This is a genomic window from Streptomyces sp. NPDC102360 (genome assembly GCF_044766085.1).
In the GTDB taxonomy this organism is placed as follows: Bacteria; Actinomycetota; Actinomycetes; order Streptomycetales; family Streptomycetaceae; genus Streptomyces.
Genome location: NZ_JBIWLG010000004.1, coordinates 227375 through 342717, shown reverse-complemented (window position 1 = coordinate 342717; position 115343 = coordinate 227375). Strand labels below are relative to the sequence as shown.

100 protein-coding genes and 3 tRNA genes (2 of these 103 running past the window's edge) are annotated in these 115343 nt (G+C 69.4%); 60 read left to right on the top strand and 43 right to left on the bottom strand.

The features are described 5' to 3' along the window. On the bottom strand, positions 1-2561 hold the 5' portion of the coding sequence (locus tag ACIRHA_RS19835) for a transglycosylase domain-containing protein (RefSeq protein ID WP_403847209.1). Its footprint begins 166 nt before the window's first position; only the first 2561 of its 2727 coding nucleotides appear in the window; its start codon is at positions 2559-2561; its stop codon lies off the left edge, out of view. Positions 2562-2934: 373 nt separating this feature from the next. Between ACIRHA_RS19835 and ACIRHA_RS19830 the strand changes: the two genes are divergently transcribed. The 3 genes from ACIRHA_RS19830 to ACIRHA_RS19820 all read left to right on the top strand — a co-directional run bounded on the left by ACIRHA_RS19830 (position 2935) and on the right by ACIRHA_RS19820 (position 6126). Next, positions 2935-3615, top strand: a complete 681-nt coding sequence (locus ACIRHA_RS19830) for a helix-turn-helix transcriptional regulator (protein WP_403847207.1) — start codon at positions 2935-2937, stop codon at positions 3613-3615. Between the two features lie 44 nt (positions 3616-3659). Then, complete coding sequence (locus tag ACIRHA_RS19825) at positions 3660-4742, top strand: inositol-3-phosphate synthase (protein ID WP_403847205.1); 1083 nt, start codon at positions 3660-3662, stop codon at positions 4740-4742. A gap of 124 nt (positions 4743-4866) precedes the next feature. Further along, complete coding sequence (locus ACIRHA_RS19820; RefSeq protein ID WP_403847202.1) at positions 4867-6126, top strand: MFS transporter; 1260 nt, start codon at positions 4867-4869, stop codon at positions 6124-6126. 70 nt (positions 6127-6196) lie between these two features. Here the strand turns inward: ACIRHA_RS19820 and ACIRHA_RS19815 are convergent, their stop codons facing one another. After that, positions 6197-7645, bottom strand: coding sequence for a CCA tRNA nucleotidyltransferase (locus ACIRHA_RS19815; protein WP_403847200.1), 1449 nt, complete (start codon positions 7643-7645; stop codon positions 6197-6199). Positions 7646-7841: 196 nt separating this feature from the next. Here ACIRHA_RS19815 and ACIRHA_RS19810 point away from each other — a divergent pair, with 196 nt between their 5' ends. From ACIRHA_RS19810 to trxA, 7 genes are all read left to right on the top strand, one after another. Beyond that, entirely contained in the window at positions 7842-10211 is a 2370-nt protein-coding gene (locus ACIRHA_RS19810; protein WP_403847198.1) for a DUF6049 family protein, read from the top strand. Between the two features lie 45 nt (positions 10212-10256). Further along, complete coding sequence (murJ, locus tag ACIRHA_RS19805) at positions 10257-12503, top strand: murein biosynthesis integral membrane protein MurJ (protein WP_403847195.1); 2247 nt, start codon at positions 10257-10259, stop codon at positions 12501-12503. A gap of 120 nt (positions 12504-12623) precedes the next feature. Further along, positions 12624-14345: a protein kinase family protein gene (locus ACIRHA_RS19800; protein WP_403847193.1), complete on the top strand. Its 1722-nt coding sequence runs from the start codon at positions 12624-12626 to the stop codon at positions 14343-14345. Between the two features lie 34 nt (positions 14346-14379). Then, positions 14380-15093, top strand: coding sequence for an RNA polymerase sigma factor SigM (sigM, locus tag ACIRHA_RS19795; protein ID WP_403847190.1), 714 nt, complete (start codon positions 14380-14382; stop codon positions 15091-15093). Beyond that, the gene (locus ACIRHA_RS19790) at positions 15090-15932 is read left to right on the top strand and encodes an anti-sigma factor family protein (RefSeq protein ID WP_403847187.1); all 843 of its coding nucleotides are present in this window, start codon (positions 15090-15092) and stop codon (positions 15930-15932) included. The genes sigM and ACIRHA_RS19790 overlap by 4 nt, the downstream gene beginning before the upstream one ends. 118 nt (positions 15933-16050) lie before the next feature. Next, on the top strand, positions 16051-17028 hold the full coding sequence (gene trxB / locus ACIRHA_RS19785; protein ID WP_403847185.1) for a thioredoxin-disulfide reductase: 978 nt from the start codon (positions 16051-16053) through the stop codon (positions 17026-17028). Positions 17029-17074: 46 nt separating this feature from the next. Further along, positions 17075-17407 carry a thioredoxin gene (trxA, locus tag ACIRHA_RS19780; protein WP_389282929.1) on the top strand — a complete coding sequence of 111 codons (333 nt, stop codon included), beginning with the start codon at positions 17075-17077 and terminating at the stop codon, positions 17405-17407. A gap of 103 nt (positions 17408-17510) precedes the next feature. On the opposite strand, the gene ACIRHA_RS19775 is transcribed toward trxA, so the two are convergent. The 9 genes from ACIRHA_RS19775 to rpmH form a co-directional block, all read right to left on the bottom strand. Then, entirely contained in the window at positions 17511-18128 is a 618-nt protein-coding gene (locus tag ACIRHA_RS19775; protein ID WP_403847182.1) for a GNAT family N-acetyltransferase, read from the bottom strand. A gap of 305 nt (positions 18129-18433) precedes the next feature. Beyond that, positions 18434-19537: a ParB/RepB/Spo0J family partition protein gene (locus ACIRHA_RS19770; protein ID WP_403847179.1), complete on the bottom strand. Its 1104-nt coding sequence runs from the start codon at positions 19535-19537 to the stop codon at positions 18434-18436. Continuing rightward, positions 19534-20610, bottom strand: coding sequence for a ParA family protein (locus tag ACIRHA_RS19765; protein ID WP_403847689.1), 1077 nt, complete (start codon positions 20608-20610; stop codon positions 19534-19536). Before ACIRHA_RS19765 ends, ACIRHA_RS19770 begins: the two co-directional genes overlap by 4 nt. Before the next feature lie 255 nt (positions 20611-20865). Continuing rightward, positions 20866-21582 (bottom strand): 16S rRNA (guanine(527)-N(7))-methyltransferase RsmG, encoded by a 717-nt coding sequence (gene rsmG, locus ACIRHA_RS19760; protein ID WP_403847177.1) that lies wholly within the window; start codon positions 21580-21582, stop codon positions 20866-20868. A 109-nt stretch (positions 21583-21691) separates the two neighbouring features. After that, complete coding sequence (locus tag ACIRHA_RS19755) at positions 21692-22204, bottom strand: protein jag (RefSeq protein WP_403847174.1); 513 nt, start codon at positions 22202-22204, stop codon at positions 21692-21694. 62 nt (positions 22205-22266) lie between these two features. Then, positions 22267-23571: a membrane protein insertase YidC gene (yidC, locus tag ACIRHA_RS19750; RefSeq protein ID WP_403847172.1), complete on the bottom strand. Its 1305-nt coding sequence runs from the start codon at positions 23569-23571 to the stop codon at positions 22267-22269. A gap of 8 nt (positions 23572-23579) precedes the next feature. Continuing rightward, positions 23580-23930, bottom strand: coding sequence for a membrane protein insertion efficiency factor YidD (yidD, locus tag ACIRHA_RS19745; protein ID WP_266711973.1), 351 nt, complete (start codon positions 23928-23930; stop codon positions 23580-23582). After that, positions 23927-24298, bottom strand: coding sequence for a ribonuclease P protein component (rnpA, locus tag ACIRHA_RS19740; RefSeq protein WP_403847169.1), 372 nt, complete (start codon positions 24296-24298; stop codon positions 23927-23929). The genes yidD and rnpA overlap by 4 nt, the downstream gene beginning before the upstream one ends. Before the next feature lie 20 nt (positions 24299-24318). Continuing rightward, positions 24319-24456: a 50S ribosomal protein L34 gene (gene rpmH, locus ACIRHA_RS19735; RefSeq protein ID WP_006381191.1), complete on the bottom strand. Its 138-nt coding sequence runs from the start codon at positions 24454-24456 to the stop codon at positions 24319-24321. A gap of 382 nt (positions 24457-24838) precedes the next feature. On the opposite strand from rpmH, the gene dnaA reads away from it, so the two are divergent. The 9 genes from dnaA to ACIRHA_RS19690 all read left to right on the top strand — a co-directional run bounded on the left by dnaA (position 24839) and on the right by ACIRHA_RS19690 (position 37698). Continuing rightward, complete coding sequence (gene dnaA, locus ACIRHA_RS19730) at positions 24839-26923, top strand: chromosomal replication initiator protein DnaA (protein ID WP_403847166.1); 2085 nt, start codon at positions 24839-24841, stop codon at positions 26921-26923. 918 nt (positions 26924-27841) lie between these two features. Then, the gene (gene dnaN / locus ACIRHA_RS19725; RefSeq protein ID WP_266711965.1) at positions 27842-28972 is read left to right on the top strand and encodes a DNA polymerase III subunit beta; all 1131 of its coding nucleotides are present in this window, start codon (positions 27842-27844) and stop codon (positions 28970-28972) included. A gap of 165 nt (positions 28973-29137) precedes the next feature. Beyond that, positions 29138-30013 (top strand): phosphogluconate dehydrogenase (NAD(+)-dependent, decarboxylating), encoded by an 876-nt coding sequence (gnd, locus tag ACIRHA_RS19720; protein ID WP_403847164.1) that lies wholly within the window; start codon positions 29138-29140, stop codon positions 30011-30013. Between the two features lie 55 nt (positions 30014-30068). Beyond that, a complete protein-coding gene (gene recF / locus ACIRHA_RS19715) occupies positions 30069-31193 on the top strand; it encodes a DNA replication/repair protein RecF (RefSeq protein ID WP_403847161.1) in 1125 nt (374 codons plus the stop codon). After that, positions 31190-31750 carry a DUF721 domain-containing protein gene (locus ACIRHA_RS19710; protein WP_403847159.1) on the top strand — a complete coding sequence of 187 codons (561 nt, stop codon included), beginning with the start codon at positions 31190-31192 and terminating at the stop codon, positions 31748-31750. Before recF ends, ACIRHA_RS19710 begins: the two co-directional genes overlap by 4 nt. A gap of 299 nt (positions 31751-32049) precedes the next feature. Next, positions 32050-34098, top strand: a complete 2049-nt coding sequence (gene gyrB / locus ACIRHA_RS19705; RefSeq protein ID WP_403847157.1) for a DNA topoisomerase (ATP-hydrolyzing) subunit B — start codon at positions 32050-32052, stop codon at positions 34096-34098. Positions 34099-34139: 41 nt separating this feature from the next. Further along, positions 34140-36767 (top strand): DNA gyrase subunit A, encoded by a 2628-nt coding sequence (gene gyrA / locus ACIRHA_RS19700; protein WP_403847154.1) that lies wholly within the window; start codon positions 34140-34142, stop codon positions 36765-36767. Positions 36768-36785: 18 nt separating this feature from the next. Next, on the top strand, positions 36786-37493 hold the full coding sequence (locus tag ACIRHA_RS19695; protein WP_403847151.1) for a DUF3566 domain-containing protein: 708 nt from the start codon (positions 36786-36788) through the stop codon (positions 37491-37493). Between the two features lie 131 nt (positions 37494-37624). Further along, a tRNA-Ile gene (locus ACIRHA_RS19690) sits at positions 37625-37698 on the top strand. Positions 37699-38866: 1168 nt separating this feature from the next. On the opposite strand, the gene ACIRHA_RS19685 is transcribed toward ACIRHA_RS19690, so the two are convergent. Beyond that, positions 38867-39208, bottom strand: coding sequence for a DUF6344 domain-containing protein (locus tag ACIRHA_RS19685; RefSeq protein ID WP_403847149.1), 342 nt, complete (start codon positions 39206-39208; stop codon positions 38867-38869). Between the two features lie 251 nt (positions 39209-39459). Here ACIRHA_RS19685 and ACIRHA_RS19680 point away from each other — a divergent pair, with 251 nt between their 5' ends. Further along, on the top strand, positions 39460-39588 hold the full coding sequence (locus ACIRHA_RS19680) for a DLW-39 family protein (protein ID WP_003999697.1): 129 nt from the start codon (positions 39460-39462) through the stop codon (positions 39586-39588). A 159-nt stretch (positions 39589-39747) separates the two neighbouring features. After that, the gene (locus ACIRHA_RS19675; RefSeq protein ID WP_403847147.1) at positions 39748-41253 is read left to right on the top strand and encodes a hypothetical protein; all 1506 of its coding nucleotides are present in this window, start codon (positions 39748-39750) and stop codon (positions 41251-41253) included. Between the two features lie 51 nt (positions 41254-41304). Here the strand turns inward: ACIRHA_RS19675 and ACIRHA_RS19670 are convergent, their stop codons facing one another. After that, positions 41305-42999 (bottom strand): serine/threonine-protein kinase, encoded by a 1695-nt coding sequence (locus ACIRHA_RS19670; protein WP_403847144.1) that lies wholly within the window; start codon positions 42997-42999, stop codon positions 41305-41307. Positions 43000-43059: 60 nt separating this feature from the next. Next, positions 43060-43608 (bottom strand): helix-turn-helix domain-containing protein, encoded by a 549-nt coding sequence (locus tag ACIRHA_RS19665; RefSeq protein WP_403847141.1) that lies wholly within the window; start codon positions 43606-43608, stop codon positions 43060-43062. 183 nt (positions 43609-43791) lie between these two features. Between ACIRHA_RS19665 and ACIRHA_RS19660 the strand changes: the two genes are divergently transcribed. Beyond that, positions 43792-43864: transfer RNA gene (locus tag ACIRHA_RS19660), tRNA-Ala, on the top strand. 70 nt (positions 43865-43934) lie between these two features. On the opposite strand, the gene ACIRHA_RS19655 is transcribed toward ACIRHA_RS19660, so the two are convergent. Continuing rightward, positions 43935-44636, bottom strand: a complete 702-nt coding sequence (locus ACIRHA_RS19655; protein WP_403847687.1) for a DUF5324 family protein — start codon at positions 44634-44636, stop codon at positions 43935-43937. Between the two features lie 281 nt (positions 44637-44917). On the opposite strand from ACIRHA_RS19655, the gene ACIRHA_RS19650 reads away from it, so the two are divergent. Together ACIRHA_RS19650 and ACIRHA_RS19645 are read left to right on the top strand one after the other, a co-directional pair. After that, positions 44918-45445 carry a peptidylprolyl isomerase gene (locus ACIRHA_RS19650; protein ID WP_403847139.1) on the top strand — a complete coding sequence of 176 codons (528 nt, stop codon included), beginning with the start codon at positions 44918-44920 and terminating at the stop codon, positions 45443-45445. 156 nt (positions 45446-45601) lie between these two features. Then, on the top strand, positions 45602-46501 hold the full coding sequence (locus ACIRHA_RS19645) for a rhomboid family intramembrane serine protease (protein WP_403847136.1): 900 nt from the start codon (positions 45602-45604) through the stop codon (positions 46499-46501). Between the two features lie 298 nt (positions 46502-46799). On the opposite strand, the gene crgA is transcribed toward ACIRHA_RS19645, so the two are convergent. Further along, positions 46800-47057, bottom strand: a complete 258-nt coding sequence (crgA, locus tag ACIRHA_RS19640; protein ID WP_403847134.1) for a cell division protein CrgA — start codon at positions 47055-47057, stop codon at positions 46800-46802. Positions 47058-47210: 153 nt separating this feature from the next. Between crgA and ACIRHA_RS19635 the strand changes: the two genes are divergently transcribed. From ACIRHA_RS19635 to ACIRHA_RS19610, 6 genes are all read left to right on the top strand, one after another. Next, complete coding sequence (locus tag ACIRHA_RS19635) at positions 47211-47978, top strand: DUF881 domain-containing protein (RefSeq protein WP_403847131.1); 768 nt, start codon at positions 47211-47213, stop codon at positions 47976-47978. 30 nt (positions 47979-48008) lie between these two features. After that, positions 48009-48704, top strand: coding sequence for a class E sortase (locus ACIRHA_RS19630; RefSeq protein WP_403847129.1), 696 nt, complete (start codon positions 48009-48011; stop codon positions 48702-48704). Positions 48705-48745: 41 nt separating this feature from the next. Continuing rightward, positions 48746-48907 carry a hypothetical protein gene (locus ACIRHA_RS19625; protein ID WP_326022339.1) on the top strand — a complete coding sequence of 54 codons (162 nt, stop codon included), beginning with the start codon at positions 48746-48748 and terminating at the stop codon, positions 48905-48907. After that, a complete protein-coding gene (locus ACIRHA_RS19620) occupies positions 48904-49551 on the top strand; it encodes an aminodeoxychorismate/anthranilate synthase component II (RefSeq protein WP_403847126.1) in 648 nt (215 codons plus the stop codon). Before ACIRHA_RS19625 ends, ACIRHA_RS19620 begins: the two co-directional genes overlap by 4 nt. Further along, positions 49548-50870, top strand: coding sequence for a class E sortase (locus tag ACIRHA_RS19615; protein ID WP_403847123.1), 1323 nt, complete (start codon positions 49548-49550; stop codon positions 50868-50870). The genes ACIRHA_RS19620 and ACIRHA_RS19615 overlap by 4 nt, the downstream gene beginning before the upstream one ends. 61 nt (positions 50871-50931) lie before the next feature. Further along, a complete protein-coding gene (locus ACIRHA_RS19610; RefSeq protein ID WP_403847121.1) occupies positions 50932-51672 on the top strand; it encodes a class E sortase in 741 nt (246 codons plus the stop codon). Between the two features lie 119 nt (positions 51673-51791). Here ACIRHA_RS19610 and ACIRHA_RS19605 read toward each other — a convergent pair whose 3' ends face one another. From ACIRHA_RS19605 to ACIRHA_RS19575, 7 genes are all read right to left on the bottom strand, one after another. Beyond that, complete coding sequence (locus ACIRHA_RS19605) at positions 51792-52841, bottom strand: restriction endonuclease (RefSeq protein WP_403847118.1); 1050 nt, start codon at positions 52839-52841, stop codon at positions 51792-51794. Positions 52842-53029: 188 nt separating this feature from the next. Further along, positions 53030-55021: a Stk1 family PASTA domain-containing Ser/Thr kinase gene (pknB, locus tag ACIRHA_RS19600; protein ID WP_403847116.1), complete on the bottom strand. Its 1992-nt coding sequence runs from the start codon at positions 55019-55021 to the stop codon at positions 53030-53032. Between the two features lie 199 nt (positions 55022-55220). Next, complete coding sequence (locus tag ACIRHA_RS19595; protein WP_403847114.1) at positions 55221-56681, bottom strand: peptidoglycan D,D-transpeptidase FtsI family protein; 1461 nt, start codon at positions 56679-56681, stop codon at positions 55221-55223. After that, the gene (locus ACIRHA_RS19590; RefSeq protein ID WP_403847111.1) at positions 56678-58105 is read right to left on the bottom strand and encodes an FtsW/RodA/SpoVE family cell cycle protein; all 1428 of its coding nucleotides are present in this window, start codon (positions 58103-58105) and stop codon (positions 56678-56680) included. Before ACIRHA_RS19590 ends, ACIRHA_RS19595 begins: the two co-directional genes overlap by 4 nt. Before the next feature lie 25 nt (positions 58106-58130). Beyond that, positions 58131-59645, bottom strand: coding sequence for a Stp1/IreP family PP2C-type Ser/Thr phosphatase (locus ACIRHA_RS19585; protein WP_403847109.1), 1515 nt, complete (start codon positions 59643-59645; stop codon positions 58131-58133). 158 nt (positions 59646-59803) lie between these two features. Then, a complete protein-coding gene (locus ACIRHA_RS19580) occupies positions 59804-60328 on the bottom strand; it encodes an FHA domain-containing protein (protein WP_403847106.1) in 525 nt (174 codons plus the stop codon). 10 nt (positions 60329-60338) lie between these two features. Further along, the gene (locus tag ACIRHA_RS19575; RefSeq protein WP_403847104.1) at positions 60339-61196 is read right to left on the bottom strand and encodes an FhaA domain-containing protein; all 858 of its coding nucleotides are present in this window, start codon (positions 61194-61196) and stop codon (positions 60339-60341) included. A 351-nt stretch (positions 61197-61547) separates the two neighbouring features. On the opposite strand from ACIRHA_RS19575, the gene ACIRHA_RS19570 reads away from it, so the two are divergent. Next, positions 61548-61630 (top strand) — tRNA-Leu (locus ACIRHA_RS19570). A gap of 188 nt (positions 61631-61818) precedes the next feature. Here the strand turns inward: ACIRHA_RS19570 and ACIRHA_RS19565 are convergent. Continuing rightward, positions 61819-62472, bottom strand: coding sequence for an FMN-dependent NADH-azoreductase (locus ACIRHA_RS19565; protein WP_403847101.1), 654 nt, complete (start codon positions 62470-62472; stop codon positions 61819-61821). Positions 62473-62620: 148 nt separating this feature from the next. Here ACIRHA_RS19565 and ACIRHA_RS19560 point away from each other — a divergent pair, with 148 nt between their 5' ends. From ACIRHA_RS19560 to ACIRHA_RS19545, 4 genes are all read left to right on the top strand, one after another. After that, entirely contained in the window at positions 62621-63010 is a 390-nt protein-coding gene (locus ACIRHA_RS19560) for a winged helix-turn-helix transcriptional regulator (RefSeq protein ID WP_403847684.1), read from the top strand. A 212-nt stretch (positions 63011-63222) separates the two neighbouring features. Further along, positions 63223-64626, top strand: coding sequence for a DUF2252 domain-containing protein (locus tag ACIRHA_RS19555; protein ID WP_403847682.1), 1404 nt, complete (start codon positions 63223-63225; stop codon positions 64624-64626). 177 nt (positions 64627-64803) lie between these two features. Continuing rightward, positions 64804-65622: a J domain-containing protein gene (locus ACIRHA_RS19550; protein WP_403847679.1), complete on the top strand. Its 819-nt coding sequence runs from the start codon at positions 64804-64806 to the stop codon at positions 65620-65622. 71 nt (positions 65623-65693) lie between these two features. Next, positions 65694-66023: a rhodanese-like domain-containing protein gene (locus ACIRHA_RS19545; protein WP_266718725.1), complete on the top strand. Its 330-nt coding sequence runs from the start codon at positions 65694-65696 to the stop codon at positions 66021-66023. Positions 66024-66068: 45 nt separating this feature from the next. Here the strand turns inward: ACIRHA_RS19545 and ACIRHA_RS19540 are convergent, their stop codons facing one another. From ACIRHA_RS19540 to paaA, 6 genes are all read right to left on the bottom strand, one after another. After that, a complete protein-coding gene (locus tag ACIRHA_RS19540) occupies positions 66069-67247 on the bottom strand; it encodes an acyl-CoA dehydrogenase family protein (RefSeq protein ID WP_403847676.1) in 1179 nt (392 codons plus the stop codon). Positions 67248-67372: 125 nt separating this feature from the next. Beyond that, positions 67373-68521 carry a 1,2-phenylacetyl-CoA epoxidase subunit PaaE gene (gene paaE, locus ACIRHA_RS19535; RefSeq protein ID WP_403847099.1) on the bottom strand — a complete coding sequence of 383 codons (1149 nt, stop codon included), beginning with the start codon at positions 68519-68521 and terminating at the stop codon, positions 67373-67375. Continuing rightward, positions 68521-69099 (bottom strand): 1,2-phenylacetyl-CoA epoxidase subunit PaaD, encoded by a 579-nt coding sequence (gene paaD / locus ACIRHA_RS19530; protein ID WP_403847096.1) that lies wholly within the window; start codon positions 69097-69099, stop codon positions 68521-68523. Before paaD ends, paaE begins: the two co-directional genes overlap by 1 nt. Next, a complete protein-coding gene (paaC, locus tag ACIRHA_RS19525) occupies positions 69093-69845 on the bottom strand; it encodes a 1,2-phenylacetyl-CoA epoxidase subunit PaaC (protein WP_403847092.1) in 753 nt (250 codons plus the stop codon). The genes paaD and paaC overlap by 7 nt, the downstream gene beginning before the upstream one ends. Next, positions 69842-70153: a 1,2-phenylacetyl-CoA epoxidase subunit PaaB gene (paaB, locus tag ACIRHA_RS19520; protein ID WP_403847089.1), complete on the bottom strand. Its 312-nt coding sequence runs from the start codon at positions 70151-70153 to the stop codon at positions 69842-69844. The genes paaC and paaB overlap by 4 nt, the downstream gene beginning before the upstream one ends. Then, the gene (gene paaA, locus ACIRHA_RS19515) at positions 70150-71163 is read right to left on the bottom strand and encodes a 1,2-phenylacetyl-CoA epoxidase subunit PaaA (protein ID WP_403847086.1); all 1014 of its coding nucleotides are present in this window, start codon (positions 71161-71163) and stop codon (positions 70150-70152) included. Before paaA ends, paaB begins: the two co-directional genes overlap by 4 nt. Before the next feature lie 293 nt (positions 71164-71456). Here paaA and ACIRHA_RS19510 point away from each other — a divergent pair, with 293 nt between their 5' ends. The 3 genes from ACIRHA_RS19510 to ACIRHA_RS19500 are packed head-to-tail and all read left to right on the top strand — an operon-like array spanning position 71457 to position 74384. Next, positions 71457-72353: a DUF5819 family protein gene (locus ACIRHA_RS19510; RefSeq protein WP_403847084.1), complete on the top strand. Its 897-nt coding sequence runs from the start codon at positions 71457-71459 to the stop codon at positions 72351-72353. Beyond that, positions 72350-73573 (top strand): HTTM domain-containing protein, encoded by a 1224-nt coding sequence (locus tag ACIRHA_RS19505; protein ID WP_403847082.1) that lies wholly within the window; start codon positions 72350-72352, stop codon positions 73571-73573. Before ACIRHA_RS19510 ends, ACIRHA_RS19505 begins: the two co-directional genes overlap by 4 nt. Before the next feature lie 10 nt (positions 73574-73583). Beyond that, on the top strand, positions 73584-74384 hold the full coding sequence (locus ACIRHA_RS19500; protein WP_403847080.1) for a TrmH family RNA methyltransferase: 801 nt from the start codon (positions 73584-73586) through the stop codon (positions 74382-74384). Between the two features lie 22 nt (positions 74385-74406). On the opposite strand, the gene paaN is transcribed toward ACIRHA_RS19500, so the two are convergent. Next, positions 74407-76122: a phenylacetic acid degradation protein PaaN gene (gene paaN, locus ACIRHA_RS19495; RefSeq protein WP_403847078.1), complete on the bottom strand. Its 1716-nt coding sequence runs from the start codon at positions 76120-76122 to the stop codon at positions 74407-74409. Between the two features lie 239 nt (positions 76123-76361). Between paaN and ACIRHA_RS19490 the strand changes: the two genes are divergently transcribed. Further along, positions 76362-77870, top strand: coding sequence for a 3-hydroxyacyl-CoA dehydrogenase (locus tag ACIRHA_RS19490; RefSeq protein WP_403847075.1), 1509 nt, complete (start codon positions 76362-76364; stop codon positions 77868-77870). After that, the gene (locus ACIRHA_RS19485) at positions 77867-78475 is read left to right on the top strand and encodes a TetR/AcrR family transcriptional regulator (RefSeq protein WP_403847072.1); all 609 of its coding nucleotides are present in this window, start codon (positions 77867-77869) and stop codon (positions 78473-78475) included. The genes ACIRHA_RS19490 and ACIRHA_RS19485 overlap by 4 nt, the downstream gene beginning before the upstream one ends. 76 nt (positions 78476-78551) lie before the next feature. Here ACIRHA_RS19485 and ACIRHA_RS19480 read toward each other — a convergent pair whose 3' ends face one another. Further along, positions 78552-79052, bottom strand: coding sequence for an Lrp/AsnC family transcriptional regulator (locus tag ACIRHA_RS19480; protein ID WP_403847069.1), 501 nt, complete (start codon positions 79050-79052; stop codon positions 78552-78554). Positions 79053-79224: 172 nt separating this feature from the next. On the opposite strand from ACIRHA_RS19480, the gene pdhA (ACIRHA_RS19475) reads away from it, so the two are divergent. The 7 genes from pdhA (ACIRHA_RS19475) to ACIRHA_RS19445 all read left to right on the top strand — a co-directional run bounded on the left by pdhA (ACIRHA_RS19475) (position 79225) and on the right by ACIRHA_RS19445 (position 87445). After that, positions 79225-80364 (top strand): pyruvate dehydrogenase (acetyl-transferring) E1 component subunit alpha, encoded by a 1140-nt coding sequence (pdhA, locus tag ACIRHA_RS19475; RefSeq protein WP_403847067.1) that lies wholly within the window; start codon positions 79225-79227, stop codon positions 80362-80364. Then, positions 80361-81371: an alpha-ketoacid dehydrogenase subunit beta gene (locus tag ACIRHA_RS19470; protein ID WP_403847064.1), complete on the top strand. Its 1011-nt coding sequence runs from the start codon at positions 80361-80363 to the stop codon at positions 81369-81371. Before pdhA (ACIRHA_RS19475) ends, ACIRHA_RS19470 begins: the two co-directional genes overlap by 4 nt. Before the next feature lie 14 nt (positions 81372-81385). After that, positions 81386-82750 carry a dihydrolipoamide acetyltransferase family protein gene (locus ACIRHA_RS19465; RefSeq protein ID WP_403847062.1) on the top strand — a complete coding sequence of 455 codons (1365 nt, stop codon included), beginning with the start codon at positions 81386-81388 and terminating at the stop codon, positions 82748-82750. Positions 82751-82861: 111 nt separating this feature from the next. Next, complete coding sequence (locus ACIRHA_RS19460) at positions 82862-83815, top strand: DUF6457 domain-containing protein (RefSeq protein ID WP_403847060.1); 954 nt, start codon at positions 82862-82864, stop codon at positions 83813-83815. Further along, on the top strand, positions 83812-85329 hold the full coding sequence (locus tag ACIRHA_RS19455) for a molybdopterin molybdotransferase MoeA (protein WP_403847058.1): 1518 nt from the start codon (positions 83812-83814) through the stop codon (positions 85327-85329). Before ACIRHA_RS19460 ends, ACIRHA_RS19455 begins: the two co-directional genes overlap by 4 nt. After that, positions 85326-86423 (top strand): potassium channel family protein, encoded by a 1098-nt coding sequence (locus ACIRHA_RS19450; protein ID WP_403847055.1) that lies wholly within the window; start codon positions 85326-85328, stop codon positions 86421-86423. Before ACIRHA_RS19455 ends, ACIRHA_RS19450 begins: the two co-directional genes overlap by 4 nt. 41 nt (positions 86424-86464) lie before the next feature. Continuing rightward, on the top strand, positions 86465-87445 hold the full coding sequence (locus ACIRHA_RS19445; RefSeq protein WP_403847052.1) for an NAD(P)H-quinone oxidoreductase: 981 nt from the start codon (positions 86465-86467) through the stop codon (positions 87443-87445). A 48-nt stretch (positions 87446-87493) separates the two neighbouring features. Here the strand turns inward: ACIRHA_RS19445 and ACIRHA_RS19440 are convergent, their stop codons facing one another. Beyond that, positions 87494-88015 carry a hypothetical protein gene (locus ACIRHA_RS19440; protein ID WP_403847049.1) on the bottom strand — a complete coding sequence of 174 codons (522 nt, stop codon included), beginning with the start codon at positions 88013-88015 and terminating at the stop codon, positions 87494-87496. A 161-nt stretch (positions 88016-88176) separates the two neighbouring features. On the opposite strand from ACIRHA_RS19440, the gene ACIRHA_RS19435 reads away from it, so the two are divergent. Beyond that, positions 88177-88722: a bacterial proteasome activator family protein gene (locus ACIRHA_RS19435; RefSeq protein ID WP_403847046.1), complete on the top strand. Its 546-nt coding sequence runs from the start codon at positions 88177-88179 to the stop codon at positions 88720-88722. 318 nt (positions 88723-89040) lie between these two features. Continuing rightward, the gene (locus ACIRHA_RS19430) at positions 89041-90630 is read left to right on the top strand and encodes a protein kinase (protein ID WP_403847044.1); all 1590 of its coding nucleotides are present in this window, start codon (positions 89041-89043) and stop codon (positions 90628-90630) included. A 73-nt stretch (positions 90631-90703) separates the two neighbouring features. On the opposite strand, the gene ACIRHA_RS19425 is transcribed toward ACIRHA_RS19430, so the two are convergent. Together ACIRHA_RS19425 and ACIRHA_RS19420 are read right to left on the bottom strand one after the other, a co-directional pair. After that, the gene (locus tag ACIRHA_RS19425) at positions 90704-91171 is read right to left on the bottom strand and encodes a pyridoxamine 5'-phosphate oxidase family protein (RefSeq protein ID WP_403847042.1); all 468 of its coding nucleotides are present in this window, start codon (positions 91169-91171) and stop codon (positions 90704-90706) included. A gap of 86 nt (positions 91172-91257) precedes the next feature. Beyond that, positions 91258-91914, bottom strand: coding sequence for a response regulator (locus ACIRHA_RS19420; RefSeq protein WP_403847040.1), 657 nt, complete (start codon positions 91912-91914; stop codon positions 91258-91260). Positions 91915-92305: 391 nt separating this feature from the next. Here ACIRHA_RS19420 and pdhA (ACIRHA_RS19415) point away from each other — a divergent pair, with 391 nt between their 5' ends. From pdhA (ACIRHA_RS19415) to ACIRHA_RS19405, 3 genes are read left to right on the top strand one after another with little or no spacing between them, the layout of a single operon-like run. After that, complete coding sequence (gene pdhA, locus ACIRHA_RS19415; RefSeq protein WP_403847038.1) at positions 92306-93562, top strand: pyruvate dehydrogenase (acetyl-transferring) E1 component subunit alpha; 1257 nt, start codon at positions 92306-92308, stop codon at positions 93560-93562. A gap of 4 nt (positions 93563-93566) precedes the next feature. Beyond that, entirely contained in the window at positions 93567-94547 is a 981-nt protein-coding gene (locus ACIRHA_RS19410; RefSeq protein WP_403847036.1) for an alpha-ketoacid dehydrogenase subunit beta, read from the top strand. Between the two features lie 17 nt (positions 94548-94564). Next, a complete protein-coding gene (locus ACIRHA_RS19405) occupies positions 94565-95890 on the top strand; it encodes a dihydrolipoamide acetyltransferase family protein (RefSeq protein ID WP_403847033.1) in 1326 nt (441 codons plus the stop codon). Positions 95891-95968: 78 nt separating this feature from the next. On the opposite strand, the gene ACIRHA_RS19400 is transcribed toward ACIRHA_RS19405, so the two are convergent. After that, complete coding sequence (locus ACIRHA_RS19400) at positions 95969-96847, bottom strand: D-alanyl-D-alanine carboxypeptidase family protein (protein ID WP_403847031.1); 879 nt, start codon at positions 96845-96847, stop codon at positions 95969-95971. 186 nt (positions 96848-97033) lie between these two features. Between ACIRHA_RS19400 and ACIRHA_RS19395 the strand changes: the two genes are divergently transcribed. Then, positions 97034-97720 carry a GntR family transcriptional regulator gene (locus ACIRHA_RS19395; RefSeq protein ID WP_403847028.1) on the top strand — a complete coding sequence of 229 codons (687 nt, stop codon included), beginning with the start codon at positions 97034-97036 and terminating at the stop codon, positions 97718-97720. Then, positions 97717-99030 (top strand): nitrate/nitrite transporter, encoded by a 1314-nt coding sequence (locus tag ACIRHA_RS19390; protein ID WP_403847025.1) that lies wholly within the window; start codon positions 97717-97719, stop codon positions 99028-99030. Before ACIRHA_RS19395 ends, ACIRHA_RS19390 begins: the two co-directional genes overlap by 4 nt. Before the next feature lie 365 nt (positions 99031-99395). Here ACIRHA_RS19390 and ACIRHA_RS19385 read toward each other — a convergent pair whose 3' ends face one another. Continuing rightward, entirely contained in the window at positions 99396-100220 is an 825-nt protein-coding gene (locus ACIRHA_RS19385) for a maleylpyruvate isomerase family mycothiol-dependent enzyme (protein WP_403847023.1), read from the bottom strand. Between the two features lie 179 nt (positions 100221-100399). On the opposite strand from ACIRHA_RS19385, the gene ACIRHA_RS19380 reads away from it, so the two are divergent. Continuing rightward, a complete protein-coding gene (locus ACIRHA_RS19380) occupies positions 100400-101209 on the top strand; it encodes a carbon-nitrogen family hydrolase (protein ID WP_403847020.1) in 810 nt (269 codons plus the stop codon). A 627-nt stretch (positions 101210-101836) separates the two neighbouring features. Here the strand turns inward: ACIRHA_RS19380 and ACIRHA_RS19375 are convergent. Continuing rightward, positions 101837-102337 carry an LURP-one-related/scramblase family protein gene (locus tag ACIRHA_RS19375; protein WP_403847018.1) on the bottom strand — a complete coding sequence of 167 codons (501 nt, stop codon included), beginning with the start codon at positions 102335-102337 and terminating at the stop codon, positions 101837-101839. Between the two features lie 203 nt (positions 102338-102540). Between ACIRHA_RS19375 and ACIRHA_RS19370 the strand changes: the two genes are divergently transcribed. Then, positions 102541-104082 (top strand): FG-GAP repeat domain-containing protein, encoded by a 1542-nt coding sequence (locus ACIRHA_RS19370; RefSeq protein WP_403847015.1) that lies wholly within the window; start codon positions 102541-102543, stop codon positions 104080-104082. A 25-nt stretch (positions 104083-104107) separates the two neighbouring features. Here ACIRHA_RS19370 and ACIRHA_RS19365 read toward each other — a convergent pair whose 3' ends face one another. From ACIRHA_RS19365 to ACIRHA_RS19350, 4 genes are all read right to left on the bottom strand, one after another. Continuing rightward, the gene (locus ACIRHA_RS19365) at positions 104108-104965 is read right to left on the bottom strand and encodes a YhjD/YihY/BrkB family envelope integrity protein (protein WP_403847012.1); all 858 of its coding nucleotides are present in this window, start codon (positions 104963-104965) and stop codon (positions 104108-104110) included. An 80-nt stretch (positions 104966-105045) separates the two neighbouring features. Next, on the bottom strand, positions 105046-105270 hold the full coding sequence (locus tag ACIRHA_RS19360; protein ID WP_351338687.1) for a DUF6458 family protein: 225 nt from the start codon (positions 105268-105270) through the stop codon (positions 105046-105048). Between the two features lie 98 nt (positions 105271-105368). After that, positions 105369-106667: a M18 family aminopeptidase gene (locus ACIRHA_RS19355; RefSeq protein ID WP_403847009.1), complete on the bottom strand. Its 1299-nt coding sequence runs from the start codon at positions 106665-106667 to the stop codon at positions 105369-105371. Positions 106668-106939: 272 nt separating this feature from the next. Then, the gene (locus ACIRHA_RS19350) at positions 106940-108778 is read right to left on the bottom strand and encodes an acyl-CoA dehydrogenase (RefSeq protein ID WP_403847006.1); all 1839 of its coding nucleotides are present in this window, start codon (positions 108776-108778) and stop codon (positions 106940-106942) included. A gap of 199 nt (positions 108779-108977) precedes the next feature. Here ACIRHA_RS19350 and ACIRHA_RS19345 point away from each other — a divergent pair, with 199 nt between their 5' ends. The 3 genes from ACIRHA_RS19345 to ACIRHA_RS19335 all read left to right on the top strand — a co-directional run bounded on the left by ACIRHA_RS19345 (position 108978) and on the right by ACIRHA_RS19335 (position 111801). Beyond that, positions 108978-109436 carry an SseB family protein gene (locus ACIRHA_RS19345; protein ID WP_266711827.1) on the top strand — a complete coding sequence of 153 codons (459 nt, stop codon included), beginning with the start codon at positions 108978-108980 and terminating at the stop codon, positions 109434-109436. A gap of 204 nt (positions 109437-109640) precedes the next feature. Next, positions 109641-110606, top strand: coding sequence for a pirin family protein (locus ACIRHA_RS19340; RefSeq protein ID WP_403847004.1), 966 nt, complete (start codon positions 109641-109643; stop codon positions 110604-110606). A gap of 82 nt (positions 110607-110688) precedes the next feature. After that, complete coding sequence (locus tag ACIRHA_RS19335) at positions 110689-111801, top strand: AI-2E family transporter (RefSeq protein WP_403847002.1); 1113 nt, start codon at positions 110689-110691, stop codon at positions 111799-111801. Here the strand turns inward: ACIRHA_RS19335 and ACIRHA_RS19330 are convergent. Next, positions 111717-113891: a SpoIIE family protein phosphatase gene (locus ACIRHA_RS19330; protein WP_403846999.1), complete on the bottom strand. Its 2175-nt coding sequence runs from the start codon at positions 113889-113891 to the stop codon at positions 111717-111719. The genes ACIRHA_RS19335 and ACIRHA_RS19330 overlap by 85 nt on opposite strands. A 313-nt stretch (positions 113892-114204) precedes the next feature. Here ACIRHA_RS19330 and aspS point away from each other — a divergent pair, with 313 nt between their 5' ends. Continuing rightward, positions 114205-115343, top strand: the 5' portion of a protein-coding gene (gene aspS / locus ACIRHA_RS19325) for an aspartate--tRNA ligase (RefSeq protein ID WP_403846996.1). It continues 628 nt past the right edge of the window; the window shows 1139 of its 1767 coding nt (coding positions 1-1139); its start codon is at positions 114205-114207; its stop codon lies beyond the right edge, outside the window.

Here is a 115343-nt window from a genome sequence, read left to right as displayed (position 1 = left end):
TCGCTGCACGTCTCCGAAGGCGACGGGGACGGCGACGTGCTCTCGCTGGTCGACGGGGACGGCGAGGCAGTCTCCGACGGGGTCGCCGTGGCCGACGGGGTCGGTGTGGGACTCGGGGTCGCGCCCACGAGCTCTCCGATGGGCTCCGGCGCCGGGAACGGCTCGTTCGGCTGGCCCTTCAGAGCCTGCACCATGTAGTCGTGCCAGATCTCGGACGGGAACGACGCACCGTGGATCTTCTCCTGACCACCGGTTCCGTACATCTCGAGGAACTTGCGGTTCTGGGACTTCTCGTTGTCGTCCATCCGGTACATCGTGATCGCGGTGGACAGCTGCTTGGTGTAGCCCACGAACCAGGCCGACTTGTTGCCGTCGGTGGTACCGGTCTTGCCGGCCACGTCGCGGCCCGGAATCCGCGCCGCCGTACCCGTGCCCTTGTCGACGACGGTCTTGAGGACGTCGGTCACGTTGTCGGCGACCTTCATGTCGAAAGCGCGCTTCGGCTTGGCCTCGTGCCGGTAGACGTTCTCACCCTCACGGTCGACGGACGTCACCGAGTACGGGTCGTTCTGCTGCCCACTGGTCGCGAAGGTGCCATAGGCGCCCGCCATGCGGATCGCGCTCGGGTCGGACGTACCGAGGGAGAACGAGGGGTAGTTGGAATCGGCGAAGCTGTCGTCCAGGATGCCGGCCCGCTTCGCGGCGCCGCGCACCTTGTCCAGACCCACATCCATGCCCAGCTGCACGTAGGCCGAGTTCACGGACTCGCGCATGGCCTCGCGCAGATCGATCTGGTAGCTCGGCTTGTTGTACGACTGCTTACCGTCGTTGGTCTGGTTCCACTGCTTGCCCTTCTCGTTCGTCCAGATGTCCCCCTTCCAGTCCTTGATCTTGAGCCCGTTCTTGCCGCTGTACAGGCTCTTGGGGGAGACGATCGTGCGCTGGCTCGCGTCCTGGACCTCGGGCCCCTGCGGGTCCCTGACTCCGTCCTTGAAGGCAGCCGCGAGAACGAAGGGCTTGAAGGTCGAGCCGACCTGGGCGCCGGTGACATCGGCGTTGTTGGTGAAGTGCTTGGTGGCGTCCTCACCGCCGTAGATGGCCTCGATCGCACCTGACTTGGGGCTGACGGAGGCACCACCGAACTGGACGTGCCGGTCCACGTACTTCCCGTTGACCTTGCGGTTCTTCTGAAGGTTCTCCTTGCGAACCTTCTTCACGGCGTTCTCGAGCTTCTTCACCTTGTTCTTGTTGAACGTGGTGTGGATCTCGTAGCCGCCCTTCTGCAGGTCGTCCTCGGTGATCCTGCCGTTGCTGTTCTTGACGGCGTTCGACTTGGCGAGGTCGACGAGATAGCCGGTCTGGCCGCCGAGCTGCGCGTTGGCGCGCGGGCTCGCCAACTTGGGGAAGCTCTTGAACTGGGCTCGCCGGCTCTGGCTCAGCCGCCCGTCCTTGACCTCTTCGCCGAGGATCCACGACCACCGTTTCGTGGCGCGCTCACGGTTCTTCTCCGGCGTCGCGTTGACCGGGTCGATGCCGGGTGAGCCCGCCGGGTCGTAGTACGTCGAGCCCTTGAGCACAGACGCGAGGAACGCGGTCTGGCTCGCGTTGAGCTTCGTCGCGTCCTCACCGAAGTAGGTGCGGGCCGCGGCCTGGATGCCGTAGGCACCACGCCCGTAGTACGCCGAGTTCAGATAGCCGGCCATGACGTCGTCCTTGTCGACGGTCCGACCGACCTTTATGGAGACGAACAGCTCCTTGAACTTACGGGTCACTGTCTGGGACTGGTCGTCCAGCATCGCGTTCTTCACGTACTGCTGGGTGATGGTCGAGCCGCCCTGCGTCTCGCCGCCCTTGGCCATGTTGAACACGGCACGGGCGATACCCATCGGGTCGACGCCCTTGTCCGTCTCGAACGTCTTGTTCTCCGCCGACATGACGGCGTAGCGCATGGACTTCGGGATGTCCTCGTACTTGATGATCTGCCGGTTGGTCTCGCCACCGGTGGCGACCATCTGCGATCCGTCGGACCAGTAGTAGACGTTGTTCTGCGCCGTCGCCGTCTTGGCCGGGTCGGGCACACCCACCAGCGCGTACGCGATGCCGGCCGCGACCATCATGCTGCCGAACAGGCCGACGCACATGCCGGTCACCAGGCGCCAGGAGGGCACCCAGCGGCGCCAGCCGTGCTTGTAGGCGCGCGGGTAATCGACGAACCTCTTCTTCTCCGGGCCGCCGTGCCCGGCGCCGTACGGGCCGCCAGGACCGCCACCACCGGGGCCGCCGCCACCGCGGCGGCCACCGCCTCCGGCGCCATCGGCTGACCTGCGCCGACCGCCGCGCTGGGCCGCCCTTCGTGCTTCGGCGCGTCCGCCCCAGGGGCGTTCCTCCTCCGGGCTCCCGTACGGGCCCGTGGAACTCGGGGGGTCATGGGAAGCGGCGGGCGAGGCGGAACCTCCACGCGGTGCCGCGCGGCGGCCCGATGGTGCTCCGGATGCTCCGCGACGGGCCGCGGCGCGCCCACCGCCCTGCGGCTGCGGCGGTTTGCGACGATGCTCGCTCATCGAACGACTACTCCTCGGGCAGGCGCGAGGTCGCGCGCCTGGAAACGGCGTCGGGTTTCCGGTCCCCCCGGAGTACGGATGCGCCCCTCTCGGCACTCACCCGCACTACACCAGGGACGACGACGCTCACATGCGTCACTCGGTTCCCGGTGGTCTGCATGGCGGACAGACTACGCACCGTCAAAACCCTCCTAGGGCCGAACTTCACCCCAAATCAGGCAACTCGATTCCTACGAATCGGTGATGTGACGCCGTTCACCGTGATCGCACTTGCCGCAGCCGAAGAGCAGTTCTATCGTCGGGATGTATCGAGTCGATACATCAGCTCGGCATAAAGAGTCGAGACAGGGCCCGCGGCAGAGAGGAGGCGACGATGAGCCGACGCTCCGGCATCCTCGAGTTCGCCGTACTCGGTCTGCTCCGCGAGTCCCCGATGCACGGCTACGAGCTGCGCAAGCGACTCAACACTTCACTCGGAATCTTCCGAGCCTTCAGCTACGGGACGCTGTACCCCTGCCTCAAGACGCTGGTCGCCAACGGCTGGTTGATCGAGGAGTCGGGTTCAGGACCCGACGACACCCCCGCGGCTCCACTCGCAGGGCGTCGCGCCAAGATCGTCTATCGGTTGACGGCAGAAGGTAAGGAGCACTTCGAGGACCTGCTCTCACAGACCGGCCCCGATGCATACGAGGACGAGCACTTCGCCGCGCGCTTCGCCTTTTTCGGGCAGACGTCGCGGGACGTGCGCATGCGCGTCCTCGAGGGCCGTCGCAGCCGTCTGGAGGAGCGCCTCGAGAAGATGCGCATCTCCTTCGCCCGCACCCGCGAGCGCTTGGACGACTACACGCTCGAGCTGCAGCGGCACGGCATGGAGTCCGTGGAGCGCGAAGTGCGCTGGCTGAACGAGCTCATCGAGAGCGAGCGCGCGGGCCGTGACCAACGAGGCTCCGGCCCGGGGGAAGCGGCTCAGCAGGACACATCTGGAGAGACGGGCGGCCTGCCCCGGCATCGGGACAGCACCCGGCCGGATCCGTCCGACGACACCGCCACGTGAAGCCCGGTCAGGGCTTCACCGAGTACACACAGGGAGCAACCGGAATGGGTTCGGTTCGCGTAGCCATCGTCGGCGTGGGCAACTGCGCCGCCTCGCTGGTGCAGGGCGTCGAGTTCTACAAGGACGCCGACCCGGAGACCAAGGTCCCGGGCCTGATGCACGTACAGTTCGGCGACTACCACGTCGGTGACGTCGAGTTCGTCGCCGCGTTCGACGTCGACGCGAAGAAGGTCGGCCTGGACCTCTCGGACGCCATCGGCGCCTCCGAGAACAACACCATCAAGATCGCCGACGTGCCGAACAAGGGCATCGAGGTCCAGCGTGGCCACACGCTCGACGGCCTGGGCCGCTACTACCGCGAGACGATCGAGGAGTCCCCCGAGGCCCCGGTCGACATCGTCCAGATCCTCAAGGACAAGCAGGTCGACGTTCTCGTCTGCTACCTGCCCGTCGGCTCCGACGACGCGGCGAAGTTCTACGCCCAGTGCGCCATCGACGCCAAGGTCGCGTTCGTCAACGCCCTCCCGGTTTTCATCGCCGGCACCAAGGAGTGGGCGGACAAGTTCACCGAGGCCGGTGTCCCGATCGTCGGTGACGACATCAAGTCGCAGGTCGGCGCGACCATCACGCACCGCGTGATGGCGAAGCTCTTCGAAGACCGCGGTGTCCGCCTCGAGCGCACGATGCAGCTCAACGTCGGTGGCAACATGGACTTCAAGAACATGCTGGAGCGCGACCGCCTCGAGTCGAAGAAGATCTCGAAGACGCAGGCCGTCACCTCTCAGATCCGCGACCGCGAGCTGGGCGAGAACAACGTCCACATCGGCCCGTCCGACTACGTCGCGTGGCTCGACGACCGCAAGTGGGCGTACGTCCGTCTCGAGGGCCGTGCCTTCGGTGAGGTCCCGCTGAACCTGGAGTACAAGCTCGAGGTCTGGGACTCCCCGAACTCCGCGGGCGTCATCATCGACGCCCTGCGCGCCGCGAAGATCGCCAAGGACCGCGGCATCGGCGGCCCGATCCTCTCCGCGTCTTCGTACTTCATGAAGTCCCCGCCGGTGCAGTACTTCGACGACGAGGCCTACGACAACGTCGAGAAGTTCATCAAGGGTGAGGTCGAGCGCTGACCTTGTCCTGAAGGACGGCCTGGGTGTTCCACGTGAAACACCCACCGCCTGAAGGCTGTTGAGGCCTCCGGATCGCACATATCGTGCGCGCCGGGGGCCCGCCTCATATGTGAGGCTGTGCCCCATGTCTGTCGTCCGTGACCTGCGCGTACTTCTGCGCCTGCGCGATTTTCGGCGTCTGTTGACGTTGCGGCTGCTCTCCCAGGGCGCAGACGGCGTGTATCAGGTGGCACTCGCCACCTACGTGGTGTTCTCGCCGGAGAAGCAGACCTCGCCCGCCGCGATCGCGTCGGCCATGGCCGTACTGCTGCTCCCGTACTCCCTTGTAGGACCGTTCGCGGGCGTCCTCCTTGACCGTTGGCGGCGCCGTCAGGTTTTCCTCTACGGCAACCTGCTGCGGGTACTGCTCGCCTCCGTGACGGCCACCTTCATGCTGAGCCACACCCCGGACTGGCTCTTCTACGCGTCCGCCCTGTGCGTCACCGCGGTCAACCGCTTCGTTCTGTCCGGGCTCTCGGCCGCACTGCCCCGTGTCGTGGACGCGGATCGCCTCGTCATGGCCAACTCCCTCTCGCCCACCGCGGGGACGCTCGCGGCAACGCTGGGCGGAGGCCTCGCCTTCGGCGTGCGCCTGATCGCTGACGACTCGGATGCCGCGGTGGTGCTCATCGGGGCACTGCTCTACCTGTGCGCCGCGCTCGCTTCACTGCGCATGGACGCACAACTCCTCGGCCCCGACCCGGAGTTGGTCCAGCCACGCCTGGGAGCCGCGGTGACCGGCACCGCCCGGGATCTCGCCGCCGGTGTCCGGCACCTTGTATCGCGTCCGCCCGCCGCGCGTGCCCTCGCCGCGATGACGGTGATGCGGTTCTGCTACGGCGCCCTGCTCGTCATGGTGCTCATGCTGTGCCGGTACGCGTGGTCGTCCACGGAGTCCGAGGGCCTGGCCCTGCTCGGCCTCGCCATGGGCGTCTCGGGGGCCGGCTTCTTCGTCGCGGCGGTCATCACCCCGGCAGCCGTGGGTCGGTTCGGCGCAGCCGGGTGGATCGTTCTCTGCGCCGGCACCGCATCCGTACTGGAACTCGCCCTGGGCCTCACGTTCAGACCCGCGCCGATTGTGGTGGCTGCGTTCGTCCTGGGCCTGACCACGCAAGGCGCGAAGATCGCCACCGACACGGTCGTGCAGTCCTCCATCGAGGACGGTTTCCGCGGCCGGATCTTCTCCATCTACGACGTGCTGGTCAACGTCTCCTTCGTCGGCGCGGCCGCAGTGGCGGCGCTGATGCTGCCGCCGGACGGCCGCTCGGTCCCCCTCGTGGTCCTGGTGTCGGTCCTCTACGGAGCGACCGCTCTGACGCTGCGCGGGCGGCGGCGTTTCACGTGAAACATCGCCCCTCCAGATACGGGTCGGGCTCTGTTTCACGTGAAACAGAGCCCGACCCGTTCCGCACATCTCAGTCCTGAGAACGGTCGGCCCACCACTCCTTGAGCGCCGACACCGCCGCGTCGTCATCCATCGGCCCGTTCTCGAGGCGCAGCTCCAGCAGGAACTTGTATGCCTGCCCGATCACCGGGCCCGGGCTGACGCCGAGGATCTCCATGATCTGGTTACCGTCGAGATCCGGCCGGATCGAGTCCAGCTCCTCCTGCTCCTGAAGCCGCTCGATGCGCTCCTCCAAGCCGTCGTACGCACGCGAAAGCGCGTTGGCCTTCCGCTTGTTGCGCGTCGTGCAGTCGGAACGGGTCAGCTTGTGCAGCCGGCCGAGGAGCGGCCCCGCATCCCGTACATACCGACGTACAGCGGAATCCGTCCACTCGCCGGTGCCGTAGCCGTGGAAGCGCAGGTGCAGCTCGACGAGGCGCGAGACGTCCTTCACCAGTTCATTGGAGTACTTGAGCGCGGTCATACGCTTCTTGGTCATCTTGGCGCCGACCACCTCGTGGTGGTGGAACGAGACGCGACCGTCCTTCTCGAAGCGACGAGTGCGCGGCTTCCCGATGTCGTGGAGCAGCGCGGCGAGGCGCAGCGTCAGATCGGGGCCTTCGGTCTCCAACGCCATCGCCTGCTCGAGCACGATCAACGTGTGGTCGTAGACGTCCTTGTGCTTGTGGTGCTCATCACGCTCCAGACGCAAAGCGGGCAGCTCGGGCAGTACGGAATCAGCCAGGCCCGTCTCGACGAGCAGCGTCAGGCCCTTGCGCGGGTGCGCGGAGAGGATCAGCTTGTTGAGCTCGTCACGCACTCGCTCCGCTGAGACGATCTCGATGCGGCCCGCCATGGCCTTCATGGCCGCGACGACCTCAGGAGCGACTTCGAAGTCGAGCTGAGCCGCGAAGCGGGCGGCCCGCATCATCCGCAGCGGGTCGTCGGAGAAGGAGTCCTCCGGGGTGCCGGGCGTGTGCAGCACCCACTCGGACAGGTCCCTGATCCCGCCGTGCGGATCGATGAACTCCTTCTCGGGAAGCGCCACAGCCATCGCGTTGACGGTGAAGTCCCGGCGGACCAGGTCCTCTTCAATGGAGTCGCCGTACGACACCTCGGGCTTGCGGGAGGTGCGGTCGTACGCCTCCGAGCGGTAGGTCGTGACCTCGACCAGGTAACCGTCCTTCTGGCAACCGACGGTGCCGAACGCGATCCCGACCTCCCACACCGCGTCGGCCCATGGACGAACGATCTTCAATACGTCCTCGGGGCGGGCATCAGTGGTGAAGTCCAGGTCGTTGCCGAGCCGGCCGAGCAGTGCGTCCCGCACCGAACCACCGACCAGGGCAAGAGAGAACCCGGCCTCCTGGAAACGGCGGGCGAGGTCGTCTGCGACAGGCGAGACCCGCAGCAGCTCGCTGACCGCGCGGTGCTGCACCTGGCTCAGGGTGCTGGGGGTGTCTTCATTGGCGTTCGGCACAACAGGACAGGGTACGTGGCCGGAACGGCACGGGCCGAAACCGTTTGCCGGGCCCGCGACAGGAGCACACCGGCGGCCCCCTACTCTTGCCCCCACGATCATGCCGGGCAGACCGTGGCACTCAGCCACAGCGCTCCTCGTTACCATGCGTGGACACATCTGCGACCACCGACGAGGACGAGGGACGGACGACCACGTGGCCGAGGCGGCAGACTTCCCAACGGTGAGTCCCTCACCTGCACGGCGACTGCTGCGGCGCACCGGGGCCCTGCTCGCGGCCGCGCCGCTCCTGGCGTCGCTGCCGCTGTTGCCTGCCGCGGCCCCGGCCGGCGCCGCCACCCCGGCCACCGCTGCCTCGAGCGCGACAGGGACCAGCACGGTCGAGGTGGCCGTGAACTCCCTCTCGCCCAGCGCACCGACGGACGGCGACACCGTGACAGTCGGCGGCACAGTGACGAACAAGGGCAAGCAGGCGGTCACAGGCGCCCACGTGGGCCTGCGGGTCGGCACGTCCTACAGCGGCCGCACCGCCGTCGACGAGGCCGCCAAGAACGGCACGGGCGGCGCCGCGGACGGCAGCGAGATCTCCCGCAAGTACGGCAAGAAGTTCTCCAAGCTGGCGCCCGGCGTCGCGCAGGACTTCACGCTGTCCGTCCCCGTCAAGGAGCTGCACCTCGGCGCCGACGGCGTCTACCAGCTCAGCGTCGCCCTGATGGGACAGACCGCTGCGCAGCCGTACCAGCAGACGCTCGGCATCCAGCGGACCTTCCTGCCCTGGCAGCCGAGCGACGCGGACACGAGCACGAGGACGACGGCCCTGTGGCCGCTGATCTCTGATTCCCATCTCACTGCCGAGACGGGCGCGAACGAACAGCAGACGCCGGTCTTCGACGACAACGACCTGGCGAAGCAGATCGGTCCGGGCGGCCGCCTCCAGCAGATGCTGGCCCTCGGCAGCGAGCTCGACGTGACATGGGTGATCGACCCCGACCTGCTGGCGTCGGTCGACGCCATGACGGAGCCGTACAAGGTCAAGGGCCCCGACGGAAAGCTCAGGGCGGGCAGGAACCAGGCGGACGCCAAGCAGTGGCTGAGCGACCTGGAGACCGCCGTACAGGGCCAGAAGGTGGTCACGCTTCCGTTCGCCGACCCCGACCTCGCGTCGCTCGCCCACACCGGCACGAAGGTCACCGGCTCCCTGGCCCACCTCAAGGACGCCACGGACGCCGCCACCCTGACCGTGCAGACGATCCTGCACACCAAGCCGGACACGTCGTACGCATGGCCCGCGGAAGGCGCCGTCGACCGGGACATCGTCAAGGTCGCCACGTCCGCGGGAGCCGACAAGATCATCGCGCGCAGCGACCACTTCCCGGAGACGTCAGGGCTGGCATACACGCCGTCCGCCGCCCGTCCGATCGGCGGCGGCGCCTCGGCCGTGGTCGCCGACGGTCGGCTTTCGACCGCTTTCCAGGGCGACATGACGGGCGCAGAGAACTCCACGCTCGCGGTGCAGAAGTTCCTCGCTCAGTCCCTGATGCTGAACATGCAGACGCACAAGCAGCGCAGCGTCGTCGTGGCCCCGCAGCGCATGCCCACCGCGAGCCAGGCCCAGACCATGGCCAAGGCGCTGCACGCGCTGCAGGACGGCACCTGGTCGCAGCCCCAGACCTTGTCGGCCGCCGCGAAGGCGAAGCCCGACCCCGCCGCCACCACGCGTGTCCCGCACGCGTACCCCTCGTCGCTGCGCAAGCAGGAACTGCCGCAGTCGGCCTTCGACCAGATCCAGGCGACTCAGCGCGATCTCGAGAACTTCAGGGTCGTCCTCACCGATCAGTCCCGCGTGGTGACGCCTTTCGGCCGCGCGATGGACCGGGAGATGTCCACGTCGTGGCGTGCGGACTCGGGAACTTCGGGGAACTTCCGCGATGGCATCTCCTCGTACTTGTCGGGCCTCACCGAACAGGTGGCGCTGATCGACAAGTCCGAGGTGAAGCTGTCCGGGCGCAGCGCGACGATCCCGGTGTCGGTGCAGAACAACCTGTGGCAGGACGTCGATCATCTGACGCTGCGCCTCACCTCGGGCAACGGCACCCGCCTCAAGATCGGCGGCGACAACTTCCAGAACCAGGAAGTCAAGATCGCCAGCGGGCACAGCCAGTCCGTGAAGTTCACGACCACGGCCAAGGCAACGGGCCCGATCTGGGTGCACGCCCAGCTGTACACCCAGGACGGTGAGCCCTACGGCGAACCGCTCGCCTTCAAGGTCGACGTCACCGAGGTCACTCCGACCGTGATGCTCGTCATCGCCGGCGGTGTCCTGCTGCTCGTCCTCGCCGGATACCGGATGTACCAGCAGCGCAAGCGTGCCGTCGCCGCGCAGCCCGACGAGGACGCCCCTGAGGGCGACACCGCGGCCGCCGACGACGACAAGGACGACGAGCCGGACGGCGACCAGGCCGACGACGCCCGGGCAGACGTTCCGCAGCAGCCGAGTGACCCGACGGCTGACACCGCTTCGGAAAGCACGGCCCCGTCGGGCACGGGTGAGAGAGTGGACCGTTGAGCGATGTCGGGGCCGCTGGGCCGGGGACGATGAGGTGGGGTAACCATGAACGCGCCGTACGACGGTGAGCGTGGCCACGGCTCGGGCGGCTCTGCCTCGGGCGATGGCCGGCCGTACGCCGGTTCACCGCAGCCCGAGGGGCAGGTGCCGCCGCCGCAGCCTGCTCCCGACGCGTATCCGCAGGACGCGTACCTTCAGGACGCGTACGAACAGGATCCGTACCGGGCGCACGACCTGACCGCCCAGGACCCGGTGACCGAGGCGCTGTACGACCGCGCCGCACACCCTCCGCCGCCTCCGGGCACCCAGCAGGCACAGCAGCCGTTGTACGCGCCGCCGTCCGCGCAGCAGTACCAGCCCGACCCCCGCGTGTGGGCGCAGACGCCCGCGCCGGAGCCGGCGGGCCCCACACAGCATCTGCCGTACGGCGACGACGCCCGTACGACGCAGTTCGTGGGCGTCGACGACCTGGTGACGCACTCCGCGGAGGAGAGCCACGAACCGGACGCCTTCGCGCACCTGTACCGCGACCAGCAGCCCGGCCACAGCGGGGGCCGCCCGCCGGCCGAGCCCGTCGACAACCCGACCACGCAGCTCGGTCCTCCGCAGCCCCCGCCGCCACCGGCCGCCACCCCCGCACCGGCGCCCGCGGCGAAGAAGGGCGGCCGCGCCTCCAACATCATGAAGTCGAGCGCGGTGATGGCGGCGGGCACGCTCGTCTCCCGCCTCACCGGCTTCGTACGCACCATGGTGATCACCGCGGCGCTGGGCGCCGGACTGCTCGGTGACACCTGGACCGTCGCGTACACACTGCCGACGATGATCTACATCCTCACCGTCGGCGGCGGCCTGAACTCGGTGTTCGTACCGCAACTCGTGCGCGCCATGAAGGACGACGAGGACGGCGGCGAGGCCTTCGCCAACCGCCTCCTCACGCTGGTCATGGTGGCGCTCGCCGCCATCACGGCGCTCGTCGTCCTCGCGGCGCCACTACTGATCCACCTGATGTCGAACCCGGTGGCCAACGACCCGGACGCGAACAGCGTCGGTGTCGCTCTCGCCCGCTACTGCCTGCCCACGATCTTCTTCATGGGCATCCACGTGGTGATGGGCCAGATCCTGAACGCCCGCGGGAAGTTCGGCGCGATGATGTGGACCCCGGTCCTCAACAACATCGTCATGATCTGCACGTTCGGCCTGTTCATCTGGGTCTACGGGACCGCGGCCGAATCGCAGATGGGCGTCACGACCATCCCGGACGAGGGCATCCGCCTCCTCGGTATCGGGACCCTGCTCGGCCTCGTCGTGCAGTCCCTCGCGATGATCCCGTACCTGCGCGAGACCGGCTTCAGCTTCCGCCTGCGCTTCGACTGGAAGGGCCACGGCCTCGGCAAGGCCGTGAAGCTCGCCAAGTGGACCGTCCTGTTCGTCCTCGCCAACCAGGCGGGCGTCGTGGTCGTCACCCAGCTCGCCACCGCGGCAGGCAAGGCGTCCGGGGTCGACGGCACCGGCATCATGGGCTACTCGAACGCCCAGCTGATCTGGGGCATGCCGCAGGCGATCATCACCGTCTCCGTCATGGCCGCCCTGCTGCCGCGCATCTCGCGCTCCGCCCACGACGGCGACCCGGGCGCGGTTCGCGACGACATCTCCTCCGGCCTGCGCACCTCGGCCGTGGCGATCGTCCCGATCTCGTTCATGTTCGTGGCGCTCGGCGTCCCGATGTGCACCCTGCTCTTCGGCTCCAGCGGCACCGAGGCCGCCCAGTCCATGGGCTACATCCTCATGGCGTTCGGCATCGGCCTCATTCCGTACTCCGTGCAGTACGTCGTGCTGCGCGGTTTCTACGCGTACGAGGACACCCGCACGCCCTTCTACAACACGGTCATCGTCGCCGCGGTCAACGCCGCCGCAGCGGGCATCTGCTACCTGATCCTGCCCGCTCAGTGGGCCGTCGTCGGCATGGCGCTCTCCTACGGCATCGCGTACGCGATCGGCGTCGGTGTGGCCTGGCGGCGGCTGCGCAACCGGCTCGGCGGCGACCTGGACGGCGCGCACGTCGTCCGTACCTACGCCCGGCTCTGCCTCGCGGCACTTCCGGCGACGGTCGTCGGCGGTGGGATCGGGTACGCGGTCACGCAAGCACTGGGCCACGGTGTACTCGGCTCGATCGCGGCGCTGGTCGTGGGCAGTGTGGCGCTGCTCGGAGTCTTCTATGTGGCAGCCCGCAAGATGAGGATCGAAGAACTGAATTCGCTGGTCGGCATGGTCCGCGGTCGTCTTGGCCGCTGAGTCGGCCGGAAGTGTGTGCAACCATCGGCGGCCATCGCGTGTCGTGCATAGCGCCGGACTGTGGGCACAATTGGCTTTGGCGTCGGAGTGAGTGCAACGGATGGGGAGGCAGGAACGACGGTGGCGGAACGGAGCACGGCTGCCGTCGACGTGGCCGACAACAGCGGTGATGAACCGCTGACCGCCAAGGCGGACAAGGCGGAGCAGGCCACGGCCGACGGGGTGGCCGATACCGGAGAGCAGGTCGCGCTGGAGCGCGAGGAGGTCGTGGACACCGCGGAGACGGGGACTCATCTGAGCCCCGGCGCCGCGTCGCCACCCGAGTTGCACAGTGGCCACAAGCTCGCCAGACGCTACCGGCTCGAGGAGTGCGTCACCCGTCTGGACGGTTTCAGCAGCTGGCGTGCGATGGACGAGAAACTGCGGCGTGCCGTCGGCGTGCACATCCTCCCCGCCGATCACCCCCGAGGCCGTTCGGTGCTCGCCGCCGCCCGTTCCTCGGCTCTCCTGGGCGACCCCCGCTTCGTACAGGTGCTGGACGCGGTCGAGGAGAACGATCTCGTCTACGTCGTCCACGAGTGGCTGCCCGACGCGACGGAACTGACCGCCCTGCTCGCCCTCGCCCCCCTCGAGGCGCACGACGCGTACCAGATGGCCAGCCAGGTCTCCCATGCCATGGCGGCCGCGCACCGTGAGGGCCTCGCCCACCTGCGCCTCACGCCGAGCGCCGTGCTGCGCACCTCCACGGGGCAGTGGCGCATCCGCGGCCTCGCCGTGAACGCGGCACTGCGCGGCATCACCTGCGACACCCCGCAGCGCGCCGACACCGAGGCGATCGGCGCGCTCCTGTACGCCTCCCTGACCCAGCGCTGGCCGTACGAGGACGACGCCTACGGCCTCTCCGGGCTGCCCAAGGGCGTCGGCCTCATCGCCCCCGACCAAGTGCGCGCCGGCGTCCACCGCGGTCTGGCGGAGCTCTCCATGCGGGCGCTCGCGAACGACGGGGCGACCGCGTCCCGCCAGGAGCCGCCGTGCACCACGCCGGAGGACCTGGTGAAGGCCATCGGCGAGATGCCCAGGATTCGGCCACCGGAGCCCGCCTTCACGGCGCCCCCGGAGTATCAACGGACCACGTACCAGCAGGGGAGCTACGGCCGTCCCGCCCCACGTGCCACCCAGCCCGTCCCCACGCCGCCGCCCCCGCTGCACAGCCGTACCGGCAAGGCCCTCAAGTGGGGCGTCTCCGCTCTGCTGATCGCGGCCCTCGGGCTGGGCAGCTGGCAGCTCGCCGACGCCCTCATGGACCGTGGCAACACGGGCAGCTCCGGGTCCACGGACACCTCGGACGACAGCGGCAAGGGCGGTAAGCAGGACGCGAAGCCGATCTCCATCGAGAGCGCCAAGGAGTTCGTCGCCGAAGGCGACGCCCAGGCTCCGGGCGAGGTCGACAAGACGTACGACGACAGCTCGTCGACGTACTGGCGGACCAAGTCCTTCGTCGACGGCCCGAAGATGGTCATCAAGCCCGGAGTCGGCATCGTGTACGACCTCGGCTCCGCCAAGGACGTGTCGGCCGCCTCGATAGGGCTCCGATACGGCGGCGACCACACCACGGTCTCCCTGTACGCCTCGCCGTCCCTCAATCCGGGTTCGGTGTCCGGCCTGAAGCAGATCGGGTCCAAGACGGATTCGAAAACCACCTCCGCCAAGATCACGGCCGATGACCCGGTCAAGACCCGCTATCTGCTCGTCTGGCTGACCGCCCTGCCCCGCGCAGGCCAGGATGGCTACAGCAGCGCAGGCTTCAAGCAGGGCATCACCGATGTGGAGTTCACCGGCTGACGGGCACGGCTCACCACGGGGAGGGGGTTCGACAGTGGACGACGCCTATGGCGAAGCAAACGATCAGGACCTCCTCGCCCGTCATGTCGCCGGTGACAAGGACGCCTTTGGTGAACTCGTCCGACGCCACCGAGACCGCCTCTGGGCCGTTGCCCTGCGGACCCTGGGGGACCGGGAGGAAGCCGCGGACGCGGTGCAGGACGCGCTGGTCTCGGCCTACCGCGCCGCCCACACCTTTCGCGGCCAGTCCGCGGTGACGACCTGGCTGCACCGCATCACCGTCAACGCGTGCCTGGACCGGGCCCGCAAGATGGCCTCGCGCAAGACCGCGCCCGTGGACGACGCCGACCGCCTGGACCAGCTCCTGGAACCGCACGAGTCCGCGGACGCCCCCGTCGAGCGGAGCGACCTGCACCGTCAGCTCATCGAGGCGCTCTCGGTCCTGCCCAGCGATCAGCGCGCGGCCCTCGTCCTCGTCGACATGCAGGGGTATCCGGTCGCCGAGGCCGCGCGGATCCTCGATGTGCCCACCGGCACGGTCAAGAGCCGCTGCGCGCGCGGCCGAGCCAAACTGCTTCCGCTGCTGACGCATCTCCGCACAGAGGGCGGGAGCCAGGAGGGTGGCGCGAACCCGCCCCCTGAAAGGAACCGGGCGCAGGGGACATCCGTCCCACCCGCAGCGGGGCCTCGTGACGAGACAGGACCTGCCGATTCGGCTGCGGTGAAGGGCGGAGGTGGGCGAGCGTGACATCCACGACCGACACGGCAGAGCACCCGGAGGTCACCGAGATCTCCGAACTCGCCGAGGGCCTGCTGCCTCCCACCCGTACAGCCGACGTCCAGCAGCACCTCGACGGCTGCGCGCTCTGCGCCGATGTCCTCGCGTCCTTGGAAGAGATCCGGGGCACGCTCGGTGCCGTATCGGCCCCGCCGCCGCGGATGCCGGAGGAGATCGCGAGCCGGATCGATGCCGCCCTGGCTTTCGAAGGAGGCCGTGAAACGGGGCCCGTTTCACGTGAAACGTCGACCCCGACCGACCGTCCTGCCGGACACCCGCATGGGACAACCGGCCCGGGACGCAAGGCACGCGGCAACCGGAGGCGCACGGGTGCCGTGCTCGGGGCCGTCCTGACGGTCACAGCGATCGGTGTGGGGGTCCTGCTCATCCAGAATGATGAGGACGGCTCACCTGTCGCCCGGAAGAGTCACAGCGCGTCGACCTTCGCCAAGGACACGCTGGAGACGAAGGTCACGACGCTGCTCGGCTCCTCGACGCTCAGCACTGAAGAAGAGGGGCCCAGCGCACAGGGGACGAAGGCACCGATGCAGAAACGGGCCATCTCGGTGCCCCAGTGCATCCAGCTCGGGACCCACCGGAACGAGGACCCCCTCGCCGCGGAGACAGGCACGTACGACGGGAAGAAGGCATACCTCGTCGTTCTGCCCCACAAGACAGACCCGGCCCATCGGGTCACGGCCTTCGTCGTCGATTCCTCCTGTGTCGGCACGTCCTCCTCGTCAGCCGGCACGCTGCTGTACAAGCACGATTACGACCACGGCTCCGGGATGCCCAAGAACACTCGCTAGGTGTGGCCGGGCACGTCGGGAATGCATGCCCCGTAGGATCCGTTGGGTGGGGTGAGAGTCCTCCGAATGGCCTCCCCTGGCAGAACGCAGCAGTCCCGCAGAGACGAGGAATCAAGCCGTGAGCGACGTCCGTAACGTGATCATCATCGGCTCCGGGCCCGCCGGCTACACGGCGGCGCTCTACACCGCGCGCGCGTCGCTGAAGCCGCTCGTGTTCGAGGGTGCCGTCACCGCTGGTGGCGCGCTGATGAACACGACCGAGGTGGAGAACTTCCCCGGGTTCGAGGACGGCATCATGGGCCCCGAGCTCATGGACAACATGCGCGGCCAGGCCGAGCGCTTCGGCGCCGAGCTCGTGCCCGACGACATCGTGGCCGTCGACCTGAGCGGCGAGATCAAGACCGTGACGGACACCGCGGGCACCGTGCACCGCGCGAAGGCCGTCATCGTCACCACCGGCTCCCAGCACCGCAAGCTCGGCCTCCCGAACGAGGACGCGCTCTCCGGTCGCGGCGTCTCCTGGTGCGCGACCTGTGACGGCTTCTTCTTCAAGGACCAGGACATCGCCGTGATCGGCGGCGGCGACACCGCGATGGAGGAGGCCACCTTCCTTTCGCGCTTCGCCAAGTCCGTGACGATCGTGCACCGTCGCGACACCCTGCGCGCCTCGAAGGCGATGCAGGAGCGTGCCTTCGCCGACCCGAAGATCAAGTTCGTCTGGGACAGCGAGATCGCCGAGGTCAAGGGGGAGCAGAAGCTCTCCGGCCTGACGTTGCGCAACCTCAAGACGGGCGAGACGTCCGAGCTGCCGGTCACCGGTCTGTTCATCGCGATCGGCCACGACCCGCGCACGGAGCTGTTCAAGGGCCAGCTCGAGCTCGACGACGAGGGCTACCTGAAGGTCGAGGCGCCCTCGACGCGCACGAACCTCACCGGTGTCTTCGGCGCCGGCGACGTCGTGGACCACACCTACCGGCAGGCGATCACGGCGGCCGGCACCGGCTGCTCCGCCGCCCTCGACGCCGAGCGCTTCCTGGCCTCCCTCGCCGACGGCGAGGCCGCCGAGCCCGAGAAGACCCAGACCGCCGGCGTCTGACCCGAACTTTCACTCACGTAATCCCCCAAGAAATGAGGAGCCTGCTGTGGCCGGCAACCTGAAGAACGTCACGGACGCCACCTTCGACGAGGACGTCCTGAAGAGCGACAAGCCCGTCCTGGTCGACTTCTGGGCCGCTTGGTGCGGCCCGTGCCGCCAGATCGCGCCGTCGCTCGAGGCCATCGCCGCCGAGCACGGTGACAAGATCGAGGTCGTCAAGCTCAACATCGACGAGAACCCGGGCACGGCCGCCAAGTACGGTGTCATGTCGATCCCGACCCTGAACGTGTACCAGGGTGGCGAGGTCGCGAAGACCATCGTCGGTGCCAAGCCCAAGGCCGCCATCGTGCGCGACCTCGAGGACTTCATCGCCGAGTAATCAGGCGACGCCGATTCACCGGCGGTCGTTGTTTCACGTGAAACACGAACGGGCCGACCCTTCCAGGGTCGGCCCGTTTCCGTTGTGAGGGCCCCGTCGGCCGTCACAACGGGCGGAGTGCCGGTTCCTTCTGTACGGCCCCCAGAAGCCTGTCCAGGGCCATCTCGACGTCTTCCTTCCAGGACAGCGTCGTCCGCAGTTCCAGGCGCAGCCGCGGATACGAGGGGTGGGGTCGCACAGTTTTGAACCCGACCGCCAACAGATGATCCGCGGGGAGCAGACAGGCGGGTCCCTTCCACTGGGCGTCCCCGAAGGCCTCGATCGCCTTGAAGCCCCGGCGCAGCAGATCCTTCGCGACGGTCTGCACGATGACCCGGCCGAGCCCCTGCCCCTGGTAGTCGGGAGAGATCCAGGCCGTCATGAGCTGAACGGCGTCGGGGGAGACTGGACTTGTCGGGAAGGCGGTGGCCCGTGGGACGTACGCGGGGGGTGCATAGAGCACGAAGCCGACCGGAGCGTCATCCACGTAGACGACGCGTCCACAGGAGCCCCACTCCAGCAGGACAGCGGAAATCCACGCTTCCTTCTCCAGTTCGGGCGTGCCCGCCTTTACCGCGGCCTGGCCGCTGACCGGGTCCAGCTCCCAGAAGACACACGAACGGCAACGCTTGGGGAGGTCCGGGAGGTTGTCCAGCGTGAGCGGTACGAGCCGACGCCCCATGAAGGCAGTTCCTCGCTTCCTTCGCCCGCCGCTGCGCGGGCGGCCGTCAGAGCGCTCCGTTCCCTGAGCAGACTGCCGACGAATCCGCCGACCGCTCCAAGACCCAGGACTGCGGTCATCAGTCCGGTGCGACTCACCGATCGCATGACCCGCCTCCTGTATGAGGTGCCGCCGGGTGGATGCGCTCTTCCCGTCGCATCGTAACCACGATGGGATTCGCTCGATACCGTAGACAAGCAAAGAGCGGGTCGTCTTCCGGTACATGCCGGAAAACGACCCGCTCTCGCGTCGTAACAGGGCGGCGATCAGTCCTGCTCGTCGCCGTCGCTCTCCTCCGGGAGACCGTTCTGGAGCACCGGCCCCTCGCCGGGAGCGAGAGAGCCGAGGATGCGCGACAGGTCGTCCATCGAGGCGAACTCGACGACGATCTTGCCCTTCTTCTGCCCCAGATCGACCTTCACCCGCGTCTCGAAGCGGTCTGAAAGCCGTGTGGCGAGATCGGTCAGCGCCGGGGAGACCCGGGCGCCGGCCCTCGGCCCCTTGGCCCGTGCGTTGCTCTTGGGCCCCGACCCCATGAGGGTCACGATCTCCTCGACGGCCCGCACTGAGAGGCCTTCGGCAACGATGCGGTGGGCCAGCCGGTCCTGCTCCTCGGAGTCCTCGACGGAGAGCAGTGCACGCGCGTGCCCCGCCGACAGCACACCCGCGGCCACCCGGCGCTGGACAGCCGGCGAGAGCTTCAGCAGCCGCAGCGTGTTGGACACCTGCGGGCGGGACCGCCCGATCCGGTCAGCCAGCTGATCGTGTGTGCAGTTGAAGTCCTTGAGCAACTGGTCGTAGGCGGCGGCCTCTTCCAGCGGGTTCAACTGCGCACGGTGCAGGTTCTCAAGCAGCGCGTCGAGGAGGAGCTTCTCGTCGTCCGTGGCACGGACGATGGCCGGGATGCGCTCAAGTCCCGCCTCTCGGCAGGCCCTCCAGCGCCGCTCGCCCATGATGAGCTCATAGTTGCCGGCTTCTACCTGTCGTACGACGACAGGCTGCAGCAGGCCGACTTCTTTGATGGACGTGACGAGCTCGGCGAGAGCGTCCTCGTCGAACACCTCACGCGGCTGGCGCGGGTTGGGCGTGATGGTGTCGATCGGCAGCTCGGCGAAATGCGCTCCCGCAGGACGCTCGAAGGCGTCACCTGACGTGGTCGCCGGCTCCTCGGTTTCCCGTGAAACAGGCGGCTGCGGCAGCGCAGCCACCTTCGCGGCCGCCACTCCGCGCTCGGTCGTCAGCACCGGTACCGAGGCGGGAGAGGTCGACGCTCCTCCCGCCTGTGTGGCCGGGCCCGTCCTCTCGGGTGTGGGGGCAGCCGGGATCAGCGCGCCGAGTCCTCGGCCAAGTCCCCTCCGTCGATCGCTCACTGGATCCCCTCCGACGTACTCTGCTGGTCAAGTTGAGTGCCCGTGTGGGCGTTCTGGGCCTCGTAGTGAATCCCGACTCCGCGCAGCGCCATCTCACGTGCCGCTTCGAGGTAGGAGAGTGCCCCGCTCGACGCTGGATCGTAGGTCAACACGGTCTGCCCATAACTCGGGGCCTCCGAAATACGCACCGAGCGCGGAATGCTCGTGCGCAGGACCTCGCCGGCGAAGTGGTTACGGACTTCGTCTGCGACCTGGGACGCCAGCCGAGTCCGGCCGTCGTACATCGTGAGCAGAATCGTGGAAACGTGCAGGGCAGGGTTGAGGTGCCCACGCACGAGATCCACGTTCCGTAGAAGCTGGCCGAGCCCCTCCAGCGCGTAGTACTCGCACTGGATCGGGATCAGCACCTCCGCCCCGGCGACCATGGCGTTGATCGTCAGGAGCCCGAGCGACGGTGGACAGTCGATGAGGATGTAGTCCAGCGGCTGCTCGTACGCCTGAATGGCGCGCTGCAGTCGGCTCTCCCGCGCGACCAGAGAGACCAGCTCGATCTCCGCACCGGCGAGATCGATGGTGGCCGGGGCACAGAACAGGCCTTCCACGTCAGGGACGGGCTGGACGACCTCGGAGAGCGGCCTACTGTCGACCAACACGTCGTAGACGGAGGGCACTTCGGAATGATGGTCGACGCCCAGAGCCGTGGAGGCGTTTCCCTGTGGGTCCAGGTCCACCACCAAGACGCGTGCGCCGTGCAGCGCAAGCGAGGCGGCAAGATTGACCGTTGTCGTGGTCTTACCGACCCCGCCCTTCTGGTTGGCCACCACCATGACGCGGGTCTGCTCGGGACGTGGCAGGCCCTCGCCCGCACGACCGAGAGCCTCTACTGCCAGTTGGGCAGCGCGACCGATGGGTGTGTCGTCCATCGGGGGCGGTGTTTCACGTGAAACATCCTCCCCCGCCGACTCGGTACGGGGACCGGGGACCGGATCGGTCATCGGTCCCGCGATGTTGGCGTCGGACCGCAAGGATTCACTCTCCTCGACTTCAGGCTCGCAATGAACAGAGCCTCCCATGCCTTCGGGGTCAAGAACCAGCGAGGCCCGTGCTTCTGTGGACGAATCCCCCTCTGTGGACAACTCCGTGCCCGTATCGAGGGATCCGAGAGGTTGTTGGTCGCGGGGGGCGGCCGCCGCGCGGCCGCGACTAATGATGCCCTGCAGCAGTGAGCGACGTTTCACGTGAAACACGATGCACCGCAGCGGGATGCACTCCCGTACGACACCCCGAGATGCGTACGTTTGACAGCTTTTGTGGAGTACTGCTGGTCGTCAGCGCCTGCGCCGGGCACGCCCCGTGCGCGCTGCCTTGGCACGCTTCGCCGCGAAACGCACGCCGCCGGGGCTCTCCCCGACCTCGACGCGCACAACAGTGGACAGAGGATCCACGGCGCCCTCGCCGACATGCAGAACCGACGTCTCCACCGCGCCGAGCTTGCTCAGGGCAGTGGCCGCGCTCTTAAGCTCTTCCTCGGCCGTGTCACCCTTGAGCGCCAGCATTTCCCCGTACGGCCGGAGCAACGGGACGCCCCACGCGGCCAGCCGGTCCAGCGGGGCCACGGCACGAGCGGTGACGACATGGACGGGTGGCAACTTGCCGAGGACCTCCTCGGCCCGCCCCCGTACCACGGTCACATGATCGAGCCCGAGCAGTTCGACGACCTCGGTCAGAAAGGTCGTACGACGGAGCAAGGGCTCCAGCAGTGTGATCTTGAGGTCCGGGCGGACCAGGGCGAGCGGAATACCCGGCAGGCCCGCACCCGAACCGACATCGCACACCGTGACGCCCTCGGGAACCACCTCGGAGAGTACGGCGCAGTTCAGGATGTGCCGCTCCCACAGACGCGGCACCTCGCGAGGGCCGATGAGGCCGCGCTGCACTCCCGCGTCAGCGAGAAGCTCCGCGTACCGGACCGCGTCCGGGAAGCGCTCGCCGAATACCGCCCGGGCCTGCTCCGGGGCCGGGGGGAGTTCTGCTGCCTCCGTCACGGGAACCGTCCTTCCGTACCGCTTTACCGCAGTAAGTGGCTGACTAACAGGCTGACAAAGATCGGCCCCGCCTGCGAAACAGACGGGGCCGGAAGGCGACGTGCTGCCGTCAGGCAGGAAGCACGACGACGAAGCGCTGCGGCTCCTCGCCCTCGGACTCACTGCGCAGGCCGGCCGCCTTGATCGCGTCGTGCACAACCTTGCGCTCGAAGGGCGTCATCGGGTTCATCTTGACCGGCTCGCCGGTGTTCTTCACCTCGGCCGCGGCCTTGGCGCCCTGCTCGGTGAGCTCGGCACGCTTCTTTGCGCGGTAGCCGCCGATGTCCAGCATCAGGCGGCTGCGGTCCCCGGTCTCCCGGTGCACCGCGAGGCGGGTCAGCTCCTGGAGTGCCTCGAGGACCTCTCCGTCGCGACCGACCAGCTTCTGCAGATCACGGCTGCTCACATCGCTGCTGACGATGGACACGGCGGCCCGATCGGCCTCGACGTCCATGTCGATGTCACCGTCGAGGTCGGCGATGTCCAGCAGACCCTCGAGGTAATCCGCGGCGATCTCACCCTCCTGCTCGAGGCGGGTCAGGGTGTCGCCACCCTCAGCAGTGGCGGTGGTGCCTTCCGTCACGGGATGGACTCCTTCTTGCGTCAAGGCTTGCGCCAACGTCTTACGACGCGTAGGTCAAGGGATTACTTCTTGGAAGGGGACTTCGGCCGCTGCGGGCCGCCCTTGCGCTGCCCGGACTTGGCCTTGCTGCGCTGCTGCGAGCCGCCCGCGGGCTTGGCGCCGCCGGACTGCTTGGCCTTGGACTGCGGCTTCGCGTCCTGCGGCTCGTCCTCCTTCTCCAGCGAGGTCTTCTCGGAGGAGGGGGAGTCGTCCTTGGCCGTCGAGGCACCGGACTGACGCTGCGACTTGGACTGGCGCTTGGGCTGCTGGCGCTTCGCGGCGCCCTTCGGCATGCCGTCCTCGTCCAGCTCCTCCGCGGCCGCCGAACCCTTGGCCACGGTGCCGTCGGCCTGAGCCGCGAGGCCGGCCTTGCTCAGCCCGTTGATGAACTTGCGCTCGTACTCGTTGCGATCGCGGCCCTTGGCGACGATCCCCTTGACGATGTTCCGCTCGCGCTTGCTCTTCGTAGCACTGTGCTCGACGACGTGCTTCTGCAGGCCCTCGAGCATCTTGGCCTGGGCCTTGGAGCCCGGAGTGGGGTTCCGGCTGATCACGTACATCTGCTGGCCCATGGTCCACACGTTGGTGGTCAGCCAGTAGACGAGGACACCGACGGGGAAGTTGATACCCATGAAGAGGAAGATCAGCGGGAAGACGTACATCAGCATCTTCTGCTGCTGCATGAACGGCGTCTTCACCGTCAGGTCGACGTTCTTCGTCATCAGCTGGCGCTGCGTGTAGAACTGCGACGCCGACATCACGATGATCATGATCGCGGTGACCACGCGGACGTCGGTCAGCGAGGCGCCCATGGCCTGGACCTCGGCGGCGCTGTCCGTGAACTTGGCGGCCAGCGGGGCACCGAAGATGTGCGCCTTCTGGGCGCTGTCCAGAAGGCTCTGGTTGATGACGCCCTTCGTCTGGCCCTCGGCGATGGCCGCGAGCACGTGGTACAGGGCGAAGAAGAACGGCGACTGCACGAGGATCGGAAGGCACGAGGAGAGCGGGTTGGTACCCGTCTCCTTGTACAGCTTCATCATCTCTTCGGACTGACGCTGCTTGTCGTTCTTGTAGCGCTCCTGGATCGCCTTCATCTGAGGCTGGAGCAGCTGCATGTTCCGGGTCGACTTGATCTGCTTCACGAAGAGCGGGATCAGGCAGATCCGGATCAGGACCACCAGGGACACGATCGACAGGCCCCAGGCCCAGCCGGTATCAGGGCCGAAGATCGCCCCGTAGACCGTGTGGAACTGGACGATGACCCACGACACCGGGGTCGTGAGGAACGCGAAAACGCCTGATACAGCGTTGACGATATCGGAAATCATGTCCCTGATCAGGCTCCTTGGGCGTTGGGCGAAGTCGCTCCGGACTTATTGTCCTGTGCAGAGGGGCTGTCGCCCTCAACGGCGGGGGCCGTTTTTTTGTCCCCGCGCCATGCCTCGCGCAGCATCTCGTGCCAGCGCGGACGCTTGCGTGGCGGAACATAGTCGACGCCGCCCAGAGACCACGGATTGCACCGAAGGATCCGCCAGGCGGTGAGTGCTGTTCCCTTGACTGCCCCGTGCCGGTCGATGGCCGTGAAGCCATAGTGGGAGCACGACGGGTAGTACTTGCACACCGGACCCAGCAATGGACTGATGGTCCACTGATAGATCTTGATCAAGGCGAGCAGTGGGTACTTCATCGCGCGCCCCCTCCCAGCAGCCGCTGCAGAGCGGCATCCAGGTCTCGGGCCAGCTGTGCGTGGGTAGCGTCGCCCGCTCCGGGCAACGCGCGTACGACTACCAGGCTACCTGGGGGCAACTGAGCCACCCGGTCGCGCATGAGGTGCCGAAGCCTGCGCTTCACCACGTTCCGTACGACGGCGCCACCCACGGCCTTGCTCACGACGAAACCCGCACGCGGCGGGGAGAGAGTCTCCCTGGGCGCGTGCGGGTCCGTTGAACCGCTATGTAGATGAACGACGAGAAGCGGGCGTCCGGCCCGACGTCCCCGGCGTACCGCGGTCGCGAAGTCTTCGCGCCGCCTCAGCCGATACTCGGTAGGCAGCACGTCATGACCTGATTACGAGATCAGGCGGACAGGCTGGCGCGACCCTTGCCACGACGGTTGGCGAGAATCGCACGACCGGCGCGGGTCCGCATGCGAAGGCGGAAGCCGTGGGTCTTGGCACGACGACGGTTGTTCGGCTGGAAGGTGCGCTTGCTCACTCGGGGGCTCCTGAAAAACGTGTGGTGGCGGGACATCGCCTGGCTGTCACCGTGCGCCCACGAGTAGCTCGCGAATACGCCCGAGTGCACCGCTACACGGTCCGCAAGAACTGTGGATCGTGACCTTGCCCATCGGAGGCAGGCGGCAGCAGCCATCGACAACTCGACCTGGTCACGGTACGCGCGGCTACGCCATCCGGTCAAACCGACGTCATGCGAGGGACACTGTCCACAGGCTGGGGACAACAACTTGAACCGCAGCGGTCGCGCTGACTACCGTGGCTGAACTCCGATTCGTTCCCTTCTCACCGCCCCACCCGATTTTCTTCCCGATCCGTCCCAGGAATCACACGTTCGTGGGACCAGCGAGAGAGCGTGCCCTGTGGCTGACGTACCTGCCGATCTTGCCGCAGTGTGGCCACGAGTTCTGGAGCAACTCCTCGGGGAAGACCGCGGGCAGGGCGTCGAGACGAAGGACGAGCACTGGATCCGGCGCTGTCAGCCGTTGGCGCTCGTCGCCGACACCGCGCTGCTCGCCGTTCCGAACGAATTCGCCAAGGGCGTACTCGAGGGCCGGCTGGCCCCGGTCGTCAGCGAGACCCTCAGCCGCGAGTGCGGCCGCCCCATCCGGATCGCGATCACCGTCGACGACTCCGTGGGCGAGCCGCCCGCCCCCACACCCCCGCCGGCCCCGCAGCACCGCTACGAGGCCCCCGAGCCCCAGCCGTCTCCCGGCCAACCGCGTGACGCGTTCGACAACCGGGAGACGTACGAGCAGCGGGAGACCTACGAGGGCTACGAGCGCCGCGGCGCCGACGAGCACGGCCAGGGCCCGCGAGCAGAGCAGCCCACGGCGCCCCGGCCCGACCAGCTCCCGACCGCCCGCCCCGCCTACCCGGACTACCAGCGCCCCGAGCCGGGCGCCTGGCCGCGTCCGCAGCAGGACGAGTACAACTGGCAGCAGCCCCGGCTCGGTTTCCCGGAGCGGGACCCGTACGCGACTCCCACACAGCAGCCGCAGCACGACTACCGGCAGCAGGATCGATCGCCCTACGAGCAACAGCAGCCGTACGAGCAGGAGCGCGGTCGCTACGAGCAGCAGGAGCGCCCCCCGTACGAGCAGAAGGGGAACGGTCGCCCGTCTTATGAGGACCGTTCCTCCTTTGAGGACCGCTCCTCCTACGAAGAGCGACCTTACGAAGACCGTTCCTACGAGGACCGCTCTTCTTATGAAGAGCGGTCGTCCTATGAGGAGCGCGGTTCCTACGAGCCTTCGCGCGAGCGGCCACAGCGCCGTGAGCCCGGTAAGCCCGCTATGGGCGGCCGTCCGAACCATGACGGCGGCGGGCACGGCCCCGGCAATCGTGGCGTGCCCAGTGGCGCGCCCGGCCCCTTGGCGGCCCAGCCCGCGCCGGCGACCGGCCCCGGTGAGCCGACGGCGCGCCTGAACCCCAAGTACCTCTTCGACACGTTCGTCATCGGCGCGTCGAACCGCTTCGCGCACGCGGCCGCGGTCGCCGTGGCAGAAGCACCGGCCAAGGCGTACAACCCCCTGTTCATCTATGGGGAGTCGGGCCTCGGCAAGACACACCTGCTGCACGCCATCGGGCACTACGCGCGCAGCCTCTATCCGGGCACGCGTGTGCGGTACGTGAGCTCCGAGGAGTTCACCAACGAGTTCATCAACTCGATCCGTGACGGCAAGGGCGACTCCTTCCGTAAGCGGTACCGCGAGATGGACATCCTTCTGGTCGACGACATCCAGTTCCTCGCGGACAAGGAGTCGACGCAGGAGGAGTTCTTCCACACCTTCAACACGCTCCACAACGCGAACAAGCAGATCGTGCTGTCCAGTGACCGGCCGCCCAAGCAGCTGGTGACCCTGGAGGACCGGCTGCGCAACCGGTTCGAGTGGGGTCTGATCACGGACGTCCAGCCGCCGGAGCTGGAGACCCGTATCGCCATCCTTCGTAAGAAGGCGGTGCAGGAGCAGCTCAACGCGCCTCCGGAGGTGCTCGAGTTCATCGCATCCCGCATCTCGCGCAACATCCGTGAACTGGAAGGGGCGTTGATCCGCGTCACGGCGTTCGCGTCGCTCAATCGACAGCCTGTGGACCTGGGACTTACGGAGATCGTCCTCAAGGATCTGATCCCCGGTGGCGAGGACGCGGCTCCCGAGATCACGGCCTCGGCCATCATGGCGGCGACCGCGGACTACTTCGGGCTCACCGTGGAGGATCTCTGCGGATCCTCACGCAGCCGCGTCCTGGTGACGGCCCGGCAGATCGCGATGTACCTGTGCCGTGAGCTGACCGACCTCTCGCTGCCGAAGATCGGCGCTCAGTTCGGCGGCCGCGACCACACGACCGTGATGCACGCGGACCGCAAGATCCGCGCGCTGATGGCCGAGCGGCGCTCCATCTACAACCAGGTCACCGAGCTCACCAACCGCATCAAGAACGGCTGACAGCAGCCCGGTTACGACCCGCAGGGCGCTTCGGGAACGACTCCCGGAGCGCCCTTTTCGTGTCTGCGGAGCGGTCCGCCGTCGTGTCGGCCACCGGTTCACGGACACCGCACGCCCGGCCGGTGTTCGATTCCCAGCCGCGTTACGGGTGTTCTCCACAGATCTGCAGGGTTTTTGCGATCCACACCCTGGGGACTGGGAAGTTGTCCAGATCGTGTCCACAGCACGACCCGGTGACTGGGCATCAGGCCAGGTCAGAAGGCTGTGGATTCGTGGAAAAGTGATCTCCACAGACTGTGGACAGATTTTTTCTCCACAGGCTGTGCATGATGTTGTCCACCGGCAACCCACAGGCTCGCGGTCGTTGTGCACAGCGAGCAACAACTTCTCCACACGGCTGTCCACTGTTCGGCAACGCGACGCGCCATCTCACCTCCGCGAGTGAAAGGCGTCACACCAAGGGGGTCGGTTGGGCTGGGGAGAACCGGGGTAAAGCTGGGGACGGCGCTGGGGAGAAGTGGCCCAAGGCTGTGCATCGAGTGTGCAGAACTTTTCGCCGTCCACAGCAAAGGCCGGTTGTCCACCGCCTCGGCCCACAGGCACGGTGGACAAAAAACCGCCTCTGACCTGCGCTTTAGAGGTTATCCACGCTTTCCACAGCCCCTACTACTACGTCCAACTAGTAAGAGCTGGGAATCCGTTTCGAAGCGGGGGCTGTGCACAAGTCGCTCTCGCCGCCTCGACCGCCGCTCGGCACGACTTGACCGAGGCAGGCAACGACTGTCAGTGCCGTGCGTCAGACTGGTCCCCGGTGTTCTCCCCAGCAGTGGACCGAGCGACACCACGTCTGCCGATGCAGACGGCAGACCGAAGACCAAGCAGGGCGAGAGCAGCCAGCAACTGCAGGAGGCGGCTTAAGTGAAGATCCGGGTGGAACGCGACGTACTCGCGGAGGCGGTGGCCTGGGCGGCGCGCAGCCTTCCGGCACGACCGCCTGCGCCCGTCCTCGCCGGCCTTCTGCTGAAGGCCGAGGAGGGCGCACTCAGCCTGTCGAGCTTCGACTACGAGGTCTCGGCACGCGTCTCGGTGGACGCGGAGATCGACGAGGAGGGCACGGTGCTCGTCTCCGGTCGCCTGCTCGCCGACATCTGCCGCGCTCTGCCCAACCGTCCGGTGGAGATCTCCACAGACGGTGTACGAGCGACCGTGGTCTGCGGCTCCTCGCGATTCACACTCCACACGCTTCCTGTGGAGGAGTACCCGGCGCTGCCGCAGATGCCGACCGCCACGGGCACCGTCCCGGGTGAGGTCTTCGCCGCTGCCGCTTCCCAGGTGGCCATCGCGGCAGGCCGTGACGACACGTTGCCCGTCCTCACCGGTGTGCGCATCGAAATCGAGGGCGACACGGTGACGCTGGCGTCCACCGACCGCTACCGCTTCGCCGTCCGCGAGTTCCTGTGGAAGCCGGAGGACCCCGAGGCCTCCGCGGTCGCCCTGGTGCCCGCCAAGACGCTCCTGGACACCGCCAAGGCGCTCACGAGCGGTGACACGGTCACGCTGGCGCTCGCCGGTTCCGGTGCGGGCGAGGGCCTCATCGGCTTCGAGGGCGCGGGCCGCCGCACCACCACCCGTCTTCTCGAGGGCGACCTGCCGAAGTACCGCACGCTGTTCCCGACGGAGTTCAACTCCGTGGCCGTCATCGAGACCGCCCCCTTCGTGGAGGCCGTCAAGCGTGTGGCCCTCGTCGCCGAGCGCAACACTCCGGTTCGGCTCAGCTTCGAGCAGGGCGTGCTCATCCTGGAGGCCGGCTCCAGCGACGACGCACAGGCTGTGGAGAGGGTCGACGCCAACCTTGAGGGCGATGACATCTCGATCGCCTTCAACCCGACCTTCCTGCTCGACGGCCTGAGTGCGATCGACTCCCCGGTCGCCCAGCTGTCGTTCACGACGTCCACCAAGCCCGCGCTGCTCTCCGGCAAGCCGGCCGTGGACGCCGAGGCGGACGACGCGTACAAGTACCTGATCATGCCGGTGCGGCTCTCTGGCTGAGGAGCTTGAGGGGCAGGCCGCCCGGGTTCGCCCGAGCGGCTATGCCCACAGGTGTGCGGGAGCGTCCGGGTTTAGGCTCGGACGCAGGTACGAGGCGCCACGCGCGCGTGCTCTCGTATCGCTCCCGCACCACCTCACGCCTCGTCGCAACGTAAGGAACCACTGATGGAGCTCGGTCTCGTCGGCCTCGGCAAGATGGGCGGCAATATGCGCGAGCGCATCCGCCGCGCGGGCCACACCGTCTTCGGTTACGACCGCAACCCGGACCTCGCGGACGTCCACAGCCTCGAGGAGCTTGTGGGCAAGCTCAAGGGCCCGCGCGTGGTGTGGGTGATGGTCCCGGCCGGCGCCGCGACCCAGTCCACGGTCGACGAGCTCGGCCGGCTGCTCGAGCCCGGCGACGTCGTCGTCGACGGCGGCAATTCGCGCTGGACGGACGACGAGAGGCACGCCGAGGAGCTCGCGGCCAAGGGCATCGGCTTCGTCGACTGCGGCGTCTCAGGCGGCGTCTGGGGCCTGGAGAACGGCTATGCGCTGATGTACGGCGGCGCCCCCGACAACGTGGCGAAGGTTCAGCCCGTCTTCGACGCTCTGAAGCCGGAGGGCGACTTCGGCTCCGTGCACGCGGGCAAGGTCGGCGCCGGCCACTTCGCGAAGATGGTCCACAACGGCATCGAGTACGCCATGATGCAGGCCTATGCCGAGGGCTGGGAGCTCCTGGAGAAGGTCGACTCCGTGGACAACGTCCGCGAGGTCTTCCGCTCCTGGCAAGAGGGCACGGTCATCCGCTCCTGGCTGCTCGACCTCGCCGTCAACGCCCTCGACGACGACCAGCACCTGGACAAACTGCGCGGCTACGCACAGGACTCCGGCGAGGGCCGCTGGACTGTGGAAGCCGCCATCGACAACTCGGTGCCGCTGCCGGCGATCACCGCGTCGCTCTTCGCGCGCTTCGCCTCGCGACAGGAGGACTCGCCGCAGATGAAGATGATCGCGGCGCTGCGCAACCAGTTCGGCGGCCACGCCGTCGAGAAGAAGTAATCCACACCTGTAGAAAACCGCTGTTCAGAACTCTGGGGGAGGTCGGCCCACGACCATGCACGTCACGCATCTGTCGCTGGCCGACTTCCGCTCGTACGCCCGGGCCGAGGTCTCTCTCGACCCGGGCGTCACCGCGTTCGTGGGCCCGAACGGGCAGGGCAAGACGAACATCGTCGAGGCCGTCGGCTACCTCGCCACGCTCGGCAGCCACCGTGTCTCCTCGGACGCTCCGCTGGTGCGCATGGGCGCCGAGCGCGCCGTGATCCGGGCGCAGGTACGGCAGGGCGAGCGCCAGCAGCTCGTCGAGCTGGAGCTGAACCCGGGCAAGGCGAACCGCGCCAGGATCAACAGGTCCTCGCAGGTCAAGCCGCGGGACGTGCTCGGGATCGTACGGACGGTGCTGTTCGCGCCCGAGGACCTGGCCCTGGTGAAGGGCGACCCCGGCGAGCGCCGGCGCTTCCTGGACGAGCTGGTCACCGCGCGCTCGCCCCGGATGGCGGGTGTGCGCTCCGATTACGACCGCGTCCTGAAGCAGCGCAACACGCTCCTGAAGACCGCGGCGCTCGCGCGGCGGCACGGCGGGCGCTCCATGGACCTGTCCACGCTCGACGTGTGGGACCAGCACATCGCGCGCGCGGGCGCGGAGCTGCTCGCGCAGCGGCTCGACCTGGTCGCGACGCTGCAGCCGCTGGCCGACAAGGCGTACGAGCAACTGGCGCCAGGCGGCGGGCCGATCGCCCTGGAGTACAAGCCTTCGTCCCCCGAAATCGTCGGGCACGCGCGCGAAGAGCTCTACGAGCAACTACTCGCCGCTCTCGAAGCGGCGCGCAAGCAGGAGATCGAGCGGGGCGTCACGCTGGTCGGCCCGCACCGCGACGAACTGGTCCTCAAGCTCGGCCAGTTGCCCGCCAAGGGGTACGCGAGCCACGGCGAGTCCTGGTCGTACGCGCTGGCGCTGCGCCTGGCCTCGTACGACCTGCTGCGGGCCGAGGGGAACGAGCCGGTACTCGTCCTCGACGATGTCTTCGCCGAGCTGGACGCGCGCCGCAGGGAGCGCCTGGCGGAGCTCGTGGCACCCGGTGAGCAGGTCCTCGTCACGGCAGCCGTCGACGACGACGTACCGGGCGTGCTGGCGGGCACCCGTTACGCGGTGTCGGACGGAACGGTGGAGCGACTGTGAGCGCCGGCGAATCCCCCGAAGGTGCGAAGGGTCCGCGGGAACCAAAAGGCGATCCCGAGCCTTCTGGTGTCGACCTGGCCCGCGTCGCCCTACGTGCGGCGAAAGAGGCGGCACGCGCGCGTGGTGACTCCGCGCAGCAGAAGAAACAGGCGCGGCGCGGCGGCGGACTGAGGTCCGGTGCGCGCTCCGACGGGCGGGATCCGATGGGGCTCGGCCCCGCCATCAACCGGCTGATCACCGAGCGCGGCTGGGAGACACCGGCCGCGGTCGGCGGCGTCATGGGGCGCTGGCCGCAGATCGTCGGTGAGGACCTCGCCAAACACTGTGTTCCGCAGAAGTACGACGAGGACGAGCGGGTCCTGGTGGTGCAGTGCGATTCGACAGCCTGGGCGACGCAGGTGCGGATGCTGGCTCCGCAGCTGGTCAGAAGGTTGAACGAGGATCTCGGGCACGGCGCCGTGCGGCGCATCGACATCAAGAATCCCGGCGGCGGTCCGCGCCGCTACGGCCCCTTGCGAGCCCCCGGAAGCACCGGTCCCGGTGACACCTACGGGTGAGCGAAGGGCCACCGTAGCTGGTGGTTCACACCCCGAAGCGCTGAGTGCCGCTGTGAGCCTCCTGGAGGCCCGCTCCACATAGGGGGAGTCGGGCGAGACCGGTTGAGGGCGGCACATGAGGACTCAGGCGCCGCCAAACCCCCATCTATGTCCGAGCTACCGGTACACTGGGAGACAATCCCGCCCCACTTGTGGGACGCACCGAGCAACGCTGATCAGGGCTTACCGAACAAACACGCCGCAGCCGCTCCGGCCACCAACCGGGAGCTTGGCTTGTGCTGTGCCAGAAAGGGCGCTTCGTGGCCGATTCCGGCAACCCCAACGAGAACATCCCGTCCACCGACGCCGCAGTGCACGGCGGGGCCACAGAGGCCTCGTACGACGCCAGTGCGATCACCGTCCTCGAAGGGCTGGACGCGGTCCGCAAGCGACCCGGCATGTACATCGGCTCGACCGGTGAGCGTGGCCTTCACCACATGGTGCAGGAGGTCGTGGACAACTCCGTCGACGAGGCCCTGGCGGGTCACGCGGACACGATCGACGTCACGATCCTGCCCGACGGCGGCGTCCGCGTCGTCGACAACGGCCGTGGCATCCCCGTCGGCATGGTCGCCTCCGAGGGCAAGCCCGCCGTCGAGGTCGTCCTCACCGTCCTGCACGCGGGCGGCAAGTTCGGAGGCGGCGGATACGCCGTCTCCGGTGGTCTGCACGGTGTGGGCGTCTCCGTCGTGAACGCGCTGTCCACGAAGGTCTCCGTCGAGATCAGGACCGAGGGCTTCCGCTGGACGCAGGAGTACAAGGCCGGCGTGCCGACGGCGCCGCTGGCCAAGCACGAGGCCACCGAGGAGACCGGTACCTCGGTCACCTTCTGGGCCGACGGCGACATCTTCGAGACCACCGAGTACTCCTTCGAGACGCTGTCGCGGCGCTTCCAGGAGATGGCCTTCCTCAACAAGGGCCTGCGGATCAACCTCACGGACGAGCGCGACATCGCGAAGGCCACGGCCGGAGCGGACACGAACGAGGCGGGCGACGACACCGCCTTCGAGCCGCGTTCGGTGTCGTACCACTACGAAGGCGGCATCGTCGACTTCGTGAAGTACCTCAACTCCCGCAAGGGAGAGGTCGTTCACCCCTCCGTGATCGACATCGAGGCCGAGGACAAGGAGAAGCTCCTTTCCATCGAGGTCGCGATGCAGTGGAACACCAGCTACAGCGAGGGCGTCTACTCCTTCGCCAACGTGATCCACACGCACGAGGGCGGTACCCACGAGGAGGGCTTCCGCGCCGCGATGACCGGTCTCATCAACCGGTACGCGCGCGACAAGAAGCTGCTGCGCGAGAAGGACGACAACCTCACGGGCGACGACATCCGCGAGGGTCTGACCGCGATCATCTCGATCAAGCTGAGCGAGCCGCAGTTCGAGGGCCAGACCAAGACCAAGCTCGGCAACACCGAGGCGAAGACCTTCGTCCAGAAGGTCGTCTACGAGCACCTCCAGGACTGGCTCGACCGGAACCCCGTCGAGGCCACGGACATCATCCGCAAGGCCATCCAGGCGGCCACCGCGCGCGTGGCGGCCCGCAAGGCCCGCGACCTGACCCGTCGCAAGGGCCTCCTGGAGACCGCGTCCCTGCCGGGCAAGCTCTCCGACTGCCAGTCGAACGACCCCACCAAGTGCGAGATCTTCATCGTCGAGGGTGACTCCGCCGGCGGCTCGGCCAAGTCCGGCCGTGACCCGATGTACCAGGCCATCCTGCCGATCCGAGGCAAGATCCTGAACGTCGAGAAGGCGCGCATCGACAAGATCCTGCACAACCAGGAGATCCAGGCGCTGATCTCGGCCTTCGGTACCGGAGTCCACGAGGACTTCGACATCGAGAAGCTCCGCTATCACAAGATCATTCTGATGGCGGACGCCGACGTCGACGGCCAGCACATCAACACGCTGCTGCTGACGTTCCTGTTCCGCTTCATGCGGCCGCTCGTCGAAGCCGGTCACGTGTTCCTGTCGCGCCCGCCGCTCTACAAGATCAAGTGGGGCCGTGACGACTTCGAGTACGCGTACTCGGACCGTGAGCGCGACGCCCTGACCGAGATGGGCCGGCAGGCGGGCAAGCGCGTCCGCGAGGACTCGATCCAGCGCTTCAAGGGCCTCGGTGAGATGAACGCCGAGGAGCTGCGCATCACGACCATGGACCAGGAGCACCGCGTCCTCGGTCAGGTCACCCTGGACGACGCCGCCCAGGCCGACGACCTGTTCTCGGTCCTCATGGGCGAGGACGTCGAGGCCCGGCGCTCGTTCATCCAGCGCAACGCCAAGGACGTCCGCTTCCTCGACATCTGAGTCGGTCTCAGCTGACCGCGCAGAAAGGATCTTGACCAGCAATGGCCGACGAGAACACCCCCACGCCGCCGCCCGAAGAGAACGTGGACGGCAGCGCCATCGCGATGCGCATCGAGCCCGTCGGGCTCGAGACGGAGATGCAGCGCTCCTATCTGGACTACGCGATGTCCGTCATCGTGTCCCGCGCGCTGCCCGACGTACGCGACGGCCTGAAGCCCGTCCACCGCCGCGTCCTGTACGCCATGTACGACGGCGGCTACCGGCCCGAGAAGGGCTTCTACAAGTGCGCCCGCGTCGTCGGTGACGTCATGGGTAACTACCACCCGCACGGCGACTCCTCGATCTACGACGCCCTGGTCCGCCTGGCCCAGCCGTGGTCGATGCGCATGCCGCTGGTGGACTCCAACGGAAACTTCGGCTCTCCGGGCAACGACCCCGCGGCCGCCATGCGCTACACCGAGTGCAAGATGGCGCCGCTGTCCATGGAGATGGTCCGTGACATCGACGAGGACACCGTCGACTTCACGGACAACTACGACGGCCGCTCCCAGGAGCCGACCGTCCTGCCGGCCCGCTTCCCGAACCTGCTGGTCAACGGTTCGGCGGGCATCGCTGTCGGCATGGCGACCAACATCCCGCCGCACAACCTGCGCGAGGTGGCGGCCGGCGCCCAGTGGGCCCTGGAGAACCCGGAGGCCTCGCACGAGGAGCTCCTGGACGCCCTCATCGAGCGCATCAAGGGCCCCGACTTCCCGAGCGGCGCCCTTGTAGTGGGCCGTAAGGGCATCGAGGAGGCGTACCGCACCGGGCGTGGCTCCATCACGATGCGCGCGGTCGTCGCGGTCGAGGAGATCCAGAACCGCCAGTGCCTGGTCGTCACGGAGCTGCCCTACCAGGTCAACCCGGACAACCTCGCCCAGAAGATCGCCGACCTCGTGAAGGACGGCAAGGTCGGCGGCATCGCGGACGTCCGCGACGAGACCTCGTCCCGTACGGGCCAGCGCCTGGTCATCGTCCTGAAGCGGGACGCGGTCGCCAAGGTCGTCCTGAACAACCTGTACAAGCACACCGACCTGCAGACGAACTTCGGCGCCAACATGCTGGCGCTGGTCGACGGCGTCCCGCGCACGCTGTCGCTCGATGCGTTCATCCGGCACTGGGTGGCGCACCAGATCGAGGTCATCGTCCGCCGGACGAAGTTCCGCCTTCGTAAGGCCGAGGAGCGCGCCCACATCCTGCGTGGCCTCCTGAAGGCCCTGGACGCCATCGACGAGGTCATCGCGCTCATCCGGCGCAGTGACACCGTCGACGTCGCGCGCGGGGGCCTCATGGAGCTCCTGGAGATCGACGAGATCCAGGCGAACGCCATCCTCGAGATGCAGCTGCGCCGGCTGGCCGCCCTGGAGCGCCAGAAGATCGTCCAGGAGCACGACGAACTCCAGCAGAAGATCAACGAGTACAACGCGATCCTGGCCTCGCCCGAGCGGCAGCGCCAGATCGTCAGCTCGGAGCTGCAGCAGATCGTCGACAAGTTCGGCGACGACCGCCGCACCAAGCTGGTGCCCTTCGAAGGCGACATGTCCGTCGAGGACCTCATCGCCGAAGAGGACATCGTCGTCACCATTTCGCGTGGCGGTTACGTCAAGCGCACCAAGACCGACGACTACCGCTCCCAGAAGCGCGGCGGCAAGGGCGTGCGCGGCACGAAGCTCAAGGAAGACGACATCGTCGACCACTTCTTCGTGTCGACGACGCACCACTGGTTGCTCTTCTTCACCAACAAGGGGCGCGTCTACCGCGCGAAGGCGTACGAACTCCCGGACGCCGGGCGGGACGCGCGCGGCCAGCACGTCGCGAACCTGCTCGCCTTCCAGCCGGACGAGTCGATCGCCGAGATCCTCGCGATCCGCGACTACGAAGCGGTGCCCTACCTGGTCCTCGCCACAAAGGCGGGCCTCGTCAAGAAGACGCCTTTGAAGGACTACGACTCGCCGCGTTCCGGCGGCGTCATCGCCATCAACCTCCGCGAGGCGGCCGATGGTTCGGACGACGAGCTGATCGGTGCCGAGCTGGTCTCCGCCGAGGACGATCTGCTGCTCATCAGTAAGAAGGCGCAGTCCATCCGGTTCACCGCCACGGACGACGCGCTGCGTCCCATGGGGCGGGCCACGTCCGGCGTCAAGGGCATGAGCTTCCGCGAGGGAGACGAACTGCTCTCGATGAATGTCGTGCGTGCCGGTACGTTCGTGTTCACCGCCACCGATGGTGGGTACGCAAAGCGGACCAACGTCGACGAGTACCGCGTCCAGGGTCGCGGTGGCCTTGGTATCAAGGCCGCCAGGATCGTGGAGGACCGTGGAGAACTCGTCGGCGCTCTGGTGACCGAGGAGACCGACGAGATCCTCGCCATCACGCTGTCCGGCGGTGTGATTCGTACGCGAGTCAACGAGGTCAGGGAGACGGGCCGTGACACCATGGGCGTCCAACTGATCAACCTGGGCAAGCGCGATGCCGTCGTCGGTATCGCTCGTAACGCCGAGGCCGGCCGTGAGGCGGAGGAAGTCGACGGTGACGTCTCGCTGGACGCGGACGGTGCCGAGATCGACGACACCACCGCCGACGAGACGGCTGCCGAAACGGACGAGGGCGGACAGTCCTCGGCCGAGTAGCGCGAGGAGTGAGTCATCGTGAGCGGAGCCACGGGCGCAGGCTCTACCGGGACATCCACCGGTACGGATACCGAGAGCGGCCGTGGCTCCGCTCACGACGTCGATGACGTCAAAGGCTCTACCGACTCGACCGACTCGAACGAGTCTCATGGATCCCAGGGGGGAACTGTGACGGACACCCGAGGTCCGCAGACCCAGCAGTACGCGGCCGGTGGCAGCGGCGGCACCGGCGGCAGCGGTGCCTTGCCGGGCGAGAGGCCGCAGCAGCCGGCCCAGCCGTATCACCCGCCGCAGGCGTACCAGAACGCCCCGGACTCCGTCCGCAGGCCGCGCACGGGGGCGCGCACCACCCCGCGTACCCGCAAGGCCCGTCTGCGGGTCGCCAAGGCGGATCCGTGGTCGGTGATGAAGGTCAGCTTCCTGCTGTCCATCGCACTCGGCATCTGCACGATCATCGCGGCCGCCGTGCTGTGGATGGTCATGGACGCCATGGGGGTCTTCTCCACGGTCGGCGGCACGATCTCCGAGGCCACGGGCTCGAACGAGTCCAACGGCTTCGACCTGCAGTCGTTCCTGTCACTGCCGCGCGTCCTGATGTTCACGACGGTCATCGCCGTCATCGACGTCGTGCTGGCCACCGCCCTGGCGACGCTCGGCGCGTTCATCTACAACCTCTCCGCGGGCTTCGTCGGCGGCATCGAGCTCACGCTCGCCGAGGACGAGTGACCGTTCCCGCGGCTTGCTGAGGCCTGAAAGACCCGCTGGTGGGCGGGCCAGGACTATCGATTTTGGGACTGGCCCCCCAGTGCGCTAATCTTCAGGAGTCAGCGCGCGGGACACACCCCGCAGAGCGCGGCGGGGCTATAGCTCAGTTGGTTAGAGCGCATCCCTGATAAGGATGAGGCCACAGGTTCAAATCCTGTTAGCCCCACATGCGAAAAGACCCCCAGTCGGTATCGGCTGGGGGTCTTTGACATCTACGGCTGACATCAGCGGCTACGCGGCGGGGCATGCCGCCAACAGGATCAGCGACCGTTCTAGATCAACAGTGATGATCTGCACGCGGGTCTCCTGCTCTTCTCGGACAGCCTCATCAAGAGCTCCGGCTGACCGATCGAGGCGATCTTCGTGATGCGTCCGATGACGACTTCGCCGACGTGCGCCCACAAGGGATAGGCCGAGAGCATGAGTCGAGCACCCGACACACTCCGGCCACGGGCAAAGACGATGCCTCCGGCGGGGGATCGGAGCTGGGTTGAGTGGTGGGCCGAGGAGGTGGGCATGTCACGTCTGGCCTCATCAAGTGACGCCGGGGTCGGACGGGAACCCAGCCTCAGAAGTTGCTCAAGGCTTTCCGCTGCGAGTAGTGCGGGACCGGATGATCTGTCACGGTCATTCCACGGCGCAAGGGGCAGCACGTCCGAGACCCCGCGCTAACAAAGGGGGGCGCATGTTCTCAGTGTTGGGACCGGGCCAGATCATTTCCATGCTCGTCACGGTTGCCGTCGTCGTCGGTCTGGGCGTGATCGCATATCGACGGTTCGGTGCACGGAAGTAGCAGGAGACCTCAGCCTGTAGCGAGGCAGCTTGTCAAGGGTGTCTGGATTCGTGACATCAACGGCTGACACCAACAAGCATGAATCTCGCCGATCGTTGCCGTACGTCAGCGGCAGGGCTGCGAGGGCATGAAGCTCGTTGAGTGAGGTCACAGAGTCCCATTGATCGACCTCATGAGGATGAGGCCACAGGTTCAAATCCTGTTAGCCCCACATAACGAGGACCCTCAAGCGGAAACGCTTGGGGGTCTTTTGCTGTATGCAGTGCGGTGCGGTGCGGTGCGAGGCGATGTGGTGCGAGGCGGCGGTCAGACATGCCGATGGGCCCGCACAGCCGTAGGAGATGGCTGGGGCCTCGTTCGACAGTCCTGCTCTTCTGTTGGGCGTTGCTGTTGTGCGTCTCTGCTGGGCGGCTCTGTTGCGTGGCTCTGTTGTGCGGTATTGCCTTGTCCGGGCGTTGTCCGCCCGGCTGTGCCGTCTTTGCTGCTGTTGGGTCTGTCCTGCTGTCCTGCTGTTCCGGCTTTCTTTGCTGCGTGGTGCTGTCTACTGCTGCGTGGTGAGGGTCTCGGAGGCCAGGTGGCTGTCGGCGTTGCGCTGCTCGGTGTCGGCCGGCGGGCGGTGGCGGGCGCTCGGGGAGGAACCGTGGGCCTCGGCGCGGATGCGCTGCTTCATCGTCGGTGGCAGGGACCGCTTGAACGCCCAGTAGGGGCGGACCGACGCAGGGGCGGGAGTGCTGACCGCCGCGGTCTGGGTCTTCTCCGGCTGCTGAGCCGGAGCGGTCGGAGTGGCCGCGGTGGCCGGAGCGGTGAGTCCGAGCGCCGAGAAGAGCGCGATGAATGCGGAGATGATGACGGTCCACAGCGTCATGACCTTGTGCTTGGTCATGGCCCCTCGCTTTCGGGTTGGGTGATTTGCGTACTTTCCTCATGATGTGGATGGGGACCCGCTGCTGTGGGACCGACGCTCGCGGGGTGTCGATATTCCGATGAACACCACTCGGATGGGCGCAAACGGCCGTTTCTACTGCGGTCTTCAGGGGCCGAGTTGAGGTGGATCCAGGTCACCGATCGGTCTCGGTCGGTGTGTATAGTCGGGCGCCAGAAGTCCCCTACGTCAAGGAAAGACGAGGTCGCGCGGTGAAGAAGCTTCTCCTGGTCGCACTGGCCGCCATCGGCGGGCTCCTCGTGTACCGCCAGATCCAGGCGGATCGCGCCGAGCAGGATCTGTGGACGGAGGCGACTGACTCCGTGCCCACGGGTTCGTGAGTATCGACAACAGTCTCTTCACAGGGCCCCGGTCGCAGTAGCGGCCGGGGCTTTGTGCTGTCCGTGGGCTGCTCGGGGCTCCTTTACGTATGCGATTGCGTGGCGGGAATCCGTCGCACGCGGGACACCGTGTGGAGCGGAACGGCAGGATGGCCGTCCATGGGGAGACTCCTGAGGCGGCTGAGGAAGGGGCGGCGCGGCCGGGGCCCGGCGAGGGGCGCTGCCGGGGCGGGGCTGTGCGCGGCCCTGGTACTGGCGCTGCCGGGGACTGCGATCGCAGCGGCGGCGGGGAACGGTAATCCGTATGACTTCGCCGAGGGCGCCCGGAGCGTCGGCGGGGCGCGCAGTGGTGCGACGGCGGCGCAGCTGAAGACGGGCGCCACCTACCGGAGTTCGCTCGCGGCGGGGGCCGGCGTCACCTCCTACTACCGCGTCGAGCTGGACGGGGCCGCCACCGCGTACGCCTCAGTGGTGGCCGTCCCGCCGCTCGGCTCCGGTGTGAAGGCGACGGCCGCGGACGGCATCGCGGTGTCGCTGCGGGACGGCCAGGGAAATCAGTGCGACGCGGAGCGTGCGACGTTCCGCTCCGGTTCCTACCCGCGGCCGATCGCGGTGGCGGTCGAGCGTCCCGTACGTCCGGGAGGGCTGCGGTGCCAGTCGGCTGGGACGTACTACGTGGTCGTGGAGCGGACGGCGGCGGCCGGGTCGAGCGAGCGGGACTGGGGGCTCGAACTGCGTGTGGCCACCGAGCCGGGACTGGTGTCCGCCGCCCCGGGGGCGGGGCCGCGGTCCTGGCCGTCGGAGCCGGTGGCGCTGCCGTCGGGGACGGGTGCGCGGCGCGACGGGGGCACCGGGTTCAACGATGCGAGGGCGCTGACGTCCGGTGCCTGGCAGGACCGGATCGGGCCGGGACAGAGTCACTTCTACCGGGTTCCGGTGGACTGGGGGCAACGGCTCTCGCTCGGCGCCGAGTTGGACGGTTCGGCCGGTGGCGGTGACCGGCGGGAGGCGGTGCCGGGGGCGCTCGACATGGAGCTGTACAACCCCGCGCGGGCGCCGGTGGCGGCGAAGGGCGCCACGTACTCGGGTGGCACGACATCGGCCGCGCTCGACCCGCTGCCGCCCGTGGCGTACGGGAACCGTCTGCTGTCGCGCGAGGACGGGGCGGCGATGGGGCTCGCCGGCTGGTACTGGCTCAAGGTCACGCTCAACCCGGCGATGGCGGAGAAGGCCGGAGGGCTCGGGATCACGTTGCGGGTGGCCGTCGACGGGTCGGCGAAGCAGGCGCCCGACTATGTGCGGGATCCGGGGGAGTTCCAGGTGTCGGCCGAGGATCTGGCGGCTGCCGAGCGGGGGGAAGGCGGGGCGGAGTGGGACTTCGGGGCGGGCTCGGGTTCTGGCCCGAGGTCCGGCTCAGGGGCCGGCTCCGGCTCGGATCCGGGCTCTGATCAGGGGGCTGGTGCCGGTTCTGATTCTGGTTCTGGTTCTGCGAGTGGGCGTGGTGGGGCTTCCGGTGGTGCGGTGGCTTCGTCCGCTACGTCGCCGGGGGGCGGCCTGATGACGTTGGTGGGGGTGGCCGGGGTCGGGACCGGGAGCGCGCTGGTGCTGTGGTTGGGGGCATGGCGGGTGGTCGCCGTGCGGAAGGTGCGGCGGGCACAGGGCTGAGCGGGGCGGGCACCGGGCGCGGGTGGGCCCGTGGGGCTGGTCGGCAGCCGGTCAGGGGCGGGTCAGTGCCCAGATGCCCACCGCGAAACAGGCCAGGGCCAGGAGTAATACCGGGATCGTCACCCTCGCGGGTGGTCCTGGCCGGGGTCGGGGAACTTCTCCGTCGCCGGGTGCGTACAGAGAGTGATGGGCCTGGGGAGGGTCGAGCGGGGAGGGGGCGGACGAGTGCGGGGCGAGAAGCGGGGGTTCGGGGGCCGGTTCCTGAGCGGGTTCCGGTACGGGGGCGGGTTCCGGTACGAGTTCCGGGTGCGGCGGCGGTGGGGTGTGCGCGCCAGGTGGCTGGGGGTGCGGGGCCGACGGTTCGGTGGGGCCGACCAGCGGCGGGGCGAGGCCGGTTGGTTGCGCTGGGGGCATCCCGGGCGCGGGCGGGATTTCGGGCGCCGGGGGGAGCGGGGGCGCCGGTGGAGCTGGAGGCGCCGAGGGGGTGAGGGAGGCCGAGGTCGTGGGAGGTGCCGAGGGCCTCGGCGGGAGTGGGGTGTAGGCGGGTGGTGGCGGAGCATGCGACACGGATGCGCGTGCACCGTGCGTCACTGGATTCCCGGAGTGCCCTGCGGTCCCGGCTCCGGGCAGTGCGGGGCCGGCTGCGTATTCTGCGGCGCTGCTTCCGTGCCCCGCCGTGTCGGCTTCGTGTCCCGCTGTACCGGCTTCGTGCCCTGCCGTTCCGGCTTCGTGTCCCGCTGTACCGGCTCCGGGCCCCGCTGTACCGGCTCCGTGTCCCGCCGTGTCGGCTCCGTGTCCCGCCGTGCCGGCTCCGTGCCCCGCCGTGCCGCTCCTGTGCCCCACCGGTCGGGCCCGGCGGCCGCGTACCGGTGGGCCGCCGGGGGCGAAGCCCGGGGGCAGGGGGCCGAGTTGGTCGAAGACCTCGATCAGCTCGTCGTCGGGACCCGGCTCCGGGAGGAGTTCGGCGGCGGCGAGGAGCGCCTTGCGGGCGCCGGCCGCGGTGCGGAACCGCGTATCGGGGTCCGGCTGCAGCAGCCCGGCGAGGACGCCCCACAGCGGTGTCGGCACGCCCTGCGGAGCCCGCGGGGTGCCGTGTTCCTCGAAGTGTTCGATCAGCGCCTTGGAGTCGGGCCTGGCGCCCTCGAGGAGATGGAGCGCGACGAGCCCCACGGCGAACAGGTCCGCGGGGAAGTCGGGCTCCGCGCCCAACTCCTGTTCGGGCGCGAAGTATCCCGGCGTGCCCACCACATACTCCGCCTCCGTCAGGCGCGGCTCGCCCTTGCGCATCGCGATGCCGAAGTCGGACACGCGCAGATGCGGCAGCCCGGTACCGGTGGCCTCGAGCAGCAGGTTGGCGGGCTTGATGTCGCGGTGCACCACGCCTTCGGCGTGCACCGCGGTGAGCCCGGCGAGGAGCTGGTCGAGCAGCACGCAGACGAACTGGGGCGGCAGCGGCCCGTAGTCCGCGACGAGATGGACGAGCGAGCCGCCGGCGACCAGGTCCATAGTGAACAGGACCTTGTCGTCGTCCGCCGCCCAGCTGGCCGGGGCCAGGACGTGCGGATGATCGATGCGCAGCGCCTGCTCCCGCACGAAGCGCAGCAGAGTGTGGGCATCGGACTGCTGCAGCACCTTCGCCGCCACATAGCGGCTGCGCCTGTGGTCCCAGGCGCGCCAGACCGCGCCCACTCCCCCGCGGCCGATCGGATCGGCCAGTTCGTACCGGCCGGCGAAGACCTCACCCATGGTCGTGCGTCGCTCCCCTCCCGGAGCCGAAGCCGGACACAGCGCCGCGCCGGGCCGGGGTCAGCTCTGGTGCGACTGGTAGTGGGCGACCGCGTCGGAGGTGCGCCCCGCGCCGTACACCCGGAGAAACTCTGCCAGTTCGGGGTGGCTGGGGGCGAGCGAGTCCGCCGCCTCGATGATGTCGCTCGCGGCCGAGACGGAGCGCAGCAGCGACTGGATCTCACGCACCACGCGCTTCACCGTCGGCGCGCCCGAACTGTTCGACGCCTGCCCGGTGTTGGTGAGTACCGACCCGCCCTGCGACTTCTTGATCTCGTCCATCCGCTCGGTGGCCTCGGCCGCGCTGACGCTACCGTCGGCGACCTGTCCCGCGAGCGTCTGCAGCAACTGCACGCGCTGCACCACGGCAGGGTTGCCGATCTTCGCGCGCTGACCGCTCATCAGCTGCGACAGCATGGGGGCGGAAAGCCCGAGCACTCCCGCGAGGCGGGCCTGATTGAGCCCCAGATCCTCGATCAGCCGACGGAAGAGCGCCCCCAGCGGCTCCCCGTACCAGTTCCGCTGGAGCTCCCTGGCTCTTGTGGTGGCTTCCTGTTGTGCGGCGTCCATTGCGTCTCCCCATCGCTTCCCCAAGTACGGTCCTTCGCTGCCGCGAAGTACGTGGGGCATCTTACGGAGAGTGGTCGCCCGCCGGGACCCCCAATCTTTTTGCAGAATTCAGGGGGTGACCCGGTACTCTGGTCCACGGTGCCGCACCGGGGCTCGGAGCTTCCGGTGGAACGCACCGTTTTCGGGGCCTTAGCTCAGTTGGTAGAGCGCTGCTTTTGCAAGGCAGATGTCAGGAGTTCGAATCTCCTAGGCTCCACAGAAAAAGCCCCTCCGATCAGGAAAAACCCTGGTCGGAGGGGCTTTCGCCGTACGTGGGCGGGCCGCGGTCAGCGCTCGCCGCCCTCCGGTCCTGTGTCCGCCTCGGCCTGCTTCGCCTCTACCTCCGGGTCAAGGATGTCCCGGCCGCTGCCGTCGACGGAGGTCAGCGGAGCGCTGTCGGGGACCTCGGTGGCGGCAGGCGGTTCCACCAGCCAGTCCGGGTTGGCCTGCTTGTCCCACCACTTCCACGCGGCGAACGCACCGCCCGCGATGATGCCGAGCACGACGAGCCGCTTGGCGATACGACCGGAGCGGGACCGGCGCTCGTGCTTGCGCACCAGCTTGCGGATCTCCTTCGGCGAGACGTCACCGCGCAGTCCGGAGTAGGCGGCGCTGCCTCGGGCCGCGGCTTCCTTGCGAACCGGCTCGGCCGCGGCCACCGCCTGCTCGATGCGCGGCTTCGAGTACTCCGCTGCCTGCCGGGCGGCCTCGCGCGTGCGGGTCGCCGCGTCGTGCGCGGCGTGGTCGAGCTTCGGCGGGACATGGGTCCGCGCCTGCTCGAGGCGTGGAGCGAGGTGCGTGTCGTACTGGGCACGCGCCTGGTGCGCTGCCTGCGAAACCTTGGGCCCGAGCGCGACGCGCGCCTCTTGCGCGTACGTCGTGGCCCGGTCCCTGGCCGACTCGGCGTAGGGGGCCACCACTTCCGCGGCATGCAGCACGCTGTCCTTCGCCGAGCCGGTCGCGGCGCGCACGCTGTCGATGCGGGTCACGGGATCCTCCTCCTCGGTGGCGTACAGGTTTTTCACCTTTCCACCCTTTTACGGATCATGCCTGCCAGGAGCGTCAATGCGGTGGTAAGGCTTGGTACGGCTTGATAAAGGGACTTGGCGACGACAATGCCACGGATCGCGGCGGGGCGCGCCTCTTCGACTGCGAGTAGACCGGTTTTCGGTGACTGAAACCCCCGCACAACCCTGACACGTCCGTCCGGGGCCACCGGAGGTGCGTCGTGCGAGGATCGGGGGGCACAAATGTCAACGGAAGGCAGATCGTGGCCGAGCAGCTGTACGCCACTCTCAGGACCAACCAGGGCGACATCGAGGTCCGGCTGCTGCCGAACCACACTCCCAAGACGGTCAAGAACTTCGTGGAGCTCGCCAAGGGCGAGCGTGAATGGACCAACCCGGAGACCGGGGAGAAGTCCACGGCGCCCCTCTACGACGGCACGATCTTCCACCGCGTCATCGGCGGCTTCATGATCCAGGGCGGCGACCCGCTGGGCAACGGCACGGGCGGCCCCGGCTACCAGTTCGAGGACGAGTTCCACCCCGACCTGGCCTTCACCAAGTCGTACCTGCTGGCGATGGCCAACGCGGGACCCGGTACGAACGGTTCGCAGTTCTTCATCACCGTCTCGCCCACCGCCTGGCTGACCCGCAAGCACACGATCTTCGGTGAGGTCGTCGACGAGGCCAGCCAGAAGATCGTCGACGCGATCGCCGGTACGCAGACCAACCCGCGCACCGACCGGCCGGTCAACGACGTGGTCATCGAGTCCGTCCTCGTCGAGACCCGGTAGAGACCCGACAGTCCCCGCAGGGAACTAAAGCGCCCCGCTCGTCCGTCGCCTGTTCGTAGGCACGGGGGCGGGGCGGCGCGTTGCGCGGCCGCCGCGGCGCCGACGTCACCACACCCGACCACTAGCCCGAGACCGAGACCCGAGGGGACGACCGCCATGGACCAGGCGCCCGGCAGCCCGCAGGAACCGAAGGACGCCCAGGGCCTGCCCGGCTGCTACCGGCACCCGGACCGCCCGACCGGCATCAGCTGCACCCGCTGCGAGCGGCCCATCTGCCCCGAGTGCATGGTCAGCGCGTCCGTCGGGTTCCAGTGCCCGGAGTGTGTGCGCAGAGGCTCGGGGACCGGGCACGCGCCGAGCGCGAGCCGGCCGAGGACGATGGCGGGCGGCACGGTCACCTCCGATCCGCGCCTGGTCACCAAGGTGCTGCTCGGTATCTGTGTGGCCGTGTTCGTGGTGCAGATGACGGTCGGCGACCGGTTCACCGAGCGGTTCGAGATGCTCGGCCTCGCCTGGGTGCCCGACCTCGGCGGCCTCGAAGGCGTGGCGGAGGGGCAGTGGTACCGGCTGCTCACCGCGATGTTCCTGCACGGCAGTTACGTCCACATCGCCTTCAACATGCTCAGCCTGTGGTGGATCGGCGGCCCGCTGGAAGCGGCTCTCGGCCGTGCCCGCTACATCGCGCTGTATGTGGTCTCGGGCCTGGCAGGAAGCGCGCTGACCTATCTGCTCGATGAGCAGTACCAGCCCTCGCTGGGTGCCTCCGGTGCGATCTTCGGTCTGTTCGGTGCGACGGCGATCCTGATGCGTCGGCTCAACTACGATCTGCGGCCGATCATCGCGCTGCTCGGGATCAACCTGATCTTCACGTTCATCCCATCCTTCAACATCGCCTGGCAGGCGCACATCGGCGGCCTCGTCGGCGGCCTGATCGTCGGGTACGCGATGGTCCACGCCCCGCGAGAGCGTCGTGCGCTCGTGCAGTACGGGGCCTGTGCGCTGGTTCTGGTCGCCGTGCTGGTCACCGTCGTCGTCAGGACCGCGCAGCTCACCTGAGCCCGGTTGTCCACGGATGATGACCCAGGTTGTCCACAGCGGGTGGCGGATCTTGTGCATCCTGTGGGGAACAGCTGTGCCCCTTGTCGTCAACCTGGGTTTGACCAGGAGGGACAAGGGGCGAACAGGTGGTCGAGCAGAGTCGAACCGGTCACACCGGCGTCAACGCCCAGTGGGTTATCCACAGATCATGCGACCTTTTCCACGGCTGTGGAAAGTTAGCGATATTCTGTGGATAACTCAGTGGATAGCTCAGGGCAGAGCTGCTTCCACAGCTACGGCACAGCTACTTCCAGAGCTACTTCCACTGGGTGGAGACGCCGAAGCCGCCGGCGATGAAGCCGAAGCCCACGACGATGTTCCAGTTGCCGAGCGCCTTGATCGGCAGCGTGCCGTCGGCCACGTAGAAGACGACGATCCAGACGAGTCCGATGAGGAACAGCGCCAGCATTGCTGGTGCCACCCAGCCGCGGTTGGTCAGCTTGATATTGGCTGCCTGCTTCGACGCCGAGGGCGGCGTGTAGTCGGCCTTCTTGCGGATACGTGACTTCGGCACGAGGGTCTCTCCTGTCGATGCGCTGCGTGGCCGCGCAGAGTACGTGGGCTGGCTCCGGAGCAGCGTACAAGGGGAACTTGTGGGGATTCCCCGTGCTCCTCCGGGCGTCCGTTAGCGTAGTGCTTCCGTGGCGTCGAAGGAGATAAGGGTACGTTGAGCAATTCCGTCGACTCTGCCAAGAGCACCGCCCGTGGGCGCCTGCGGCCCGTGCGCTTGCTCACCGTCGGCGTCTTCGCGCTCGCCGGCCTCATCTTTTTCACCAGTTTCAATACGGCCAAGGGCACCAATATCCGGACGGACGGGTCCCTGCTGAAGCTCTCCGACCTCATCCAGGAGCGCAGCCGTAAGAACAAGGATCTGGAAGCGGTCAACAGCGGGGTACGCGGCGACGTCGAGCGCCTCGCCGAGCGCGACAACGGTTCCACCGAGGCCGACGACAAGAAGCTGACCGGCCTGGAGAAGGCTTCCGGGACGAAGAAGGTGAAGGGCGAGGCGATCTCCGTCACACTCGACGACGCCCCGCCGAACGCGGCCCCCAAGCTCCCCGGCTACCCCGACCCCCAGCCCAACGACCTGGTCATCCACCAGCAGGACCTGCAGGCCGTGGTGAACGCCCTGTGGCACGGCGGCGCCAAGGGCATCAAGGTCATGGACCAGCGCCTCATCTCCACGTCCGCCGTCCGCTGCGTCGGCAACACCCTGATCCTCCAGGGCCGGGTCTACTCGCCCCCGTACAAGATCACCGCGGTCGGGGACCCGGAGAAGCTGAAGCAGGCGGTCGCGGCCTCGCCGGAGATCCAGAACTACATGCTGTACGTGAACGCGTACGGGCTCGGCTGGAAAGTTGAGGACGACGGGGCGATGACTCTTCCCGGTTACTCGGGCACAGTGGATCTCCACTACGCGAAGCCCGTGAACTAGCCATGGAGTAGCCGCCGTACTGGGGGGCCTGTGTCGGTACGTGTCGCCATCAGGACATTCAGCGAACTCTGCATCACCGTCGGCGCCTTGATCGTGCTGTTCGTCGCGTACGTGCTGTTCTGGACCGGTGTGAAGGCGGACAGTGCGATGGGCAGCCAGATCGACGACCTCCAGAACCAGTGGGCGAAGCGGCCGGTGGCCAGTGCGGCGCCTGATGGCCAGAGCAGTGCGGCACCGCCGACGCAGGGCCCGTACAAGGACGGCAAGCCCTTCGGTGTGATGTACATCCCGCGGCTTGGTTTCACGTGGAACAAGCCCGTGCTGCAGAACACGAAGGTCGACACCCTCAAGAAGGGGCTCGGGCACTACGCCGGCACGGCCCAGCTCGGGGGGAAGGGGAACTTCGCGGTCGCCGGGCACCGGCGCACGTACGGCGACCCGTTCAAGGACTTCCCGAAGCTCAGGCCCGGGGACCCGGTGGTGGTCACCGACGGGACCACCTGGTTCACGTACGTCATCGACACCAAGCCGTACAAGACGCTGCCCAGTGATGTCGGAGTGATCGACCCGGTGCCGCGCAAGTCCGGCTACGAGGAGCCGGGGCGCTATCTGACGCTGACGACCTGTGAGCCGGAGTGGGGCCACAGTCACCGGCTGATCGTCTGGGCGCATCTCGATGCCACTCAGCCTGTGGAGGCAGGCAAACCGAAAGCGTTGCGCCGTTAGTCTGGTGCCGTAATCGCAGAACGGTGGAAGGGGAGCCCGGCATGTACGGCTGGATCTGGCGGCATCTGCCGGGGAACACCTGGGTGAGGGCGGGGATCTCGGTCCTGCTGGCCCTGGCGGTCGTGTACGTCCTCTTCCAGTACATCTTCCCCTGGGCCGAGCCGCTGCTGCCCTTCAACGATGTGACGGTGAACGGCCAGTGAGCACCCGAAAGACCCGCATTCTCGTCGTCGACAACTACGACAGCTTCGTCTTCAACCTCGTCCAGTACCTGTACCAGCTGGGTGCCGAGTGCGAGGTGGTGCGCAACGACGAGGTGACGACCTCGCACGCGCAGGACGGTTTCGACGGCGTGCTGCTCAGCCCGGGTCCCGGCGCCCCCGAACAGGCCGGTGTCTGCATCGAGATGGTGCGGCACTGCGCGGCGACCGGTGTGCCCGTCTTCGGTGTCTGCCTCGGCATGCAGTCCATGCAGGTGGCGTACGGCGGCGTCGTGGACCGCGCCCCCGAGCTGCTGCACGGCAAGACCTCGCTCGTCGGGCACTCGGGCAAAGGCGTCTTCGCGGGCCTCCCGGACCCGTTCACGGCCACCCGCTACCACTCGCTGGCCGCGGAGCCCGGCACCGTACCGGAGGAGCTGGAGGTCACGGCTCGTACCGAGGACGGCATCATCATGGGCCTGCGCCACCGTGAACTGCCCGTCGAGGGCGTGCAGTTCCACCCCGAGTCGGTGCTCACCGAGCACGGACACCTGATGCTCGCGAACTGGCTCGTCGAGTGCGGGGACAAGGATGCTGTGGCCAGATCGGCCGGGCTCGCGCCGGTCGTGGGCAGGGCCTCGGCGTGACCGCGTTGCGCCCCGAGCAGGACGGTGAGGCCGGCGGGTTCGAGGATGCGGTGCGTCGCCTCGACGACCCGCTGAACGACCCGTTGCCGGGGCAGCACCCGTCGCCGTGGTTCCGGCCGTCGGGAGTGCAGGAGCAGGAGCCACAGCCGGGCCCGCAGCAGGAGCCACAGTCGGGCCCACAGCAGGAGCAGCGGCGGGCCGAGGAGCCGAAGCGCCGCCTGGAGCCGGAGCCCGAGTGGTACGACCCGCAGGGGTACGCCCAGGACTGGTACGGGAGCACACGGCAGCAGGCCCAGGAACCGGCGTCGGCGGCCGTGCACCACACCCAGGAACCGGCGCCCGCGGCCGTGCACCACACCCAGGAACCGCCGACCGCAGCCCAAGAGCCCGCTCACACCCCCGTACAGGATGAGCCCGAGCCCGCGCCGGTGCGGGACGACGAGACCGTTGCCCTGCGCACCGCGGACACTCGGCGAATAGTCGAGACCGCGCCGCCCACCGGTGGCCGTGCCGCGCGCAGGAAGGCCGCCAAGCGGGGCGGCGGACGGCACTCCGCGGCGCCCGCCACCGAGCAGGAGTCGGAGACGGGAGCGGACGGCAAGCCGCTGTCCCGGGTCGAGGCGCGCGCAGCGGCGCGTGCGGCCAAGCCTGGTGCGGGGGTGATCGCGAGCCGGGCGGTCGGCGAAGTCTTCATCAGCATCGGGGTGTTGATGCTGCTGTTCGTCACCTACCAGCTGTGGTGGTCGAACATAAGGGCCCACGACATCGCCGGCAGCGCCCGGCACAGCCTTGAGGACGACTGGGCCAACGGCAAGCGCAAGCCCGGTGCGTTCGAGCCGGGGCAGGGCTTCGCGATCCTCTACATCCCGAAGCTGGACGTCGTCGTGCCGATCGCCGAGGGCATCAGTAAGCCGCAGGTCCTCGACAAGGGCATGGTCGGGCACTACGACAAGGACAGCATTCCGACCGCGATGCCGGACGCGAAGAAGGGGAACTTCGCGGTTGCCGGGCACCGCAACACCCACGGTGAGCCGTTCCGCTTCATCAACCGTCTCGAACCGGGCGACCCGATCGTGGTCGAGACGCAGGACAAGTACTACGTGTACAAAATGGCGAGCATCCTCCCGCAGACCATGCCGTCGAACACGTCTGTGCTCAACCCGATCCCGGCGGGCTCCGGATTCACCAAGGCGGGGCGTTACATCACTCTGACGACGTGCACTCCGGAATTCACCAGTACGTATCGAATGATCGTCTGGGGCAAGATGGTCGAGGAGCGTCCGCGGAGCAAGGGCAAGCCGGACGCGCTCGTCGAATAACCGGGGAACTCCGGGCACCAGGCATCGGGCAGTACGGCGCACAGAGACGGGGCATGACGCAGTGGCAGCGACGACCGACCATGGGGAAGAAGCCGCACCGAACGGCCCCTCGCCTTCGCCCTCACCCCGGCGCGGCAAGATCGCGACCGCCGTCAGCGTCTTCGGTGAACTGCTCATCACCGCGGGCGTGATCCTCGGTCTTTTCGTCGCCTATTCACTGTGGTGGACGAACGTCGTCGCGGATCGTGCGGCGGGCAAGCAGGGCGACAAGGTCCGCGACGGGTGGAAGGGCAACAGCGGCCCCGGCGCCCTGGACACCAAGAACGGCATCGGCTTCCTGCACGTCCCCGCGATGAGCAGCGGCGACATGCTGGTCGAGAAGGGCACGGACACCAAGATCCTCAACGACGGTGTCGCCGGTTACTACACGGATCCCGTGAAGGCGGCGCTGCCGACGAAGGGGAAGAACGGCAACTTCTCGCTGGCCGCGCACCGGGACGGGCACGGTGCCAAGTTCCACAACATCGACAAGATCGAGAAGGGCGACCCGATCGTCTTCGAGACGAAGGACGACTGGTACGTCTACAAGGTCTACAACATCCTCCCGGAGACCTCGAAGTACAACGTGGACGTCCTCGACCAGGTGCCCAAGGAGTCGGGGAAGAAGAAGGCCGGGAAGTACATCACGCTGACGACCTGCACGCCGGTCTACACGTCCACGTACCGCTACGTGGTGTGGGGCGAGCTGGAGCGGGTCGACAAGGTGGACGGCGACCGGACGCCGCCGAAGGAATTGCGGTAGGGCGGGTGGCGCTGCCCCTACGATGGGTGGGGCCCGAAGCCGCAACTTGTTCTTGCGGCTTCGGGCCCTTTGTTTCATGTGTTTCATGCGGTTCTGACGCTCGGTGAGGTCAAGTGAGGTCACCGCAGGGTCTTGAGCGGTTCCCCGGTGCTCCACTTCTCCAGCAGGTTACGGGGCACGACGGTGATGCCTGCCTCGGCGGCGATGCCGGCCGCTTCGGCAGTGAAGCGGCATGTGGTGACGAACATGGCCACTTCGGAGACGCGCAGCACTTTGGAAGCGCCGATGAATTTCTGGATCTCGGCGCTGGTGATCGATTGGTAGGGCGCGAACCTTTTGCACTGGACCGCGACGCGTCGCCCGTCCGGTGTGACGGCGGTGATGTCGATGCCGCGGTCGCCCCAGCCTCCTTGGACGGCGACATCGGTGCAGCTGTCGCGGTCGAGCAGTGAAGCGATGTGGTTCTCGAACTGACGGCCGTTCATGGCGTCCATGGCGGCCATGGTGCCGGGGAGCGGGCGGTTCTCCACCGCTACTTCCAGTCGCTGGAGTCGGGCATGGTGGCGGCGGATGCGGTGCTCCAGGTGTTGAACCCCTGCGCGCAGGTCGAGCAGTTCGCGGCGGTGCTCGCCGGAGGCTTCGATCAGGGCGTTGAACATCGGGACGACGGTTTTGCCGAGGGTGTCGGCGATGCGCTGGTCGATGCGGGCGTCGAGGGCATCGTGTTCGTGGGTGTTCTGTGTGCCGGCCGGTTGGGTGCGGGCCAGGTATTCCATGTCGAGGAGGTAGGCGCGGACTTGGCGGGCGATGTCGCTGTCGCGCAGGAGCATGGCGACGTTGAGGACGGCTCGGCGGGACCATAGGGCCAGGCTGGAGCGGGGCTGTGGATAACTTCCTGGATAGGGACTCAAGTTGAGTTGCTTAAATTCACGCAGTTCAGAGCCTCGGAGTACCTGTAGGCCGTTGGACGTGAGTTCTTGTCGGTGACGACTGAGCAGGTTGTTGATGACGGTTTCCGCGACGTCGAAGTACGCCGCCACCATCGCCGTTGTCACGTGCATCCCGTCCGGCAGCAGTGACAGGGCCTTCACCTTGTCGAGGACGTCTGTGCGGTCGAGCACGCTGTCGCGCAGGGACTTGGATTCGAGCAGGGCCGATTCGTTGATCACCGGAGTTCCTTCCGCTGGGGAGGTGGGTGTCCGGATAACGGATCGGATCATGTGAAGGTATGGGCGAGGTTCGCGTTTGTGTATGAATGTGGCCTGCTGTGGTGCCCTGTTGGTATATGCGTGGAGCCCCGGTCCCCTCGTGTGGAGGGGACCGGGGCTCCGGCCGCGGTAGTGCGGGTGGTGGGGCGTCAGCCGCCGAGGTTGCCCCCGAAGATGCCGCCGTTGTCGTTCCCGCCGTTGTCCCCGCCGCCGACCGTGGTCAGGGTGACCGTGGTGTTGGCGGGGTCGGACGCGGTGTTGGCCGCCGGGTCCTGGGTGATGACCCGGGCCTGGTCGCCCTGGTCGGCGCCGTCGGCGAACTGGACGTTCTTGAAGCCGGCGTCGTCCAGGATCTTCTTGGCGTCCTTGACCTTCTGGCCGACCACGTTCGGGACCGGGGTCTGCGCACCCTCCTTGGCGACCTTCAGCGTGACGGTGGAGCCGGGCTCCGCCTGGCTGTCGGCCTGGAGGCTCTGGGCGAACACCTTGCCGGGCTCGGCCGCGGTGCTCTCCTCCTCGGTGCAGCTCGCCTCGAGCTTGCTGTCCTTGAGCTGCTGGGTGGCCTCGTCGCAGGAGAGGTTGCCGCCGGCCACGTTCGGGACGGTGACGAGCGCCTTCTTCTTCGCGACGGTCAGGGTGATCTCGGTGCCCTTTTCGACCTTGCCGCTGGAGGGGTCTTGCTTGGTCACCGTGCCGGGTGTCCGCTCGGACTCCTCGGTTGTCCTGGTGACGTTCTCGAAGCCCTTGTTCTTCAGCTCGGAGACGGCTTCGTCGTACGAGAGGCCCGTGACGTCCGGGATGGAGATCTTGGGCGCGCCCGTCGAGACCGACACCGTGACCGTGTCGTTCTTTTCGACCGTCGTGCCGGACTTCGGGTTCTGCGAGCAGATCTGGCCCTTGGGGTAGTCCTCGCAGGGGCCCGACTTGCTGGAGTCCAGCTTGAGGTCGCGGTTCTCGGCCATCTTCTCGGCCTCGCCGACCGTCTTGCCGACGAAGTTCGGGGCCTTGAACGACTCGTTGCCGACGCCGTCGCCGCCGAAGATCCACTTGCCGATCAGGACGGCGCCGACGAGCACCAGGATGCCCGCGAGGACGAGGAAGATCGTCGACGTGCGGTTCTTGCCCTGGCGGCGCCGGTCACCCCGGTCGTCGTAGCCGAAGCCGCCGTCGTCCGGGTTGGTCGGCGGCAGCATCGACGTCTGGCCCGCACCGTTCTGCGGGCGCAGCATCGCGGTCTGCTGGTCGTCGGGGTGGCCCCCGCCGTAGCCGACCGCGCCCATGGCGGCGGTGGCGGCGACCGGCTGGCCGTCGAGGCAGGCCTCGATGTCGGCGCGCATCTCGTCGGCGGACTGGTAGCGGTAGTCCGGGTCCTTGGTCAGCGCCTTGAGGACGATGGCGTCCATCTCGGGCGTGATCTCGGAGTCGAAGACCGAGGGGGCCTGGGCCTCCTCGCGGACGTGCTGGTACGCGACGGCGACCGGGGAGTCGCCGACGAACGGCGGCCGCACGGTGAGCAGTTCGTACAGCAGGCAGCCCGTCGAGTACAGGTCGGAGCGCGCGTCGACCTGCTCGCCCTTGGCCTGCTCGGGCGAGAGGTACTGCGCGGTGCCGATGACCGCCGCGGTCTGCGTCATCGTCATGCCGGCGTCGCCCATCGCGCGGGCGATGCCGAAGTCCATGACCTTCACCTGACCGTTGCGGGTCAGCATGACGTTGGCCGGCTTGATGTCGCGGTGCACGATGCCGGCGCGGTGCGAGTACTCGAGCGCCTGGAGGATGCCGACGGTCATCTCCATGGCGCGCTCGGGCAGCAGCTTGCGGCCGGAGTGCAGCAGCTCTCTGAGCGTGGAACCGTCCACGTACTCCATCACGATGTACGGGATGGAGATCTGGTCGACGTAGTCCTCGCCCGTGTCGTACACCGCCACGATCGCGGGATGGTTGAGCGAGGCGGCCGACTGGGCCTCCCGGCGGAACCGGGCCTGGAACGACGGGTCGCGCGCGAGGTCCACCCGCAGCGTCTTCACCGCCACGGTGCGGCCGAGCCGGGTGTCATGGGCGAGGTAGACCTCCGCCATGCCACCACGGCCGAGCACCTGGCCCAGCTCGTACCGGCCGCCGAGGCGACGCGGCTCTTCCATTACCTACCAGCCCTCTCCGTCGGTCCCGACCGTCCCGTGCGGGGTCGGGCGGTGTGCTGTCCGGGCATACCGTACCCGGCTTGCCCAGCGTGACCTGGCCACCACCGTGACCCGTGACAGGACCGGTATCGCCACGTGCATCTATGTGAACAACGAGTGACCGGGCTCACAAGGAGCGGTGAAACCGGGTTCCCTCGAGTCACTGCTTGCTGTCCACGACCGCCTTCATCACGTCTCGCGCGATCGGCGCGGCCAGGCCACCACCGGAGATGTCCTGGCGGCCGGCCGCGCTGTCCTCGACGACCACGGCCACGGCCACCGGCGAACCGGAGCTCGTCTTGGCGTAGGAGACGAACCAGGCGTACGGCCTCTCGCTGTTGTCGACGCCGTGCTGGGCGGTACCGGTCTTGCCGCCGACGGTGACGCCGGGGATCTTGGCGTTGGAGCCGGTTCCGTCGTTGACGACCGTCTCCATCATCGACTGGAGCTTCTGCGCGTTGTCCTCGGTGAGCGGCCGGCTCAGCTCCTTCGGGTCCGTCTTGTCGATGGTGTCGAGGCTCGGTGCCTTCAGCTCGTCCACCATGTACGGCTCCATGAGCTTGCCGTCGTTGGCGACCGCCGAGGCGACCATGGCCATCTGCAGCGGCGTCGTGGCGGTGTTGAACTGGCCGATCGAGGAGAGCGCGGTCTCCGACTTGTTCATGTCCTTGTCGAAGTTCGACGCGTTCGAGCGGACCGGGATGAACTGCTCCTTGTTGAAGCCGAACTTGTCCGCCTCCTCGCGCATCGCGTCGACGCCGAGGTCCGAGCCGATCTTGCCGAAGACGGTGTTGCAGGAGACCTTCAGGGCGACCCGCAGCGTCGCGTTCTTACAAGGGATGTTGCCCTCGTTCGGCAGCGGCGTCGTGGTGCCCGGCATGGTCCACGGCAGCGGGGTGTCCGTCTTCTTGTCCGGGTCGTAGTTCCCGCTCTCCAGTGCGGCCGCGGCCGTCACCAGCTTGAACGTCGAACCCGGCGGGTACGTCTCGCGCAGCGCGCGGTTCAGGAGCGGCTTGTCCTTGTCCTTGTCGAGCTGCGTGAACGTCTTGCTGTCGTCGGTGGAGTTCCCGGCGAAGGCCGACGGGTCGTACGACGGGGTGGACGCGAGCGCGAGGATCTTGCCGGTGGACGGCTCGATGGCGGCGACGGCACCCTTGCCGCGCGTCTTCAGGCCGTCGTAGGCGGCCTTCTGCGCGGCGGCGTTGAGGGTGGTGACGACGTTGCCGCCCTCCTTCTGCTTGCCCGTGATCATGTCGAGGGTGTTGCGGAAGAAGAGGCGGTCGTCGTTGCCGCTGAGGATGCCGTCCTCGAGGTTCTCGATCTGGCTGGCGCCGACGACCTGCGACGCGTAACCGGTGACGGGCGACCACATGGGCCCGTCCTTCCAGGTCCGCTTGTACTTGAGGTCGGTGCCGGTGGTCGCCTTGGAGCCGGTGATGGACTTGCCGTCGACGATGATGTCGCCGCGCGGCGTCGAGTACCGCTCGATGGCGACGCGACGGTTCTCCTTGTCGGAGGCGAGCGAGTCGGCCTTCACGTACTGGAGCCAGTTGTCGCGGATCAGGAGGCCGAGGACCAGGAGTCCGCAGAAGATCGCGATGCGGCGCAGGGGCTTGTTCACGGTCGGACCACCTGGGTCATCTCGGCGTCGGGACTTGGCGTGGGGCTCGGCGCGGGCCGCCGCGCGGTGTCGCTGATCCGGATCAGGATGCCGATGAGCGCCCAGTTGGCGATGACGGAGGAACCGCCGTACGCGAGGAAGGGCATCGTCATACCGGTCAGCGGGATGAGCCCCATGACACCGCCGGCGACGACGAAGACCTGCAGCGCGAAGGCGCCGGACAGGCCGACGGCGAGCAGCTTGCCGAAGGGGTCGCGGGCGGCGAGCGCGGTGCGCACGCCGCGCTCCACGATCAGTGCGTAGATCAGCAGCAGCGCCATCAGGCCCGCCAGGCCCAGCTCCTCGCCGAAGGTGGCGAGGATGAAGTCGGAGTTCGCCGCGAAGCGGATCAGCTCGGAGTGGCCCTGGCCCCAGCCGGTGCCGAGGGTGCCGCCGGAACCGAAGGCCCACAGCGCCTGCATCGCCTGCTCGGAGTGGCCGGGCACGCCCTGCCGGCTGAGCATGTACTCCTTCATCGGGTCGAGCCAGGCGTCGACGCGCTGCTGGATGTGCGGCTCGAACGTGGCCACACCGACGGCGCCGACCGCGGACATCAGCAGACCGAAGACGATCCAGCTGGTCCGCTCGGTGGCGACGTACAGCATGATGACGAACATTCCGAAGAACAGCAGCGACGTACCGAGGTCGGTCTCGAAGACCAGGATGAGGATCGAGATCCCCCAGACGACGAGGATCGGTCCGAGGTCGCGGCCGCGCGGCAGGTAGATGCCCATGAAGCGGCGCGAGGCGAGCGCCAGGGCGTCCCGCTTCACCATCAGGTAGCCGGCGAAGAAGATCGCGAGGACGATCTTCGCGAACTCACCGGGCTGGATGGAGAAGCCGCCGATGTTGATCCAGATCCGCGCGCCGAAGATGTTCTGGCCGAGGCCGGGAACGAGCGGGAGCAGCAGCAGGACCACGGCGCCGAGCATGGAGATGTAGGTGTAGCGCTGCAGGGCGCGGTGGTCCTTGAGGAAGATCAGCACGACGATGAAGAGCGCGATGCCCATGGCCGTGTACATCAGCTGCTTCGGGGCCGCGCTGCCCGCCTGGTCGATCGACTGCAGCAGCTTCGACTGGTCGAGCCGCCAGATGACCACCAGGCCGAGCCCGTTGAGCAGCGTGGCCAGCGGCAGCATCAGGGGGTCCGCATACGCCGCGAACTTCCGTACGACGATGTGGGCGACGCCCGCGAGCAGGCCGAGGCCGAGCCCGTAGCCGAGCAGGCCCGCGGGGACCTCGCCGTCGAGGGCGAGGCCGACATTGGCGTACGCGAACACCGGGATGACCACGGCGAACACGAGCAGTGCCAGCTCGGTGTTGCGTCGGCTGGGTGCTCCGATCGCTCCAATGGTCGACGTATGGGTCGTGGAGTTACTACTCATGGCGTGCTGAGGCCCCCAACGGCTTCTACTGCTGTGCGCACGCCTTGGCCAGCTGCTGCTCTTCCTCGGAAAGAGTGGGGCCAGGGGTGGGCGTGGGAGAGGTCTTGGACTTGCCGGACGACGACGGGTTCGGCGTGGGTGTGGCGGTGCGGAACGACGCCTTGGACGTCGTGCCTCCCGTGGAGGTTCCGCCTGCTTCGCCCTCGCCGGTCTTCGCGTTCTTCTCGTTCTCGGCCTTGTCCCGTGCGGCCTGCTTCTCGCATGCGGTGGCCTGCGCGGACAGTTCCTGGATCTTGTCCTGGGCGGCGGCCAGGTCACCTTCGGCGATGGTCGCGTCGACCTGCTTGCGCTGGTACGGCGGCAGGTACTTGAGCTCGATCTCCGGGTGGTCCTTCTCGACGTCGGACAGGCTCACCCAGGCGAGGTCCTGACTGATGCCGCGGTACAGCGCCACGTGCTCCTCGTTGGTGCCGACGTAGTACTGCGTCTGCGTCCAGCGGTAGCCGCCGTAGAGGCCACCGCCGATGACGGCCAGCGCGAGCACCGTGTAGAGGGATCTCTTGAGCCACCTCCGGCGGGGCCGCGGCTTCACGAAGTCCTCGTCCGAGTACGAGAAGCCCTCCACGGCGCCGTTGTCGGGCGGCCCGAACTCGCCGCCTCCGCCGGGGGATCCGCCGGGGGCCTGGCGGCCGAGTCCGGCGGCGCGGCCCGCGGGGGTCTCCATCGCGCTGCCCTCGTGCAGCGCCTGCTGGTTCTCGGCGACCGCGCCGACGACCACGGGGGCGTCCGAGAGATGACCGGCGAGGGTGTCCCCGCTGTCGATGTCGAGGACGTCCGCGATGATCACGGTGATGTTGTCGGGTCCGCCGCCGCGCAGCGCCAGCTGGATCAGGTCCTGGACCGTCTCCTGCGGGCCCTGGTAGCTGGCGAGGGTCTCCTCCATCGTCTGGTGGGAGACGACGCCCGACAGGCCGTCGGAGCAGATCAGGTACCGGTCGCCGGCCCGGACCTCACGGATGGAGAGGTCGGGCTCGACGTGGTCGCCGCTGCCCAGCGCGCGCATCAGCAGCGAGCGCTGCGGGTGCGTGGTGGCTTCCTCTTCCGTGATGCGGCCCTCGTCGACGAGGCGCTGCACCCACGTGTGGTCCTGGGTGATCTGCGTCAGCACGCCGTCGCGCAGTAGATACGCGCGCGAGTCGCCGACGTGTACGAGGCCGAGCCGCTGGCCCGTCCACAGCAGTGCGGTCAGGGTGGTCCCCATGCCCTCGAGCTGGGGGTCCTCCTCGACCATCATCCGGAGCTGGTCGTTGGCCCGCTGCACGGCGGTGCCGAGCGAGGTCAGGATGTCCGATCCTGGCACGTCGTCGTCGAGCGCGACGATGGTGGAGATCACCTCGGACGAGGCGACCTCACCGGCGGCCTGGCCGCCCATGCCGTCGGCGATCGCGAGCAGCCGGGGGCCGGCGTAGCCGGAGTCCTCGTTGCCCTCGCGGATCATGCCTTTGTGTGATCCGGCGGCGAAGCGCAGTGACAGACTCATGCGCACCTGCCCAGCTGGCTCAGACTCCGGGTACAGCCGGTCGTGTCGAACCACACTGCCCACCCTCCGGTCGGGAGCGCGCCGGTGTCCGGGGCAGCAAGGGCCCGGACGTCCGCGTCGGCCGGCTCGCTCCGCTCGCGCTCATTCATGACGTAGCACTACTTCCGCAGCTCGATGACGGTCTTGCCGATGCGGATGGGCGCACCCAGCGGAATCGGCTGGGGCGTCGTGAGGCGGGTCCGGTCGAGATATGTGCCGTTGGTGGACCCGAGATCCTCGACGATCCACTGACCGTCACGGTCCGGGTAGATCCTGGCATGCCGGCTCGACGCGTAGTCGTCGTCGAGCACGATCGTGCTGTCGTGCGCACGGCCGAGCGTGATCGTCTGCCCCTGCAGCGCCACCGTCGTACCGGTGAGCGTGCCTTCGGAGACGACCAGCTTGGTGGGGGCGCCGCGCCGCTGGCGGCCACCGCCCCCTTGCTGCTGCTGCCGCTGCTGCGGAGGCGCAGCGGCCTGTCGTGCGGCCTGTTGTTGCGTGCGCCCGCTCTCACGGCGCGAGCCGCGTGCGGTGACGCGCGTACCGAACAGGTCGCTGCGGATGACCTGGACGGCCACGATCACGAACAGCCACAGAACGGCCAGGAAACCCAGCCGCATGACCGTCAGGGTCAGCTCTGACATTGCCCCCGCTTCACCCTTCGGCTTGCCGGTAAACGATGGTGGTTTGGCCCACGACGATCCGCGAGCCGTCGCGGAGCGTAGCGCGGGTGGTGTGCTGCCCGTCCACCACGATGCCGTTGGTGGATCCGAGATCCTGGATCGTCGAGGGCGTTCCGGTCCGGATCTCGCAGTGCCGGCGCGATACGCCGGGGTCGTCGATCCGCACGTCGGCCTCGGTGGACCGGCCGAGCACGAGGGTGGCGCGGGAGATCTGGTGGCGTGTGCCATTGATCTCGATCCAGTGGCGCACGCGGGCGCCGGGCAGCGGGCCCGCTTCGGGCTGCTGTCCCTGCGCCGCGGGTACCGACTGGGGTGCCTGCGCCGGACGGGCCGGCGGCGGGGCGGAGGGCATCGGCGGGGCCGCGGTGGGCTGCGGGTATCCGTAGCCACCGGGTGCCTGGTTCGGCCGGGCGGCCGGGGCGGGGCGCTGCTGCTGGGGCCTGTCCTGGCTGGTGGAGGACGCGAGGGTGCGGCTGCGTACCCGGTACAGACCCGTGTCCAGGTCGTCCGCCTTCTCCAGGTGCACCTTGATGGGGCCCATGAAGCTGTAGCGCTGCTGCTTCGCGTAGTCGCGCACCATGCCGGACAGCTCGTCACCGAGCTGGCCCGAGTAGGGGCTCAGCCGCTCGTAGTCGGGCGCGCTGAGTTCCACGATGAAGTCATTGGGGACGACCGTCCGGTCGCGGTTCCAGATCGTGGCGTTGTTGTCGCACTCGCGCTGCAGCGCTCCGGCGATCTCGACGGGCTGCACCTCGGACTTGAAGACCTTGGCGAAGGTGCCGTTGACCAGCCCCTCGAGGCGCTGTTCAAACTTCTTCAGGACTCCCATGGGGCACCTCCTCCTTCTTTGCCGTCCTGCCTGCTTCGTACTGCTTACTGGCTTGGTACTGCTTACTGATCGTATCCACGCGTCGGGAAATCGGCTGGTTCCCCCTGTCCGCCTGCTCGATGAGTGTCGACGCTCACAGCCCCTCAACCGGGCCCCTTGTCTGGGGATCGTAGAGGTGGCCTCCGAACAGTGTCCCGTACGCGGCTGTGGGACGTGGGCGATCCGGCTCCGGATGCCTGCTGGGGGGCCGCGGGAACGGGTGTGAATCCACCCTCCGCAGCGTGCTAATGTTTTGTTCGTCGGAAGGCACAGGGCCCGCAAGGGCGCAGGGTTCGGAAGACACACTCGATTGCGCGAGTGGCGGAACGGCAGACGCGCTGGCTTCAGGTGCCAGTGTCCTTCGGGACGTGGGGGTTCAAATCCCCCCTCGCGCACAGTGAAAAGCCCCGCAGGTCCTCGGATCTGCGGGGCTTTTGCGTTGCCCGCCCGAGGCGGGTGAGCATGCCCACAGGGCCCCACGAACCGGTCGGTCGTGGGGCCCTGTGGGTTATGTCACGTCACGCGTTACACGTCACTACGCGCGCGTGGTCGGACGCTGCAGCGCGTGGCTACGCGCGCGTGCTCAGGCGGCGAAGCGGGAGGCGAGCGCCTTGCCCTTCTCCTCGGCGTCCGTGAGGGCCTTGGCGCGGGAGGCCTCGTAGAGCGGGACGAGCTCGGCCATCGCCGGGTTCTGCGGGGCCATCGTCAGCTCCGGGACGATGAAGTCCAGGTCGAGGCCGAGGCCGTCGCGCAGGGCCGCGCCCAGGAAGTTCTGCACGTACTCGAAGCCCTCGCGCGGGGTGCCCGGCGCGTAGGAGCCGCCGCGGCTGGCGACGACGGTGACCGGGGTGCCCTTGGCGGACTGGGTCTCGGGGCCGGAGGTGCGGCCCATGAGGATCACGTTGTCCAGCCACGCCTTCAGCGTGGAGGGGATCGAGAAGTTGTACATCGGGGCGCCGATCAGAATGGCGTCCGCCTGCTCCAGCTCCTCGATGAGCTTGACGCGCTCGGCGAAGGCGGCGGCCTGCTCCGGCGTGTGCGCGTCGGCGGGGACGAAGCCGGCCACGTGGGCGTCGGCGGTGATGTGCGGCACCGGGTTCGCGGCCAGGTCGCGGTAGACGACGGTGCCCTCCGGGTGCTGCTCCTGCCAGGCCTTGCGGAAGGCGTCCGTGACGGCACGGGACGCGGAGGCCTGGCCGTCGAAGACGGAGGAGTCGATGTGGAGCAGGGTGGCCATGGTTCTCTCCCGTGAGGGTTGAGGGCGCCCCCGAGGGTTGAGGACGCCGTAATTGAGTATGTAACTATTAATAGCACAGGGACTTACTTTTTTTCATCCCCATACGAGAACGCAGTACCCTGGAGGCATGGTGGGCAGCGGGGAAGACATGAGTGAGGCGTGCGCGGGCGGCGCCGTGACCCACGAACCCCAAAGGTGTTCGACGGTCGACATCGCAATGACGCGCGTCTTCGGACTGCTGGGCAAGCGTTGGACGGGGCTGATCGTGTCCGTCCTGATGGGCGGTCCCCGGCACTTCGCGGACCTGCGCAGGGCCATTCCGGGCATCAGCGAGCGGATGCTCTCCGACCGGCTGACCGAGCTCGGCGCGGCCGGCCTCGTCGTGCGGCAGGTCGATGAAGGGCCGCCGCTGCGCGTCTCGTACCGGCTCTCGGCGGCGGGCGCCGCGTTGCAGCCCGCGCTGCGGGAGCTGGGGGACTGGGCCGGGACGTATCTGGGGGCCGAGGGCGGGACGTGCCCGGAGGAGTTCCGGAAGTGACGTCCGCCTGAGTTCCGATTCCGGGAGCAACGGGCTCGTGGAGTGAGCGAGTTGTGCACGTGCTGAGGGTTTTCCACAGGCCCTGACGGGTTTTCCGGACCGGCGGTACGGTCGTGACCGATCACATACGAGGCACGGCATGGGGGAGGCGGTCGGACGTGGGCGGATCGGATCACGTGGCGGTGCCGCGGCAGGGCGGGGCGCGGGAGTCCATGGAGGCAGGGGCGCGGCGGCTGCCTCGGGTGCCGGGGTTCGCGGAGGCCGCGGGAGGCTCGGGCGGCACACCCAAGGCGGCGGGCAAGGCGCTGCGGGAACAGGTGCCGAGGGGCGCGCACCGCGACTTCGCGGCGGACCCGGACCGGCCCGACGGGCCGGCCGCCGTCGAGGAGTCCAACCGCGGCAGGATCCCCGAGCTCACGCCGATCCGCGTCGGACGGATGGCCGCCACCCCCTTCGCGTTCCTGCGCGGCTCAGCGGGCCTGATGGCGTACGACCTCGCGCGCACTCCGGTGACGGGCATCGGCGCCCAGATATGCGGTGACGCGCACGCGGCCAACTTCGGCCTGTACGCGGACGCGCGCGGCGGCCTCGTCATCGACCTCAACGACTTCGACGAGACGGTGCACGGCCCCTGGGAATGGGACCTGAAGCGGCTCGCCACGTCGCTCGTGCTTGCCGGCCGGGAGGCGGGGGCCGACGAGGACACCTGCGAGGAAGCGGCGCACGACGCCGTCGGCGCCTACCGGCGCACCATGCGGCTGCTCGCGAAACTCCCCGTCCTGGAGGCGTGGAACGCGATCGCCGACGAGGAACTGGTCTCCCACGCGAACGCCCGCGATCTGCTCGGCACCCTGGAGCGGGTCTCCGAGAAGGCCAGCAAGAACACCAGCGGACGGTTCGCGGCCAAGTCCACGGTCGAGGTGGAAGGCGGCGGACGGCGGTTCGTGGACGCGCCGCCGGTGCTGCGCTCGGTGCCCGACGCGGAGGCCGCGGCCGTCGCGAGCGCGCTCGGCCCCTACCTGGACACCCTGTCCGCGGACCGGCTGCCGCTGCTCGGGCGGTACGCGATCCACGACGTGGCCTTCCGCGTCGTCGGCACCGGCAGCGTCGGCACCCGCTCCTACGTGGTGCTGCTCCTCGACCACCGGGGCGAGCCGCTCGTGCTGCAGGTGAAGGAGGCGCGGCCCTCGGCGCTGCTCCCCCACCTGCCGACGGCGGGGTTCGCGGCGGAGCCCGTCGAGCACGAGGGCCGGCGGGTGGTGCTCGGGCAGAAGCGGATGCAGGTCGTCAGCGACATCCTGCTCGGGTGGACCACGGTCGACGAACGGCCGTTCCAGGTCCGGCAGTTCAGGAACCGCAAGGGCAGCGTCGACCCGGCCGCCCTCGCAGCCGACCAGATCGACGACTACGCCCGGATGACCGGCGCCCTGCTCGCCCGTGCCCACGCGCACAGCGCCGACCCGCGGCTCGTCGCCGGGTACTGCGGCAAGAACGAGGAGCTGGACGAGGCGGTGGCCGCGTTCGCCGTCGCCTACGCGGACCGGACCGAGGCCGACCACGGGGAGCTGGTGCGGGCCGTGCGTGAGGGGCGGGTGGCGGCGGAGGCGGGCGTCTGAGGAGCGGGCGGCCGTGTCGGGGTGGCCGCGTGGGGGCGGCTTCGCGTTGAGCAGGGCCACCGCGGCCGTTCGGGTGCGGTCAACACCGTGCCCTACGCTGGTCGTGTGACGACCCCGGAGACCGACGATGCGGCAGGGCGGCCGGAGGAGCAACCTCGGGAGCGCCTCAAGGACCGCCTGAAGGAACGCCTCAACGAGCGGGCCCAAGAGCGGAGCGCGGAGCGGCCGGAGGCGCGCCTCGAGCGGGCCGTGCGCGCCGCGGAGCAGGCCTTGATCGAGTTCGAGATCGCCGTGGAGACCTTCCGGGTCGAGGTGGAGAACTTCTCGCGCCTGCACCATCAGAAGCTCGGACCGATGTACACACGGCTCGACGAGCTGGAGGCGCTGATCGCGGAGGCGACGGCGGCCCGCACCGGTGACGCGGAGGACCGCCGCAAGGCCGACGAGGCGCGGGCGCGGGTGATGCCGATGCCCGGCGTCGAGGAGCTGTTCCACGGGTGGATGGACGGGGACGGACTGTTCCCCGAGGCCGCCGCGATGCTGACCGAGCAGCCGGTGCGGCCGCCGCAGCGGGTGCGACCCAGCGAGGAGGCGCGCAAGCTCTACCGCGAGCTGGCCCGCAAGGCGCATCCGGACCTGGCGCAGGACGACAGCGAGCGGGAGCGGCGCGACGAGTTCATCTCCCGGGTGAACGCGGCGTACGGCCGGGGTGACGCGGCGTTGCTGCGCGAGCTGGCCGAGGAGTGGGCGGCGGGTCCCAAGCCGACCGAGCAGCAGCCGACCGAGAGCGAGGAGCTGTACGCCCGCCTCGAGTGGCTGGCGCAGCGCAAGGAACTGCTCACGGCGGTGGCGCAGGAGCTGGAGGAGAGCGCGATCGGCTCGATGCTGCGGATGGCTCCCGACGACCCGGACACCTTGCTCGACGAGATCGGCGAGAAACTCCTCGCACAGGTCGCCGAGCGGGAGTCCGAGCTGGAGCGGCTGACCGCCTCCTGAGCTCGGAGGCCCGAGAGGGTAGCTCCGAGGCGCGAGAGGGTAGCGTCGGGGGCATGGTTTTCGGTTCTGGTGTGCCCACGGTCGCTGTTGACGAGCTCAAGGAAGAGGACTTCCTCCTCGACGTCCGTGAGGACGACGAGTGGCAGGCGGGTCACGCGGCGGGTGCGCTGCACATTCCGATGAGCGAATTCGTCGCCCGCTACGGCGAGTTGACGGAGGCGGCGCCGCAGGACGGCCGCGTCAACGTCATCTGCCGCTCCGGCGGACGCTCCGCCCAGGTGACGATGTACCTGGCGCAGCAGGGCGTCGACGCGGTGAACGTCGACGGGGGCATGCAGGCCTGGGAGGCGGCCGGCCGCGCCGTCGTGGACGACAACGGGCAGCCGGGCGCCGTGGCCTGAGACCTTTCTCTTCGGACGGGCCCGCTTCTCTTCGGACGGGCCCGCTCAGCCGAGGGGATGCGCCGCCAGCAGGTCGCCGAGTGCCTCCTCGTGGGCGGCGGCCGGACCGAGCGAGAGCTCCAGGTGCTTGGCCCACGCGTGATAGCGGTGCAGCGGGTAGTCCGTGTCCGCGCCGAAGCCGCCGTGCAGGTGCTGCGCGGTCTGCACGACGCGTCGCACGCCGTCGGACGCCCAGGTCTTGGCGACCGCCACGTCTCCCGCGACCGGTAGCGGGCCGCTCGCCCCGCTGCTGATGCGCCAGGCCGCCTGCCACAGGGTGGCCTCCATGGCACGCAGGTCGATATAGCGGTCGGCGGCCTGCACGGCCACGGCCTGGAACGTGGCGATGGGGTAACCGAACTGCTCGCGCTTGCCCGCGTAGTCGCTGGTCATCTTGAGCACGCCTTCACCGAGGCCGAGCGCGAGCGCGCAGGTGCCGGTGGCGAGCAGATCGTGCAGCCGGGACCAGGCCGTGGCGTCCTCGATGAGGTGCGGCCCCTCGACGCGCACGCCGTCCAGGCGCAGCTCGGCCTGGCGCTCACCGGTCGTCGATATCTGCTCGGCGAGCGTGAGCCCCGGTACGTCGGCGAACGGCCCGGGGAGCACCGCGAGCACCGACTCACCCTCGCCGGTGTGGGCCGGGACGAGGATCCGGTCGGCGCCGAAGGCCCAGGGCACGGCCGTCTGCACACCGTCGAGCACCCAGGCGTCCGGTCCCGAGTCCGGTCCCGCGTCCGGCCCCGCGGCGGTCTCCTTGCGTGCGGTCACGGCCAGTTCGGCAGGGTCGTGCCCGGTGTGGCCCGCGGAGGCGACGGTCAGCACGAGCTCGCCGCGCGCGGCGCGGGGGAGGATCTCCTGCCGCAACTCCGCTCCGCCGCAGGCCTGTACGACCGTCGCGGCCGCGCTGTGTTCAAGGAGCGGGATCCGGGCGAGGACCTTGGCCGATTCGCGCAGCACCAGGCAGAGCGCGATGGCGTCGAGGCCCGCTCCGCCGTGTTCGGGGCCGATCAGCAGGCTGAGCAGATCGGCGTCGGCGGCCTTCGCCCACAGCGCCCGGTCGAAGTCCTCGGCGACCGCGCCCGAGGTGAGTGAGGGGCTGGGCACGCCGTCCGGCGCGACCGGCCCGAACACCGCCTGCGCCGCCTCGACGGCCGCCTGTTGCTCCTCGGAGAAGGTGAAGTCCACTGGCCCTGCCTCCCGTTCCTGCCATCCCTGCCGCACCGCGTCCGCGACCTGACGGGGCGTCAAGATAGAACAGGTTCTACGAGAAGGGAACAGCGGGCCCCGTGCGTTCGGTGGGCTCAGCGGCCTCAGCGGTCGAAGTCCAGTTCCACCTTCTCCGTGGTCGGGTGCGACTGGCAGGTCAGCACGTAACCCGCCTCGGTCTCCTCCGCCTCCAGCGCGAAGTTCCGGTCCATGCGGACCTCCCCGGAGACCAGGAACGCGCGGCAGGTCCCGCACACGCCCCCCTTGCAGGCGTACGGCGCGTCCGGTCGGTTGCGCAGCACGGTCTCCAGGAGGGACTCGCCGTCCCGCACCGGCCAGGCCCCCGAACGGCCGTCGAGCTGCGCGGTCACCGTGCTGTGCGGGGGTGCGGGTGTCGGTGCGGATGCCGGTGCGGCCTGCCGGTCCAGGGCCGGGCCCTCGTCGACGTGGAATATCTCCTCGTGGACGCGCTCGCGCCGTACGCCGAGTGTGCGCAGCGTCCGCTCCGCGCTCTGCACGAGCCCGTACGGTCCGCACAGATACCAGCCCGCCACCCGCTCCACCGGCAGCAGCGCGGGCAGCAGTGTGGTGAGCCGCTCCTGGTCGAGCCGGCCGGACGCCAGGCCCGCCTGTTGTTCCTCCCGGGACAGCACGGTGACCAGCTGGAACCGGTCCGGGTACCGGTCCTTCAGGTCGGCGACCTCCTCCAGGAACATCGTCGACGCGGTGCTGCGGTCGCTGCGTATCAGGCAGAACCGCGCGTGCGGCGCCCGCTCCAGGAGGGTGCCGGCGATGGACAGGACCGGGGTGATGCCACTGCCGCCGACGACCGCGGCGTAGTGGCCGGTGGCGGGAGCGGGCTCGGAGCCGGGGGCGGTGTCGGTCCCAGCCGCGGTGGGGGTTGGGTCGAGGGTGAAGCGCCCGGCCGGGGTCATCACCTCCAGCTCGTCATCGACCGCGATCTCTTTGTGTGCGTACGTGGAGAAGGCGCCGTCGTCGACCAGGCGCACGCCGACCCGGAGGCTGCTCGGTGCCTCGTCCGCCGGGGCGGTCGAGCAGATCGAGTACGTGCGCCGGATCTCCGCTCCGTCCACGGTGCGGCGCAGGGCGAGGTGCTGTCCCGGAGTGAAGCGGTACGCCTCGCGCAGCGGGGGCGGTACGGCGAGGGTCAGCGCCACTGAGTCGTCGGTGAGCCGGTCGACCGCCGCGACGCGGAGCCGGTGGAAGCGGGCCCGTCCCCCTTCGTGCGCCATCACAACTCCTTGAAGTGGTCGAAGGGTTCGAGGCAGGACAGGCAGCGGCGCAGCGCCTTGCAGGCGGTGGAGGAGAACCGGCTCAGCAGTTCGGTGTCCGCCGACCCGCAGTGCGGGCAGGCGACGGGCTCCGCGGTGGCCGGTGCGGCGGCGTGCCGGGTGGGGCCGAGGGGGATCGTGATCGGGCCCGCCGGCGCCCGGGTGGTGCGCGGCGGCGCTATGCCGAACTCCCGCAGCTTGCGGCGGCCTTCAGGCGTGATGTCGTCCGTCGACCAGGCCGGGGTGAGCACCGGGCGGACCGTGACCTCGGGGATCCCGTGCTCGTGCAGCACCCGCTCGATGTCCTCCGACATCGTCTCGATGGCGGGACACCCGGTGTACGTGGGACTCAGCTCGACCTCCACGCGGCCGGGCCCGTGCGTGTGCACGGCGCGCAGCACGCCCAGCTCCTCCAGGTTCAGGACGGGCAGCTCGGGGTCAGGCACGGAACCGGCGATACCGCGCAGTTCGGCCTCGAGCGGGGTCTCCTGCTGGGCCCCGGCTCGCCGACCCTGGTGGGCGCGCGCCGTGGTCACCATGACGCCCCCGGGTGGCTGCGGTGCAGATGCTGCATCTCGGCGAGCATCCGGCCGAAGGACTCGGTGTGCACGCCCTGCCGGCCGGCCCCTGCGCTCCAGGCGCCGAGCTGGGGGCCCTCGGGCACGGTCAGCGTCGCCTCCTGCAACGTGTCGGAGATGGTCGAGGCCCAACTGTTGCGCAGGCTCTGCGGGTTGAACCCCAGACCGGGGGCCGGCTGGAACATCTCGCCGGTGTACCGCCACAGCGAGTCGACCGCGCGCTGCATGCGTGTGTGGCTCTCCTCCGTGCCGTCACCGAGGCGCAGCGTCCACTGCCGGGCGTGGTCCTGGTGGTAGGCGACCTCCTTGACCGCCTTGGCGGCCAGGGGGGCGAACTCGGAGTCGCTCTCGGCGAGTTGGGCGTACAGGAGCTGCTGGTAGGTCGAGAAGTAGAGCTGGCGGGTGATGGTGTGGGCGAAGTCCCCGTTCGGCTGCTCGACCAGTTGCACGTTGCGAAAGGCGCGCTCCTCGCGCAGGTACGCCAGCTCGTCCTCGTCGCCCACCAGGCTCAGCAGGACGCGGGCCTGGCCGAGCAGGTCGAGCGCGATGTTCGCGAGGGCCAGCTCCTCTTCGAGGACCGGTGCGTGGCCCGCCCACTCCCCCAGACGGTGCGAGAGCACCAGGGCGTCGTCGCCGAGGGCCAGGGCGGCGGATGCGGTGTCGGCCGTCTCGTGCGTGCGAGTCCGCGTCACATCAGGCTGCGTCACAGGTGCTTCACCCCTTCCGGGATCTCGTAGAACGTCGGGTGCCGGTAGGGCTTGTCGGCGGCGGGCTCGAAGAACGGGTCCTTCTCGTCCGGCGAGGAGGCGGTGATCGCCGCGGACGGCACGACCCACAGGGAGACGCCCTCGCCGCGACGGGTGTAGAGGTCGCGCGCGTTGCGCAGTGCCAGCTCCGCGTCCGGGGCGTGCAGGCTGCCGGCGTGCGTGTGGGAGAGGCCGCGGCGGGAGCGCACGAAGACCTCCCACAGGGGCCAGTCGGCGCCGCTGGATGCGCTGTTCGGCGTCTCGGTCATGCCGCCCTGCCTTCTCGCGTAGATCCTGCGGAGTGCTTGGCCGCGTGGGCTGCGGCGGCTTCGCGCACCCACGCGCCCTCGTCGTGGGCACGCTTGCGCTGGGTGATGCGCTGTTCGTTGCACGGCCCGTTGCCCTTCAGGACCGCCTTGAACTCCGACCAGTCGATGGCGCCGAAATCGTGCTGACCCCGCTCCTCGTTCCACCTCAGCTCGGGGTCGGGGAGCGTGAGTCCGAGGGACTCGGCCTGGGGGACACAGATGTCCACGAAGCGCTGGCGCAGTTCGTCGTTCGAGTGGCGCTTGATCTTCCACTCCATGGACTGCGCGGAGTGCGCGGACTCGTCGTCGGGCGGGCCGAACATCATCAGGGAGGGCCACCACCAGCGGTCCACCGCGTCCTGGGCCATCGCGTGCTGGGCCTCGGTGCCGCGGCTGAGCGCGAGCAGCAGCTCGTACCCCTGGCGCTGGTGGAAGGACTCCTCCTTGCAGACCCGCACCATCGCCCGCGCGTACGGACCGTAGGAGCAGCGGCACAGCGGCACCTGGTTGGTGATCGCCGCGCCGTCCACGAGCCAGCCGATCGCGCCGACGTCGGCCCAGGTCAGCGTCGGGTAGTTGAAGATCGAGGAGTATTTCTGGCGACCGCTGTGCAGCTTGTCGAGCAGCTCGTCGCGGCCGGTACCGAGCGTTTCCGCCGCGCTGTAGAGGTAGAGGCCGTGCCCCGCCTCGTCCTGGACCTTCGCCATCAGGATCGCCTTGCGGCGCAGTGAGGGGGCGCGCGTGATCCAGTTCGCCTCCGGCTGCATGCCGATGATCTCGGAGTGGGCGTGCTGGGCGATCTGGCGCACGAGCGTCGCGCGGTAGGCGTCGGGCATCCAGTCGCGGGGCTCGATGCGCTCGTCCGCCGCCACCGCCGCGTCGAAAACGGCCTGGAACGCGGCATCGTCCAGTTCGGCGGTGCCGTCCGCCCGCGCTTCGGCTGCGCGGTGCTGCGGGGTTGCTGTCGCCATGCCCGGTCCCCCTCGACCTTGGGTGCCCGACCTCGGGTCGAGGGCCTCACCGGCTCCCGACCGATCGTTCGGTTCGTCGGATTCAATGGTGGGTCTCGGCGCCGTAAGGTGTCAACCCTGTGTGGTCGGCCTGTGGATAACCTCGGACGTCTGTGCCGTGCGGGCGCTGCCCAGTACGGTTCCGGTGCGTGCGTCGCCTCGTGGGGCGGCGGCTCGGGATCGGTTCGTCGCGGGGCGCCGATCGGCGGATGGGCCGGGGACCGGCAGAACCGGATCGGGATCGGGGAGCACCGATGGAGACAGAAGCAGGCGCCGCGGACGAGGGCGCCCGGCTCACGAAGGAGCCATCGGCTCCGCCGCGACCCCGCGTACCCGAACCGTCGGGAGTGTCAGGACTGTCAGGATCTTCAGAGCCGTCGGGGCCGTCGGGGCCGTCGGGGACGTCGGAGCCGTCGGAACCGTCTGGGCCGGAGTCGGGCGAGGGATGGTCCGAGGCGCCCGAGCGGCGCGGGATCGCGGCGCTCTCCCCCGGTCATCAGCTGACCGCGGTCCTCGCGCTCATCGGTGTCGCGCTCGTCACCTGCGTGCACATCCTGATGGTGTTCCTGCACGTCGCGCCGACGAACACGATCAGCAAGCAGCACGGGGCGCTCGTCGGCGCGTGGGTCTACCCGGAGTTCGAGCAGAACTGGAAGCTGTTCGCGCCCAACCCGCTGCAGCAGAACATCGCGGTGCAGGCTCGCGCCGAACTGCGCACGACCGACGGCGAACTGCGCGCGACCCGCTGGTACGACCTGTCCGCACAGGACGGCGCCGCCATCGACGGGAACCTGCTGCCCAGCCACACCCAGCAGAACGAACTGCGCCGCGCCTGGGACGTCTACACGGGCACCCACGACGCGCAGAACCGGCCGAACGGTCTGCGCGGCACCCTGTCCGAGCAGTACCTGCGCCGCATCCTCGTGCTGCGCCTCGACCGGCTCGGAGCCGCGGGCGAGGGAGAGCGGGTCGAGCGCGTGCAGATCCGCTCGATGACGACCGCGGTCGAGTCCCCGAAGTGGAGTGACGAGAAGGTGGACCAGAAGCCGACGTACCGGGTGGTGCCGTGGTGGACGGTCACCTCGAGCGACGCACCGCTCGACAGCGGCAGGCACGTGCGCCTCCAGGCCCCGGCGGGTGGTGACCGATGAGCGACACGCGCCCCATGAACAGCACGGGTCCCATGAGCCGCGTGCAGCAGCGGCTGAGCGACGGCCTCCAGAAGATCACCGGGTCCGCGCTCGGCCCCTATCAGAGTGCCGTGATCCGCATCGGGTTCTCCGCGACCTGGTTGCTCTTCCTGCTGCGCGAGTTCCCGCACCGGCAGGAGATGTACGGCCCCGACGGTCCGTGGAGCTGGGGCATGGCGCAGCAGCTCACCGAGGACAACCACGCGTTCACCGCGCTCATGTGGTCCGACGGGCAGGGCTGGTTCGAACTGGTCTACATAGTGGCGGTGGTGTCGTCCGCGCTCCTGATGGTGGGCTGGCGCACCCGCACCATGTCGGTCATCTTCATGATCGGGGTGCTGTCCCTGCAGAACCGCAGCGTCTTCATGGGGGACGGCGGCGACAACGTCATCCACCTCATGTCGATCTACCTCGTCTTCACGCGGTGCGGGCAGGTCTGGTCGCTGGACGCCCGCCGGGCGCGGCACGGGGCCGAGGACCGGTTCGGCATCGTGCTGTGGTGGGTGATGGGGCTCCTGCTCGCCGCGATGACGTTCACCGGGAAGGTCGGCGGCGGCTGGCTGGTGCTCTTCTGGGGAATGTGGGCGGCCCAAGCGGTGTGGTGGTCCGTGAACCGTCGCGATCCGCAGGGCGATTCCCGCCTCCTGTGCGACGTCGTCACCAACCTCATGCACAACGCCGGGCTGCTCGTGGTGATGGTCGAGGCGTGTCTGATCTACGCGACGGCGGGCTGGTACAAGATCCAGGGCAGCCGATGGCAGGACGGCACCGCGGTCTACTACCCGCTCCACCTGGACTACTTCTCGCCCTGGCCCGCCCTGGGCGAGCTGCTGACCACCTTCGGACCGATGGTGCTGCTCGTGACCTACGGGACCGTGGCCGTCCAGGTCGCCTTTCCGTTCACCGTCTTCAACCGGCGCCTCAAGAACGTCCTGTTGGTGTTCATGATGCTGGAGCACGCGGTCATCGCCGTCGTGCTCGGACTGCCTTTCTTCTCGCTCGCGATGATCGCCGCGGACGCGGTGTTCCTGCCGACGTCCTTCTTGGTACGCGTCGGCGGCTGGGCGGCACGCGCGCGTGGTCGCGTTTTCCCCTCTACGAAAGCGGAGGTCGCGCCCGACCGTCCCGCGGAGGCCGAGGACGAACCGGTGGCGGCGGAGCAGTCGGCCGTGCGCACGTAGGCTTCCTGCCGTGAACGGGACGAGTACGGCGGACGGCGCGGGCGGCACACAGAACGAGCGCTCTGAGGGAGCCGTGCGTGCCTGGCGGCGGCTCGCGGACTCCGCGGTGCTGATCGACGGGTTCCACGCCCTCAAGCACGCCGTACGCTTCGGCGCCGACGTCCCGGTCGCGCTCGCCGTCGACCCGGCGGGTGCGCTCGCCCTGGCCGAGGAGCTCGCCCCCGATGTCGCGGGGGACCTGGAGCGGCTCCTCGTGGAGGTTCCGGACGAGGTGCTGCGGGGGCTCGTACCGCGGCTGCACCCCACCGGGGTCGCCGCCCTCGCCGGGCGGCCCGCGCGGGCCGACAACCTGGCCGCCCTTGGACAGCCCGCCCGCACCAGCCCCGTCGTCGTGCTCGACAACCCGCGCAACCTCGGCAACGCGGGCGCCGTGATCCGCCTCGCCGCCGGCTACGACGCCACCGGCGTCGTCACCACAGGCGACCTCGACCCCTGGCACCCCACCGTCGTACGGGGCGGGGCAGGGCTGCACTTCGCGACCGCCGTGGAGCGGCTCGACGTCGGTGAACTGCCGAGCGGGCCGCTGTACGCGCTCGACCCCGAGGGCGCGGACATCCGCGGCCTGAAGCTGCCCGATGACGCCCTGCTCGCCTTCGGGTCCGAGCGCAGCGGCCTCTCCGCCGAACTACGCGCGCGTGCCGACCACTTGGTGTCGCTGCCGATGCGGCCCCAGGTCTCCAGCTACAACCTGGCCACCAGCGTCGGCATGACGCTCTTCCACTGGAGCGCGCACAGCACGAACGCGCCTTAGCGCCTGTCGTTCGGATCAGGCCCTAGGCGGCTGCCTCGCGCCGTACCTCCACCACCCTGAAGCGGTTCGCTACGAAGGCGCTGTCGCACAGGGCCGCGTTCGCCGCGGGGTTGCCGCCCGAGCCGTGGAAGTCGGAGAACGCCGCCGTCTGGTTCACGTACACCCCGCCCGTCAGGTTGAGCGAGAGCTGCGCGCACTCCTCCAGGCAGACCTCCTCGACGGACTGCGCGACCTCTGCGGAGGTGGTGTACGCCCCGACCGTCATGGCGCCCTTCTCACGCACCGTGCGGCGCAGGAGGTCCACCGCGTCACCGGTCGAGTCGACGGAGACCGCGAAGGAGACCGGGCCGAAGCACTCGCTCATGTAGGCGGTCTCCGCGTCCGGCCCCTCCCAGAACTTCCGCGCCCCGTCCAGCTTCACGATCACCGGCGTACGGACCACGGCGTCGGGGAAGTCCGGGTTGTTGATCTCCCTTGAGGGCAGGGCGATTTCGCCGATGCCGGGGGCCGCGTCGAGGCGGGTCTTCACGTCCGGGTTGACCAGCGCGCCCAGCAGCCCGTTCGCCCGGGCGTCGTCACCGAGCAGGCCGCCGACCGACTTCGCGAGGTCGGCCACCACCTCGTCGTACGCCTTCGGGCCCTCGTCCGTGGTGATGCCCTCGCGCGGCACCAGGAGGTTCTGCGGCGTGGTGCACATCTGGCCGCTGTACAGGGACAGCGAGAACGCAAGGTTCGCCAGCATGCCCTTGTAGTCGTCGGTCGAGTCGATCACCACCGTGTTGACGCCGGCCTTCTCCGTGTAGACCTGCGCCTGCCGGGCGTTCGTCTCCAGCCAGTCACCGAAGGCCGTGGACCCCGTGTAGTCGATGATCTTGATTTCGGGGCGTACGGCCAGGGTCTTGGCGATGCCCTCTCCGGGCCGCTCGGCCGCCAGCGCCACCAGGTTCGGGTCGAAGCCGGCCTCGGCGAGGACCTCGCGGGCCACCTGCACGGTGAGCGCGAGGGGCAGCACCGCGCGCGGGTGCGGCTTCACCAGGACCGGGTTGCCGGTGGCCAGGGAGGCGAACAGACCCGGATACCCGTTCCACGTAGGGAACGTGTTGCAGCCGACCAGCAGGGAGATGCCGCGCGCCACCGGTGTGAACTCCTTGGCCAGGACCAGGGGATCGCGCTTGCCCTGGGGCTTGGACCACTCCGCGGCGTCCGGGGTCCGCACCTGCTCCGCGTACGCGTACGCCACCGCCTCCAGGCCGCGGTCCTGCGCGTGCGGGCCGCCCGCCTGGAACGCCATCATGAAGGCCTGGCCGCTGGTGTGCATGACCGCGTGCGCGAACTCGTGCGTCCGCGCGCTGATCCGGGCCAGGATCTCCAGGCACGTCACCGCGCGCACCTCGGCGCCCGCTTCGCGCCACGCGCGCATGCCCGCGCGCATGGCCGGCAGCAGCACGTCGGCGTCTGTGTGGGGGTACGTGACGCCCAACTCGATCCCGTACGGCGACACTTCACCGCCCACGAACTCGTCCGTGCCGGGCTGGCCGAGGTCGAGGCGGGTGCCGAGCAGGGCGTCGAAGGCGGCCTTGCCCTCGGACATGCTCAGGCTCCCGTTCTCCCCGTACGCCTTGGGGTGCTCCGGGTGCGGGGACCAGTACGCGCGCGTACGGATCGTCTCCAGCGCCTGGTCGAGCGTAGGCCGGTGCTTGGCGATCAGGTCGTGCGCGGTGAGTTCGGCGGCGGCCATGGGGGACCAACTCCTCCTGGGCTGCGGCTCCTCGTCGAGCCGGCGAGCTTGGCGGGACTGGACGGGACGGGACAGGTCGGTGCAGGGCTGGGCTGGGCAGGGACGAACCAACAGAGTTAGAGTAACCGAACGATCGGTCGGGACAAGGGGGTGCGGAAAAGCTGTGGAAAACCGTCCGGATGCGCACCCAATGAGCCCCCGAACCCCAGGGCGGAGCCGCGTACGGGAGGATCACGTGCATGACAGCACATGACCGCCTCGTCGGCGTGGTGGGCACCGGCACCATGGGGCAGGGCATCGCCCAGGTCGCCCTCGTCGCCGGGCATCCCGTCCGGCTGTACGACGCCGTGCCGGGGCGTGCGAGGAGCGCCGCCGATTCGATCGCCGCACGCCTCGACCGGCTCGTCGAGAAGGGCCGCATGGACGCCGCCGAGCGGGCGGCAGCGGTCGCACGGCTCGAACCCGCGCAGACCATCGGCGAGTTGGCGCCCGCGACGCTCGTCGTCGAGGCCGTCCTGGAGCGGCTCGACGTCAAACAGGACCTGTTCCGCGAGCTGGAGGACGTCGTCGCGGAGGACTGCCTGCTCGCGACCAACACCTCCTCCCTGTCCGTCACCGCGATCGGCGGCGCGCTGCGCAGCCCGGGCCGCTTCGTGGGGCTGCACTTCTTCAACCCGGCGCCCCTGATGCCGCTGGTGGAGGTCGTCTCCGGCGCCGCCACCGACGTCACCGAGGCCACGCGCGCGTACGAGACCGCCCGCGCCTGGGGCAAGACCCCGGTGGCCTGTGCGGACACCCCCGGTTTCCTGGTCAACCGGATCGCGCGGCCCTTCTACGCGGAGGCGTTCGCGGTGTACGAGGAGCAGGGCGCCGACCCCGCCACCATCGACGCCGTGCTGCGCGAGAGCGGCGGCTTCAGGATGGGTCCGTTCGAGCTCACCGACCTCATCGGGCAGGACGTCAACGAGGCAGTGACGCGCTCCGTGTGGGAGGGCTTCTTCCAGGACGCGAAGTTCCGGCCCTCGCTGGCCCAGCGCCGCTTGGTGGAGGCCGGTCGCCTGGGACGCAAGTCGGGGCAGGGCTGGTACGCGTACGGGGACGACGCCGAGCGTCCCGAGCCGCACACCGCGGGTCCCGCCGGGCCGCCCGCGCGCGTGAGCGTCGAGGGTGACCTGGAGTCCGCGGGCGAGCTGATCCCGATGATGCGCGAGGCGGGCATCGAGGTCGTCCAGGAAGACGAGGACAAGGGCACGCGCATCGTGCTGCCCAGCGGCGGCCAGCTCGTGCAGGCGGACGGCCAGACGTCCATCGAGTTCCGCGACGTCGTCTACTTCGACCTCGCCTTCGACTACCGCAAGGCGACCCGCATCGCCCTGGCCACCTGCCAGGAAGGCAACCCGCGCACCCTCGGCGAGGCCGTCGGCCTCTTCCAGGCGCTCGGCAAGGAGGTCAGCGTCATCGGCGACGTGCCCGGCATGATCGTGGCCCGCACCGTGGCGCGGATCATCGACCTGGCGCACGACGCCCTCGCGCGCGGAGTGGCCACCGAGGGCGACATCGACACCGCGATGCGTCTGGGCGTCAACTACCCGCAGGGGCCCCTGGAGTGGGGTCGCAGGCTCGGCCGCGGCTGGGCCTGCGGGCTCCTCGAGGAACTGCACGAACGCGACCCCTCGGGGCGGCACGCGCCGTCCCTGGCCTTCTTCCGGAACTCGTACACCCCCAAGAAGCGGGAGGGCTCCGCATGACCACCGCACGACGGGACACGGGTGCGCGCCGCGACACCTACACGCCGGACAGCCTGCTCGCGGTCGCGGTCACCGTCTTCAACGAGCGCGGCTACGACGGCACGTCCATGGAGCACCTGTCCAAGGCGGCCGGCATCTCGAAGTCGTCGATCTACCACCATGTGACGGGCAAGGAGGAACTGCTGCGCCGCGCCGTGAGCCGCGCGCTCGACGGCCTCTTCGGGATCCTCGACGAGCAGCCCGCGCGCGCGGGACGCGCGATCGAGCGCCTGGAGTACGTCACGCGGCGCATGGTCGAGGTGCTCACCGGTGAACTGCCCTACGTGACACTTCTGTTGAGGGTGCGTGGCAACACCGACACCGAACGGTGGGCCATGGAGCGGCGCAGGGAGTTCGACCACCAGGTCGCCCAGCTCCTCAGGGCGGCCGCGGCCGACGGGGAGGTACGCGGTGACATCGAGGTGCGGCTCGCCACGCGGCTCGTCTTCGGGATGATCAACTCGCTGGTGGAGTGGTACCGGCCGGACGGCGGCGGGCTCGGCGACCGTGAAGTGGCGGACGCCGTGGTCGAGCTGGTCTTCCAGGGGCTGCGCAAGGCCGGCTGACCCCGAGGGCCCTCGTGGGGGCTCCCATGGCACCTCGTGGGCCCTTGTGGGCCCTTGTGGGTCCTCGTGGGCCCTCCTAGGAGTCCGGCTCCAGGTCCTCCTCCTCGAAGACGAGCAGTGTGCGCGTGCTCAGGACCTCGGGGATGGACTGGAGCTTGGTGAGGACCAGTTCGCGCAGGGCCCTGTTGTCCTCCGTGTGCACCAGGATCAGGACGTCGAAGTCGCCGCTGACCAGTGCGATGTGCGAAGCCTCCGGCAGTCGGCGCAGCTGTTCCCGCACGGTCCGCCAGGTGTTCTGGACGATCTTGAGCGTGATGTAGGCGGAGGCGCCCTGGCCGGCCCGCTCGTGGTTGACGCGGGCGCCGAAACCGCGGATCACGCGGTCCTCGATGAGGCGGTTGATCCGCGCGTAGGCGTTCGCCCGGGACACATGGACCTGCTCGGCGACGGAGCGTATCGACGCGCGCCCGTCCTTCAGCAGCAGCTGCAGGATGTCCCGGTCGATGGCGTCCAGCGGGCGGGCCGCGGGGTCCTGGACCGGCCCCCCGGAGCCCTCGGCCATTTGTTCAGATGCCATCCGCCCCCGCCTCCTTACCATGGACGTACTGCATTCATCTCAGGCTGTGGAGAACCGATTGTCCACAGCCTGGAGGTGCCTGTAGCCAAAATGTGCCGTCGACCGAACAATCGGTAGGTGAGGCGCATCACACGACGCGCCGTCCGAGCCGCTCCCACGAGGAGGTGCCGTCATGACGGTCATGGACCAGCGGGCCACGCCCGGCAGGCCCGTCCCGCCGCCCGCCTGGCAGCCCCGCACGGACCCCGCGCCGCTGCTGCCCGACGCCGAGCCCCACCGGGTCCTGGGCACCGAAGCGGCCGCCGGCGTCGACCCCGAGCTGCTGCGCCGCCTGTACGCGGAGGTGGTGCGCGGCCGCAGGTACAACGTGCAGGCGACCGCGCTGACCAAGCAGGGCCGCCTCGCCGTCTACCCCTCGACGGTCGGCCAGGAGGCCGCCGAGGTCGCCGCGGCGCTGGTCCTCGAGGAGCGGGACTGGCTCTTTCCCAGCTACCGCGACACCCTCGCCGCCGTCGCCCGCGGCCTCGACCCCGTACAGGCCCTGACCCTGCTGCGGGGCGACTGGCACACCGGATACGACCCGCGCGAGCACCACATCGCGCCGCTCTGTACCCCGCTCGCGACGCAGCTCCCGCACGCCGTGGGCCTCGCACATGCCGCACAGCTGAAGGGCGACGATGTGGTGGCGCTCGCCATGGTCGGCGACGGCGGCACCAGTGAGGGCGACTTCCACGAGGCGCTGAACTTCGCCGCCGTGTGGCAGGCGCCGGTCGTCTTCCTCGTGCAGAACAACGGGTTCGCCATCTCCGTGCCGCTGGCCAAGCAGACCGCGGCGCCGTCCCTGGCCCACAAGGCCGTCGGGTACGGGATGCCGGGCCGCCTGGTCGACGGGAACGACGCGGCGGCGCTGCACGAGGTGCTGACCGACGCCGTGGCCCGCGCGCGCGGGGGTGGCGGTCCGACGCTGGTCGAGGCCGTCACGTACCGGATGGACGCGCACACGAACGCCGACGACGCGACCCGTTACCGCAGCGACGCCGAGGTCGAGATGTGGCGCGCGCACGACCCGGTACTGCTCCTGGAGCGGGAGTTGACCGGGCGCGGGCTCATCGACGAGGCCGGCATCCAGGCCGTGCGCGAGGGCGCGGAGGAACAGGCGGCAGAGCTGCGCGCGCGCATGAACCAGGACCCCGCCCTCGACCCGATGGACCTGTTCGGTGACGTGTACGCCGAGCAGACCCCTCAACTGCGGGAGCAGGCGGCGCTGTTGCGTGCCGAGCTGGACGCCGAGGCGGAAGGGGAGCAGGCATGACCACTGTGGCCCGGCCGCCCAGAACCAAGCCCGCCACCATGGCGCAGGCACTCGGGCGCGCGCTGCGCGACTCCATGGCCGAGGACCCGGCCGTGCACGTCATGGGCGAGGACGTGGGCACCCTGGGCGGCGTCTTCCGGATCACCGACGGGCTCGCGAAGGAGTTCGGCGAGGAGCGCTGCACGGACACCCCGCTCGCCGAGGCGGGCATCCTCGGCGCCGCCGTGGGCATGGCGATGTACGGCCTGCGACCGGTCGTGGAGATGCAGTTCGACGCGTTCGCGTACCCCGCCTTCGAGCAGCTGATCTCGCACGTCGCGCGGATGCGCAACCGCACGCGCGGCGCCATGCCGCTGCCCATCACCGTGCGGGTGCCGTACGGCGGCGGGATCGGCGGCGTGGAGCACCACAGCGACTCCTCCGAGGCGTACTACATGGCGACGCCGGGCCTGACCGTCGTCACGCCGGCCACGGTCCCGGACGCGTACGGGCTGCTCCGGCAGTCCATCGCCTGCGACGACCCGGTCGTCTTCCTGGAGCCCAAGCGCCTTTACTGGACGAAGGATTCGTGGAACCCCGAGGCACCGGAAGACGTTCTTCCGATAGGTACGGCAGTGGTTCGCCGCCCCGGCACCAGTGCCACGCTGCTCACGTACGGTCCGTCCGTCCCTGTCTGCCTGGAGGCGGCGGAGGCGGCCCGAGGGGAGGGGTGGGATCTTGAAGTGGTCGACCTGCGCTCGCTGGTCCCGTTCGACGACGCGACGGTCGCCGAGTCCGTCCGGCGCACGGGACGCGCGGTCGTCGTGCACGAGTCGGGCGGCTTCGGCGGGCCCGGCGGAGAGATCGCCGCGCGCGTGACCGAGCGGTGCTTCCACCATTTGGAGGCGCCGGTGCTGCGGGTGGCCGGTTTCGACATTCCGTATCCGCCGCCCATGTTGGAGCGGCACCATCTGCCCGGAGTGGACCGGGTGCTGGACGCGGTGGCGCGGCTGCAATGGGATCAGTGAGGGACGGTGGGGTAATGGCGCAGGTGCTCGAGTTCAAGCTGCCCGACCTCGGGGAGGGGCTCACCGAGGCGGAGATCGTGCAGTGGCTGGTGGGGGTCGGTGACGTCGTCGCCGTCGACCAGCCCGTCGTCGAGGTGGAGACGGCCAAGGCGATGGTCGAGGTGCCGTGTCCGTACGGCGGCGTGGTCACGGCCCGCTTCGGTGACGAGGGGAGCGAACTTCCGGTCGGGGCACCGTTGTTGATGGTGGCGGTGGGCGCGGAGTCGTCTTCGGACGTGCCGCTTTCGGACGTCCCCGCGCCGGCCCCGGCCGCCGCCGAGGAGCCCGCGAAGGCGCGGCAGGAGGCGCGGCAGGAGACCCCGGAGAAGGCCGAGGGCTCGGGGAACGTGCTGGTGGGGTACGGGACCGCCACCGCGCCGACCCGGCGCAGGCGGGTGCGGCCCGCGCCGCTGGACGGCGTGCCCGCCGCACCGGAGAGCGCTCCGCGCGCCCAGGGGCCGGTCCCCGTGATCTCCCCGCTCGTGCGCAAGCTCGCCCGCGAGCGCGGCGTGGACCTGAGAGCGCTGACCGGGTCCGGTCCCGACGGGCTCATCCTCAGGGGAGACGTAGAAAACGCGGCGAGCGCGGCGACCGCCGCCGCCGAGGCGCCCGCCGCCCCCGGGCGCGCCCCCGCCCCCGCCGCTCCCCGGCAGGAGCACCGCACCCCCCTGCGCGGCATTCGTGGCGCGGTCGCCGACAAGATGTCCCGCAGCCGGCGCGAGATACCCGACGCGACCTGCTGGGTGGACGCCGACGCCACGGAACTCATGCACGCGCGTGTGGCGATGAATTCCGCCGGGGGGCCGAAGATCTCCGTGCTCGCGCTCCTGGCCCGCATCTGCACCGCGGCCCTGGCGCGCTACCCGGAGCTGAACGCCACGGTCGACACCGAGCGGCGTGAGCTCGTCCGGCTCGACGAGGTGCACCTCGGGTTCGCCGCGCAGACCGACCGCGGCCTGGTCGTGCCCGTCGTACGGGACGCCCACGCGCGCGGAGCCGAATCCCTGAGCGCCGAGTTCGCCCGGCTCACCGAGGCGGCACGGGCCGGGAAACTGTCGCCCGCGGAACTCACCGGCGGCACCTTCACGTTGAACAACTACGGGGTGTTCGGTGTCGACGGTTCGACGCCGATCATCAACCACCCCGAGGCGGCCATGCTCGGCGTCGGCCGAATAGCCGCCAAGCCCTGGGTGCACGAAGGGGAGTTGGCGGTCCGCCAGGTCGTCCAGCTCTCGCTCACGTTCGACCACCGGGTGTGCGACGGCGGCACGGCGGGCGGCTTCCTGCGGTACGTCGCGGACTGCGTGGAACAACCGGCGGTGCTGTTGCGCACCCTGTGACCGGGCGGCCGCGCTGTGGGCCCGGCGGTTCCGTTGGGTCCGGTGGGTCCGACGGCAAGGATCGCCCGCCCGCCTGGTGGCAATGATCGCCCGTAAGCCCATACTCGGGGGATGAACGCGTACGACGCCATCGTCCTCGCCGGGGGCGGCGCGCGCCGGCTCGGCGGCGCGGACAAGCCCGGTGTGCGGGTCGGCGGTCGCGCGCTGCTCGACCGGGTCCTGGACGCGTGCGCCGGGGCCCGCGCCACCGTGGTGGTCGCCGAGCCGCGGCGCACCGCGCGCCCCGTCGTCTGGGCCCGCGAGGAGCCGCCGGGCGGGGGGCCGCTGGCCGCACTGCGGGCGGGAGTCGCGGCCATCGGACCGGAGGCGGAGAGCGTCCTTGTGCTCTCCGCCGATCTGCCGTTCCTGGGGGAGCACACGGTACGAGCGCTGCTCGGCGCCCTCGACAGCGAGGCCGTCGGCGACAGCGAGGCCGCCGGCGACAGCGAGGCCGTCGGCGACGTCGACGGCGCGCTGCTGGCCGACGGTGACGGCCGGGACCAGCCGCTCGTCGCCGCCTACCGGTACGCGGCGCTGCGCCGGGTACTCGGCGAACTCGCGACCGAGCACGGTGACCTCAATGGACTGCCGCTGCGTCTGCTCACCCGTAACCTCAGCCTCATCCGCATCACCGACCCCGTCGCGTCGTTCGACTGCGACACCTGGGACGACATCGCCGCCGCCCGGTCACGTATCAGGGAGCATGGACGAGTGCTTGACGAATGGATCACCGCAGCCAAGAACGAACTGGGCATCGACCTGGACGTCGACACGGGCGTTCTGCTCGACCTCGCCCGTGACGCCGCGCACGGCGTCGCGCGCCCCGCGGCGCCGCTGACGACGTTCCTCGTGGGATACGCGGCGGCGCAGGCAGGAGGCGGCCCCGAAGCCGTGGCGTCGGCCGCGGCGAAGGCGGCCGAGCTCGCCAACCGCTGGGCGCAAGAGGCCGAATCCACGCCGGACGCCGGTTCCAAGTCGGACGCCGGTCCCAAGTCGGAGACCGATTCCAAGCCGGACGCGGGATGAGCGCCCACAGCGGGCGGTCCGCGCAGACCGCCCCGGTGGGCATCGACCCGATGGACGTCGACGTGGACGAGGCGCTCGCCCTGGCGAACGACAACCGGCCCGGCGGCCGACGCCCCGCCCCGGCCGCCTCAGAGGCACCCACAGCCCCCGCCGCCATCCCCGACCCGCCCACCGCCGCCTCGACGTCCCGCCACACCTCCCGCCACGGCGCGACCTCCTGGGCCGCCGCCCGCCGCACCGCCACTCGGGCCGAACGCGGCCCCCGCGGAGCGAGAAGCGTCCCGCTCGACCAGGCGCTCGGCCTGGTCCTCGCCGCCCCGCTGACCGCCCTGACGGACCTGCCCTCCTTCGACACCTCGGCGATGGACGGCTGGGTCGTCGCGGGCCCGGGCCCCTGGGCCGTGGGCGGCGAAGGGCTGCTCGCCGGGCACGAGGCGCCCGCCCCGCTGTCCGACGGCGAGGCCGCGGCGATCGCGACCGGTGCCCGTGTCCCCTCGGACGCCACGGCCGTCATCCGCAGCGAGCACGGTCACATCGACGCGGGCGGTCAGCTGCACCCGCTGCGCGAGGTCGCCCACGGCCAGGACATCCGCCCGCGCGGACAGGAGTGCCGCAGCGGCGATCTGCTGCTGCCCGCGGGCGCCCTCGTCACCCCGGCCGTCCTCGGTCTCGCCGCAGCCGCGGGCTACGACACCCTGACGGTCGTCCCGCGGCCGACGGTCGAAGTCCTGATCCTCGGCGACGAGTTGCTCACCTCGGGCCTCCCCCGCGAGGGCCTCATCCGGGACGCGCTCGGCCCGATGCTCCCGCACTGGCTGCGCGCGCTCGGCGTCGAGGTGACCGCCGTACGCCGGCTCGGTGACGACGCGAAGGCGCTGCTCAAGGCGGTACGAGAGGCCGGTACCGACTTGGTCGTGACGACCGGCGGCACCGCGTTCGGGCCCGTCGACCACGTGCACCCCACCCTGCGCGCTCTCGACGCCGAACTCCTCGTCGACGGGGTCGCCGTCCGCCCCGGCCACCCGATGCTGCTCGCCCGGCTCAAGGAGGGGCAGCACCTCGTCGGCCTCCCCGGCAACCCCCTGGCCGCCGTCTCCGGCCTGCTCACGCTCGCCGAGCCGCTGCTGCGGGTGCTCTCGGGCCGGGCGCAGGACCAGACCCACAGCTCCGCACAGCGCCAAGCCCCGGACGGGCGCGCGCAGTTGGACGGTGGCCGGAACGCGGACGCGTACACCGCGCCCCTGCACACGCCCGCCCCCGGCCACCCCCACGACACCCGTCTCATCCCCATCGTGCTGCGGCAGGACGACGGCAGTGGGCACGAATGGGCGGTGCCGCTGCACTACAACGGTCCGGCCATGCTGCGCGGTATCGCGGCCGCCGACGGGCTCGCCGTCATCCCGCCCGGCGGCGCCAAGGAGGGCCAGGAGGTGGAGATCCTCGACCTGCCGTGGTCGTGGAACCCCGGCCTGCCCGGTCTCAACCCGGCGGGAAACGAAGGGTGTTTCACGTGAAACTGGCCGGCGATGACGCCATCGCGCGCCAAGAGGATGAGCGGACCGCGACCTATCGGGTGAAACTCCCCCGGCAGGTCGTCGAGCGTCCGCTTCTCCAAGTGGCCCGGCGCGTGCTGATAGCGCTCACCGTGCTCGTCGTCACCGCACTGATCGTGTGGATCGACAGAGACGGCTACAACGACAACTCAGATGGCCATGTCGACCTGCTCGACTCGTTCTACTACGCGACCGTCACGCTCTCCACCACGGGATACGGCGACATCACGCCGGTCAGCGACGCGGCGCGGCTCACCAATATCTTCGTCATCACGCCGCTGCGTGTGCTCTTCCTGATCATCCTGGTCGGCACCACGCTCGAAGTCCTCACCGAACGGACGCGGGAGGAATGGCGCCTGAAACGCTGGAGGTCCACCTTGCGTGACCACACTGTCGTCGTCGGCTTCGGAACCAAGGGTCGCAGCGCCGTGGAGACCGTCTGCGCGAGTGGCCTGAAGCCAGAACAGGTGGTCGTGGTCGACCCCAGCCCCAAGGTCGTCGAGAGCGCCAACGCCCATGGATACGCGGGCGTGACGGGCGATGCCACGCGCAGCTCGGTCCTGTTGCAGGCCGAGGTGCAGCGGGCCCGGAAGATCATCATCGCGACGCAGCGCGATGACACGGCGGTCCTGGTGACACTCACCGCACGGCAGTTGAACCGCGGGGCGAAGATCGTCGCCGCGGTCCGTGAGGAGGAGAACGCGCCGCTGTTGCGCCAGTCCGGCGCCGACGCCGTCATCACCAGCGCCAGCGCGGCCGGCCGGCTGCTCGGCCTCTCGGTGCTCAGCCCGCACGCGGGCATGGTCATGGAGGACCTCATCCAGAAGGGCTCCGGCCTCGACCTCGTCGAACGCCCGGTGACCAAGGCCGAGGTCGGTCTGCAGCCGAAGGAGACGGAGGACCTGGTTGTCAGCGTCATCCGTGGGCACCGGGTACTCGGTTACGACGACTCGGCCGTCGGCTCGCTCAAGCTGACGGACCGCCTCATCACGATCACCCGCGTCACGCCCATGACCCAACTGGCACCGGACATGAAGCCCTCTCCGCGAAGCTGATGCCCTCCACGCGGCTGATCCACGGGAGTAGCCTCGCGGCCATGTATGCGATCACGATCCCGGAACCCGGCGGACCCGAAGCGCTTGTCTGGACGGAGGTCCCCGATCCCGTACCCGGCGAGGGCGAGGTCCTGGTCGAGGTGGTCTCCAGCGCCGTCAACCGCGCCGATCTGCTCCAGCGGCAGGGCTTCTACAACCCGCCGCCCGGCACCTCCCCCTACCCCGGCCTGGAGTGCGCCGGCCGGATCGTCGCGCTCGGCGCCGGCGTCTCCGGCTGGTCGGTCGGCGACGAGGTGTGTGCGCTGCTCGTGGGCGGCGGCTACGCCGAGAAGGTCGCCGTCCCCGCAGGGCAGCTCCTCCCGGTGCCGCAGGGCCTCGACCTGGTCACGGCCGCCGCGCTGCCCGAGGTGACCTGCACCGTCTGGTCCAACGTCTTCATGATCGCCCATCTGCGGCCCGGCGAGACCTTCCTCGTGCACGGCGGCTCCAGCGGCATCGGCACCATGGCGATCCAGCTCGCGAAGGCGGTCGGAGCCAAGGTCGCGGTCACGGCCGGCACCAAGGAGAAGCTCGACTTCTGCGCGGAGCTCGGCGCGGACATCCTCATCAACTACCGCGAGCAGGACTTCGTGGAAGAGATCAAGAACGCCACGGACGGGGCGGGCGCCGACGTCATCCTCGACAACATGGGCGCCAAGTACCTGAACCGCAACGTCGACGCCCTCGCCACCAGCGGCCGGCTCGCCATCATCGGCATGCAGGGCGGGGTGAAGGGCGAGCTCAACATCGCCACCTTGCTCGGCAAGCGCGGCGCGATCACCGCGACCACGCTGCGGGCCCGCCCGACGGCCGAGAAGGCGGCGGTCGTCGCGGCCGTGCGCGAGCACGTGTGGCCGCTGATCGAGGGCGGCCATGTGCGGCCGATCGTGGACCACACGCTGCCGATGAGCGACGCCGCGCAGGGCCACCGGGCCCTGGAGGAGTCGGGTCACATCGGAAAGGTCCTGCTCACCAACGCGTAGCGCCCCGGCGAGCGCCCAGGCCCTGACCCCCGAACGACAGCCCCTGGATCACCGGCGCAGCCGCAGCGCCAGGAACCCGAGGCCGAGCCCCGTGAGCAGCAGTCCTGCCCCCAGCGGCAGGACGTTCACCAGGGGCCTGGCCCCGGGCCCGCCGACGGCCTGCCGTGCGGGGGTGGGCCGCTCGGGACGCGGTTCCTGCGACACGGCCGGCGGGGGCTCGGTGGGGGCCGGGGGCGGCACGGCGACCCCGGTGGTGTCCGGCGCGGGCAGCTCGCGCCCCGGCGGGGTCCGGCCCACGCCCGCCCGGCTCCCCGCGAGGGACCCGTGCGGCGAGGGCTCGGCGACGTACGCATGGACCTCAGCGAGGTACGAAGAGGACCCGGCGACGTACGAAGAGGACCCGACCGCGTACGAAGAGGACCCGACCGCGTATGAAGAGGACCGGACCGCGTACGAAGAGGACCCGGCAGCGTACGAAGGCGGCCCGGCGGCGTACGACAGGGGCACCGGTGCGGCCAGGGACAGCAGCACGGAGAAGAGAAGCCCGGCCACCCACCGAAACCGCCGCATCCCCAGCCCCCTTCCGATCCCGGTTCGTCCAGATGCTTGTGCTTAGCCTCACATAGCGGGATAAAACAGGCACGCCGGATTTTGGCCCGCTCGACACGGTGGATCAGCTCCGAACGGGGGCACCACCGAGATGTGACAGCGACGTACGAGAGAATGGCGGCATGGAGATGCCGAGGAACGAACAGTCGCCGGACAACCCGCAGGTCCTGGTCGTGGGCCAGGACGGCATGGCGCTTGGCGGCGGTGGCGGCGACGAGTCCCGCGAGATCCCGGTGACCGACATGGTGGAACAGCCCGCCAAGGTGATGCGCATCGGCAGCATGATCAAGCAGCTGCTCGAAGAAGTGCGCGCGGCTCCCCTGGACGAAGCGAGCCGGCAGCGCCTCAAGGAGATCCACTCCAGTTCGGTCAAGGAGCTCGAGGACGGCCTCGCCCCCGAACTCGTCGAGGAACTCGAGCGGCTCTCCCTGCCCTTCACGGAGGAGGCGACCCCGAGCGACGCCGAGCTGCGCATCGCGCAGGCCCAGCTGGTGGGCTGGCTCGAGGGGCTCTTCCACGGCATCCAGACGACGTTGTTCGCCCAGCAGATGGCGGCGCGTGCCCAGCTCGAGCAGATGCGCCGAGCCCTGCCGCCCGGCGTCGGCGGCGGCGAGGAAGAGGACGAGGACCCGCGCGCGGGCGGCCGCTCGGGCGGCCCGTACCTCTAGTCAACACACAGGTCAACAGACACATAAGTAGGGGCCCGTCTCATGGCGGGCCCCTACTTGTGCGTGAACTTGGCCACGACGACAGGCGCCGAACGCCCCAAGTGATCACGGAATCGTCATCGGCCGCCTACAAATATCCTGCTCACGATTTGCAGGGCCTGCACGACAACGGGTTGGATGTCCGGTCCATCTCGGAACGGCGACATGGCCGATGCCTGTAGCGTGGCCCGACGGAGTCGGTATTTCGCAACCGCACGTACTCCGAAGCATGGATCCGGCAGCCCAGATAAGCATGGACAGAAACGACGGCGAGGACTGATGGCACAGCAGCAGCGCGCTCAGGGCCCGTCCGACCCCGAGGCGACTGGCGGCGGTATGTCAGATGCGCCGGAGATGTGGGGTAACGGCGGGCTCGTGGGGGATGGGCGGTACCGCCTCACCGGGAGACTCGGCCGGGGCGGCATGGCGGAGGTGTTCGCCGCCGAGGACGTACGCCTCGGGCGCCAGGTCGCCGTCAAGCTGCTCCGCTCCGACCTCGCCGAGGACCCGGTCTCCAAGGCCCGCTTCACCCGCGAGGCACAGTCGGTCGCGGGGCTCAACCACCACGCGGTCGTGGCGGTCTACGACTCCGGCGAGGACGTCGTCGCCGGGAGTACCGTCCCGTACATCGTCATGGAGCTGGTCGAGGGCCGCACCATCCGCGACCTCCTGCTCAGCGCGGAGGCGCCGGGCGCCGAACAGGCTCTGATCATTGTCTCGGGTGTCCTGGAAGCGCTCGCGTACTCGCACCAGCACGGCATCGTGCACCGCGACATCAAGCCCGCGAACGTGATCATCACCAACACCGGCGCGGTGAAGGTGATGGACTTCGGCATCGCGCGCGCCCTGCACGGCGCGCAGTCGACCATGACGCAGACCGGCATGGTCATGGGCACCCCGCAGTACCTCTCGCCCGAGCAGGCCCTCGGCAAGGCCGTCGACCACCGCTCCGACCTGTACGCCGTCGGCTGCCTGCTCTACGAACTTCTCGCGCTGCGCCCGCCGTTCACCGGTGAGACCCCGCTGTCCGTGGTCTACCAGCACGTCCAGGACACCCCCGTGCTGCCCTCCGAGGTCGCGGACGAGGTGCCGCCGGAGCTGAACGGGCTCGTCATGCGCTCGCTCGCCAAGGACCCGGACGACCGGTTCCAGACGGCCGAGGAGATGCGCGGGCTCGTCCAGTACAGCCTGCAGATGCTGTACGAGCAGGGTGGCCACACCGGCACCTGGAACACCGGACCGGTCGACGCGCACGAGGGCGGCTCCACGCCCGCGATGGGCGTCGCCGCCACCACGGCGATGCAGCACCCCGGCGACAACGGCACGGCCCAGCAGCCGATGCTGCGCCCGCCGGGCGGCGACGACGGCGGCTTCGACGGGAACGGGAACGGAAAGGGCGGGGGCGGCCGCGGCAAGCTGTGGATCGTCGCCGTGCTCGCGGTCATCGCGATCGCGGTGGGCGTCGCCTGGGCGCTCAGCAGCGGCGGCGACGGCGACAAGGACCCCGGCAACAAGAAGTCGCCGAGCGCCACCAAGTCCGAGAAGACCTCGGAGCCCAGCAAGTCGGCCGACGACGACGAGTCGCAGGGGGCGACGGAGGAGCCGGGTACGAGCACGGGTGGCGACACCGGCTACACGCCGACGCAGCAGCCCACCACCACGAATCCGTCGCCGACGCAGTCCGAGCAGCCGACGGACGAGCCGACGAGCGCGGACCCGACGCCTACGAAGTCGTCGACCAAGCCGACTCCGACTGCCACGGCCTCGCCGCCCGACGACGGCAACGGTGGCAACACGGGGGGTGACACCGGCGGCGTCATTGGTGGTGACACCGGTGGTGACACCGCCGGCGACACCGGCGGCGAGTAACCCGCCGGCCACACGCACGGGGCTCCGCCCCGGACCCCGCGCCTCAATCGCCGGCGGGGCTTGAAGTGCCTGCTCAAACGCCGCAGGGGCTTGAATGGGCCGAACCGCCCCGCAGCTCGTGCACCGTCACGAACTGTGGGGCGACGCGCAGGTAGACCGGGTCGAAGAGGTCGTCGTCCGAGTAGTGCGGGGCGGGACCGAAGAGTTCCAGTTCGGCCGTCGTCGGCTCGACCTGCTCGCAGGTGCCGACGCACTGCACCGACCACTGGCCCTCGTCCTCGGGGCCCTCCTGCCCCAGGTTGTCCGCCCCGTAGGCGACGACGCTGCCGATGCACGCCTCGTGGTGGCCGAGGCCGCGGTGCACGCGCAGCAGAAGCCGTTCGCCGGCCACGATGTGGCGGGCGGAGGCGAGGAAGGGCAGGGCGCGCATGCTGGTCGCGACGCGGCCGTAGGGCACGCGGGCGAGCAGCTCGAAGGCGCGGTCCCGGTCCTGCTGCCCGGCGGGCGCCGTCTGCGGGTCTTTCCGCGGGTCGGAGGGCATGTCACCACTCTCCGCCGCGGGTGCCTCCCGAACCAGAGGCACCCGCCCCAAGGGACGGGTGACCTAGGTCCCGCGCGGGGGAGGCGTCAGTGCTTCTCGGCCTGCATACGGGCCACGTACGCGGCCGCCTGGGAGCGGCGCTCCATGCCGAGCTTCGACAGCAGGCTGGACACATAGTTCTTGATCGTCTTCTCGGCGAGGTGCAGACGCTCGCCGATGACCCGGTTCGTCAGGCCCTCACCGATCAGGTCGAGGATCTTGCGCTCCTGGTCGGTGAGGCCGGAGAGCTTGTCGTCGGCCTTGCGGCCGCCGTCGCGCAGCCGCTCCAGGACGCGGGCCGTGGCGACCGGGTCGAGCAGCGACTTGCCGGAGGCGACGTCCCGTACGGCGGTGAGCAGCTCGTTGCCGCGGATCGCCTTCAGCACGTATCCGGAGGCGCCGGCCATGATCGCGTCGAAGAGCGCCTCGTCGTCCGCGAACGACGTCAGCATCAGGCACTTGACCGACTCGTCCTGGGAGCGGATCTCCCGGCACACCTCGACCCCGCTGCCGTCCGGCAGGCGCACGTCGAGCACCGCCACATCGGGCCGGGTCGCGGGGATGCGCACCAGGGCGTCGGCGGCCGTTCCGGCCTCTCCGACCACCTCGATGTCGTCCTCGACCGACAGCAGCTCATGGACGCCGCGGCGCACCACTTCGTGGTCATCGAGCAGAAATACATGGATTTTTCCGTCTTCGCGCACGGATTCAGTCTCACACACGAACCTCTGCCGTGCCCTAGATGATCGTGGGGTGACCGGGATAACGTGCCGGTGTTCCGGCCCCCTGCCAGGCTGAGACCAGGACCCGTCGCACAGCTGTGACCTGCGACGCTTCGTCTTACCTCGCGATACTAGGAAATCCAACCAACGACTTACTTGGAAATCCAAGCAAAATCGCAGGTCAGATGGGGTTTCGCAGATGTGTGACCCACTGGGTAACGTGCTGGGTGAAGGGTGCTTGCCGGAGCGCCGAGCTGTTTCCATCACGCCTGTTGTCCGGCGCCTCGCACCCACCCCGTGCGTGGACGGACCAGGCGAGCCGAGCCGACTGGCCATCCGGCAATCCCGGGGCCGGACCGACGGAGGAGCACACGTGACCGTAGACAGTGCCGACAGCACTGCCGCAGCGCAGAAGGCACAGCCGCCGCGCAAGCGGACCGCTGCGAAGAAGTCTGCGAAGAAATCCCCCGGCAAGACCGCCGCTGCCGACAAGACCCCCGCGAAGCGGGTGACCAAGAAGGCCGCCACGGCCAAGGCGCCGCAGAGCGACCTGGTGCAGCTGCTGACCCCTGAGGGCAAGCGGGTCAATCACCCCGAGTACGACCGCTACGTCACCGACGTCACCGACGACGAGCTGCGCGCCCTGTACCGCGACATGGTCCTCACCCGCCGCTTCGACGCCGAGGCCACCGCACTGCAACGCCAGGGCGAGCTGGGCCTGTGGGCGTCGCTGCTCGGCCAGGAGGCGGCCCAGATCGGTTCCGGCCGGGCCACCCGCGAGGACGACTACGCATTCCCGACCTACCGCGAGCACGGCGTCGCCTGGTGCCGCGGGGTCGACCCGACGAACCTGCTCGGCATGTTCCGCGGCGTGAACCACGGCGGCTGGGATCCCAACAGCAACAACTTCCACCTGTACACGATCGTCATCGGCTCGCAGGCCCTGCACGCCACCGGCTACGCGATGGGCGTCGCCAAGGACGGCGCGGACAGCGCGGTGATCGCGTACTTCGGTGACGGCGCGTCCAGCCAGGGCGACGTCCTGGAGGCCTTCAACTTCGGGGCCGTCTACAACGCCCCGGTGGTGTTCTTCTGCCAGAACAACCAGTGGGCGATCTCCGAGCCCACCGAGCGCCAGATGCGCGTGCCGCTGTACCAGCGCGCGCAGGGCTTCGGCTTCCCCGGCGTACGCGTGGACGGCAACGACGTGCTGGCCTGCCTCGCCGTGACGCGCTGGGCCCTCGACCGGGCCCGGCAGGGCGAGGGACCGGCGCTGATCGAGGCGTTCACGTACCGCATGGGCGCGCACACCACGTCCGACGACCCGTCGAAGTACCGGTCCGACGACGAGCGTGTGGCGTGGGAGGCGAAGGACCCGATCCTGCGCCTGCGCGCGTACCTGGAGTCCCAAACCGACACGGATGAGGGATTTTTCGCGGAACTCGACGCCGAGAGCGAGACGTTGGGCAAGCGAGTACGCGATGTCGTACGGGCCATGCCGGACCCGGACCTCATGGCGATCTTCGAGAACGTGTATGCGGACGGGCACGCGCTCGTCGACGAGGAGCGCGCGCAATTCGCCGCCTACCAGGCCTCATTCGCCGATGAAGCCGCCGGGGAAGGGGTCTGAGGACATGGCTGTACAGAAGCTTCCGATCGCCAAGGCGATCAACGAGTCGCTGCGCACGGCGCTCGACAACGACCCGAAGGTCCTCGTCATGGGCGAGGACGTCGGCAAGCTCGGCGGCGTCTTCCGCGTCACCGACGGCCTGCAGAAGGACTTCGGCGAGGAGCGGGTCATCGACACCCCGCTCGCCGAGTCCGGCATCGTCGGCACCGCGATCGGCCTCGCGCTGCGCGGCTACCGGCCGGTCGTGGAGATCCAGTTCGACGGTTTCGTCTTCCCCGCGTACGACCAGATCGTCACGCAGCTCGCGAAGATGCACGCCCGCGCGCTCGGCAAGATCAAGACGCCCGTCGTCATCCGTATCCCGTACGGCGGCGGCATCGGCGCGGTCGAGCACCACAGCGAGTCGCCCGAGACGCTGTTCGCGCACGTGTCGGGGCTCAAGGTCGTCTCGCCTTCGAACGCGAGCGACGCCTACTGGATGCTCCAGCAGGCCATCCAGAGCGACGACCCGGTGATCTTCTTCGAGCCCAAGCGCCGCTACTGGGACAAGGGCGAGGTCGACACGGAGGCGGTGCCCGGCGCTCTGCACAAGGCCACCGTCGCGCGCGAGGGCACCGACCTGACGCTCGTCGCGTACGGGCCGATGGTGAAGGTCTGCCTGGAGGCGGCCGCCGCGGCCGAGGAAGAGGGCAAGTCCCTGGAGGTCCTCGACCTGCGCTCCATCTCGCCGATGGACTTCGACGCCGTGCAGAAGTCGGTGGAAAAGACGCGCCACCTCGTCGTCGTGCACGAGGCGCCCGTCTTCCTCGGCTCCGGCGCGGAGCTGGCGGCCCGGATCACCGAGCGGTGCTTCTACCACTTGGAGGCGCCCGTACTGCGGGTCGGCGGGTACCACGCGCCGTATCCGCCGGCGCGCCTGGAGGAGGAGTACCTGCCGGGCCTTGACCGGGTGCTCGATGCCGTCGACCGCTCGCTCGCGTACTGAAAGGGGGCTTCACCGTCATGGCTCGTGAGTTCAAGATGCCCGACGTGGGCGAAGGCCTGACCGAGGCCGAGATCCTCAAGTGGTACGTCCAACCGGGCGATTCCGTCGAGGACGGCCAGGTCGTGTGCGAGGTCGAGACCGCCAAGGCGGCCGTCGAGCTGCCGATCCCGTACGACGGGGTGGTGCGGGAGCTGCTGTTCCCCGAGGGGACGACGGTCGACGTCGGCCAGGTGATCATTTCGGTCGACGTGGCGGGGGACGCGCCCGCGCCTGCTCCGACGCCGGAGCCCGCCGCGGAGCCGGAGGCCGAGGCCGAGGCGCCCACCGGCCGGCAGCCCGTGCTCGTCGGGTACGGCGTTGCCGAATCCTCTACAAAGCGTCGGGCCCGCAAGGGAGCCGAGGCCGAAGCGGTGCCTTCCAGCAATGGCACGGCCACCCTCGCGCGGCCGCTTGCCAAGCCTCCTGTGCGTAAGCTCGCCAAGGATCTCGGGGTCGATCTGGCCGTCGTGATCCCGTCCGGTTCCGACGGGATCATCACGCGTGAGGACGTGCACGCGGCCGTCGCGCCCGCGCCCGAGGCGCCCGCTCAGGCACCCGCGCCGGTGGCGGCCCCCGCCCCCGCCACCGTTCCGTACGACTCCGGCCGCGAGATCCGGATCCCGATCAAGGGTGTGCGGAAGGCGACCGCGCAGGCGATGGTGCAGTCGAAGTTCACGGCGCCGCACGTCACGGAGTTCGTGACCATCGACGTGACGCGCACGATGAAGCTCGTCGAGGAGCTCAAGGGCGACAAGGACATGGCCGGGCTGCGGGTCAACCCGCTGCTGCTCATCTCCAAGGCGCTGCTCGTCGCGATCAAGCGCAACCCCGAGGTCAACGCGGCCTGGGACGAGGCGAACCAGGAGATCGTCCAGAAGTCCTACGTGAATCTGGGCATCGCCGCGGCGACCCCGCGCGGCCTGATCGTGCCGAACATCAAGGACGCGCAGGCCAAGACCCTGCCCGAACTGGCGTCCGCGCTGGGCGACCTGGTCTCCACCGCGCGCGAGGGCAAGACGTCCCCGGGCGCGATGCAGGGGGGGACCGTCACGATCACCAACGTGGGGGTGTTCGGCGTCGACACCGGTACGCCGATCCTGAACCCGGGTGAGTCGGCGATTCTCGCCGTCGGGGCGATCAAGCTTCAGCCGTGGGTGCACAAGGGCAAGGTCAAGCCGCGTCAGGTCACGACCCTGGCGCTCTCCTTCGACCACCGGTTGGTGGACGGGGAGCTGGGGTCCAAGGTGCTGGCGGATGTGGCGGCGGTTTTGGAGCGGCCGAAGAGGCTCATCACCTGGGCCTAATAAGCCCCGCCGGCGATTGAGGCGCGGGGTCTGGGGCCGAGCCCCAGGCCCCAGCGCCGTCGCAGGGCGGGATTACGGCTACCGCTTGAAGCCGTAGTCCATCAGCTTCTTGGCGTCGGACGTCCGCGCGCTCACGGACGTCGACTTCAGCACCGTTCCGATCACCGTCTTCCCGCTGCGCGTCGCCGCGAAGACCAGGCAGTACCCGGCCTGCGGCCCCGACCCGGTCTTGACGCCGATGGTCCCGGAGTACGTACCGAGCAGGCTGTTCGTGTTGGACCACGACATATTGCGGTAGCCGCCGGACTTCGTCGTGACCTTCTGCTTCGTCGACTTCGTCTTGACGACCGAGCGGAACGTCGAGTTCTTCATCGCCGAGGACGCGATCTTCGTGAGGTCGCGCGGCGTCGAGTAGTTGGCGCCGTGGCCGATGCCGTCGAACGAGTCGAAGTGGGTGTTCTTCAGGCCCATGTCGGTCGCGGACCTGTTCATCTTGCCGATGAAGGACTTCACGCGCGCCGAACGGGTCGACCCCGAGCCGAACTTGTCCGCGAGCGCGTACGCCGCGTCGCAGCCCGAGGGGAGCATCAGGCCGTACAGCAGCTGGCGGACGGTGACCTTGTCGCCGACGATCAGGCGGGCCGACGACGCGGTGTTCTTGACGATGTAGTCGCTGTACGCCTTCTGCACCGTGACCTTGGAGTCCAGGTTCAGATTCGTCTGGGCCAGCACCACCTTGGCGGTCATGATCTTGGTGGTGGAGCCGGTGGACCGACGGGTGTCCGCGGCCTTCGTGTACAGGCTCGAACCCGTCCCGTTGTTCATCACGTAGCCACCGGCCGCGGCGATCGTCGGCTTGGCCGGCGCCGTGGCGGCCTGCGCCGTGGTGGTCAGCGCGACGCTGGTGATCACGGTTCCCGCGACGAGAAGAGCTGTGCCCGCTCTGCGAGTTTTCAAGTCGAATGCTCCAAATGTGCCTGGAATTGCGCCTCTTGAGGTTGGGGGCGCGCTATGTGAGACACGTGGAGCGTCCGGGTGGTTGCGTGGAAAGGGTGGCCGCGCGAAAGGGATGGGCGCCGTGGCGGGCGTCCCGAATCATGGACGCCTTCCATCTTGCGTACGTGTTGTATCTATGATGTGCGCATGCCCTCGACCGTCACAGAAAAGGCCGCTGCCGCAAAGCCCGCCGCCGAGAAGCGGCCACCCGCCGCGGAGCGCGTCTACGACCACGTAAAACGAGGCGTTCTCGAGCGCCGCTACGAGGGCGGGACGCTGCTCACCGAGGGCGAGCTCGCCGAGGCCGTGGGGGTCTCCCGCACGCCCGTGCGCGAGGCGCTGCTCAAGCTGGAGGTCGAGGGGCTGCTCAAGCTCTACCCGAAAAAGGGCGCCCTGGTCCTGCCGGTCTCCGCGCAGGAGATCGCGGACGTCGTCGAGACCCGGCTGCTCGTCGAGGAGCACGCGGTGCGCAAGGCCGTGCCCGCGCCCCCGCAGCTGCTCGCGCGCCTGGAGGAGCTCCTGGAGGAGCAGCGGGCGCAGGCCGCCGCCGGGCAGTTCACGGAGGCCGCCACCACCGACCGCTGCTTCCACGCGGAGATCGTCCGCAGCGGGGGCAACGAGATCCTCTCCCGCATCTACGACCAACTGCGCGACCGGCAGCTGAGGATGGGCGTCGCCGTGATGCGCTCGCACCCGGACCGGATCGCGAAGACGCTCTCCGAGCACAGCGAGATCCTCGACGCCCTGCGGGCCGGGGACGAGGAGGCCGCCGTCGCCGTCGTGCGCCGGCACGTGAGTTGGGTGCGGAGCCTGGCGCGGGGTGACGAACGATGAGTTCAGCTACGTCTTCGCCGGTCACGCTGCCCGGCGATCCGCCCGGCGGGCGGCGGGCCGTCGCCGTCTGGTCGATCGGCGTCGCCGTCTACTTCGTCGCCGTCATCTTCCGTACGTCGCTGGGTGTCGCGGGCCTCGACGCCGTCGAGCGCTTCCACATCAACGCGTCCGCGCTCTCGACGTTCTCGATCCTCCAGCTGCTCGTGTACGCGGGCATGCAGATACCCGTCGGCCTGATGGTCGACCGGCTCGGCACCAAGAAGGTGCTGACGCTCGGCGTGATCCTGTTCACCGTCGGACAGCTCGGCTTCGCGTTCTCCTCCTCGTACTCGATGGCGCTCGTCTCTCGCGCGCTGCTCGGCTGCGGCGACGCCATGACGTTCATCAGCGTGCTGCGGCTCGGCACGCGGTGGTTCCCGGCGCGGCGAGGTCCGCTGGTCGCGCAGCTGGCCGGGCTCGTCGGCATGGCGGGAAACCTGGTCTCCACGTTGGTGATCGCGCGGCTGCTGCACGGCATCGGGTGGACGGCCGCGTTCGCGGGCAGCGCGCTCGCGGGCGTCGTGGTGCTGGTGCTGATGCTGCTGTTCCTCAAGGACCACCCCGAGGGGTACGAGCCCGCTCCGCCGGCCGGTACGCACAAGGGCGCCGCGTATCTGCGCGGACAGATCGCGGCGACGTGGCGGGAGCCGGGCACGCGGCTCGGGCTGTGGGTGCACTTCTCGACGCAGTTCCCCGCGATGGTGTTCCTGCTGCTGTGGGGGCTGCCGTTCCTGGTGGAGGCGCAGGGGCTCTCGCGGGGCACGGCCGGTGAACTGCTGACGCTCGTGGTGCTGTCCAACATGGTCATCGGGCTCGTGTACGGGCAGATCGTGGCGCGGCACCATTCCGCGAGGCTGCCGTTGGCGCTCGGCACGGTGGCGGTGACCGCCGTGATGTGGGCGTTGCCCATGGTGTGGCCCGGGCGGTCGCCGATGGGGCTGCTCGTGGCGATGTGCGTGGTGCTCGGGGCGTGCGGGCCCGCGTCGATGCTCGGGTTCGACTTCGCGCGGCCGGCGAATCCGCCGGAGCGGCAGGGGACGGCGTCCGGGATCGTCAACATGGGCGGGTTCGTCGCCTCGATGACGACGTTGCTCGCGGTGGGGGTGCTGCTGGACGCGACCGGGGACAACTACCGGGTGGCGTTCTCGGCGGTGTTCGTCCTCGAGGCGCTCGGCGTGAGCCAGATCCTCCGGTTGCGGGGACGGGCGGCTCGCGCCGAGCGGGAGCGCCTGGTGGCGTCGCGGGTGGCGTCGGTACACGTACCGGTTTGATGCGGTTGCCGGGGCCGGCGCCGTCCGTATCGTTGCGCGGCACCGGGGCGCCGCCTTGCCCACCCTGCCGCCCCAGGCGGCAGATTGCCCAGGGCGGTGGCGGCCATCCGCCTCGGGTGGGGAGCCGGTCTTGGGGCGGATGGTCCCAGGGCGGTGCGGCCTTGCGTCACGGGTGGGGAGCCGGTCTTGGGGCGGGTTGCCCAAGGCGGCGGCGGTCGGCCGCCTCGGGTGGGGAGTCGTTCTGGGGGTAGATCGCCCAAGGCGAGGTGGCGGCGGTGGGTGGGCAAATCAAGCCCCGCACTTTCGACGAGAGCCAGCGGGGTCCGGGGCGGAGCCCCGGGGGTCCGGCACGGTCGGCCGGAGGGTCAGGGGGTGACCGTCAGGGACCTCAGGATCGCTGACGCCAAGTCCGCGTCGCCTTCGGACTTCACCTGGTCCGCCACCGCGTCCGGCGTGACACGGCCGCAGGACAGCCGGACGTACGTCTCCCAGTCCAGGGCCATCGTCACCGCGGGGCCGAGAGACGGGGAGCCGTCGATCGTGCCCTTGCCGTCCGCGTCCACGCGCACCGTGCGCAGGAACTCCACGGGGCCGTGCACATCGAACACGACGGCCGAGTCCGCCGGAGCCCCCGCGTCCTTCGTGACGATCTTCGGCAGGATCGAGAGCAGCAGGTCACGGGTGACGTACGCGCCCGGGGAGTCGAGGTTGCCGGGCTTGCCGAGGGACCAGCGCAGGTCCTGCTCGTGCGCCCAGATGTCGAACGCCCGCCTGCGCATGGCGAATTCGAGGGTCTCCTCGATGCCGCGCGGGCCGCGCACGATGGTCGAGGGGTCGCGGGACTCGTTCCGCAGTTGCCGGTTGCGCCGGATGACCGTGTACTCGAGCTCGGAGACCATTTCGGGTGCCGTGTGGTGCCGGCGGATGTCGACCTGGATCTCCTGGTACCGCTGCGACTCGGTCTGCACGTGGTAGAGGTCGCGGGGCAGCGTGTGGATGGGCCGCGGGTCGCCGAGCATCTCGCAGTCGGTGCCGATCACATGCGAGACGAGGTCGCGCACCGACCAGCCCGGGCACGGCGTGGCCCGGTTCCATTCACCTTCGGGGAGCGGGGTGACCAGCTCGGATATCGCTTCCACGGAGTGGGTCCAGGCGTCGGCGTAGGTCTGAAGGCTGGGGTGGAGACTCACGGAAAGGGACCCCTCGAGCGGTGGTACACGGGCGTTTAGACAGTCGTCGGGCATGGGCGTGGGTGTCTTGAATGGCTAAGTTACGCTGCCCGTAGGCACCCCGGCAGTGCTTTGGTGTGACGAACGCAGGGCTGTTGTTGACGTAGAGCCGACGGCTCGAATGCCAGGACGGTGGTAGTGTGCGCGCCTCGCTCATCCAGATCGCGGTAAATGACGACAAGGCGACCGAATCGGTCAACGCCCGTCGTGAGCGCGTGAGTTCACTGGTCCGAGCGGAGGCGGGGGCCGCCGACCTCGTCGTACTCCCCGAGTTGTGGACCACCGGGGCCTTCGCCTACGAGCGGTTCGCCGAGGAGGCCGAGCCGCTGGAGGGGCCGACCTTCGAAGCGATGGCCAAGGCCGCGCGGGACGCGGAGGTGTGGCTGCACGCGGGCTCGATCCCGGAACGGGACCCCGATGGCCCCCTCTACAACACCTCGCTCGTCTTCTCCCCCGACGGCGAACTCGCCGCCGCCTACCGGAAGATCCACCGGTTCGGCTTCGACAAGGGTGAGGCGGTGCTGATGGGCGCCGGCGAGGAACTGGTGACCGTGCGGCTGCCGGAGACCGTGGTGGGTGTGACCACGTGCTACGACCTGCGGTTCCCTGAGCTGTACCGGGGGCTGGTCGACCGGGGTGCGCAGACGCTGATCGTGTCGGCGGGGTGGCCCGAGCGGCGGCGCTCGCACTGGACGTTGCTCGCGCGGGCGAGGGCCGTGGAGAACCAGGCGTTCGTGCTGGCGTGCGGAAGTGCGGGTACGCATGCGGGGGTTGCGCAGGCCGGACACAGTGTCGTGGTCGACCCGTGGGGTGAGGTGCTTGCGGAGGCGGGGGCCGGGGAGGAGGTGCTGCGGGTGGAGTTCGACCCGGCGGAGGTCGGGGTCACCCGGAACCAGTTCCCGGCCCTGAAGGACCGCCGCATGGGCCTGCCGGCGCCGACCGGTCCGTAGTGTGCCGGAACCGTCCTGGCGGCGCTCAACCGGGGCCGGGGCCCCCGTTCACCGTCGCGCGGCACCGTACTCCGATCCGCACCGGGGCCAACGCCCGCCGTCCGTATCGTCGCGCGGCACCGTGCTCTGATCCGCACCGGGGCCAACGCCCGCCGTCACCGTCGCGCGGCACCGGGGCGCCGCCTTGCCCACCCTGCCGCCCAAGGCGGCAGATTGCCCAAGGCGGCGGCGGTCGGCGGCCACGGGTGGGGAACCGTTCCGTCGGCGGATGGCGCAAGGCGGTTGCGGCATACCGTGAGGCCGACGCCCCGTGCTCAAGGCGGTGTCGACGCCCGGTGAGGCCGACGCCCCCGGAGGGGGCGGGTGGGTGGGAGATGGGCGGGTGGCGGGTAAATCGAGCCCGGCAACATCAAGTCCGGCAACATCGAGCCCGGCAATATCAAGCCCCGCCGGCGATTGAGGCGCGGGGTCCGGGGCGGAGCCCCGCGGGCTCAGCCACGCCTCCCGCTCCCGGACGGGGTCAGGCCATCACCGCCCCGCGGGCTCAGCCACGCCTCCGCCCCCCCCGGACCGGGGTCAGGCCACCACCGCCCCCGTGGGCCCAGCCACGCCCCCGCCCCCGGACGGTCAGTCCACCGCTCCGCGTTCCTTCTCCGCGAGGTGGATCACGCACACCGCCACCGCGATGAGCAGCGCCGGATCCGCATCCTCCCGCACCACATTCACGCCGTAGGTGTCCCGCACCCGCAACCACCGCCGCGAAATCTCGGCGAGCAGCTCCCCCTCGTACTCGACGGCGAACTCCCGGTCCAGGATCTTGCCGCTGACGTCGAGCTCCGTGCTGCCGTCGGCGAGCTGGACACGGTAGTGATTGCGCAGCAGGGAGAGCCGCTTGCGCTTGATCTTCGCCAGCTCCTCGTCCCCGCGCTCGATGACCATCGTGTCGCGTAGCGCGAACACCTTCTTGTGGATGTCGATGAGGACCTGCCCGTCGGGCCCCTTGATCTCGAACGTGTCCCGTAGGCGCATCGCCTTGCCGTCGACGAGGAACGCCTTGCGGCCGTGCTCGTCCTCGATCCAGTAGTCCTCGCCGATCCCGAAGATCCGCTCTTTCACTTCGTAGCGCATACGTACACCAGTGCCCGAATCCCGGGACGAGGACCCTCCTCGCGACGCCCATTCGCCGCCCGTCCGGGGCCGGATGGCGGAACAGTGCCTCGCAGGGGCCCCGAAAAGCCGCACGTAGAAAGCGAATTCAGTGGTACGTGCAACCGTTCGAGGGATTAATGGGTCGTATGAGATGGACGTGACCTTACGACCAAAGGAACCGCATGTTGCGCGCACGACCCCACAGTGTCCGCAGGAACCGGATCGGCCTGCTGTCCGCGGCCCTCGTCGCGGGCGGCCTGACCGCCGTTTCACTGACCCCGGCCCAGGCGGCCACGGGGGCAATCTCCACCGGAACCGCCACCGCCGCCAAGGCGGCCGCCGGGAAGGCCGACGCCTCCGAGGACTTCAACGGCGACGGGTACGCCGATCTCGTGGCCGCCGCGACCGGAGGCACGATCTCCGGCCAGGCGGGGGCGGGCTACGTCGCGGTGACGTACGGCTCGGCGAACGGGCTCGACCTCGCGAACAAGAAGCTGATCTCCCGTTCCACCAGCGGGATTCCGGGCTCGGCCGCAGCCAAGGAGGCGTTCGGCCAGTACCTCACCAAGGGCGACCTGGACGGCGACGGCTACAGCGACCTCGTGATCGGCTCCAAGAGCAAGGCCGCCGGCAGCGTCATCGTCTGGGGCTCGGCCTCCGGCCTGACCGGCGGCACGAAGATCGCCACCTACGGAAGGTCGCCGCAGATCGGCGACTTCGACGGCGACGGCAAGGCCGACCTGGCCCTGCTCGCCGACATGGGCAGCTACGGCGACGACCCCGAGACCGAGGGGGCCGCCCTGTGGAAGGGCCCGGTCTCCAAGGCCGGCGCCCCCGCCCAGAAGCTCAACTTCATGGACAAGTCCGAGTGGTGGGGCTACGGCAAGGACGACGCGACCTGCGTCGACGACCCGTCCGGCTGCGTGGACGGGCCGGACTCGACGACGGGCCCCGTGTTCTTCAACGCGGTCGGCGACCTCAACGGCGACGGCCGCGACGACCTGGCCGCCCGCTCGTACAACGGCGACGGCATGTGGAACAACACCGTGCTGTACGGCAGCGGTTCGGGCTTCAAGCGCGGCTGGGCACCGGAGACCCAGGGGGAACTGGCCTCCGGTGACGTGAACGGCGACGGGATCGACGACCTGGTCGTCGGCTCCGACCCCGAGGAGTCCGACATCGGCGAGACGAACCAGAAGGTCACCGTCGCGTTCGGCTCGAAGGACGGCCTCACGGGCGACGCCACGCAGGCCTTCGACCAGTCCCTGCCCGGCTTCTACGGCGCCCAGGAGGACGGCGACAAGCTCGGCTCCTGCGTCTCCGTTGCCGATGTGGACGGCGACGGCAAGGCCGAGGTCGCCCTCGGCATCGCGGGCGAGGACTTCAGCGGTCTGAGCAACGCCGGCGCCGTCGCGCTGCTGCACGGTTCCGCGGACGGCGTGACCGGCGAGGGCTCCCAGGTGTTCAACCAGAACACGGCGGACGTGCCGGGCGTCGCCGAGTCGGACGACACGTTCGGCTCGGGCTGCCAGCTGCTCGACACGAACGGCGACGGCAAGCGCGACCTCGCGGTCTCCGCGACCGGCGAGAACGCGTCGGCCGGCGCGACCTGGTCCTTCCCGGGCACGGCCACCGGCATCACCGCCACCGGCTCGACCGCCATCAACCCGAAGGACCTCGGTGCCCCGGACGCCAAGGCCCTGTTCGGCAACCCGCTGCGGTAATCCCGCGGCCGGCCCCCGGCGGTGGCTACGCCGCCGGGGACCACCGCAGCAGCCGGGCCACCGGCCGCTCACGGGCCACGACCCGGCCCACCGAGATCCCCACGCACACCACCGTGAACAGCACGATCAGCCACGACAACAGCGTGAACACGAGCCCGAACGGGCCGAATTGGGCGAGCGAACGGTCCAGCACGCGCGGCATGTACAGGTGCGAGGCCCATGACAGCGTGACCACGCCCGCCCCGGTGAGCAGCGCTCCCGGCAGCAGCGGCAGCCACGCCACCCGGCTCCCGAGCAGCAGATGCTGCGTCCACCACCACAGCAGCACGCTCGACACGTACGACAGCGCGAGCCCCAGCCACGCGCCCGCGCCGAAGCCGTCACGCAGCACGCCCTGCGCGAGGATCGCCGCCGTCCACACCCCGAGCCACGCGAGCCACCGCCAGGCCACGAGCCGCAGCCCGGCCGGCGGCAGCTCCCAGGACCTTTCGCACACGCGCTGGAGCGCCCGGCTGCACGCGGTCGCCGACAGCAGCGTGACGAGGACGCCGACCACCCCCGAGGTGTCGCGCGTACCGGAATCCCCCGCCGCGTAGACCTGCTTGACCTGGTCGAGCGATGCGCCGCTGAGCCCCATCGCGGTGCGCGATGAGTCGAGCAGCTGCTCCCGCACGCCCGATGGCGCGAACGCGGCGACGACGAACAGCATCGGGATCGCCGTCAGGAACGCCTGCGCGGCCAGCCGCGTGGAGGAGTCGAGCAGCCGCACGGCGACGATCTGCCGCACCGTGCGCGTAACGAACGGAACCCGCTCCTGCACGCTCTCGACCTGCTCGGTGGCCCACTGGACGGTACGACTGACACGCCCGCTGCTGTCGCTCATAGCTGCCCAGCGTCGGTCACGGAACCACCCGCCGCCCGCCTGCCACACCGTCTCCAGGTCCCGAACCTCTTCCGGGTGCCCTAGATGTGGCGGTCCCGCTCGTCCTCGACCACGGTCGTGCGACCGGCCGGTGGGACCAGGCCCCTGCGCCGTCCGACGCTGCGGAACACGAAGACGCCGATCAGGCCGACGATCATGAGGATCCAGCCGACCAGGTCGAGGTTGACGCTCTGCATGTGCCAGTCGGTCGCGAACGCGAGGATCGCCCCGACGGCGACCAGGATGATGGAACCTCCAAGGCTCATCAGCTTCGCCTCCTGCGGTGTGTGCGGAAATGTGTGAGGGGCCCGGGTACCCCCGAACCCCTCGTACTCACACCGCTGTTGACGCGGGCGGGACCCGCTCAGCCCTCCAGGAACGCGGTGAGCGCGTTCGCCAGCAGGTACGGGTCGTCGGCGCCGCACAGCTCGCGGACGCTGTGCATCGACAGGATCGCCGTGCCGATGTCGACGGTCTTGATGCCGTGCCGGGCCGCGGTGATCGGGCCGATCGTCGTGCCGCACGGCATCGCGTTGTTCGACACGAACGACTGGAACGGGACGCCCGCCCGTTCGCACGCCGCCGCGAACACGGCCCGGCCCGAACCGTCCGTCGCGTAGCGGTTGTTGACGTTCACCTTGAGGATCGGGCCGCCGTTGGCGCGCGGGTGGTGCGTGGGGTCGTGGCGCTCGCCGTAGTTGGGGTGCACGGCGTGCCCGGTGTCGGAGGAGAGGCAGATCGTTCCCGCGAAGGCACGCGCCCGGTCCTCGTACGAGCCTCCGCGCGCGAACACCGAACGCTCAAGGACGTTCCCGAGCAGCGGGCCGTCGGCGCCGGTGTCGGACTGCGAACCGTTCTCCTCGTGGTCGAACGCGGCGAGCACGGGGATGTACGAGAGGTCCTCCTGCTTGGCCGCCTCGGCGAGCGCGGCCGTGCAGGCGTGCACGGACAGGAGGTTGTCCATCCGGGGCCCGGCGAGCAGTTCCTTGTCACGGCCCAGGTAGGAGGGCGCCTCGATGGCGTACGTCATGAGGTCCCAGCCGGTGATGGCGCCGCGGCCGAGGCCGTTCTCGTCCTCCAGGAACGCCATCAGGTCGCCCTCGTGAACGTCGCCGCCCAGGCCCCAGATGGGCTGCATGTGGCGCTGCTTGTCCAGCTTCAGGCCGTCCGACGTGACCGACCGGTCCAGGTGGATGGCGAGCTGCGGGACGCGCAGCAGGGCGCGGTCGACGTTCACCAGGCGCTCGGTGCCGTCGCGCAGCGAGACGCGGCCCGCGAGGCCCAGGTCGCGGTCGAGCCACGAGTTGAGCAGCGGCCCGCCATAGATCTCCACGGCGACCTGCCGCCAGCCGTTGCTCGCCAGGTCGGGCTGCGGCTTCACACGCAGGTTCGGGGAGTCGGTGTGCGCGCCGACGATCCGGAACGGCGTGTGGGCGCTTGCGCCCTCCGGCACGTACCAGGCGATGACGGCGCCGCCGCGGGTGACGAACCTGCCTCCGGACGTCCCGTCCCAGGCGTCGGTCTCCGCGACCTGCTGGAAGCCGGCCTTCTCCAGGCGCGCGGCCACGTTGGCCACGGCGTGGTACGGCGTAGGGCTCGCCGCGAGGAAGGCCATCAGGTCGTCGGTGTGCCCACGATCGAAGGGGCGGGAGGCGGTGTTCATGCGGCAAGGGTAGGCCAGCCCCTCCGGGTGGTGCGCGGCCCCGTGCGGCCTGCCTCCGGCGGCCTCCGCGCCCGTGTGTGCCCGGCCCTGTTCACCGCGCGGCCGGCGGTCGCGTCGTGGGTTTGCGCAGTTCCCCGCGCCCCTTTTAGGGGCGCGGGGAACTGCGCGCGAAAGCACAAGTGACCGCGTCTGCGTACGACGCCACGCCCTGTGGCCACAGGCGAAAGCCCGCCGCCCCGCAACAGGGACGACGGGCCTCACCACGACAAGGTCTAGAAGGACGCCTCGTCCAGGTCCATGATGTCCGCCCCCGACTCACTCGTCGTCTGCGCCAGCTTCCGCGCACCCGTCACGCCCGGCAGGACATTCGCCGCGAAGAACTTCGCAGCCGCGATCTTGCCCTGGTAGAACGCGACATCCTTGCCGGAGGCACCCGCCGCGAGCTTCTCGGCGGCGACGGCCGCGCCCTTGAGGAGCAGGTAGCCGACGACCACGTCGCCCGAAGCCATCAGCAGGCCGGTCGTGTTGAGGCCCACCTTGTAGATGGACTTCACGTCCTGCTCGGTGGCGACCAGGTCGTTGATCATGAGGCCGACGATGGCCTCCAGCTCGCCGGCGGCCTTGGCGAGCGTCTCGCGGGCCGCGGTCAGCTCCTCGCCGCCGGTCTCCACGGCGAGGAACTTCTTGATCTCCTCGGAGAGCGCGTTCAGCGCGGCGCCCTGGTTGCGGACGATCTTCCGGAAGAAGAAGTCCTGGCCCTGGATCGCGGTCGTGCCCTCGTAGAGGGTGTCGATCTTCGAGTCCCGGATGTACTGCTCGATCGGGTACTCCTGGAGGAACCCGGAGCCGCCGAACGTCTGCAGCGACTGGGCCAGCTGCTCGTAGCCCTTCTCGGAGCCGTAGCCCTTGACGATCGGGAGCAGCAGGTCGTTGAACGCGTGCTCGGCCGAGGCGTCCTCGCCCGCGGCCTCCTTGACCTGGATCGCGTCCTGCACGGAGGCCGTGTAGAGGACGAGCGTGCGCATGCCCTCCGCGTACGCCTTCTGCGTCATCAGGGAGCGGCGCACGTCCGGGTGGTGCGTGATGGTGACCTTCGGCGCGGTCTTGTCCGTGCTGCGGGCCAGGTCGGAGCCCTGGACACGCTCCTTGGCGTACTCGAGGGCGTTGAGGTAACCCGTCGACAGCGTGGAGATCGCCTTCGTGCCGACCATCATGCGGGCGAACTCGATGATGCGGAACATCTGGCGGATGCCGTCGTGCTTGTCACCGATCAGCCAGCCCTTGGCGGGGTGCTGGTCGCCGAAGGTCATCTCGCACGTGTTGGACGCCTTGAGGCCCATCTTGTGCTCGACGTTCGTGGCGTAGACGCCGTTGCGCTCGCCCAGCTCGCCGGTCTCCCAGTCGAACTCGAACTTCGGGACGAGGAAGAGCGAGAGGCCCTTGGTGCCGGGGCCGTGGCCCTCGGGGCGGGCGAGGACGTAGTGGAGGATGTTCTCCGACATGTCGTGCTCACCGGACGTGATGAACCGCTTCACGCCCTCGATGTGCCAGGAGCCGTCCGCCTGCTCGACGGCCTTGGTGCGGCCCGCGCCGACGTCCGAACCGGCGTCCGGCTCGGTCAGCACCATCGTCGAGCCCCACTGCTTGTCGACGGCGATCTCGGCAGCCTTCTTCTGCTGCTCGTTGCCCTCCTCGAAGAGGATGCCGGCGAACGCGGGGCCGGACGAGTACATCCAGACCGCCGGGTTGGCGCCCAGGATCAGCTCCGCGTGGGCCCAGATGAGCGAGCGCGGGGCGGTGGTGCCGCCGATCTCCTCGGGCAGGCCGAGCCGCCAGTACTCGGCGTCCATGAACGCCTGGTAGCTCTTCTTGAAGGAGGCAGGGACCGGCGCCGTGTTGGTCTCCGGGTCGAAGACCGGCGGGTTCCGGTCGGCGTCCGCGAAGGACTCCGCCAGGTCGTTCTCGGAGAGGCGGGTGACCTCTTCGAGGATGCTCTTGGCGGTGTCGACGTCCATCTCCGCGAACGGTCCGGTGCCGTACAGCTTGTCGCGATCGAGCACCTCGAAGAGGTTGAACTCGATGTCGCGGAGATTCGACTTGTAATGCCCCATGGCGACGGCTCCGTAAAAGATCGGGGAGGCGGGTCGTCCCGGGTTGGCCCGGACCGTCCTCGTACGCATACCAACTAGTAACCAACACAATGCTACCCGTGGGTAATAAGAATCAACCCCCAGTGGTCCATCTGTGACGAACTAGGCGCTCTGGCGCTCTCGTCCCGCCGCCCCCTCGGGCGTCGGTAGTCTTTCCCTCATGTACGGCTACGACCAGAGCCCGGGCGCCGGGCAGCAGCAGTACGCGCCGCCGCAGGGCGGGTACGGGCAGCAGGCTCCGCCGCTGTACCCGGAGCCGTCGCCGCCTTCGCTCACGGACGCGGTCCGCGCGTTCACCACGGGCTCGATGTCCGCCGAGGACTTCCAGCAGATCTTCGCCTCGTCGAAGGTCTACTGCCCGCGCGGTGACAACCCGGGCTTCCTCGCGCTGCACAACACGCAGCAGCCGGTCATCCCGATGTTCAGCACGCTCAAGGAGCTGCGCAGGTACGCGGGCAAGGAGTCCAAGTACTTCGTCATCACCGGCGCCGAGGTGATCGACCTGCTGCCCACCGGATACGGCTTCGTCCTCGACATGGAGGGCGAGCACCGGATGGTCTTCGACGCGAAGGCGGTCGAGGAGATGGTCGACTTCGCGATGCGCCGCATGTATGGCTAGACGCCATTACTTCGTAGACGGCTAGACGCCATCGCTTCGCGGGCGGCCAGCCGCCCCCACCCTTGACTCGTACGGGCCCGGACGCTTCTCGCGTCCGGGTCCTTTGCGTGTCCGTACCCGGCCCCGGCGCGGTCGGGAATACGGCACGACTTGCTGGATGTTCACCGTTCAACTAAATTGGAAGCAGACCCCGAGGAGGCCGCCATGCCCGCTGTGACCGTCGAGAACCCGCTGACCCTGCCCCGTGTGGCCGCGCCGGCGGACGCCGTGGCGCGCCCCGTGCTCGCTGTGACGACCGCGCCCAGCGGTTTCGAAGGGGAGGGATTCCCGGTGCGCCGCGCGTTCGCCGGGATCAACTACAAGCACCTCGACCCGTTCATCATGATGGACCAGATGGGTGAGGTGGAGTACGAGGCCGGGGAGCCCAAGGGCACGCCCTGGCACCCGCACCGCGGCTTCGAGACCGTCACGTACATCATCGACGGCACCTTCATCCACCAGGACTCGCACGGCGGTGGCGGCACCATCACCAACGGCGACACCCAGTGGATGACGGCCGGCTCGGGTCTGCTGCACATCGAGACGCCGCCGGAGTCGCTCGTCATGAGCGGCGGTCTGTTCCACGGCCTCCAGCTGTGGGTCAACCTGCCCGCCAAGGACAAGATGAAGAACCCGCGCTACCAGGACATCCGCGGCGGCCAGGTCAAGCTGCTCACCACCGAGGACGGCGGCGCGCTGCTCCGCGTCATCGCCGGTGAGCTGGACGGCAACGACGGCCCCGGCATCACGCACACCCCGATCACGATGGTGCACGCCACCGTCCGCCCGGGCGCCGAGGCGACGCTGCCCTGGCGCGAGGACTACAACGGGCTGGTCTACGTGCTCGCGGGCAAGGGCACCGTCGGCCCCGACCGGCGTCCCGTGCACACGGGACAGACCGCCGTGTTCGGCGCGGGCTCGTCCCTGACCGTGCGCGCCGACGAGTCGCAGGACGCGAACACCCCCGACCTCGAAGTGGTCATCCTGGGCGGGCAGCCGATCCGTGAGCCCATGGCGCACTACGGCCCGTTCGTGATGAACAACAAGGCCGAACTGCAGCAGGCCTTCGACGACTTCCAGGCCGGACGCCTGGGCGTCATCCCCAGCAAGGAGCGCCTGCCGCACACGTGAGGCGCCGACAGACGTGACGCCCCGTCACCCGGCCGGAGAGGCCGGGGAGGCGGGGCGTTCGCGTGCGTGATCAACTGGCAGGGTGCAGACCGGTAAGCCACTCCTCCCCGACCCCGCCCGCCGCCTCGCCGCCTGGTGCGCCGTCGTCCTGCTCGTCGCCGGGGTCGGCTGGCTCGGGATCGTGCTGTGCATCCAGCTCAGGACCGCCGTCGTACCGGTCCTGCTCGCCCTGCTCGGCACCGCGCTGCTGCGGCCCGTCTACCTCGCCCTGCGCCGCGCCAAGGTGCAGCGCTCCCTCGCCTCCGGGCTCACCTGCGCGCTGATCCTGGTCGTCGTGGGCGGCGCCGGATACATCGTGGTCGCGGCCCTCATCGACACCGGCGACCAGATCGTGACCTCGCTCAAGCAGGCCGCGCAGGACCTCTCCGACCGGTTCGGCACCGGCGCGCTCGACCTCGACCATCTCGCCGACAACGCCCAGGACCTGCTCAAGAAGTACGGCAGCAACGCAGCGTCCGGAGTGATCAGCGGGCTCAGCGCGGCGGGGGAGGTCGCCGCGATGGCGGTGCTCGCCCTGCTGCTCTGCTTCTTCTTCCTGCGTGACGCCCCGCGCTTCCGGGAAGCGCTGCGGCAGGCCGCGCCCGGTTCGGCCGGGGAGACCCTGGAGGCCATCGCCCGCCGGGCCTTCGCCGCGATCTCCGGTTTCATGCGCGGCACCACCCTCATCGCCCTCATCGACGCGACCTGCATCGGCATCGGGCTGCTCATCCTTCAGGTCCCCGGCGCGGTCGGCCTCGCGGCGCTGGTGTTCGTCGGCGCCTACATCCCCTACCTGGGTGCCTTCATCTCCGGAGCGGTGGCCATCCTGGTCGCGCTCGCCGACCGGGGTTTCGTCATCGCGCTGTGGGCGCTGGGCGTGGTGCTCGCGGTGCAGGTGCTCGAAGGGCATGTGCTGCAGCCGATGATCCAGTCCCGCACGGTGCAGATGCACCCGGCGGCGGTACTGCTCGCGATCACGGCGGGGGCCTCTGTCGCCGGGATCCTCGGGATGCTGCTCGCGGTGCCGCTGACGGCCGCCGCGTTCGGCGTCCTCAGCGAACTGCGCGAACGCTACGGGGCCTCGGATGCTGTTTCACGTGAAACTGCGGCAGCGGCGTCCCCACCCGCGTCCCCACCCGCGTCCGAAGGCTCGTAGAGCTCGAACCAGATGCTCTTGCCCTCGCCCCGCGGGTCCACGCCCCAGCGGTCGGCGAGCAGCTCCATGAGCACCAACCCGCGCCCCGATGACGCCAGTTCACCGGGGCGGCGCTTGTGCGGCAGGTCGTCGGAGGCGTCCGCGACCTCCACGCGGAGCCGGCGGGGTTCGCTGCCGTGCCGGGTCATCTCGGCGACCAGGAGTGCGTCGCCGTCGGTGTGCACCAGGACGTTGGTGACCATCTCGGAGACGAGCAGCACCGCCGAGTCCATCTGATCCGTGTCGGCCCAGTCGTGCAGCAGCTCCCGCAGCTGCTGGCGGGCGGCCGCGATCCGCTCCGGCTCGGCCTGGGCGATGGTCATCGCCGTGCGCCGGGCCACCGTGGCACCGGCCGGCTCGGTGGTGCGGCGCAGCAGCAACAGCGCGATGTCGTCCTCGCGGCGGTCCACGAGCGGCCCCGTGGAGTGGTGCGAGGAGGGGCCGTGGACCGCCCGCACCAGGGTGTCGGCCAGCTCCTCCAGCCGGTCGTCCGAGCCGGACTCCAGGGCCGCACGGATCCGCGACCAGCCGGTGTCCAGGTCGTGCCCGCCCGTCTCGATCAGGCCGTCCGTGCACAGGAGCAGCGTCTCGCCGGGTTCGAGGACGAGGCGGGTCGTCGGATAGTCCGCGTCCGGGTCGACCCCGAGCGGCAGTCCACCCGCGGTGGGGCGGACCAGGACGGTGCCGTCGGTCGTCCGGATCGCGGGGTCCGGGTGCCCGGCGCGGGCGATCTCCAGCACGCCGGTGGCCGGGTCGGCCTGCACGTACAGACAGGTCGCGAAGCGCGGGTCCGCACCCGATTCGTCGGTGTCGCCGATGCCGTGCAGGAAGCGGGAGGCTCGGGAGAGCACGGCATCGGGCCGGTGGCCCTCGGAGGCGTACGCGCGCAGGGCGACGCGGAGCTGGCCCATCAGCCCCGCCGCCCGTACGTCATGGCCCTGTACGTCGCCGATGACCAGGGCGATGCCACCGCCCGGCAGCGGGATCATGTCGTACCAGTCGCCGCCGACCTGGAGACCGCCGCCGGTCGGCACGTAGCGGGCGGCGATGCTCATGCCGGGGATCTCCGGGCCGAGCGAGGGCAGCATCGTCTTCTGCAGGCCGTCGGTGAGCTCCCGCTCCGACTCGGCGACCCCGGCCCTGGACAGGGCCTGCGCCAGCATCCGCGCGACCGTGGTCAGGACCGAGCGCTCGTCGGGCGTGAACGACACCGGGTACATGAACCCCGCCATCCACGCGCCGATCGTGCGGCCCGCGACGATCAGCGGCAGGAACGCCCACGACTTGCGCTCGAAGCGGGCGGCCAGCGGCCAGGCGGCCGGGTAGCGGGCGCGGTACTCGTCCGGCGAGGACAGATAGACCGCGCGCCCGGTGCGGACGACCTCGGCGGCCGGGTAGTCCGTGGCCAGGTCCATATCGGTGAAGGGGTCCTCCTCGCCGTCCGCCTGGCCGTGGTGCCCGATGACGTTGAGCCGGTCGCCCGCGACGCCGAACACGGCGAGGCCGTCCGGCGAGAACCCCGGCATGGAGAGCCCCGCGGCGACCCGCAGCACCTCTTCCGTGGACCCGGCCTCCGCGAGCGCCCGCCCCGCGTCCAGCAGGAAGGCCTCGCGCGAGCGCCGCCAGTCGCCGGTCACCGGGGTGCGGGACGCGGCCTCCGGTGGCGGCTCGGAGACCTCCTGGAGCGTGCCGATGAGCTCGAACGAGTCCGGGGTGTCGCCGTGCAGGATCGGCTTGGAGCGGCTGCGTACGGTGCGCAGTACATGGCCCTGGCCGTCCATGACGCGCAGCCGGGCCTCGGCGAGGGTGCCCTCGGCGACGGCGAGCTGCACGATCCCGTCGATCTCGTTCCAGTCGACCGGGTGGAAACGGGCGCGGGCGGCGGACTCCGTCAAGGTGACGGGCTCGCCGGGGGCGGCGGTGGGCAGGCCGATGAGCCGGGCGGCCTCGGCGTCGAAGGTGACGAGCCCGGCCCGGTTGTCCCATCGCCACAGCCCGGTGGCCAGAGCGGCGAGGACGTCCTCCACGGGAGGGAGGTCACCGGTGCGCATTGCCCCACTCTAGGAAGGGTTGATCGCTCCCGGCCACCAGAGGCTGCCGCCTGGGGTGGGCAGGCCTGGCCCCGGGAGCCGGGCCGACGTCACGGGGCTCCGCCCCGGACCCCGCGCCTCAATCGCCGGCGGGGCTGGAAAGATCGCCTCAATCGCCGGCGGGGCTTGAGGTATCAAGCCCCGCCGGCGATTGAGGCGCTCCACCCCCTGCGGCGATTGAGCAGCGGGGGACGGGCCGCCGGGGGCCGGTAGGCTTGGGGGGATCCCGGTTGTCTCCCGGGGAACCCCAAGCGCAAAGGCTGGATGAACGACGATGCATCGGTACAGGTCCCACACCTGCGGCGAGCTCCGCTCCTCTGACGTCGGCTCCGACGTCCGGCTGAGCGGCTGGCTGCACAATCGCCGAGACCTGGGCGGCATCCTCTTCATCGATCTGCGCGACCACTACGGCATCACGCAGCTCGTCGCCCGCCCCGGCACCGAGGCCGCCGAGGTCCTCGACAAGCTGACGAAGGAAACGGTCGTCCGCATCGACGGCAAGGTCGTCTCCCGCGGCGCCGACAACGTGAACCCCGAGCTGCCCACCGGCGAGGTCGAGATCGAGGCCTCCGAGGTCGAGGTGCTCGGCGCGGCGCAGCAGCTGCCGTTCCAGATCAACCAGGACGACGGCGTGGGCGAGGAGCGTCGCCTGGAGTACCGCTTCCTGGATCTGCGCCGGGAGCGCATGCACCGCAACATCATGCTGCGCAGCGAGGTCATCGCCTCGATCCGCTCGAAGATGGTCAACCTCGGCTTCAACGAGATGGCGACGCCGATCCTCGCCGCGACCTCCCCCGAGGGCGCCCGCGACTTCGTCGTCCCGTCCCGCCTGAACCCGGGCAAGTTCTACGCCCTCCCCCAGGCCCCGCAGCAGTTCAAGCAGCTGCTGATGATCTCGGGCTTCGACCGCTACTTCCAGATCGCGCCGTGCTTCCGCGACGAGGACGCGCGCGCGGACCGCTCGCCGGGCGAGTTCTACCAGCTCGACATCGAGATGAGCTTCGTCGAGCAGGAAGACGTCTTCCGCCCGATCGAGAAGCTCATGACGGAGATCTTCACGGAGTTCGGCGGCGGCCGCGAGGTCACGAGCCCGTTCCCGCGGATCCCGTTCCGCGAGTCGATGCTGAAGTACGGCAACGACAAGCCGGACCTGCGCGCCAAGCTCGAACTCGTCGACATCACCGACGTGTTCGAGGGCTCGGAGTTCAAGGCGTTCGCGGGCAGGCACGTGCGTGCGCTGCCCGTCCCGGACACCGCCTCGCAGTCCCGCAAGTTCTTCGACGGCCTCGGCGACTACGCGGTCGAGCAGGGCGCGAAGGGCCTCGCCTGGATCCGCGTCGGCGAGGACGGCACGTTCGCGGGCCCGATCGCCAAGTTCCTCACCGAGGAGAACGTCAAGGTCCTCACCGAGCG

Coding starts and splice junctions, on each gene's coding strand:
- ACIRHA_RS19830 (WP_403847207.1), top strand. CDS start 2,935: ATGAGCCGACGCTCCGGCATCCTCGAGTTCGCCGTACTCGGTCTGCTC.
- ACIRHA_RS19825 (WP_403847205.1), top strand. CDS start 3,660: ATGGGTTCGGTTCGCGTAGCCATCGTCGGCGTGGGCAACTGCGCCGCC.
- ACIRHA_RS19820 (WP_403847202.1), top strand. CDS start 4,867: ATGTCTGTCGTCCGTGACCTGCGCGTACTTCTGCGCCTGCGCGATTTT.
- murJ (WP_403847195.1), top strand. CDS start 10,257: ATGAACGCGCCGTACGACGGTGAGCGTGGCCACGGCTCGGGCGGCTCT.
- ACIRHA_RS19775 (WP_403847182.1), bottom strand. CDS start 18,128: ATGGGGCGTCGGCTCGTACCGCTCACGCTGGACAACCTCCCGGACCTC.
- ACIRHA_RS19765 (WP_403847689.1), bottom strand. CDS start 20,610: ATGGGAGGCTCTGTTCATTGCGAGCCTGAAGTCGAGGAGAGTGAATCC.
- yidC (WP_403847172.1), bottom strand. CDS start 23,571: ATGATTTCCGATATCGTCAACGCTGTATCAGGCGTTTTCGCGTTCCTC.
- yidD (WP_266711973.1), bottom strand. CDS start 23,930: ATGAAGTACCCACTGCTCGCCTTGATCAAGATCTATCAGTGGACCATC.
- gnd (WP_403847164.1), top strand. CDS start 29,138: ATGGAGCTCGGTCTCGTCGGCCTCGGCAAGATGGGCGGCAATATGCGC.
- recF (WP_403847161.1), top strand. CDS start 30,069: ATGCACGTCACGCATCTGTCGCTGGCCGACTTCCGCTCGTACGCCCGG.
- gyrA (WP_403847154.1), top strand. CDS start 34,140: ATGGCCGACGAGAACACCCCCACGCCGCCGCCCGAAGAGAACGTGGAC.
- ACIRHA_RS19685 (WP_403847149.1), bottom strand. CDS start 39,208: ATGACCAAGCACAAGGTCATGACGCTGTGGACCGTCATCATCTCCGCA.
- ACIRHA_RS19675 (WP_403847147.1), top strand. CDS start 39,748: ATGGGGAGACTCCTGAGGCGGCTGAGGAAGGGGCGGCGCGGCCGGGGC.
- ACIRHA_RS19670 (WP_403847144.1), bottom strand. CDS start 42,999: ATGGGTGAGGTCTTCGCCGGCCGGTACGAACTGGCCGATCCGATCGGC.
- ACIRHA_RS19665 (WP_403847141.1), bottom strand. CDS start 43,608: ATGGACGCCGCACAACAGGAAGCCACCACAAGAGCCAGGGAGCTCCAG.
- ACIRHA_RS19645 (WP_403847136.1), top strand. CDS start 45,602: ATGGACCAGGCGCCCGGCAGCCCGCAGGAACCGAAGGACGCCCAGGGC.
- ACIRHA_RS19625 (WP_326022339.1), top strand. CDS start 48,746: ATGTACGGCTGGATCTGGCGGCATCTGCCGGGGAACACCTGGGTGAGG.
- pknB (WP_403847116.1), bottom strand. CDS start 55,021: ATGGAAGAGCCGCGTCGCCTCGGCGGCCGGTACGAGCTGGGCCAGGTG.
- ACIRHA_RS19590 (WP_403847111.1), bottom strand. CDS start 58,105: ATGAGTAGTAACTCCACGACCCATACGTCGACCATTGGAGCGATCGGA.
- ACIRHA_RS19585 (WP_403847109.1), bottom strand. CDS start 59,645: ATGAGTCTGTCACTGCGCTTCGCCGCCGGATCACACAAAGGCATGATC.
- ACIRHA_RS19580 (WP_403847106.1), bottom strand. CDS start 60,328: ATGTCAGAGCTGACCCTGACGGTCATGCGGCTGGGTTTCCTGGCCGTT.
- ACIRHA_RS19575 (WP_403847104.1), bottom strand. CDS start 61,196: ATGGGAGTCCTGAAGAAGTTTGAACAGCGCCTCGAGGGGCTGGTCAAC.
- ACIRHA_RS19565 (WP_403847101.1), bottom strand. CDS start 62,472: ATGGCCACCCTGCTCCACATCGACTCCTCCGTCTTCGACGGCCAGGCC.
- ACIRHA_RS19560 (WP_403847684.1), top strand. CDS start 62,621: ATGAGTGAGGCGTGCGCGGGCGGCGCCGTGACCCACGAACCCCAAAGG.
- ACIRHA_RS19555 (WP_403847682.1), top strand. CDS start 63,223: ATGGAGGCAGGGGCGCGGCGGCTGCCTCGGGTGCCGGGGTTCGCGGAG.
- paaE (WP_403847099.1), bottom strand. CDS start 68,521: ATGGCGCACGAAGGGGGACGGGCCCGCTTCCACCGGCTCCGCGTCGCG.
- paaD (WP_403847096.1), bottom strand. CDS start 69,099: ATGGTGACCACGGCGCGCGCCCACCAGGGTCGGCGAGCCGGGGCCCAG.
- paaB (WP_403847089.1), bottom strand. CDS start 70,153: ATGACCGAGACGCCGAACAGCGCATCCAGCGGCGCCGACTGGCCCCTG.
- paaA (WP_403847086.1), bottom strand. CDS start 71,163: ATGGCGACAGCAACCCCGCAGCACCGCGCAGCCGAAGCGCGGGCGGAC.
- ACIRHA_RS19510 (WP_403847084.1), top strand. CDS start 71,457: ATGGAGACAGAAGCAGGCGCCGCGGACGAGGGCGCCCGGCTCACGAAG.
- ACIRHA_RS19505 (WP_403847082.1), top strand. CDS start 72,350: ATGAGCGACACGCGCCCCATGAACAGCACGGGTCCCATGAGCCGCGTG.
- paaN (WP_403847078.1), bottom strand. CDS start 76,122: ATGGCCGCCGCCGAACTCACCGCGCACGACCTGATCGCCAAGCACCGG.
- ACIRHA_RS19490 (WP_403847075.1), top strand. CDS start 76,362: ATGACAGCACATGACCGCCTCGTCGGCGTGGTGGGCACCGGCACCATG.
- ACIRHA_RS19485 (WP_403847072.1), top strand. CDS start 77,867: ATGACCACCGCACGACGGGACACGGGTGCGCGCCGCGACACCTACACG.
- ACIRHA_RS19480 (WP_403847069.1), bottom strand. CDS start 79,052: ATGGCATCTGAACAAATGGCCGAGGGCTCCGGGGGGCCGGTCCAGGAC.
- pdhA (WP_403847067.1), top strand. CDS start 79,225: ATGACGGTCATGGACCAGCGGGCCACGCCCGGCAGGCCCGTCCCGCCG.
- ACIRHA_RS19470 (WP_403847064.1), top strand. CDS start 80,361: ATGACCACTGTGGCCCGGCCGCCCAGAACCAAGCCCGCCACCATGGCG.
- ACIRHA_RS19465 (WP_403847062.1), top strand. CDS start 81,386: ATGGCGCAGGTGCTCGAGTTCAAGCTGCCCGACCTCGGGGAGGGGCTC.
- ACIRHA_RS19460 (WP_403847060.1), top strand. CDS start 82,862: ATGAACGCGTACGACGCCATCGTCCTCGCCGGGGGCGGCGCGCGCCGG.
- ACIRHA_RS19455 (WP_403847058.1), top strand. CDS start 83,812: ATGAGCGCCCACAGCGGGCGGTCCGCGCAGACCGCCCCGGTGGGCATC.
- ACIRHA_RS19445 (WP_403847052.1), top strand. CDS start 86,465: ATGTATGCGATCACGATCCCGGAACCCGGCGGACCCGAAGCGCTTGTC.
- ACIRHA_RS19440 (WP_403847049.1), bottom strand. CDS start 88,015: ATGCGGCGGTTTCGGTGGGTGGCCGGGCTTCTCTTCTCCGTGCTGCTG.
- ACIRHA_RS19435 (WP_403847046.1), top strand. CDS start 88,177: ATGGAGATGCCGAGGAACGAACAGTCGCCGGACAACCCGCAGGTCCTG.
- ACIRHA_RS19430 (WP_403847044.1), top strand. CDS start 89,041: ATGGCACAGCAGCAGCGCGCTCAGGGCCCGTCCGACCCCGAGGCGACT.
- ACIRHA_RS19425 (WP_403847042.1), bottom strand. CDS start 91,171: ATGCCCTCCGACCCGCGGAAAGACCCGCAGACGGCGCCCGCCGGGCAG.
- ACIRHA_RS19410 (WP_403847036.1), top strand. CDS start 93,567: ATGGCTGTACAGAAGCTTCCGATCGCCAAGGCGATCAACGAGTCGCTG.
- ACIRHA_RS19405 (WP_403847033.1), top strand. CDS start 94,565: ATGGCTCGTGAGTTCAAGATGCCCGACGTGGGCGAAGGCCTGACCGAG.
- ACIRHA_RS19395 (WP_403847028.1), top strand. CDS start 97,034: ATGCCCTCGACCGTCACAGAAAAGGCCGCTGCCGCAAAGCCCGCCGCC.
- ACIRHA_RS19390 (WP_403847025.1), top strand. CDS start 97,717: ATGAGTTCAGCTACGTCTTCGCCGGTCACGCTGCCCGGCGATCCGCCC.
- ACIRHA_RS19375 (WP_403847018.1), bottom strand. CDS start 102,337: ATGCGCTACGAAGTGAAAGAGCGGATCTTCGGGATCGGCGAGGACTAC.
- ACIRHA_RS19370 (WP_403847015.1), top strand. CDS start 102,541: ATGTTGCGCGCACGACCCCACAGTGTCCGCAGGAACCGGATCGGCCTG.
- ACIRHA_RS19365 (WP_403847012.1), bottom strand. CDS start 104,965: ATGAGCGACAGCAGCGGGCGTGTCAGTCGTACCGTCCAGTGGGCCACC.
- ACIRHA_RS19360 (WP_351338687.1), bottom strand. CDS start 105,270: ATGAGCCTTGGAGGTTCCATCATCCTGGTCGCCGTCGGGGCGATCCTC.
- ACIRHA_RS19355 (WP_403847009.1), bottom strand. CDS start 106,667: ATGAACACCGCCTCCCGCCCCTTCGATCGTGGGCACACCGACGACCTG.
- ACIRHA_RS19350 (WP_403847006.1), bottom strand. CDS start 108,778: ATGGGGCATTACAAGTCGAATCTCCGCGACATCGAGTTCAACCTCTTC.
- ACIRHA_RS19345 (WP_266711827.1), top strand. CDS start 108,978: ATGTACGGCTACGACCAGAGCCCGGGCGCCGGGCAGCAGCAGTACGCG.
- ACIRHA_RS19340 (WP_403847004.1), top strand. CDS start 109,641: ATGCCCGCTGTGACCGTCGAGAACCCGCTGACCCTGCCCCGTGTGGCC.
- ACIRHA_RS19330 (WP_403846999.1), bottom strand. CDS start 113,891: ATGCGCACCGGTGACCTCCCTCCCGTGGAGGACGTCCTCGCCGCTCTG.